Origin of the sequence: Streptomyces flavochromogenes, from assembly GCF_000717595.1 — a bacterium.
GTDB lineage: Bacteria > Actinomycetota > Actinomycetes > Streptomycetales > Streptomycetaceae > Streptomyces > Streptomyces flavochromogenes.
This window is the reverse complement of sequence record NZ_JNZO01000003.1, coordinates 113091-228165: the sequence shown is the minus strand read 5'-3', so window position 1 is coordinate 228165 and position 115075 is coordinate 113091. Positions and strand designations below refer to the sequence as shown.

The window sequence follows — 115075 nt, the reverse complement described above, 5'->3', positions numbered from 1 at the left end:
CGTCGTCGCCGCTCAGACCGGCGGGCGTGATCACCAGCCGGTCACCCACGGAGGCGTTCCTCCCGGCGACCCCCATCCCGAACTCGACCCTCGCGGTGGAGGCGGGGAGCCGCAGCACGTCCTTGATGGTGTCCACGCCGCCGGGACCGACCCGGAAGACCCGCCCGGGGGACCGGAGCGTGCCCGGCTGGTAGACCGTCCCGGTCCTGCCCGGTCCGACCCGCAAGGGGTAGTAGCCGTACGAGGTCTCCTCGGCCTTCACGCCCCAGACCGGCTTTCCGGTGCCGAGGTCGTAGGCGCCGACGCGGTCGGTGCCGCCGAGCATCACGAGCCCCCCGCCGACGACGGCCTCCCGGCACGCCTGGGCGTTGGCACTGGTGTCGATGGAGTCGCCGCAGTGCTTGAACCCCTTCGGCCGGGGATCGATGGTCCTGCGGACCTTGCCGTCGGGACCGAGGGCGACGACGCGCCAGTCCTCGGCGTGGGTCTCCCGGTGCGCGGTGGTGATCACGGCCGGTGAGACGGACAGCACCTGGCCGATCCTCCGGCCCGGCTCCGTCCGGTGGCGCCAGCGCACCCTGCCCGTGGCCGGATCGATCTCCCGGACCTGGTCGTACGCCTTCTCGAGCGCGGTGATCGCGCAGTCGGCGAGCACCAGGAGCCGGCTGCCGCCCGCCACCCTGCCGGGGTAGCACTTCCCCGGGTTCTCCATGGGGATGTCGTACAGCTTCTTCCCGTCGGCGACCCGGTAGGCAGCGGCCTTCATGCTCTGGACGATCGCGACGGTGCCGCCGCTGATCGCGCTGTCCACGATGATCGTGCCGTCCCCCGCGCCGGTCTCGGTCAGCTGCTTGTGCCAGCCGGCCCTTCCGGTGCGCAGGTCGATCATCCGGAGCTGGTTGCACCGGGTCCCGGTCCAGGCCTCGACGTTCTTGAGGACGATGACGACCTTGCCGTCGGGGGTCGCGTTGACCGGGGTCTCGCAGACGGGGGTCGGGAGGTCGACGGTCCACAACTGGGCGCCGTCACTGAGCCGGTGGGCGACGACCTTCTTGTAGACGGCCTGGACGGCGGTGCCGCCGACGATCCAGAGGTCCTCGGTCGGGATGTTCCGGTGGGGCAGGTCGGTGCGGTCGTCGACGATCCAGGCACCGGCCTCGCCGGCCCGGCGCTGCCGCGCGATCTCCGCGGTGGTGGGGATGCGGGAGGGTGACGGGGTGGGGCTCACCGCCTGCCCGGGCGGCACCGTGGTCCTGGGCGGTGCCGTTGTCTTCGGGGCTCCGCCCTTCGATCCGGCGCGGGCCGTTTCGGAGCGCTCGCCGAGAAGGTAGGCGCCCGTACCGAAGACCAGCAGCAGCGCGAGGACCGCGGCGAGCAGCGGCCGACGGCGACGGGGCGGGCGAGGGGGTGGCGGGCCGTACCCCTCGGGCGCGTACGGGTTGTCCGGTACGGGCCAGGACGGCGGACGGTGCCTGTACCAGGGCTCGTTCGACTGCGACATCCGGTTCCCCCCGTGTCGTGGCGAGCGGCCTCCCTCCGGACCTGCCTCACGGAAAGCCGTTCTGATGTCGCATCAGGCTAGCGACCCCCGGGGAGGCGTCACCGCCCCGGGGCCGGATGCGACCCGGCCGCGGGGCCGGATGCGGCCTGGGGGCGACGATCCGGCGAACTTTCCCGCAAGCCCCTCCCCACCCACCGTACCCGCCAGTAATCTGACTGCCCGTGACCAGTCGTTTCATATCCTCCGCCCCCACGCGGCGCACGGTCGTCAAGGCCGCCGCCGCCACCGCCGTCACCGCGCCCGCCCTCCTCGGCGCGGCCACCACGGCCCACGCGGCCCCCGGGGCACCCGCGTTCCTCCACGGCGTCGCCTCTGGCGACCCGCTGCCCGACGGCGTCCTGCTCTGGACGCGCGTCACCCCCACCCCCGAAGCCGTGCCCGGCTCCGGCCTCGGCCCCGACGTCCAGGTCGGCTGGGAACTCGCCGAGGACCGCGCTTTCGCGCGGATCGTGTCCTCCGGTACGAGCACGGCGAGCGCCGGCTCCGACCACACGGTGAAGGCGGACGTCCGGGGCCTGCGCCCGGCCACCTCCTACTGGTTCCGCTTCACCGCGGGCTCCACCGTCTCCCCCGCAGCCCGCACCCGCACCACGCCGGCCGTCGACGCCGCCGCGCCCGGCGTCCGGTTCGGTGTGGTCTCCTGCGCGAACTGGGAGGCCGGCCACTTCTCCGCGTACCGCCATCTCGCCGCCCGCGCCGACCTGGACGCGATCCTCCACCTCGGCGACTACGTGTACGAGTACGGCAGCGGCACGTACCCGGAGGCGAAGTACACCGTCCGGCAGCACGAACCGCGCCACGAGATCGTCTCGCTGGCCGACTACCGCACCCGGCACGGCCACTACAAGACGGACACCGACCTCCAGGCGCTGCACGCGGCCCACCCGGTCATCGCCATCTGGGACGACCACGAGTTCGCCAACGACGCCTGGGAGGGCGGGGCCGAGAACCACACCCCCGGCGCCGAGGGCGACTGGGCGGCCCGGGTCGCCGCGGCCAAACAGGCCTACTTCGAGTGGATGCCCGTCCGCACCTCCACCGAGGGCACGGTCTTCCGGCGGCTGCGCTTCGGCAAGCTGGCCGATCTGCACCTCCTCGACCTGCGCTCGTTCCGCTCCGCTCCGGCGAAGACCGGCAGCGGATCGGTCGACGACCCGGCACGCAGCATCACCGGCCGCGCGCAGCTGGACTGGCTGAAGTCGGGGCTCGCGGGCTCGGACGCGACCTGGCAACTGGTCGGCACCTCGGTGATGATCTCGCCGATCGCCTTCGGCGCCCTGCCCGCCCACCTCCTGGAGCCGCTCGCCGAGCTGATGGGCCTGCCGAAGGAGGGGCTCGCGGTCAACGTCGACCAGTGGGACGGCTACACGGACGACCGCAGGGAGCTGCTCGGGCACCTCACCTCGCGGGCGATCCGCAACACGGTGTTCCTGACCGGCGACATCCACATGGCCTGGGCCAACGACGTACCGGTGAAGGCGGCGACGTACCCGTTCTCGGCGTCCGCCGCGACCGAGTTCGTGGTCACCTCGGTGACCTCGGACAACCTGGACGACCTGCTGCACGTGGCCCCGGGGACGCTCTCGGTGGTGGCCTCGGGTGCCGTCAAGGCCGCCAACCGGCACGTGAAGTGGGTGGACATGGACCACCACGGCTACGGCGTGCTCGACGTGACCGCCGAGCGCTCGCAGATGGACTACTACACGGTCTCCGACAAGGCGGACCCGGACGCGACGACGGCCTGGGCGCGCTCGTACCGGACGCTGAACGGAACGCAGCGTGTCGAGCGGGTGTACCAGCCGGTGCGCTGATGTGCCCCTGACGGCTCATTAGCGATGCTTTTCAGCCATGATCTCTCCTGTTAACAGGAGATCACATCGCTACGGCGGGTGGCTGGTTTCGGAGATCGAATCCGGACACACCACCCGCCTCCGTCACCCCAGCTGTTACGTCGAGGTCTCAAACTCCGGAAACAGCACAAGAATTTCTTCCCGATGACCCGAATTGCCCCCTGAATGATTGGGCTTGATCACTCCTCAACGGTGGCTGACATGGACGCGTAATCTCCCCGGCGTGGCGGAGGAAGTTCCTCCCCCACCCCCCACGAGGAGTCACCATGCGTGCTCTTGTCCGCATATCCCCGCGTATGTCACGTCGGATGCTCGGTACGGCAGTCATGGCCGGAACCCTGGCCCTTGCCCCGCTCTCCGCTCCGGTCGCGAGCGGAACCACCACCACCCTGGCCGGCGCCTCCGCCGAGGAATGCGCCGACGACGCCGGCGCCCTCTCCGGCGCCCGCAAGGCGCGCGGCGCCGCCGGTCACGCCGCCGAGCCGAACGAGGTCACGGCCGCCAAGGCCGCGGCCATGGACGCCGATTTCAAGAAGAAGCTGTCCGCCGCCCGTTCCGAGGGCCGCCTCAGCGCCTCCGCCGACAGAGCCGCCGCGGTGGTGAACATCCCCGTCTACTTCCACGTCATCCACTCCGGTACGACGGGCAAGCTCTCCGCGACCGCCATCACCAACCAGATGAACGTCCTGAACGCGGCGTACGCGGGCCAGGGCACCGGCAACGTGAACTCCAACTTCCAGTTCACCCTGGCCGCTACCGACTACACGGACAACGCGTCCTGGTACAACCTGTCCTCCGGCTCCACCGCCGAGAAGCAGATGAAGCAGACCCTCCGCAAGGGCGGCGCGGGCGCGCTGAACTTCTACACCGCCAACCTGGGCGGCGGCCTCCTCGGCTGGGCGACCTTCCCGTCCTCGTACGCCTCGAACCCGTCCATGGACGGCGTCGTCGTCCTCGACGCCTCGCTCCCGGGCGGCTCCGCGGCCAACTACAACCAGGGCGACACCGCCACCCACGAGGTCGGCCACTGGATGGGCCTGTACCACACGTTCCAGGGCGGCTGCAGCGGCAGCGGCGACGGCGTGGCCGACACCCCGGCCGAGAAGAGCCCGGCCTACGAGTGCCCGACCGGCCGTGACTCCTGCACCAACAAGACCGGTGTGGACCCGATCCACAACTTCATGGACTACACCTACGACGCCTGCATGTACCAGTTCACCTCGGGCCAGGTGACCCGGATGAACGACTACTGGACGGCGTACCGCGCCTGATCCGGCCGAACACGGGTGTGGCCCCCGGGGGAACTCCCCCGGGGGCCACACCCGTTCACCGCGGTCCTACAAGCTGTCCAGGAAGGCCAGCGCCACCGACCACGTCCGGTCGGCCGACTCCTCGTCCCAGTCGGGCAGCTCGGGGTCCGTGTACACGTGCCCCGCGCCCGGGTAGCGGTAGATCTCCACGTCCGCACCGGCCTTGCGCATCTGCAGGTACCAGGAGGACAGCCAGTCGTGCGTCTCGAACGGGTCGGGATCGGCCACGTGCAGCTGCACGGGCAGCTCGTCCACCACGGCCGACTCCGCGAGGTCCGAGGTGCCGTGGAAGAGCAGCAGCCCGCGCGCCTTCTCGTCGCCGAGCGCCAGGGTCTGCGCGATCGAGGCCCCGAGGGAGAGGCCCATGTAGACCAGGCCGCGCTCGGAGTACGGGGCGGCGGCGAGGACAGCCCGCTTCAGCAACTCGTCCTTGCCGATCTCGTCCCGGAGCTCCACGCCCTCCTCCACGGTCCCGACCGTCCGGCCCCCGTAGAGGTCCGGGGTCCAGACCTGATGCCCGGCGGCGCGGAGCCGCTCGGCAGCGGCCTCGACGGAAGGGGTCAGCCCGTAGGCCGAGTGGAAGAGCATGATGTCCATGCGTCCCATCCTGCCACCCACCCCACGGGACTCCGGCCGCGCCGCCCGCCCTCCCCACCGGTCGCCGCACGCCCCTCAGCGCATGCTGCGCACGTCCAGGTGCCGCAGCACCCGGTCCACCACCTCGGGGTCGGCGCCCGGCTCGCTGCGGGCCGAGAGCACCTCGTGCCGGGCGGCCGACATCAGCTCCCGCTGGATCCGCTGCACCGCCTTGAAGCGCTTCGTCCGCTCGACGAACGCTGCCCGCCGCTCCTCGTCGACCATGTCCGGACTGATCCGCGCCCCGATGTCGTACGCCCCGCGCAGCAGCCGCTCCTGCACCTCCTCGGGCAGCTCCTCGACCTCCTCGATCTCCTTGAGCCTGCGCCTGGCCGCCTTCGCGGCCCGGATGGCGAGATCCCGCTCCAGGACCCGCTCGGCGTCCGCGTCGGCCCGTACCCCGAGCCGCTTCACCAGCCAGGGCAGGGTGAGCCCCTGGACGACGAGCGTGGCGATGATCACGCAGAAGGCGATGAAGATGATCTCGTCGCGGCCGGGGAAGGGCTCGCCGTCGTCGGTGCGGAGCGGGATGGCGAGCGCGAGCGCCACCGAGGCCACGCCACGCATCCCCGCCCACCACATGACGATCGTCTCCCGCCAGCTGGTCGGGATCTCCTCGTCGACGTCCCGGCGGGTGTGCAGCCGTTTCGCCAGCCAGGTCGCCGGCAGCAGCCACAGCAGCCGGACGCCGACGACCACCCCGACGACGACGGCGCCCCAGCCGAGCATCTGCCAGCCTCGTCCCTCGGCCACCCCGAAGACATGCACGAGTTCGAGGCCGATGAGACCGAAGGCGATGCCGGTGACGAGGGTGTCGACGATCTGCCAGAACGTCTGCCCGGCGAGCCGGCCCATCACGTCGTCGGCGTCGGCCGCGTGCTCGGCGAGGAAGAGCGCGGTGACCAGCACGGCGAGGACGCCGGAGCCGTGCAGCTCCTCGGCGAGGACGTAGCTCACGAACGGCACGAGGAGGGTGAGGCCGGTCTGGAGGGTGGCGTCGCCGAGCAGCCCGATGAGCTTGTTGGCGGACCAGCCGAGCGCGAGGCCGACTGCCACGGCGACCACCGCGGACAGGACGAACTCGCCGAGCGCGTCCGGCCAGGAGAAGGAGCCGCTGACCGCGGCGGCGATGGCCACGTGGTACAGCACGATCGCGGTGACGTCGTTGAAGAGCCCCTCGCCCTCCAGGATCGACACCAGCCGCCGCGGCAGCCCGAGCGAGCCGGCGACGGCGGTCGCCGCGACCGGGTCGGGCGGGGCGACGAGGGCACCGAGCGCGATCGCGGCGGCCAGCGGAATGCCGGGCACGAGGACGTGGGCCACGGCGCCGACGGCGGCCGTGGTGACGAACACGAGGGCGACCGCGAGCAGGAAGATCGGCCGTCTGTTGGCCGCGAACTGACGCCAGGAGGTCCGCTGCACGGAGGCGTAGAGCAGCGGCGGCAGCACCAGCGGAAGGATGAACTCCGGCGGCACCTCGACGTTCGGTACGAAGGGCAGGACGGCCAGCCCGATCCCGACCAGGGTCATCAGGACGGGCGCGGGCAGTCCGAGCCGCTCACCGAGGGGGACCGTCAGCAGCGCGCCGAGCAGCAGCAAGAACAACAGGGCCAATTGATCCACGGGCACACCCTGTCACGTATGTCCGTTTTAACGGCGACCGCCCCCTGCGCACGCCCGCTCGCGGCGGGTGTGACAGGGGGCGGTCGAGCACGCGCGGTGCCCCGCGGGCCTTACAGAACCCTTCGCATGGCCCGGTGCGGCATGTCCGCGTCCGGGAACTCGGGGCCGTACGCCTCGTACCCCAGCCGCTCGTAGAAACCGAGCGCGTGGGTCTGCGCGTGCAGGTCGACCGCGGTCAGACCGCGGTCGCGCGCCACGTCCTCGATGCCCCGCACGAGCGCCGCGCCGACGCCGAGGCCGCGCGCGGCCCGGGAGACCGCGAGCCGGCCGAGCGAGCCCACCGACGAGTCGGCGCCGGTCTTGCCGACCGCGTCCGCCCCGAGAAGGAGCCGTCCGGTGCCCAGCGGAAGCCCGTCCTCGCGCACGGCGAGCACGTGCAGCGCGGTGGCGTCGTACGTGTCGTACTCCAGCTCCTGCGGAACGCCCTGCTCCACCACGAAGACCTCACGGCGGACCGCGAAGCAGGCCTCACGGTCCTCGTCGACGAGCGCCTCACGGACGCTGTACGCGCTGCTCACTGGCTCTCCGACGCGATCCGGTCCAGGGCCTTCTGGAGGTCCTCGGGGTACGTGCTGGCGAACTCGACCCACGAGCCGTCGCCCGGGTGCTCGAAGCCCAGCCGGACGGCGTGCAGCCACTGCCGGGTCAGACCGAGGCGCTTGGCGATCGTCGGGTCGGCACCGTACGTGAGGTCGCCGACGCAGGGGTGGCGGTGCGCGGACATGTGCACCCGGATCTGGTGGGTGCGGCCCGTCTCCAGCTTGATGTCGAGCAGAGACGCCGAGCGGTACGCCTCGATGAGGTCGTAGTGCGTGACGGACGCCTTGCCGTCGGCGGTGACCGCCCACTTGTAGTCGTGGTTCGGGTGCCGGCCGATGGGGGCGTCGATGGTGCCGCTCATCGGGTCGGGGTGGCCCTGCACCAGCGCGTGGTAGCGCTTGTCGACCGTGCGCTCCTTGAACTGGCGCTTGAGCGAGGTGTACGCGTACTCCGACTTGGCGACCACCATCAGACCGGAGGTGCCGACGTCGAGCCGGTGCACGATGCCCTGGCGCTCGGCGGCGCCGGAGGTGGAGATGCGGTACCCGGCGGCGGCGAGGCCACCGATGACGGTGGTGCCGGTCCAGCCGGGGCTGGGGTGTGCGGCCACACCGATCGGCTTCATGATCACGACGATGTCGTCGTCGTCGTGGACGATCTCCATGCCCTCGACGGGCTCGGCGACGATCTGCACGGGCGCGGCCGCGCCCGGCATCTCGACCTCGAGCCACGCGCCGCCGCTCACCCGCTCGGACTTGCCGACGACGGAGCCGTCGACCTGGACCTTCCCTGCGGCGGCCAGCTCGGCCGCCTTCGTACGGGAGAACCCGAACATACGGGCGATGGCGGCGTCGACGCGCTCGCCCTCCAGGCCATCGGGAACGGGCAGCGTGCGGATCTCGGGACTCGTACTCACTCGTCGAGTATGCCTTGCCCCGGGGTACTCGGGTCTCGCGGCCGGATCGGCTCAGTCCTTGTGGACGGTGCCGTCGGGGTCCAGACCCCGGAACGACAGGATCACGATGAGGATGCCGCCGCAGACGATCGCCGAGTCGGCGAGGTTGAAGACGGCGAAGTGCGCGGGGGCGATGAAGTCGACGACCGCGCCCTCGAAGACGCCCGGGGAGCGGAAGATCCGGTCCGTGAGGTTGCCCAGCGCGCCGCCGAGCAGCAGACCGAGCGCGATCGCCCAGGGCAGGCTGTAGAGCTTCCGGGCCAGCCGGATGATCACGACGATCACGGCGGCGGCGATGCAGGTGAAGATGATCGTGAAGGCCTCGCCCATGCCGAACGCCGCACCCGGGTTCCGGATGGCGTCGAAGCGGAGCCAGTCGCCGATCACCCGGATCGGCTCACGGCCCTCCAGCTTGGCGACCACGAGCATCTTGCTGCCCAGGTCGAGCAGGTAGGCGAGAACGGCGACGACGAACAGGGCGAGGATCCTGCGCCTGCCCTTCGGCCGCTCCTCGGGAGCGGCCGACCCGTCCTCGGGCGTGGCCGTACCGTCGGCGGCCACCGTCTCGTCGGAGGCGGCCGGCTCCTCGGCCCCTGCTGAATCCGGCGTACCGATGATGCGCTCCGCCTCTGCCACGTGAGTGAGTCCCTCGACCTCGATGCCTGACCGTGCACCGAGGGTACGGCACAGGCGTACGAGACCGGCAGCCGAGATCACCGGCCGCGCCGCCCTCCACCATGAGGTTCCGCGCCGCCCTCCGCCGTCAGCCGCGCCGCTCCTGCCGCTGCTTGTCCTCGACGCAGAGCGTGGCCCGCGGGAAGGCCTGCATCCGCGCCTTGCCGATCGGCTTCCCGCACACCTCGCAGAGGCCGTAGGTGCCCGCGTCGAGCCGTTCCAGGGCGTGCTCGGTCTGTTCCAGCATCTCCCGTGCGTTGGCGGCCAGGGCGAGCTCGTGCTCGCGGGTGATGTTCTTGGTGCCGGTGTCGGCCTGGTCGTCCCCCGCGCCGTCGCCCGAGTCCCGCATGAGGCCGGTGAGCTCCTCCTGGGAGTGCGCGAGCTCGCTGCGGAGCCGCAGCACCTCGGACTGGAGCTCGTTACGGGCCTCGGTGACCTCGGCCGGGGTCCACGGGTCCTCCCCGGGACGCACCGCGAGCTCGCCGGTCCGGGCGGGAGGCACGGCGGCCCCGTCCCCGGCGGTCGTGACGCCACCCGCGGTCTTCTTCACTGCCACCGTCCTGGCTCCTGTCTGCTTCTTCGCGGCGGGCGCCTTCGCGGCCGCCTTCTTCGCCACGGCCTTCTTGGCGGGCGTCCTCCTGGCGGCGGCCTCCGGGGCGACCGGCTCCTCGGCGACCGCCTCCTCCCCCACGCTCTTCTTCACGGCGGTCTTCTTCACGGCGGCCTTCTTCGCGGTGGTCTTCTTCGTGGTGGTCCTCTTCGCGACCGTCGGCGGCTCCGCGACCGTCGTCTTCTTCCCGGCCACGTCCTTGGCGCCCTCCGCCGAACCGGTGGAACCGGCGGCCGAGGGCTTCTTCGCGGCGGTCTTCTTCGCCACCATGTCGCGGCCCCTTCACATTTTGTGATCTTGCTCGCGAATCGTGCTGGGACGATAAATCGGCCCAAGGCCCGCGGCAACGGGGCACGCCGCCGTTCCCACCCGCCCCCGCACCCCTCGGGGCAGGCCTGCCTCCGTTGTGCCCAGCTCCCCGCCGGGTAATCCGTCCCGCCCCTCCCCCACATGGCCGCACAGCAAGTCCGAACCGCCCGTATGGCCATTCGGGTCACGGGAAAACCGGTCCGCCACCCCACCCCGGGGCCCGTACACTGGTCCTGGCGACAGGCTTGGATGGGGACGAGTAGCGTCGTACGCAGCCATGAGCGACCCGGGGACGGTGAGAGCCCGGGGGCGAGCCCGATGTGAAGCATCACCCCGGAGCCGTCGGAAGAAAGCCGCGGGAAACCGCGGTGACTAGACCCGGCGTCGCGACCCCAATGAGGGGGCTCTGGGCGTGCGTGCCCCGGGCCAAGGAGGGTGGTACCGCGGGAGCAGCGCTCTCGTCCCTCCGACGGAACACGACAGTCCGCCGGAGGAACTCGATGACACCGCCGCAGTACCGCCAGGTGCCCGCCCAGGTCGACCTGCCCGCGATGGAGCACGCCGTGCTCGATTTCTGGCACGAGAACAAGGTCTTCGCCAAGACCCTCGAACAGTCCGGGGGACGCCCCGAGTGGGTGTTCTACGAGGGCCCGCCGACCGCCAACGGCATGCCGGGCGCGCACCACATCGAGGCCCGCGTCTTCAAGGACGTCTTCCCCCGCTTCCGGACCATGCGCGGCTACCACGTGGCCCGCAAGGCCGGCTGGGACTGCCACGGCCTCCCGGTGGAGCTCGCCGTCGAGAAGGAGCTCGGCTTCTCCGGCAAGAAGGACATCGAGGACTACGGCATCGCCGCGTTCAACGACAAGTGCCGCGAGTCCGTGACCCGGCACACCGACGCGTTCGCCGAGCTCACGACCCGCATGGGCTACTGGGTCGACCTGGACGACGCGTACCGGACGATGGACCCCTCGTACATCGAGTCGGTCTGGTGGTCGCTGAAGCAGATCTTCGACAAGGACCTGCTCGTCCAGGACCACCGGGTCGCCCCCTGGTGCCCGCGCTGCGGCACCGGCCTCTCCGACCACGAGCTGGCCCAGGGCTACGAGACGGTCGTCGACCCCTCGGTCTACGTCCGCTTCCCGCTGACCTCCGGCCCGCTGGCCGGCAAGGCGGCGCTCCTGGTCTGGACGACGACCCCGTGGACCCTGGTGTCCAACACGGCGGTCGCCGCCCACCCCGAGGTCACCTACGTCGTCGCCACCGACGGCGACGAGCGGGTCGTCGTCGCCCAGCCGCTGGTCGAGAAGGCGCTCGGCGAGGGCTGGGTCACCACCGGCGAGTCCTTCACGGGCGCCGAGATGGAGCGCTGGACCTACCAGCGCCCCTTCGAGCTCGTCGAGTTCCCGGCCGAGGCCCACTACGTCGTGAACGCCGAGTACGTGACGACCGAGGACGGTACGGGTCTCGTCCACCAGTCCCCCGCCTTCGGTGAGGACGACCTCAAGGTCTGCAAGGCGTACGGCCTGCCGGTCGTGAACCCGGTCCGCCCCGACGGCACCTTCGAGGAGGACGTGCCGCTGGTCGGCGGCGTCTTCTTCAAGAAGGCCGACGAGGCGCTCACCGCCGACCTGGACGCGCGCGGACTGCTCTTCAAGCACATCGCGTACGAGCACAGCTACCCGCACTGCTGGCGCTGCCACACGGCGCTGCTGTACTACGCGCAGCCGTCCTGGTACATCCGCACGACCGCGGTCAAGGACCGGATGCTCGCCGAGAACGAGCGGACGAACTGGTTCCCGGACTCGGTCAAGCACGGCCGCTTCGGCGACTGGCTGACCAACAACGTCGACTGGGCGCTCTCCCGGAACCGCTACTGGGGCACCCCGCTGCCGATCTGGCGCTGCGAGGACGACCACCTGACCTGTGTGGGCTCGCGCGCCGAGCTGACCGAGCTGACGGGCACCGACCAGTCGCAGCTCGACCCGCACCGCCCGTACATCGACGCCGTGACCTTCGGCTGCCCGACGGAGGGCTGCTCCCTGGAGGCCGTCCGCGTCCCGGAGGTCATCGACGCCTGGTACGACTCGGGCTCGATGCCGTTCGCGCAGTACGGCTACCCGTACGAGAACAAGGAACTCTTCGAGTCCCGCTACCCGGCGCAGTTCATCTCCGAGGCCATCGACCAGACGCGAGGCTGGTTCTACACGCTGATGGCCGTCGGCACGCTGGTCTTCGACAAGTCGTCCTACGAGAACGTGGTCTGCCTGGGCCACATCCTCGCCGAGGACGGCCGCAAGATGTCCAAGCACCTGGGGAACATCCTCCAGCCGATCCCGCTGATGGACCAGCACGGCGCCGACGCGGTCCGCTGGTTCATGGCGGCCGGCGGCTCGCCGTGGGCGGCGCGCCGGGTGGGCCACGGCACGATCCAGGAGGTCGTCCGCAAGACCCTCCTGACGTACTGGAACACGGTGGCCTTCCAGGCGCTGTACGCCCGCACGTCCGGCTGGGCCCCGTCGGCCGCGGACCCGGCTCCGGCCGACCGCACGGTCCTCGACAAGTGGCTGCTCTCCGAGCTGAACACGCTGGTCGCCGAGACGACCGAGGCGATGGAGTCGTACGACACCCAGCGCACCGGCAAGCTGATCTCGGCCTTCGTCGACGATCTCTCCAACTGGTACGTGCGCCGCTCGCGCCGCCGTTTCTGGCAGGGCGACAAGGCGGCCCTCCGCACCCTCCACGACGTGGTGGAGACGGTCACGCGCCTGATGGCCCCGCTGACCCCGTTCATCACCGAGCGGGTCTGGCAGGACCTGGTGGTGCCCGTGTCGCCGGACGCCCCCGAGTCGGTCCACCTGGCGACCTGGCCGGAGGCGGACACGACGGCGATCGACAAGACGCTCTCGGAGCAGATGCTCCTCGTCCGGCGTCTGGTGGAGCTGGGCCGGGCGACGCGCGCGGAGTCGGGCGTGAAGACCCGCCAGCCGCTCTCCCGGGCCCTGGTGGCGGCGACGGGCTTCGCGGCCCTCTCCGCCGACCTCCAGGCCCAGATCACGGAGGAGCTGAACGTCAGCTCCCTCGCCTCCCTCTCGGACGTGGGCGGCTCGCTGGTGGACACCACCGCCAAGGCGAACTTCCGCGCCCTGGGCAAGCGCTTCGGCAAGGGTGTCCAGGACGTGGCGAAGGCGGTGGCTGCGGCGGACGCGGCGGCGCTGTCCCTGGCCCTCCGGTCGGGCGAGGCCACCCTGGCGGTGAACGGCGAGGACATCACCGTCACCCCCGAGGAGGTCATCATCACGGAGACGCCCCGCGAAGGCTGGTCGGTGGCCTCGGACGCGGGCGCGACGGTCGCCCTGGACCTGGAGATCACTCCGGAGCTCCGCAAGGCGGGCCTGGCACGTGACGCGATCCGCCTGATCCAGGAGGCCCGCAAGAACAGCGGCCTGGACGTGGCCGACCGGATCGCCCTGCGCTGGCTGACGGACTCCCCGGAGACGGCGGAGGCCCTGACGGCCCACGCGGCCCTGATCGCGGACGAGGTCCTGGCCACGGACCACGCCCAGGGCGAGGCGGACGCCACGTACGGCGACCCGTTCACGGACGAGTCCCTGAACCTCACGTTCCGCCTCCGCAAGGCCTGAGCGGTACGGGGAAGGGCCCGGCACCTCCCGGTGCCGGGCCCTTCCCCGTCCCCACGCCCCGCTCGCGCCCCCGTCGCCCCGCCGTGCGGCGGGTGGGCATCGCGCAGCGGGGCGAATGCCCCTCCGAGGCCAGGCCCCGGGTACGGCAAAGGGCCGGGCCCCGGTTTCCCGGGGCCCGGCCCTTCAGCCTGCCGACGGCTACGCGCTCATCGCGCGACCGCGCGCCGTCAGTTGTCGTCCTCGTCGATCAGGAAGCCACGCATCGGCGCCGGCGCCTGCTGCATCGGCTGCGGAGCCTGCGGACGGACCGGAGCCATCGGCTGGGTCATCGCCGGGGACATCTGCTGCTGGCCGCCGTAGGACGGGGCGCCGCCCATGGACGGTCCACCACCCATTCCGCCGTTGCCGCCGTAGGACGGCGCACCGGCGCCGGCCGAGGCCATCGACGGGGCCGGCGGCAGCGAGGCCGTGGCCGGGGTGCGCGGCGGGGCGAGCGAGTCGTCGGCCTGGGTCTCCAGCTGACGCAGCTGCGACTCCAGGTACGACTTCAGACGCGTACGGTACTCGCGCTCGAAGCCGCGCAGGTCCTCGACCTTGCGCTCCAGCGTGGCGCGGGCGGACTCCAGGGAGCCCATCGCGACGCGGTGCTTCTCCTGCGCGTCCCGCTCAAGAGCGTCCGCCTTGGCGCGGGCGTCCCGCTCCAGGCCCTCGGCGCGCGAGCGCGCCTCGCCGACGATCTTGTTGGCCTCGGAGCGGGCCTCGGCGATCGCCTGGTCGGCGGTCTGCTGGGCCAGCGAGAGGACACGCGCGGCACTGTCGCCACCGGGGCCCTGCTGGGGCTGCTGCATCTGCGGCGGCATCTGCTGCTGCATCTGCTGCTGCGGGTGCCCCATGGGGCCGCCCTGCATCGGGCCGGGGCCCATCGGGCCGCCCTGCATCGGACCACCCTGCATGGGGCCGCCCTGCATGGGGCCACCCTGCATCGGGCCGGCGGGAAGCTGCGGGGCACCGGACGGAAGCTGCGGCGGGCCCATCTGCGGCGGCTGCTGCTGGACCGGCGGTCCGGATATGGCGGCGGGCACGGGCGCGCCGGGACCGACGGGACGATCCTGCTGCTCCGGGGGCTTGCGCATCCCCTGCTGCTGCTGGTTCTGCGCGGCGGCACGGGTCGCGGCGGCCAGCTTGGCGCGCAGGTCCTCGTTCTCGCGGAGCAGGCGGGTCAGCTCGGCCTCGACCTCGTCGAGGAAGGCATCGACCTCGTCCTCGTCATAGCCTTCTCGGAGGCGGACGGTCGTGAACTGCTTGTTCCGCACGTCCTCGGGGGTCAGCGGCATCTCTTCTTCACCTCTACGTAGTCGTCGGCAGTCGGCAAGACCGTATCGTCCACATTCACCTCGCGAAGCTGCTCACGATGGAGATCAGGATGTAGACGATGATCATCAGAACGAAGAAGGACAGGTCGAGTGCCACGCCCCCGAGACGCAGCGGCGGGATGAGTCGCCGCAGAAGCTTGAGCGGTGGATCGGTGACAGTGTAGGTGGCCTCAAGGACGACCACCATCGCCTTACCGGGTTGCCATGAACGGGCGAACTGGAAGACGTAGTCCATGACAAGTCGGACGATGAGGAGGACGAGGAAGCACATCAGCACGATGTAGACCACCTGTAGTGCGACGCCCATCCCGCGTTTCCCTCTCCCCTGACCTACGTGCTCTCACTTGTTCCGGCCGCTTCGCGACCGGTCCGTCCGGTTCTCGTGTTCTCAGCTCTGGTTGAAGAATCCGCCCTCTGCGATCCGGGCCTTGTCCTCCGCCGTGACATCGACGTTAGCAGGCGACAACAGGAACACCTTCTGCGTCACGCGCTCAATGCTGCCATGGAGCCCGAAGACGAGTCCGGCGGCAAAGTCGACAAGTCGCTTCGCATCCGTGTCGTCCATCTCCGTGAGGTTCATGATCACCGGAGTGCCCTCACGGAAGTGTTCCCCGATGGTACGGGCCTCGTTGTAGGTCCGGGGGTGCAGCGTGGTGATGCGGTAGGGCTCCCGCTCGGACACGACCTTGGGCATGATCACGGGTGCGTTCTTCTCCATGCTGGGACGTTCGGGTGTGATGGATGCCACGGGGGCAATTCGGGCCGGACGTCCACTTTCGGCGAGTACCGGAACAGAATGGGACATCGGCTCGCGGGGGGCCGGAGGCTGCACCACTCGTACCGGTTCCTCACGCTCCACCTGTCGCGGGGGGGCGATGTGGCGCCGGTCGCGCTCGGGCTCCGGCTCCAGCTCGGGTTCGAAGTCGTCGTCGGGGTCGAAGCCCCGGCCGTCGTACCCATCGTCCTCCACGAGGCCGAGGTAGACCGCCATCTTGCGCATCGCGCCGGCCATTCTCTGAGTCCTCCGCTCTGTGGTGGATCGCCATACCGGCCGATGTCGCAGCGTCACCAAGTGCCCGCGATCCACGGGTCGTCCCGCCGTTCTGCGGAATGACCATATTTTCTGCTGTGGTCCGACTTGCTTCGCGACGTTACCCGAGCTTCGGGCGGACTCCGAGTACCGCCGTACCGACGCGTACGTGTGTCGCCCCGGCAGCGACGGCCTCTTCGAGGTCCGCGCTCATCCCTGCTGACACCATGTTCGCAGCCGGACGGGTCGCGCGCAGGGCAGTCGACAAATCCATCAGCCTGTCGAAGGCGGCGCGTTGCCGTCCCGCGTACGGGCCGGAGAGCGGGGCCACGGTCATGAGTCCGTCGAGCCGCAGCCCCGGGGCGGCGTCCACCGCGGCCGCCAACTCCTCGATCCCGTCGGGTGCGATCCCGCCGCGGTCGCCCCGCTCGCCCGACTCGGCGTCGAGCGCGACCTGGAGGAGACAGCCGAGCTCTCGGCCCTCCTTCTCCGCGGCCGCGGAGAGCGAGGAAATGAGCTTCAAGCGGTCGACAGACTGCACCACATCGGCATAACCCACCACGGATCTGACCTTGTTGGTCTGCAACTGACCCACGAAGTGCCAGGTCAGATCAAGGTCGGCACAGGCGGCCGCCTTCGGGGCGGCGTCCTGGTCCCGGTTCTCGGCGACGTGCCGCACGCCGAGTCCGTGGAGGATCCTCACGTCGCTCGCGGGGTAGGTCTTGGTGACCACGACGAGCGTCACCTCTTCCCGCGGGCGCCCGGCGGCGGCACAGGCGGCGGCGATGCGCGCCTCCACCCGGGCCAGATTCTCGGCGAGTTCCGACGAGCGGTCCGTCATGTCTCTTCTCAGTCCAACCAGACATATCCCGCGAGTCGCCCCGTGGTGCGATCGCGGCGGTACGAGTAGTGGTCACCGGATTCCCGGGTGCAGACCGTACTGGCCTGCCGATCCGTGACGCCCAGCCGTTCGAGCTGGGCGAGGACTCCGGCGGTGACGTCGACGGCCGGGGTGCCCCAGCTCGTCTCGGCCCAGGCGGCGGGCTCGGTCCCGGCGACCTCGGTCCGCATGGCCTCCGGCACCTCGTAGCAACGCCCGCAGACGGCGGGGCCGGTGCGGGCGACGATACGGGCGGGGTCGGCGCCGAGATCGATCATGGCCGCGACCGCGGCGGGAACGACGCCCGCCACCATCCCGGGCCGCCCGGCGTGGGCGGCGGCCGCGACCCCGGCGACCGGATCGGCGAGGAGGACGGGGACGCAGTCCGCGGTGAGGACGGCGAGGGCGAGTCCGGGCCGGGAGGTGACGAGGGCGTCCACCGACGGGATCCCGTCGGTGCCCCACGGCCCCTCGACCTCGGCGACGTCCGCGCCGTGGACCTGGTTCATCCAGACCACCGACGCGGGGTCGAGCCCGAGGGCGCCGGCCGCGAGCGCCCGGTTGGTCCGGACCGCCTCGGGGGTGTCCCCCACCGCGCCGCCGAGGTTGAGCTCCTCGTACGGAACGGCGCTCACCCCGCCCCACCTGTCGGTGAAGGCGAAGTGCGCGCCGTTCGCGTCGAAGCGCTGTCCTATCACTTCAGGAAGTCCGGGACGTCCAGCTCTTCGGCCTGGCTGTCCGCGTACGGACGGGCCGGCGGGACGACCGGAGGGGCGGCCGACAGCGGGGTCTCGTTGACCGCCGGCGCGGGCTCGGCCGGAACCGGGGCCGGCTCCTCGCGCGGGGCGACCGTGCCCAGGCCGCCCAGCGGGCGGGAGGTCTCGACGTGGCGGGGGGCCGGGGCCGGCTCCTCGCGCTTGGCGGAGACCGAGCCGATGATGTTGTCCCGGCGGGCCGGCGGCTGGCCGCCGTCGAAGCCGGCCGCGATGACGGTGACCCGGACCTCGTCGCCCAGGGCGTCGTCGATGACGGCACCGAAGATGATGTTGGCCTCGGGGTGGGCGGCCTCGCTGACCAGCTGCGCGGCCTCGTTGATCTCGAAGAGACCGAGGTCGCTGCCGCCGGAGATGGAGAGCAGCACGCCACGGGCGCCGTCGATGGAGGCCTCCAGGAGCGGCGAGGAGATCGCCATCTCCGCCGCCGCCACGGCGCGGTCGTCGCCGCGGGCGGAGCCGATGCCCATCAGGGCCGAACCGGCCTCGGACATGACCGACTTGACGTCGGCGAAGTCGAGGTTGATCAGACCCGGGGTGGTGATGAGGTCGGTGATGCCCTGCACACCGCTCAGCAGCACCTGGTCGGCCGACTTGAAGGCGTCGAGCACGGAGACCTGACGGTCCGAGATCGACAGGAGCCGGTCGTTGGGGATGACGATGAGGGTGTCGACCTCTTCGCGGAGTTCGGCGATGCCGTCCTCCGCCTGGTTGGCGCGACGGCGGCCCTCGAAGGTGAACGGCCGGGTGACCACACCGATCGTGAGGGCGCCGAGCGAGCGCGCGATGTTGGCGACGACGGGTGCGCCGCCGGTGCCGGTGCCGCCGCCCTCTCCGGCGGTGACGAAGACCATGTCGGCCCCCTTGAGGACCTCCTCGATCTCCTCACGGTGGTCCTCTGCCGCCTTGCGACCGACGGCCGGGTTCGCCCCGGCGCCGAGGCCACGGGTGAGTTCACGGCCGACGTCGAGCTTGACGTCGGCGTCGCTCATCAACAGCGCTTGCGCGTCGGTGTTGATGGCGATGAACTCGACGCCCTTGAGACCGACCTCGATCATTCGGTTGATGGCATTGACACCACCGCCGCCGACACCGATGACCTTGATGACTGCGAGGTAGTTCTGCGGTGCTGCCACGTCGAAGGCCTCTCGCCTCGAGTTACGTGTCGTCGCTGCGCGGTTGTTCGCGCGGCTCCGACGGATGCCGATTGGGACGGTCCGAAACGCCGACCCAAACCCTAACGTTGAAGTTTAGGGTTACCAGTGTCTCTGTTCGCTGGACTCTTCCGAACAGGACACTAAGTCGACAAGTGGCGCACGTTCAACGAACACGCCGAACCTCCCGTTTTTCTTTTCACCCTATGTGATCACCCGTAGCGCTGGCCAACCAGGGGGCTGGCCAGGGGTGATTCCCGTCAACTCCCGGACGAGGCGGGCGCCGTGGGGGCACTTACATCGAAGTGTCCCGCTTTGGGAGTTGCTTTCAGGAGCGCGGTGAGAACGCGGGCCTTGACGGGACCGTGTTCTCCGCTGCCCCAGAAGACGGTGCGCCCCCTGGTCAGCTCCAGAGTGACGGAGTCGTACGAGGTGACGCGTACGACACGAGTGTTCCGGGCGATTTCGGCCGGGAGTTCACCCCGGACGCGCACCGCCTCCCGGAGCAGCCGGTCGGCGCCGAAGCGGCGCAGGCTCGGCGAGGAGGCGATGTCGAGGACGAGTCGGGGGACGCCCCGGGGAGCGGTGTCGACGGTGGCGAACCGCATTCCGGTTGCGTCCACTTCGATGAACTTTCCGCCCTTTTCCATCAGAAGAACAGGCTTCCGTTCCGTCACTTTCAGCCTGATTCCGTGCGGCCAGGACCGCTCGACGTCCACCGACTCGATCCGCGGGAATCCCTCCCGCAGCCGTGCCTCGATGGCCTCGGTGTCGACGGTGACGAGCGGGGCGCCCACCGGGACGGCGGCGACGGACTCGACCTCGCGCGGGGTCAGGACCGAGGTGCCGGAAGTCTTCACACGTTCTACACGGAACCAGTTCGAGCCGTAGAGCGCCCAGATCCCGCCGGCCACGAGCAGGAGACCGGCGAGGGCGATGAGGAGCGCCCGGGTGCCGGGCACCCGGAACTTGCGATTCCGGGTGCCCGTGCGGGACGGACCGTCCGACGAGCCCTTCGACGACCTCTTCGACTCGCTCGCGCCGCTCTTCTCCGCGGTCGTCGGTCCGGCTGCCACGTGGCGTCTCCTGCCCTCAGCCGCCGCGCTACGCCTGCCGGCGCGCGGCGATCGCCTCGTACACCATGCCGACGAGGAGATCGTCGGCATCCCGGCGGCCGAACTCGGCGGCGGCGCGGGACATCTCGTACAACCGGTGCGGATCGGCCAGTACGGGCAGGACGTTGCCCTGCACCCACTGCGGCGACAGCTCCGCGTCGTCGACGAGGAGTCCACCGCCGGCCTTGACCACCGGCTGGGCGTTGAGCCGCTGTTCGCCGTTGCCGATCGGCAGCGGTACGTACGCGGCGGGAAGCCCGACGGCGGAGAGCTCGGCGACGGTCATGGCGCCCGCGCGGCAGAGCATCATGTCGGCCGCGGCGTACGCGAGATCCATCCGGTCCACGTACGGTACCGGCACGTAGGGCGGCATTCCGGGCATGTTGTCGACGCGCGGCATTTCGTTCTTCGGGCCGACCGCGTGCAGGATCTGGATGCCGGAGCGCTGGAGCACCGGGGCGATCTGCTGGATCACCTCGTTGAGCCGCCGGGCGCCCTGCGAGCCGCCGGAGACGAGGAGCGTCGGCAGGTTGGGGTCGAGCCCGAACGCGGCGCGCGCCTCGGGGCGCACACGCGCCCGGTCCAGGGTCGCGATGGTGTGCCGCAGCGGAATGCCGATGTAACGGGCGTTGCGGAGCTTGCTGTCCGGGGTCGCGACGGCGACCCCGGCCGCGTACCGCGAACCGATCTTGTTGGCCAGGCCGGGCCTGGCGTTCGCCTCGTGGACCACGATCGGCACCCCGAGGCGCTTGGCCGCCAGATAGCCGGGCAGCGCCACATAGCCGCCGAAGCCCACCACGCAGTCCGCCTTGGTGCGCTCCAGGATCTGCTCGGCCGCCTTGATGGTGCCGCGCAGCCGCCCGGGAACGGTGATCAGCTCGGGGGTGGGCTTGCGGGGCAGCGGTACGGCGGGGATGAGGGCCAACTCGTAGCCCCGCTCGGGCACGAGCCGGGTCTCCAGACCCTTCTCCGTGCCGAGCGCCGTGATCCCCACGCTGGGGTCCTGCCTGCGCAGGGCGTCCGCGAGGGCCAGCGCGGGCTCGATGTGGCCGGCGGTCCCCCCGCCGGCGAGTACGACATGCACCGAAATTCACCGCTCTCCGGACGGGCGCTTCTTGACGCGCCGTCGCATCGACTTCCATCTCACCCCGGCCCGCTTGCCCCAGCCGGGGCGGCGCATGGCCAGGGCCGCTTTCGCGGCGGGTTCCTGTCGCGCGAAGGCGATGAGGAGCCCGACGGCGAACATGGTCGGCAGCAGGGCCGACCCACCGTAGGAGAACAACGGGAGCGGGACACCGGCGATCGGCAGCAGACCGAGCACCGCACCGATGTTGATCACGGCCTGAGCCGTGATCCAGGTGGTCACACCTCCCGCGGCGAACCTCACGAAGGGGTCCTCCGTGCCTCCGGCCACGCGGATACCCGCATAGCCTAGAGCCGCGAACAGGGCGAGTACCGACAGCGTCCCCGCGAGACCCAGTTCCTCACCGGTGACCGCGAAGATGAAGTCGGTGTGCGCCTCGGGCAGTTGGCCCCATTTCTCGATGCTCGCACCGAGTCCGGAACCGAACCATCCGCCCGACGCCAGAGCATAGATTCCGTGCGCGGCCTGCAGACAGGGGGCTCCCTCGCCGCCGGGGTCGGAGGCTCCGATGCACTGGAACCGGTCCATCCGGTGCGGGCTCGTCTTGATGAGCAGCGCCCCGAGGGCGGCGGCCACCGCGAGCACCCCGACGAAGAGCCGGGTGGGCGCTCCGGCGGTCCACAGCAGGCCGAAGAGGATCGCGGTGAGGATGATCGCGGTGCCCATGTCGCCGCCGAGCATGATCAGCCCGAGCAGCATGAAGGCACCCGGGACCAGCGGCACCAGCATGTGCTTCCACTGCGTGAGCAGCCGCATGTCGTTCTTGCGGGCGAGCAGGTCCGCGCCCCAGAGGATCAGCGCCAGTTTGCCGAACTCGCTGGGCTGGAGCATGAACGGGCCGCCCAGCGAGATCCAGTTCTGGTTGCCGCCGACGGAGTGCCCTATCCCCGGGATCTGCACGAGCACCATCAGGAAGACCGCGCCGACCAGGATGGGGTAGGCGAGGGCCCGGTGGAGCTTCACGGGCATGCGTGAGGCGATCAGGAGCAGTCCGGTGCCCAGGAGCGCGGCGAAGAACTGCTTCCGGAAGAAGTAGGAGGGCACCAGCTCGTAGCGGAGTGCCGTGATCATCGAGGCGGAGTAGACCATCACGAGGCCGAGCGCGGTGATGAGCATGCCCGCGCCGATGATCACGTAATACGCCGTGAGCGGCCGGTCCCAGGCCTTCCGCGCCCGCTCGTGGAGCCGTCGCAGGCCCCCGCCGCGGGGTCGCCGCGGGGTCGCGGGGGCCCGCCCTCCGCCGCGTACGGCGGAGGGCCCGCGTGTCCCTGCGATCTTGCTCGGCATGGTCGCTGCCCCCTCCGGTCGTGCCCGGTCCTGCCGGACCCTCCCACGGGTCGGGTCAGGCGTCCCCGGTGGCGGCGAGGGCGCGGACCGCGTCCGCGAAGGCCTCGCCGCGCTTGTTGTAGTTGGTGAACATGTCCATCGAGGCACAGGCCGGGGCGAGGAGCACCGTGTCCCCCGCGTGGGCGAGCCGGGTCGCCTCCCGGACCGCCTCGGACATCGCCCCAGTGTCGGTCCGGTCGAGGTCCACCACCGGTACTTCCGGGGCGTGTCGCGCCAGGGCTTCGCGGATCAGGGCCCGGTCGGCGCCGATCAGGACGGCCCCGCGCAAGCGCTTCGCCGACTTCTGGACGAGCTCGTCGAAGGTCGCTCCCTTGGCGAGGCCGCCGGCGATCCAGACGATCGGGTCGTAGGCGGCCAACGAGGCTTCCGCGGCGTGGGTGTTGGTGGCCTTGGAGTCGTCGACGTACGCGACTCCCTGGACCTCCTCGACCAGTTCGATGCGGTGCGGGTCGGGCCGGAAGGCCTTCAGGCCGTCGCGTACGGCCTTGGCGTCGACGCCGTAGGCGCGGGCCAGAGCGGCCGCGGCCAGGGCGTTGGCGATGTTGTGCGGGGCCGGCGGCTGGACGTCGGAGACCTCGGCGAGCTCCTGGGCGTTCTTCTGCCGGTTCTCGACGAAGGCCCGGTCGACGAGGATGCCCTCGACGACACCGAGTTCGGACGGGCCGGGGGTGCCGAGGGTGAAGCCGATGGCACGGCAGCCCTCCTCGACGTCGGCTTCGCGGACCAGGTCCTCGGTGGCCTTGTCGGCGACGTTGTAGACGCAGGCGACCTGGTTGCCCTCGTAGATCCGGCCCTTGTCGGCGGCGTACGCCTCCATGGAGCCGTGCCAGTCGAGGTGGTCGGGCGCCAGGTTGAGCACGGCGCCCGAGTGGACGCGGACGGACGGCGCCCAGTGCAGCTGGTAGCTGGAGAGCTCGACGGCGAGCACGTCGTACGGCTCGTCGCCGAGGACGGCGTCGAGGAGCGAGACCCCGATGTTGCCGACGGCGGCGGTCCGCAGTCCGGCCGCCTCCAGGATCGAGGCGAGCATCCGCACGGTCGTGGTCTTGCCGTTGGTGCCGGTGACCGCGAGCCAGGGGGCCGCTCCGGGCCCCCTGAGCCGCCAGGCCAGTTCGACGTCGCCCCAGATCTCCACGCCCGCCTCGGCGGCGGCCGTGAAGAGCGGCTTGTCGGGCCGCCAGCCGGGGGTGGTGACGATCAGCTCGGTGCCGGCCGGCAGGGTGGCCCCGTCGCCGAGGCGGACGGTGATGCCCTCCGCCTCGAGTTCCGCGGCCTGGGCCCGGGAGCGCTCGTCGTCGCCGTCGTTGACGACGGTGACGAGCGCGCCGAGACCGTGCAGGACCCGGGCGGCCGGGATGCCGGACACCCCGAGTCCCGCGACGGTGACCTTCTTGCCGTTCCAGTCGAGCTGTTCTGTCACTTCTCTGCTGCCCATCCCGCGTAGAAGAGGCCCAGGCCCACGATCACGCACATGCCCTGGATGATCCAGAACCGGACGACGACCAGGACCTCGGACCACCCCTTGAGTTCGAAGTGGTGCTGGAGGGGGGCCATCCGGAAGACGCGCTTGCCGGTCATCTTGAACGAGCCGACCTGGATGACCACGGACATCGTGATCAGGACGAACAGGCCGCCGAGCAGGGCCAGCAGGAGCTCCGTACGGGAGCAGATGGCGAGACCGGCGAGGGCGCCGCCGAGCGCCAGCGAGCCGGTGTCACCCATGAAGATCTTGGCCGGCGAGGTGTTCCACCACAGGAAGCCGAAGCAGGAGCCCATCAGGGCGGAGGCGACGACCGCGAGGTCGAGCGGGTCGCGCACCTCGAAGCAGGCGTTGGGGTTGGTCAGGGTCATGGCGTTCGCACAGGACTCCTGGAACTGCCAGAGCCCGATGAAGGTGTACGCGCCGAAGACCATCACCGAGGCGCCGGTGGCCAGGCCGTCCAGGCCGTCCGTCAGGTTCACGCCGTTGGACATGGCGAGAATCATGAAGAGCGCCCAGACCACGAACAGGACCGGGCCGATGGACCAGCCGAAGTCCGTGATGAAGGAGAGCTTCTCGGAGGCGGGCGTGAGCCCGCGCAGGTCGGCGAACTGCAGCGACAGCACGGCGAAGGCGATGCCGACGATCAGCTGGCCGGCCATCTTCGCCTTGGCCCGCAGGCCCAGCGAACGCTGCTTGACGATCTTGATGTAGTCGTCGAGGAAGCCGACGAGGCCCATGCCGGCCATCAGGAACAGCACCAGGACGCCCGAGTAGGTCGGGTCCTCACCGGTGATGACCTTCGCCAGGGCGTACGCGATGAGCGTGGCCAGGATGAAGGAGATGCCGCCCATGGTGGGCGTGCCCTTCTTCCCGGCGTGGCCGCGCGGGCCGTCGTCGCGGATGAACTGCCCGTACCCCTTGCGGGCGAGGAGCTTGATCAGCAGCGGGGTGCCGATCAGGGTCAGGAAGAGCCCGATGGCCCCCGCGAAGAGGATCTGCCTCATCGGACGGCGACCTCGCCCTCGGTGTCGAGGAGCGCCAGGGCGACCTGTTCGAGGCCGACCGACCTGGAAGCCTTCACAAGGACGACGTCCCCCGGGCGCAGCTCACTGCGCAACAGGTCGACAGCCGCCTGCGCGTCGGACACGTGCACCGACTCCTCACCCCACGAACCCTCGTTATATGCGCCCAGTTGCAGCCAGGACGCTTCCCTGTCCCCTACCGCCACGAGCTTGCTGACGTTGAGCCGGACGGCGAGCCGTCCGACCGCGTCGTGCTCGACGAGCGATGCGTCACCGAGCTCGGCCATCTTGCCGAGCACCGCCCACGTACGAGCCCCTCGGGCCTGTGCGGCCCTGCCCATGGCCGCGAGCGCGCGCAGGGCGGCTCGCATGGACTCGGGGTTCGCGTTGTAGGCGTCGTTGACGATCGTCACGCCGTCCGGACGCTCGGTGACCTCCATGCGCCAGCGCGACAGGGTGCCCGCCTCGGAGAGCGCGGTGGCGATCTCTTCGACAGGCATGCCCAGCTCGTGCGCGACGGCGGCCGCTGCGAGCGCGTTCGACACGTGGTGCTCACCGTACAGGCGCAAGGTCACGTCACTGCACCCGGTGGGTGTGTGAAGCCTGAAAGAAGGCTGTCCGGACTCTGTGAGGCGGACGTTCTCGGCCCGTACGGCCGCTTCGTCCGCTTCGCCGAAGAAGGTCACGCGGGCCTTGGTGCGGCTCGCCATCGCGCGGACCAGCGGATCGTCGGCGTTGAGGACCGCGACACCGCCCTCCTCGGCCGACGGAAGCGCTTCGACGAGCTCGCCCTTGGCCTGGGCGATCTGCTCCCGGCCGCCGAACTCGCCGATGTGGGCGGTGCCCACGTTGAGGACGAGGCCGATACGGGGCGGGGTGAGGCCGGTGAGGTAGCGGATGTGCCCGATGCCGCGGGCGCCCATCTCCAGGACCAGGTGCCGGGTCTCGTCGCTCGCGCGGAGCGCCGTGAGCGGCAGACCGATCTCGTTGTTGAGCGAACCGGGCGTCCAGACGGTGGGCGCGTGCCGGTCGAGGACCTGGGCGATCAGGTCCTTGGTGGACGTCTTGCCGGCGGAGCCGGTGAGGGCGACGACATCGGTGCCGAGCCGTTCGACGACGGCTCGGGCGAGGGCCCCGAGCGCCGCCTGGACGTCGTCGACGACGAGGGCGGGGACGCCGACGGGGCGGGCCGCGAGGACGGCCGTCGCACCCGCCGCGACGGCGCGTTCCGCGTAGTCGTGGCCGTCGACCTGCTCACCGGCGAAGGCCGCGAACAGGCTACCGGCCCGCACCTCGCGGGAGTCGATGACGACGGGCCCGGTGATCCGGGCGGCCGGATCCGGTATGTCGTGCGCCTGCCCGCCGACGATTTCGGCGATCTCGGCGAGGGAGAGGGCGATCACTGCTTCATCCCTGACTGTTCTGGTGGCTGGCTGTTCCGCCCGGCGCGGAAGCCCGGGTGTGCGAGCGGTCGGCGATGGCCTCGCGCAGGACCTGACGGTCGTCGAAGGGGCGTACGACCCCGGCGATCTCCTGGCCCTGCTCGTGGCCCTTGCCCGCGACGAGGACGGTGTCGCCCGGCTGCGCGCGGGCGACGGCGGCCGCGACGGCCGCGGCACGGTCGGCGAGGACGAGCACCTCGCCGCGTTCCTCCGCGGGCACCTCGGCGGCGCCCGCGAGCATGGCGGCGAGGATCTTGAGCGGGTCCTCGGAGCGGGGGTTGTCGGAGGTCAGGACGGCGGTGTCGGCGAGCCGGGCCGCGGCGGCGCCCATCGGGCCGCGCTTGGTGGTGTCCCGGTCTCCGCCGCAGCCGATGACCACGTGCAGCTTGCCCTCGGTGACCTCGCGCAGGGAGCGCAGGACCGATTCGACGGCGTCCGTCTTGTGCGCGTAGTCGACGACGGCGAGGTACGGCTGGCCCGCGTCGACCCGCTCCAGGCGGCCCGGTACGCCGGGGACGGCGGCGACGCCCTCGGCGGCGCTCTTCGGGTCGATGCCGGCGGCGGCGAGGGTGACGATCGCGGCGAGGGTGTTGGCGACGTTGAACGGGCCGGGCAGCGGGGCCTTGGCGGAAATCCGCTCCCCCGCGGGACCGACGGCGGTGAACGTCGAGTCGTGGGACCCGAGGACGAGGTCCTCGGCGCGCCAGTCGGCGTCGGCGCGGCCCTCGGCGGAGAAGGTGACGACCGGGACGGTCGCCTCGCCGGCCAGCCTGCGGCCGTAGGCGTCGTCGAGGTTGACCACACCGAGGCGGCTGCGCCGGGGCGTGAAGAGCCCGGCCTTCGCCCGGTAGTAGTCGTCCATGTCGGAGTGGAACTCCATGTGCTCGGGACTGAGGTTGTTGAAGACGGCGACGTCGAAGACGCAGCCGTCGACCCGGCCGAGCACCAGGGCGTGGCTGGAGACCTCCATGGCGACGGCGTCGACGCCCCGCTCGCGCATGACCGCGAAGAGCGCCTGGAGGTCGGTGGCCTCCGGGGTGGTGCGCTCCGACTTGATGCGCTCGTCGCCGATCCGCATCTCGACGGTGCCGACGAGCCCGGTGTGGTGTCCGGAGCCGCGCAGGCCGCCCTCGACGAGGTAGGCGGTGGTGGTCTTGCCGGAGGTGCCGGTGATGCCGATCTGGAGGAGGTCGGCGCCCGGTCGCCCGTAGATCTCGGCGGCGAGTTCGCCCATCCGGCCGCGCGGGTTCTCGACGACCAGGACCGGCAGGCCGGTGGCGGCGGCGCGTTCGGCGCCGGTCGGGTCGGTGAGGATCGCGGCGGCGCCGAGTCCGGCGGCCTGGGCGACGTAGTCGGCGCCGTGGGCGCGGGCGCCGGGCAGGGCCGCGTACACGTCGCCGGGTCGCACGGCCCGGGAGTCGTGGGTGATGCCCGAGATCTCGGCGGTTGCGGGGGCGTCGACCCCCAGCTGCGCGGCCAGGTCGCCCAGGGGTGTCGGGCGGGCCTGCTCCGGCCGGGGCGGGGCGGTTCGGTACTGATCAGCGTGTGGCACGGCGGTGAGCGTACCGGGCGCACCCTGTGGGGGGCCAAAAGAGCCCGGGGCCTCGCCGGAGTTCGATTTCCGGTTCCCGGAATGGGGGGTGATCGTTGTCACTGGTGCTCCCGGAGGGTCACGGGGTGGGGTCGAAGATGACCGGCAGTCGGGCGGGCTCGCTGCCCGTGGGGGCGACGTGGAGGGTCTTGAGGGCGAACTCCATGACCTTCTTGTAGATGGGGCCGCAGATCTGGCCGCCGAAGTAGCTGCCCTTGGTGGGGTTCTGGATGGCGCAGTAGACGGTGATCTGCGGGTCGTCGGCGGGGGCGAATCCGGCGAAGGAGGCGGTGTAGCCCTTGTAGCGGCCGAGCTCGGGGTCGACGCGGTTGGCGGTGCCCGTCTTGCCGGCGACGCGGTAGCCGGGGATGGCGGCCTTGTTGCCGGTGCCCTCCCGGTCGTCGACGACGGACTCCAGCATCTGGGCGAGGGTCTTGGCGGTCTTCTCGCTGACGACCCGGGACTCCTCGGGCTTGGGGGCCGGGGTGAAGCGCCCGTCGGGTCCCTTGGTGCCGCGGACCAGGGTCGGCTCGACGCGTACGCCCCCGTTGGCGATGGTCGAGTACACGGAGGCGGCCTGCATCGCGCTGACGGAGAGGCCCTGGCCGAAGGGGATCGTGTACTGCTGCGAGGTCGACCAGTCCTGCGGCTTGGCGAGGATGCCGGGGGTCTCGCCGGGGTAGTCCAGGCCGGTGGGGCTGCCCATGCCGAACTTGCGCAGGTAGGAGTGGAGGACCTTGTTCGACTCGGCCTGGGTGGCGCCCAGCTGGCCGGTGGCGAGGATGGTGCCGATGTTGCTGGACTTGGCGAGGACGCCGTTGAGCGTCAGGTACCAGGTCGGGTGGTCGATGTCGTCCTTGAAGAGCCGGTCGCCGCGGTGGAGCCGGTTGGGGACGGTGACATGGGTGTCGGGGGCCGCCTTGCCCTCCTCCAGGACGGCGGCCATGGACATGACCTTGCTGGTGGAGCCGGGCTCGTAGGCGTCCTGGAGGGCCGCGTTGCCCATGGAGGCGGCGTTGGCGGCGGAGAGGTCGTTGGGGTCGAAGCCGGGGGCGTTGGCCATGGCGAGGACCTCTCCGGTCCTCGTGTTCTGCACGATGACGTAGCCCCGGTCGGCCTTGGACTTCGTCACCTGTTCGGTGATGGCCTGCTGGGCGGCCCACTGGATGTCACGGTCGATGGTCAGCTCGATGTCGGAGCCGGGGACGGCGGGGGTGCCCTGAGAGCCCGCGGTGGGCACCTGGCGGCCCCCGGACTGGGTGAAGCGGATCTTGCCGTCCTTGCCGGCGAGCTCCGGGTCGAGCATCGACTCCACGCCGCCGGCACCCTTGCCCTCGGCGTTGACGTAGCCCAGTATCCCGGCGGCGAGCTCGCCGTTCGGGTAGACGCGCTTGGTGCTGGGCTCGCTGAGGATGCCGCCGAGGAGGTTGACGCCGGTGCCGCCGGCGGAGTGCTGGGCCTTCTGTCCGTAGACGCGCCGCAGGTCCTTGATCTGGTTCCAGACCTGCGGGGTCTGCTTGCGGGCGAGCAGCGTGTAACGGGACTTGGGGGTACGGAGCTTCTTCGCGAGCTCCGCCGGCTCCTTGCCGAGGAGGGGGGCGAGGAGGGCGGCGGCCTGCTCGGGCGCGTCCGGGACCTTGGCCACCTCGGGCGTGAAGAGCTGCGGGTCGGCGGTGATGTCGTACGCGTCGACGCTGGCGGCGAGCGCGATGCCGTTGCGGTCGGTGATCTCGCCCCGTTCGGCGGAGAGCGTGTACTCCTGGAAGCGGTACCTGTCGGCCTTGGCCGCGTACGCGCTGGCGTCGACGGCCTGGACCTGGAGCAGCCGCACCACGAAGGCCGTCATGACCAGGGTCAGACCGAGGGAGACCAGCCGCAGCCGGGGCCGGGGGCTGCCGAGCCGGATGGTGCGCGGCCGGCGGGCCGGCGGCCGGGGCGCGGTCCGCTTCGCGGCCGGGCGCGGGGCGGGGCGGGACGTGCGGGCCCCGGCGGAGGCGGGCCGGGGGCGCGCGGGCCGGGCGGGTCCGGGGACGCGGCGGCGCGGGGGCTCCTTGAGGGGCACTTGCGGGTCACCTGCCGGAGTTCGTCGGGGTGGGTGGCGGTGCGGGTGCGCGTGCGGGCGCCGTCCGTGCGGGACCGGTGGCGTCGGCGCCGGTGGTCGTCCCCGGCTTCGGGGAACCGGTGGCGGCGGGCGGCGTGGGCTTCCCGCTCGGCGTCGGCCTCCGGCTCGGCGTGGGGGTGGGCTTCGGGGCGGCAGCCTCCGAGGGCTCGCCGAGCACCTTGCCGTCCGGGCCCAGGAAGGCCGGGCTGCCACCGGGGACCATGCCGAGCTCGCGGGCCCGCCGCTCCAGGGCGTCGGGGGCCGCGTAGTCGTCGACGTCCCGCTGGAGCGCCTGCTCCTCGTCGGTGAGCTCGGTGGTCCTGTCCTTGAGCTCGTTGAGCTTGAAGGAGCCCTGGTTGAGGGCCGAGTTCAGCAGGAGCAGACTGATCAGGCCGCCGCCGAGCAGCACGACGACCAGCAGGACGAAGGGGGTGCGGGCGGCCGAGCTGGGCCCCGACGGCATGAGCCGTCCGAGCCGCGCGGCCCGCCCTTTGAGCGGCCCCTTCGCCGTGCTCACAGGACGTCTTCCCGGATCCGCTCGGCGCCCCGGAGCCGGGCCGGGGCGGCGCGCCGGTTCTCGGCGACCTCCTCCTCGGTGGGCAGCTCGGCGCCACGGGTGAGGAGCTTCAGACGCGGCTGGTACTTCTCGGGGACGACGGGCAGGCCGGGCGGGGCGGTGGTGGCCGCGCCGGCGGCGAAGACCTGCTTGACGATCCGGTCCTCCAGGGACTGGTACGAGAGGACGACGACCCGTCCGCCGACGCCGATGGCCTTCACGGCCGCCGGGATGGCCTTCTCGACGCTGTCGAGCTCGCGGTTGACCTCGATGCGCAGGGCCTGGAAGGTGCGCTTGGCCGGGTTGCCGCCGGTGCGCTTGGCGGCCTGCGGCAGGGAGTCGCGGATGAGCTCGACGAGCCGGGCGCTGTTGCTGAACGGCTCCTTGTCGCGCTCGCGGACGATCGCCGAGACGATCCGCTTGGCCTGCTTCTCCTCGCCGTACGCGCGGAGGATGCGGACCAGCTCGCCGGGTGCGTAGGTGTTGAGGACCTCGGCCGCGCTGATGCCGGTCGTCTGGTCCATGCGCATGTCGAGCGGGGCGTCCTGCGCGTAGGCGAAGCCGCGGTCGGCCTCGTCCAGCTGCATGGAGGAGACGCCCAGGTCGAAGAGGACACCGTCGACGGTGGGGAGGCCGAGCCGGTCGAGGACCTCGGGCAGCTCGTCGTACACGGCGTGGACGAGGGTGGCGCGGTCCCCGTACGGGGCGAGCCGCTCGCCGGAGAGCCGCAGGGCCTCCTTGTCCCGGTCGAGGGCGACGAGCCGCACCTCGGGGAACTGCTGCAGGAGTGCCTCGCTGTGGCCGCCGAGGCCCAGGGTGCAGTCGACGACGACCGCTCCGGGGCGCCGCAGGGCGGGGGCCAACATGTCCAGGCACCGCTGGAGCATGACCGGGACGTGTCGGTCGTTGCTCAATGCGCCCTCTCAGATCCGGCGCGGAGGTACGGGCGAGCGGGTAAGAAGGCCGAGCCGTAGGTACCGCCGCACACACGGGGGGAGAAACCGCGGAAGTCGCTCGTTGTCTCCGTGAACTTCGCGTCACTTTAGTCCACGGGACCCGCCGGTCAATCAACCGGCTGGCGCGTCGCACGGCGCCGGAGAGCCGGCGGGACATTCCGGACGGCTCACCCGTTCGGGGCGGGGCCGTCCAGGCCTGTGGGTTACCTCACAACAAGGCTCATTGAGGTTCTTTGTCCCCTCTCACAGCAGGCCCGTAAGGCCTGTGACCACTAACGTCGGAAGCATGTCGACCTCCGCGCACCCCACTGCCGACGCCATACGCACCGGCGGCACGGTCACCGACCGTCTCGTCGACGCGAACGCGCGCTACGCCGCCGACTTCTCCGACCCGGGCATGGACGCGCGTCCCGTGCTGCGCGTCGCCGTCGTCGCCTGTATGGACGCCCGTCTCGACCTGCACGCCGCCCTCGGCCTCGAACTCGGCGACTGCCACACCATCCGCAACGCGGGCGGCGTGGTCACGGACGACGTGATCCGGTCCCTCACCATCAGCCAGCGCGCCCTCGGCACCCGCAGCGTGATGCTGGTGCACCACACCGGCTGCGGCCTGGAGTCGCTGACCGAGGACTTCCGGCACGAGCTGGAGGACGAGGTCGGCCAGCGCCCGGCCTGGGCGGTCGAGGCATTCCGTGACGTCGACCAGGACGTCCGGCAGTCGATGCAGCGGGTGCGGACCTCCCCCTTCCTGCTGCACTCCGACGACGTCCGGGGCTTCGTCTTCGACGTGACCACCGGCCTCCTGCGGGAGATCGATCCCTCGACCGACGCCGAGACCGACCCGGCTTAAACACCCAAAGCCCGGCATTTCCCTTGCACTTGTCCCTCCGCAAGTGACACAACCCGGCCATGCGAACAAGAATGCTGGGGTGCGACACCCTCCGACGTTTCCACGGGGGCAGGTGTCCGTGTTCCGGAAGGCCGAGGAGGGCCGGGTGACCACCTATGACGATCGAGCGAGCCTCACTGATCTGACCACCACTGTGGAGCGGGTGCGCAGATCGGTGGAGAGTGTGATCGAGGGCAAGCCCGAGGTCGTACGGCTTTCGCTGACCGTGCTGCTCGCCGAGGGACACCTCCTCATCGAGGATGTCCCCGGCGTCGGCAAGACCATGCTGGCCAAGACTCTGGCGCGGTCCATCGACTGCTCGGTGCGCCGTATCCAGTTCACCCCCGACCTGCTGCCCTCGGACGTCACGGGCGTGTCGATCTTCGACCAGCAGCGCCGGGACTTCGAGTTCAAGCCGGGCGCGATCTTCGCGCAGATCGTGATCGGCGACGAGATCAACCGCGCCTCGCCGAAGACCCAGTCCGCGCTCCTGGAGTCCATGGAGGAGCGCCAGGTCACCGTCGACGGCCAGACCTACGAGCTGCCCAGCCCGTTCATGGTGGTCGCCACGCAGAACCCGGTCGAGATGGAGGGCACCTACCCGCTGCCCGAGGCCCAGCGCGACCGCTTCATGGCCCGGGTCTCCATCGGCTACCCGAGCGCCGAGGCCGAGCTCCAGATGCTCGACGTGCACGGCTCGGTCTCCCCGCTGGACGACCTCCAGCCGGTCGCCCACGCGCACGACATCCTCAAGCTGATCGAGGCGGTCCGCGCGGTCCACGTCGCCGACGCCGTACGCCGCTACGCGGTCGACATCGTCTCCGCCACCCGCACCCACACCGACCTGCGGCTCGGCGCCTCCCCGCGGGCCACCCTGCACCTGCTGCGGGCCGCCAAGGCGTCCGCCGCGCTCAGCGGCCGCGAGTACGTGCTGCCCGACGACCTCCAGGCACTCGCCGCGCCCGTCCTCGCCCACCGGCTGCTGCCGACGGCGCAGGCCCAGCTGAACCGCCGCACCGCCGAGCAGGTCGTCCAGGACATCCTGCAGCGCACCCCCGTCCCGGCCGCGGCCCCGCCCGCCGGACCGCTCTACGGCCAGCAGCCCGGCGCCCGGCGGCTGTGATGACCACCGCTGCCGTGCCGGACGGACAGCGGGGCGACGAGGACGACCGGGGCGGTCTGCGGGCCGCCCTCGGCGGTCTCACCACCCGTGGCCGTTCCTTCCTCGCCGCGGGAGTGGCCGCCGCCGCCTGCGCGTACGTCCTCGGCCAGGCCGATCTGCTGCGCGTCGGCCTGCTGCTCGCCACGCTGCCGCTGATCTGCGTCCTCGTGCTGCACCGCACCCGCTACCGGGTCGCGGCCTCCCGCCGGCTCACCCCGCAGCGGGTGGAGGCGGGCTCCGAGGCCCGGGTCCAGCTGCGGATGGAGAACGTCTCCAAGCTCCCCACCGGGCTGCTGATGCTCCAGGACCACGTGCCGTACATGCTGGGGCCCCGCCCCCGCTTCGTCCTCGACCGGGTCGAGGCGGGCGGCCGGCGCGAGGTGTCCTACCGGGTCCGCTCCGACCTGCGCGGCCGCTTCCCGCTGGGCCCGCTCCAGCTGCGGCTCAACGACCCCTTCGGGATGTGCGAGCTGACCCGCTCCTTCAGCGCGTACGACACCCTCACCGTCGTCCCGCGGACCGAGGCGCTGCCGCCGGTGAAGCTCGCCGGCGAGGCCTCGGGGTACGGCGACGGACAGCAGCGCTCGCTCGCCCTCGCCGGCGACGACGACATCATTCCGCGCGCCTACCGCCACGGCGACGACCTGCGCCGGGTGCACTGGCGCTCCACCGCCCGCTACGGCGAACTGATGGTCCGCCGCGAGGAACAGCCGCAGCGGGCCCGCTGCACCGTCCTCCTCGACACCCGCCGGATCGCCTACCAGGGCTCCGGCCCCGACTCGGCGTTCGAGTGGGCGGTCTCCGGCGCCGCGTCCGCCCTGATCCACATGCTGGAGCGCGGCTACGCGGTCCGGCTCGTCACCGACACCGGCAGCTCCGTGCCCGGCGAGGGCACCGAGGGCTTCGCCGGCTCGTCCCAGGACTCGGCCGAGTCGGCCGGTCTGATGATGGACACCCTCGCGGTCGTCGACCACTCCGAGGGCGGCGGTCTCTCCCGCGCCTCCGACGTGCTGCGCGGCGGCGACGAGGGACTGCTCGTCGCCTTCGTCGGCGATCTCGACGAGGAGCAGGCCGCCCTGACCGCCCGGATGCGGAACCGCACCGGCGCGGCCGTCGCCTTCGTCCTGGACTCCGGGACCTGGCTGACCGGCGGCGCGGTCGCCGGGGCCGTCGAGGACCGGGTACGGCAGCTGCGCGAGGCGGGCTGGACGGCGCTGGCCGTACCGCCCGCGGCCAAGCTCGCCGACCTGTGGCAGCAGGCGGCCGGAGTCCGTGCGGAGTCCGCCGCCGACACCTACGGAGGATGGTCATGAGCGGGCGCGCACGGCTGACCCTGGCCGCCTGGGGCGCCACCCTGATGGCGTCCGGAGCGCTGCTTCCCCTGGTGAAGCCGGCGACCTGGATCTTCACGGCCGCCTTCGTCCTCGCCCTGGTGAGCGGGGCGGGAACGCTGGCCCGGCGGGCACCGCTGGCCCGGCCCCTGACCCTGATCGCCCAGCTCGCCGTCGCGCTCCTCGCGCTGACCGCGATCTTCGCCCGCGAGCAGGCGATCCTCGGGTTCCTTCCCGGCCCGCAGGCCTTCACGTACGCCGCCGACCTGTTCGCGGCGGGCGCCGAGGACGTCAGCCGGTACGCGATCCCCGCGCCGGACACCGAGGGCATCCGGCTCATGCTGGTCGGCGGCGTGGTCGCGATCGGCCTCATGGTGGACACCCTCGCCGTCACCTTCCGCAAGGCGGCCCCGGCCGGTCTTCCGCTGCTGGCCCTGTACTCGGTGGCGGCCGGTCTCTCCGGCGGCGGCGCCGGCTGGCTCTGGTTCCTCCTCGCCGCCTCCGGCTATCTGCTGCTCCTGCTCGCCGAGGGCCGCGACCGGCTCTCGCAGTGGGGCCGGGTCTTCGGCGGCGCCCAGCGCTCCGCCCGGCCCGGCTCGTCCGTCGCGGGCGGCGGCGGCCCCGCCTTCGCCCCGGCCCGCACCGGCCGCCGCATCGGTGCCGTGGCCATGGGCGTCGCCATGGTCGTCCCGTTCGCCCTGCCCGGCTTCACCGGCGGCCTCATCGGCAACGGCGACGGCGAGGGCACCGGCGGCGAGGGTCGCGGCGGCACCATCTCGGCCGTGAACCCGCTGGTCTCCCTCCAGGACAACCTCCGCCAGCCGGAGGACCGGGAGGTGCTGCGCTACCGGACCAACGCGCGCGACACCTCCGGCCTGTACCTGCGGCTCGTCGCCCTCGACCAGTTCGACGGCACCTCGTGGAAGTCCTCCGTCCGCCCCATCGAGGCCGTGCCCAAGCAGCTGCCCTGGCCGGACGGACTCTCCCAGAGCGTCCGCATCACCGAGGTGACCAGCAACTTCGTCGCCTCCGAGGGGTACGAGCAGAAGTGGCTGCCGATGCCGTACCCGGCCGGCCGCGTCGACATCGACGGCCGCTGGCGGTACGAGCCGGCCGGCCGGATGCTCGTCGGCGACGACAAGCAGACCACCAAGGGTGCCCGCTACACGGTCTCCAGCCTGGCCGTGCAGCCGACGTCCGAACAGCTGGGCGCGGCCGGGGACGCCCCGGAGAAGCTCCGCCGCGAGTACACCAAGGTCCCGTCCTCGTTGCCGGCCGATGTGAAGGCGACCGCGCTCCAGGTCACCAAGGGCGCGCGCAACGACTACGAGCAGGCGGTGAAGCTCCAGGAGTGGTTCGCCCGGGACGGCGGCTTCCGCTACGACGTGGACGTCGAGTCCGGCACGGGTGTGCAGGCGATCTCCCGCTTCCTGAAGGACAAGGAGGGCTTCTGCGTCCACTTCTCCTTCTCGATGGCGGCGATGGCCCGCACCCTGGGCATCCCGGCCCGCGTGGCCGTGGGCTTCATGCCGGGCACGACGCAGACCGACGGCTCGGTCTCGGTCGGCATCAGGGACGCGCACGCCTGGCCCGAGCTGTACTTCGAGGGTGTGGGCTGGACACGGTTCGAGCCGACCCCCTCGCGGGGCTCCACCCCGTCGTACACCCTGGACAACGCGCCCTCGGGTACGGCCACCGGTCCCGCCCGGCCGGAGCAGAGCGCCTCGGCTCAGCCGTCCGCCGCGCCCAGTGCCTCGGAGAGCTGCACGCCGCAGGAGCGCCGGCTCGGCGACTGCGGCCCGGAGGAGGCCGTGGCGGGCGCGGACTCGTCCGGCGGGGGCCCTGACCCCCTGACGGTGGTCCTGATCGTCGTGGGAGCCCTCGCGGTCCTCGCGGTCCCCCTCCTCCCCCTGCTGTGGCGTACACGGGTACGGGCACGACGGCTGGGTCCGGCCGGCCCCACCGGGGCACGCGGCCCGGAGGAGACGGCGGCGCGGACGCTCGCGGTCTGGCAGGAGATCATCGACACGGCCTGGGACTACGGGGTCGAGCCCGACGAGTCGCAGACCCCTAGGCGTACGGCGGCCCGGATCGTCCGCCTGGGCGAGCTGGGCGGCGAGACGGCCGACACGGTGCACCGGGTGGCCCGGGCGGTGGAGGAGGCGCTGTACGCGCCGAACCCTCGGCCGGCTCCCGGCCTGGCGGAGGAGGCGGCCCGGATCCGGGCGGGCTTCCAGGCGTCGGCCGACCGCCGAATGCGCCTCCGCGCGCTCCTTGCCCCGCGCTCGGCCGCCCGACTGCGCTGGTCGACGGCGGCGCGGTGGTCGGAGACGTCGACGAGGTGGTCGGTGCGGCGGGACGCGGCTCTGGCCCGCTTCCGCCGCACCCCGCGCGAAACAGCCTGACGCCGGACGGGAGGCCCGGACCCGAACCCCCGGGCCTCCACCGTCGCAGGTCGAGTCCCCCATGCCCACGTGTGCGCTGCGCCCGCCGTGTGGGCAATCGTCCCGCTTGGGGGTTCCCCCCTGGACGAAGTCCTTGGGGGTTCCCCCCTGGACGAAGTCCTTGGGGGAGGGACGGGTGGGCACACCGGACGGCGCCCTTGGCGGCGCCTCCGCCCCTTGTGCCTGGACCCGCACCCACAGTGCGGCGCACACCCGGGGTGCGGGTCAGCGCGCGGGAGCCTGGGCCCGGCAAGGGGCGCCGTTCGTCGTGCCCACCCTCCCCCGGACTCCGTCCGGGGGGACCCCCACGCCCCAGCGGAACAGCTGCCCACAACGGGGGCCAACGGTCCCGTCGGCCCGGGCGCCCGACAGGGCAGGCGCCGGCCGCGACCCACGCCACGACGAAGCCCCGTGCGGTCGGCGCGGTCGCGCCGGCGTCACGGGGCTCGGTCGGATGCGTTGCGCGGGGCCTCCGCTCAGGGGGCCGTCAGTGGCCGCCACCCTGCTGCTCGTCGCGGCGGCGCTGCCACCGCTCTTCCATCCGGTTCATCATGGAGCGTCGCTGCCGGGTCTGACGGCCACCGGCCGTCGTCCCACCCCTGGTGGCCTGCTGCTGCTCGCCCGGCTTCGGCGCCTTGCGCCATCCGGTGACCGCCAGGACCGCGCAGCCCAGCATGACGAGGAATCCCACCACGCTGATCCAGATCTGCTGTGCGACCATTCCGGCCATGAGGAGCGCGATACCCACCAGGAAGCCGGCGACTGCCTGGTAGACCCGTCGCCGGGTGTACGTACGCAGTCCGCTTCCCTCGAGCGCTGTCGCGAACTTGGGATCTTCGGCGTACAGCGCTCGCTCCATCTGCTCGAGCATTCGCTGCTCGTGCTCCGAGAGCGGCACGGAGTCCTCCTAGTCGTCGGTCGCGGGGGCGACCGGTTTGCGGCCCTTTCAGGATAGGCAGGGAATCGCCCCCGTGAAACCCGCCCTCAATGCCGAATAGCCAATCCGGGCCGCCATGCGGATCGGTTGCTGAGGCGTTGATTCCCCAGGCCCTCCTCCGTCATGCCGGATGCTGTCCCCCGATCATACGGGGCAGAGCCCGTTATCGGGCGGGCTGTGGCGTACTCCATGGAGTGCCGCGGCCCGGACCGCCGAACGGGTGGCCGTCCAGCTCAGGCCCGCTTCTCGCCCAGGACGTGCAGCTGGGTGGCGATGGCGTGGAAGGAGGGCAGCTCGGCGGCGGCCGCCTCCAGCTTGAGCAGGGCCTCGGCCGCGCCGGGTTCGGTGTCGACGAGGACGCCCGGAACGAGGTCGGCGAAGACCCGGACACCGTGGACCGCGCCGACGTCCAGACCGGCCCCGTCGGCCAGTTCGGTGAGCTGCTCGGCGGTGAAGCGCCGGGGTACGGGGTCGCCCGCGCCCCAGCGGCCCGCCGGGTCGGAGAGCGCGTGCCGGGCCTCGGTGAAGTGCCCGGCGAGGGCACGGGCCAGGACCGCGCCGCCGAGTCCGGCGGCGAGCAGGCTGAGGCTGCCGGCGGGCCGGAGCGCGGCGACCGCGTTCCGTACGCCTTCGGCGGGGTCGTCGACGTACTCCAGGACGCCGTGGCAGAGCACCGCGTCGTAGCTCTCGCGCCCGACCACGTCGAAGAGGCCGCTGATGTCGCCCTGGACGCCGGTGACGAGATCGGCGACCCCGGCCTCGGCGGCCCGGCGTTCGAGCGCGAAGAGCGCGTTGGGGCTGGGGTCGACGACGGTGACCCGGTGGCCGAGGCGGGCGACCGGCACCGCGAAGTTCCCGGAGCCGCCGCCGGTGTCGAGGACGTCGAGGCTGTCCTTCCCGGTGGCCTCGACCCGGCGGTCGAGGGCGTCCTTGAGGACGTCCCAGACGACGGCGGTACGCAGGGAGGCGCGCGACGGGCGCGAGGTCGCCTCTCGACCGAAGACAGGGGAAGGGTCCGGCACGGCTGTTGACTCCTCGGTGACGGGTACGGACGCCCCCACCCTATGGCCTGGGGGGTGCCTTGCCGATCACGCCGCGAGCCCGGCCCGATCGCCGGCGCACCCCCGGGCCCGCGCCGAGGTCAGCCGCCCGCCTCGTCCGCGCCCGGCTGCCGGGGCAGCACCGGCTGGAGGGCGAGCAGCCGCTCGACCAGGCGCAGGAAGTACGCGGCGTCCCTGAGCAGGTCGTCGGCCTCGCGCCGGGTCGCCGCGCCGGCGATCCCGGCCTCGGCGCGGGCCCTGCGCTCGGCCCCGGAGGCGAAGAGGGCGCACCACTCGGTCAGCTCGGGCGCCAGCCCGGCCAGGAGTTCCCAGGCGCTCCGTATCCGCTGTCTGCGGCGGGGCCCGGTCTCGGGCCTGGCCCGGGCGGCCAGCACGGCGGCGGCGGCCCGCAGGGCGGCGAGGTGGGCCGCGGCGTACCGCTCGTGGGGGCGGTCGAGCGCGGCGGCCTCGGCGAGTCCGGCACGCGCCTTGGCGAGGAGGTCGAGGGCGGCCGGCGGGGCGGCGGCGCGCGGGACGGGGTGGATGTCGGAGGCGGGTCCCGCCTGCGCGGGGGTGGGGCGTCGGCGGGGCGCGGCTGCTGCGGAAGGGCTTGCCATGACGAGTCCTCCTGTCGTCGCGTGACGGCTTCGTGGCCGTATGTGTCCATCGTGCCCGCCCCCACTGACAATCCCCGTGACCTGGGGTTTTGCCTGAGAAGCCGACTCGGGGGTAACTTTTGCACTGACCAGTCAGTTCAAAAAGGGGAATCGGGGGGTGGACCCGTGGGAGCGGAAGCCGAGGAGCGGCCGCACGGCGCCGCCGTCGTCGCGGACGGATTCGGACTGAAGGGGCCGCGCGGCTGGGCCTTCAGAAAGGTCTCGTTCCGGGCCGGGCCTGGCACGCTGGTGGCGATCGAGGGGCCCTCGGGCTCGGGCCGCACCTGCCTGCTGCTCGCCCTCACCGGCCGGATGAAGGCCAAGGAGGGCACCGCCGAGATCGGCGGTCTGCCGCTGCCCAGGAAGATGGCCGCGGTGCGCCGGATCAGCGCCCTGGGGCACGTCCCCGGTGTCAGCGAGCTCGACCCCGCCTTCACGGTGGCCGAGCACCTGGGCGAGCGGGCCCTGCTCCAGAGCCGCTTCGACGGCTCCGTCCGGACGTTCCTGCGCCGCCCGTCCGAGCGGCGCGCGTCGGCCCGGGCCCGGATCGACGAGGCCGTGGCGGCCGCGGGGCTCGACCTGGCCTCCCTGCCGAAGGGCGAGCGGACCTCCGTACGGGATCTGGAGCGGCTCGAGGCACTGCGGCTCTCGATCGCCCTGGCCCTGATCGGCACGCCCCGGCTGCTCGCCGTGGACGACACGGACCTGAAGCTCTCGGACGCCGACCGCGCCGAGGCCTGGGCGCTGCTGCGCTCGGTGGCCGACTCGGGGACCACCGTCCTGGCGGTCTGCAGCGAGGCCCCCGAGGGCGCCCTGCGGATCACCACCCTCGACGCCCCCACCGACGAGGCGGCGGCCGGCACCGCGCGCGGCACCGAGACCCGCACCGACGACGCGGAGGCCGAGGCCCACGCCGACGCCAAGGCCGAGGCCGAGGCCGAGGCCGAGGCCGACACCGCCGCAGGCACCGCCGCCGAGACGGACGCCGACGCCGACGCCGACACCAAGGCGAACGAGGCCCAGGTGCCCGGCAAGGCCGAGGAGGCCGACGAGGCCGACGAGGCCGACGGCGATCTCACCGAAGACACGACCGAGGAGGGGGCGGCCGATGCGCTCGCCGAAACTGGCCGCGCTTGAGCTGAAGCGCTTCGGCAGGGGAAAGCTGCCGCGCGCCGCGCTCGTCGCGATCCTGCTGCTGCCCCTGCTGTACGGCGCCCTGTACCTGTACTCGTTCTGGGATCCGTACAGCAGGCTCGACAAGATCCCCGTCGCCCTCGTGAACGAGGACCGGGGCGCCACCACCGACGGCAAGAAGATCAACGCCGGTGACGACATCACCAAGGGGCTGCTCGACAGCAAGACCTTCGCCTGGCACCAGGTGAGCGACGCCGAGGCGCGCGAGGGCGTCGAGGACGGCACGTACTACCTGTCCCTGACCATGCCCGGCGACTTCAGCTCGCGCATCGCCTCCAGCTCGGGCGACGCCCCCGAGACCGGCGCCCTGCGGGTGCGGACGAACGACGCCAACAACTACATCGTCGGCCAGATCTCGCGGACGGTGTTCTCCGAGGTCCGCACCGCGGCGTCCACCAAGTCCTCCCGCACCTTCCTCGACAAGATCTTCATCTCCTTCTCCGACATCCACGACGCCACCGCGAAGGCGGCGAAGGGCGCGGGCGACCTCAAGCAGGGCGTGGACAAGGCGAAGAAGGGCTCGAAGGACCTGGCGAACGGCCTCAAGGACGCCAAGGCCGGCAGCGGCGACCTGGCCGCCGGCCTGAAGAAGCTCGACAAGGGCGCCAAGGACCTGGAGAGCGGATCCCGCAAGGTCGCGACCGGAACGCAGTCGCTCGCCGACAAGGTGAACGGCAACGCCGACAAGGTCCGCCCCTATCTGGCGAACAACGGCAGGTCGATCCGCGACACCGCCCGGCTCGTCTCGGACTCCGCCACCGCCGCCCGCAACAACCTCGACGACCTGGTGAGGCGGGCCCCGCTGGTCCGCAGCGCGGCCCATGTGGCCGACGACGAGCTGGCCAGGATCCACCAGGAGGAGTGCGTCGCGAAGCCGGGGGCCGCCACCCAGTTCCCCACCATCTGCGCCAACCTCAAGAAGGCCTCGGTCTCGGCCGACGAGGTCGCCACGATCGCGGACGACGTGCACGAACTGACCAAGAACAGCACGAGCGACCTCAAGACCCTCGACGCGCGGCTCGAGAAGCTCACGAAGCAGGCCGACGAGCTGGCCCGCCGCGCCCCGCACCTCGACGAGGACGTCGAGGACGCCATCCGGAAGATCAACGAGCTCAACGCGGGCGCGAAGAAGGTGGCCGCCGGCGCGGAGAAGCTGCACACCGGCATCAGCGGCGCCAAGACCGGCTCCGTGAGCCTCGACACCGGCGTCGGCAAGCTCAAGAAGGGCGCGGGCGACCTCGACGGCGGTCTGTTCAAGCTGGCCGACGGCTCGGGCACCCTCGCCTCCGGCCTGAAGGACGGGGTCGACCGGATCCCCGACTACGACGAGCAGGACCGCGACCGGCGTACGGAGGTCATGGCCGATCCCGTGCAGCTGGCCTCCCAGTCGCTGCACAAGGCGCCCAACTACGGCACCGGTTTCGCCCCGTACTTCATCCCGCTCTCCCTCTGGGTCGGCGCCATGGTCGCCTACATGATCATCCAGCCGCTGAACCGGCGCGCGCTGGCCGCCGGCGGCTCCGCCTGGCGGATCGCCCTCGCGGGCTGGCTCCCGGTGGCGGCGATCGGCGTCCTCCAGGTCGCGGCCCTCATGTCGGTCCTGCACTGGGGCCTCGGCCTCCAGATGGACCGCGCCGCCGGAACCGTCGGCTTCCTCGCCCTGGTCACCTGCTGCTTCTCCGCGATCATCCAGTGGCTCAACGCCCGCTTCGGCGCGGCCGGCCGGATCCTGGTCCTCGCGGTCCTGATGCTCCAGCTGACCTCCGCGGGCGGCACGTACCCCGTCCAGACCAGTCCGGGGTTCTTCAACGCCGTCCACCCGTTCCTGCCGATGAGCTACGTGGTCGAGGCCCTGCGCCGGCTGATCTCGGGCGGCGGGATCGGGCCCGTCTGGCAGGCCTGCGCGGTGCTCGCCGCGTTCACCCTGGGCGCCCTGGCACTGACCGCCGTGTCCGCCCGCAGGAAGCAGGTCTGGACGCTCGACCGGCTCCACCCCGAACTGACCCTGTGAGACGGGGCCGGTGACACCCGCGACACCTGTGAGAATCGACCCCATGGACAGCAGCAGCACCCGACGCCAGGCCACGCGCGCGAAGCTCTACGAGGCGGCCGTCACCCTCATCGCGGAGCAGGGCTTCTCCGCGACGACGGTGGACGAGATCGCCGAGCGGGCCGGCGTGGCCAAGGGCACGGTCTACTACAACTTCAAGAGCAAGACCGAGCTCTTCGAGGAGCTGCTGCGCCACGGGGTGTCGCTGCTCACGGCCTCGCTGCGGACGGCGGCCGAGGAGACCGCCGGGCGCGGCGGGAGCCGGGTCGACGCGCTGGACGCGATGATCCGGGCGGGTCTCGTCTTCATCGACCGCTACCCGGCCTTCACCCAGCTGTACGTGGCCGAGCTCTGGCGCACCAACCGGGCCTGGAACTCCACGCTCCTGGTGGTCCGCCAGGAGGCGGTCGCGGTGGTCGAGGGAGTACTGCGGGAGGCGGTCGCGGGCGGTGAGCTGAGCGACGAGATCGACGTCCAGCTGACGGCGGCGGCGCTGGTCGGGATGGTGCTCGTGGCGGCGCTCGACTGGCAGGCGTTCCAGAGCGAGCGTTCGCTCGACGACGTGCACGCGGCGCTCTCTCGGCTGCTGCACGGCCGCGTGGGCGGCCGTTAGGCCCTGTCCCGGGGAGCGGCGAAGGCCGGTCCGTCGAGGCTCGATCCCCCCGAGCCTCGCCGAACCGGCCTTCGCCGTACATCCCCCGTGACACCCCCGTGCCCCGTTGCGGCAGGCACGCGGCCCGGTTCCGCCGCCCCGTGTCGGCGGTTCCCGGAGCCACGCCCCTTCCGTGGACTCCACTCTTCCGTCTCGGCGGCCTGGACTCATCCGCGCACCTACTCATCTCGCCCCCTAGGTACGGATACTCAGACTGGTTACGATCGCGGGCGTGTCCGTACTCCCCCTGGTGTTCACCAGCGGCTGGGCGAGCGGGATCAACGCGTACGCGGTGGTCCTGCTGTTCGGCGTCTTCGGCGCGACCGGGCTCACCGACGAGGTGCCCGAGTCCTTGCAGCGCACCGATGTCCTCGTCGCGGCCGGCGTGCTCTTCCTGTGCGAGGCGGTGGCGGACAAGATCCCGTACGTCGACTCGATATGGGATTCCGTCCACACGGTGATCCGGCCGATCGCGGGGGCCGTGGTCGGCGCCCTGCTCGCCGGGCAGAACGGTTCGCTGCCTGAGCTGGCGGCGGGCGCGGTCGGCGGTTCGACGGCCCTGCTGAGCCACTTCGTCAAGGCCGGGACGAGGATGGCGGTCAACACCACGCCCGAGCCGTTCTCCAACGTCGCGCTGAGCCTGGCGGAGGACCTCGGGGTGGCGGCCATCGTCACCTTCGCGCTCTTCCATCCGGTGGCGGCGGCGAGCATCGCGGGCGTGCTGCTCATCGGCGGCCTGGTGATACTGATCTTCCTCGCCCGACGGATCCGCCGCTTCCTGCGCCGCAGGTCGCAGCGGCGCGAGGAGAGACGGCTCGCCGACGTGGAGGCCCGCGCCCGCGCCCGGCCGTCGTCCGGCGACGGTTCGGAACACTTCTGAGCCCGTTCGGGACCGTCCGAGGTGCCGGATAAAGTCGGCGGCATGGCACGGATTGTGGTGATCGGCGCGGGACTCGGCGCCATGGCGGCGGCGGCCCGGCTGGCCGTGGCGGGCCACCGGGTGACGGTGTACGAGCGGGGCACGACGTACGGCGGGGCCGTGGGCCGCTTCGCGCGCGACGGGTTCGCGTTCGACACCGGCCCGGGGCTGCTGCACCTGCCCGCCGTGTACCGGGACCTGTTCGTGAAGACCGGCAGGGAACCGCTGGAGGAGTGCGTCACGCTGACGCAGGTCGACCCGGCGAGCCGTCATGTCTTCGCCGACGACACCCGCGTGGACCTGCCGAACGCCTCCCGGGCCGGCACGGTCGCCGCCCTGGACACCGCACTCGGCGCCGGCGCGGGCGAGCGCTGGGGCGACTTCCTGGTCCGGGCCCGCGAGGCCTGGGACCGCACCCGCCGCCCGCTCCTGGAGGAGCCGCAGCCGTCGGACCGGGCGCCGCTGGCCCGTGAGCCGTACCCGGCCCTGAAGGCGGGCCTGTTGCGTCGCCCGACGACGACGCTCGCGCAGGTCGGGGCGCGGGAGCTGCGCGACCCCCGGCTCGCCGCCCTGCTCGACGCGTACGCGTGGTCGTACGGCTTCGACCCGGCGACGGCCCCGGCGTCGGCCGCCGTCCTGCCGTACATGGAGCAGACCTTCGGCAGCTGGTACGTGGGCGGGGGCCTGCGGGCGCTCGCCGACGCGGTGTACGAGCGCTGCCGGAAGCGGCGGGTCGAGTTCGTCTTCGACACGCCTGTGGAGGACGTCCTGGAGAAGGACGGCCGGGCGGTCGGGGTGCGCCTGGCGGGCGGCGCGACCGTCGAGGCCGACCATGTCGTCTCGGGTGCCCCGGTGCCCGCGCTCTACCGCGATCACGTCGTCGAGTGGGGCGACGGCGACGACTGGCCGCACCACCAGGTCACCGGAACCAGCCGGGTGACGGTCTGTCTGGCGCTGCGCGGCCCCCGGGAGGCGGAGGCGGTCCACCGCACCGTCGTCCACGCGGCGGGCGGGCGGCCGACAGTGACGGTGCTGCGCCCGGACGACCCGGCGCTGCGCCCGGACGCGGACCACGAGTCGGTGACGGTCACGGCGACCGTCCGTACGTCTCCGGAGCGGGACGCGGCCGCGTGGGAGGACTTCGCCGAGCGGATGGTCGAGGCGGCCGGACACGCGGCCCCGGGGCTGCCGGAGCGGCTGTTGTGGCGGCACGTCCGCACCCCGGAGGACGTACGGCGGGAGACGGGCGTCGCCGAGGTGCCGGGGCCCGCGCTCGGCGGGGCCGGTGGACGGCTGCTCCCGGCCGGCAACCGCTCGCCGCTGCCGGGCCTCTGGTTCGCGGGCGGCTGGTCCCACCCGGGCGGCGGGCTCGCCCACGCGGGCATGTCGGGCGCGCTGGTGGCGGGGTTCATCGTGGAGGGCGCGGAGTTCCGCGGCTCCCGGTAGACGGACGTGGGGCCCGGCGGACGCGCCGGGCCCCACGGTCGGTCAGTACCGGTACTGCTGCTGGTCGTCCGGGTGCGGCTCGTAGCCGTACTGGCCCGGTCCCTGCTGCTGCGGCTGGGGCGGCTGGTCGGTGTCTCGCTGCTGCGGGACCCAGACCCCGCCGGGCGGGGTGTCGTAGCTGTAGGAGGCGGCGTACGGGTCGCCGTAGTAGGAGCCGTACTGCTGGCCGTCCGTGCCGGGGCCGATGTACGGGTCGGAGTAGGCGGCGTACTGCTGCTGCCCGGCGCCCTGGCCGTAGTCGTAGGCGGGCTGCTGCTCGTACGAGGGCGCGTAGGGGTCGTATCCGGTCTGGTAGCCCGTCTCGTAGCCGGTGCCGGGGGTCTGGGAGGCACCGTGGGCCGGGTCCTGGCCCATGCTGTACACCCCGTACTGGCCGGTGTCCTCGGGCATCGGCAGGGGCTCGTAGACCGCGGTGCTCTCGGCGGCGGACGGATCCCCGGCCCCCTCCGGTCCGGCGTACGGGGTGTCCTCGGCCTCGTAGGAGAGCTCGGTGACCTCAAGGGTGGGCCCGGCCTGCGCCGGAGGGGCGGACCTGCGGCGACGGCTCGCGCCGGGGCTGCCGCCGAGCGCCCAGCCGGTGGAGAAGCCGCGGCGGAAGGAGAGCGTCACATAGGTCTGGCCGACGGCGAAGGCGACGGCCCCGGCGATGATGACCGCCACCAGGGACGTCAGGACGCCGAGGACCACGCCGAGGAAGCCGCAGAAGGCGAGCACCCGCCAGCGCAGTCGCGCCTTGTACTGGAGGAGCACCTCCCCCAGCAGCCACAGCGCGACCACGCCGAATGCGATGTAGAGGACCGTCCACCCCATGCCCCGCCGCCCCTCTCCACGGTCACCGCCGCGGGTCGGGGCGGGTACGACCGGTCACGACTGCTGGTGCAGTCCGAGATTCTCGTAGATCTCGATCGCGGTGGAGCTGTTCAGCGTGATGAAGTGCAGTCCGGGGACACCCTCGGAGAGCAGCCGCGCGCAGAACTCCGTCGCGAACTCGATACCGATGGAGCGTACAGCGGCGGGATCGTCCTTGACGGCGAGGATGCGCTCTTTCACATCCGCGGGGAAGTGAGCGTTGCTCAGCTGGGGCAGTCGGCCGAGGGTCTTCACGTTCACAACGGGCATGACTTCGGGGATGATCGGGGTCTCGCAGCCCGTCTTGGCGACACTGTCCCGCAGCCGCAGATAGTTCTCGGGGTCGAAGAACATCTGGGTGATCGCGTAGTCGGCACCGGCGCGGCACTTGTCCACGAAGTGCCGGATGTCCGTGTCCCAGTCGAGGGAGCGGGGGTGCATCTCCGGGAAGGCGGCGACGCCGACGCAGAAGTCGCCCGATTCCTTGATCAGCCGGACGAGGTCGGCGGCGTACGTGACGCCCTCGGGGTGTTCGACCCACTCCCCCAGCGGGTCGCCCGGCGGGTCGCCGCGGACGGCGAGCATGTTGCGGATGCCGGCGTCGGCGTACTGACCCAGGATGTTGCGCAGCTCGGCGACCGAGTGGTCGACGGCCGTGAGGTGGGCGACGGGGGTCAGCGTGCTGTCGGAGGCGATCTTCTGGGTGGCCTTCACGGTGCCGCCGCGGGTGGAGCCGCCGGCGCCGTAGGTCACGGAGACGAAGCTGGGGCCGACCGCCTCGACGCGGCGCATCGCGTTCCAGAGGACCTGCTCGCCCTTCTCGGTCCGGGGCGCGAAGAACTCGAAGGAGTACGACGTGCCGCCGGAGGCGAGGATCTCGCGGACCGTGCGGGCGCGGTCCGAACGGACGGAAGCGGTACCAAGGGCCATACGGGCAGGTTAGACGGGCTGCGCGGAGGTGCGTGAACGCCGTCCGAGTGGTGGACACAGTTTTGGACAGTCGGCGGGGCGGATCGCTGGACGAATCTCCGACGGTCCAGGGCCGCCCCACGGGTCCCGAGCCGCCGGGCGGAGGGCCTACTCCCCCGCGCGCTCCCGGACCCGCTTGGCGAGGGCGGCCGTCGCGGCGGCCGGGTCGTCGGCCTCGGTGATCGCCCGGACGACGACGATCCGGCGCGCACCCGCGTCCAGGACTTCGTCCAGATTCGTCTCGTCGATGCCGCCGATGGCGAACCAGGGGCGGTCCTGGGCCAGCCCCGCCGTGTACCGCACGAGGCCGAGGCCCGGCGCGTACCGGCCGGGCTTGGTGGGGGTGGGCCAGCAGGGTCCGGTGCAGAAGTAGTCGACGCCGGGCTCGACGGCGGCCGCGGCCGCCTCGGTCTCGGCGTGGCAGGACCGGCCGATCAGTACGTCGTCGGGGCCGCCGAGGATCGCCCGGGCGGCGGGCACGGGCAGGTCGCCCTGGCCCAGGTGCAGCACGTCGGAGCCGATGGCGTGGGCGACGTCGGCCCGGTCGTTCACGGCGAGGAGCTTCCCGTGCCGGCGGGCGGCCTCGGCGAAGACGGCGAGGTGCTCCAGCTCCTCACCGGCCTCCATGCCCTTGTCGCGGAGCTGCACGATGTCCACGCCGGAGGAGAGCACGGCGTCGAGGAAGGCGGGCAGGTCGCCCTGGCGCTTCCGGGCGTCGGTGCACAGGTAGAGCCGGGCGTCGGCGAGCAGCTCACGAGGCGTGGGCATGGGTGGTTCCCCCCGTCGGTGTCACGGGGTCGCTCCCCGTGGGTGTCGCGGGGCGGTACCCCGGCGGTGCGGCGCGGGGTTCCCCGCGTCGGTGGCGCGGGGCCGCGGCGGCCCGGCCGTGGGGCCGGTCGCCGCGGCGCCCGCTCATGGTGTCCTGCGGTGGCGCGTCAGATGGCGAGCGCCTGGGCGCGGCGCTTCACCTCCGTGCCACGGTTCTCGTTGAGCGCCTGCGCGGGCGTGCCCGGCAGGCTCTCGTCCGGAGTGAAGAGCCACTCCAGCATCTCCTCGTCGGTGAAGCCGTCGTCCCGCAGCACGGTCAGGAGCCCGACGAGACCCTTGACGATCTTGTCGCCCTGGATGAAGGCGGCGGGGACCTGCAGGGCGTTGTTCTCTCCACGGCGCACGGCGATGAGCTGACCGTCCTTGATCAGCTGCCGCACGCGCGTCACCTCGACATCGAGCATCTCCGCGATGTCGGGCACATAGAGCCAGGCGGGGACGAGCGCATCGATCTTTACGTCAATCTCGGTCACAGGACAAGCCTGCCATCCCGGACTGACACTCGGTAGTCGGGCCCTATGCGACTGCCGCCCTCAGGGGGACGGAGGGGTCCGCCGCACGCGTGGGGTCGACGGGGGCGGCCGTCTCGATGAGCTTGCGGCCCTGGGCCAGGTCGCGGGGGCGGCCGACCGCGAGGAGGGCCACCGGGACCCCGGCGCGCAGCCACAGCACGGACCAGGTCTTCTCCGCCGGATCGCCGCGCCAGAGCAGCTCGTCCGCGTCCGCGTGGTGCCCGGCGTACTGGACGAAGCGGCCGAACTGCTCGGACCAGAAGTAGGGGACGGGGTCGTACGGCCCGGAGTCCTCCCCCGTACCGGTCCCGGTGATCGTCGCGGCGACCGTGCGGGGGCCCTGGAGCGCGTTGTCCCAGTGGTGGACGAGGAGGCGTCGCCCGTAGCGGGCGGAGGGGAAGGAGGCGCAGTCCCCGACGGCGTACACGTCGGGCAGGGTGGTGCGCAGCCGCTCGTCGGCGGTGACGGCGCCGCTCGGGTCGAGGGCGATCCCGGAGCCGGTGAGCCATCCGGTGGCGGGGAGGGCGCCGATGCCGACGACGACGGCGTCGGCGGGCAGTTCGCGGCCGTCGGCGAGGACGACCCTGCCCGGCTCGACGATGTCCACGCGCGCGTGGGTGAGGAGCTCGGCGCCGTTCTCGCCGTACCACTCGGCCATGGGGGTGGTGACCTCGGCGGGCAGGGCTCCGGCGAGGGGGCGGTCGGCGGCCTCGACGACGGTGACGGCGCAGCCGGCCTCGCGGGCGGCGGTGGCGAACTCCGCGCCGATCCATCCGGCGCCGACGACCACGACGTTGTGCCGGCGCTCCAGGACGGGTCCGAGGCGGACGGCGTCGTCGAGGGTCCGCAGCAGATGGACCCCGGGGACGCCTTCGGTGCCGGGCAGGGTGATCGGCTGGGCGCCGGTGGCGACGACCAGGGTGTCGTACGCGACGGGCCCGGCCTCGGTGTCGATCTCGTGGTCGTCGGCGCGCAGCCCGGTGACGTCGAGGCCGAGGCGGAGCTCCACGCCGAGCTCCTCGAAGTCGACGTCGAAGGCGGAGCCCTCGGCCTTGCCGAGGAGGACGGCCTTGGAGAGCGGGGGCCGGTCGTAGGGCTGGTGGGGCTCGGCCCCGATGAGGGTCACGGAGCCGGTGAAACCCCGTTCGCGCAGGGCGACGGCGGTCTGGACGCCCGCCATCCCGGCGCCGACGATCACGACGTGCTGCTGTGCCTGCTTCTGCTCGCTCACCCGACCACCTTACGCATCTGACGGACCGTCAGGAAGGGTGGGGTCTGCGGCCCACCGGAGACGGAAGCTAGTGTGTCGGGCGTAAAGCACTCGCGGGAGCCCGGACGCACCGGGCTGAGAGGGAGGCTGGGACGGCCTCCGACCGTACGAACCTGATCCGGGTCATGCCGGCGAAGGGAGGGGCTGGACGCCCATGCGTTCTTCCGAAGTCCATGTGTCCGAAGTCCATGCGCCCGAGGACCGCGCGTCCGGGGCGGACGTGCCGGACGCCGACGCATCCGCCGCGAACGTGCCGGACGACGCCGTGCCCGACGCGGGTCCGACCGACGTCCGCCGGGCCGGTGCCCACGACACCGGCACCGACGTCCTCGTCGTCGGAGGCGGCATCATCGGCCTGGTCACGGCCTGGCGAGCCGCGCGACGCGGCCTGCGCACCGCCGTGATCGACCCGGGCCCGGGCGGCGGCGCCGCACACGTCGCGGCCGGGATGCTCGCCGCCGTCACCGAACTCCACTACGGCGAGGAGACCCTCCTCGGGCTCAACCTCGCCTCCGCCGCGCGCTATCCCGCGTTCGTCACCGAGCTGGAGGAGGCCACCGGCCACGACGTCGGCTACCGCGCCTGCGGCACCCTCGCCGTCGCCCTCGACGCCGACGACCGGGCCCACCTGCGCGAACTGCACGCCCTGCAGACCCGCTGCGGGCTCACCTCGGAGTGGCTCAGCGGCCGCGAGTGCCGCCGCCTCGAACCGATGCTGGCCCCGGGGGTACGCGGCGGGCTCCGCGTGGACGGCGACCACCAGGTCGATCCGCGCCGGCTCGCCGCCGCGCTCCTCGTCGCCTGCGAACGGGCCGGGGTGGTCTTCCACCACGACCGCGCACGGAGCCTGACGGTGGTACGGGACCGGGCGCGCGGTGTCGTGCTCGCCGGGGGCGGGGAACTGACGGCCGACCAGGTCGTCCTCGCCGCGGGCAGCCTGAGCGGCCGTCTCTCGGGCGTGCCGGACGAGGTGCTTCCGCCGGTGCGCCCGGTGAAGGGCCAGGTGCTGCGGCTGCGCGTACCGGCCCCGTACGCCCCCTTCCTCTCCCGGACGGTCCGGGCAGTCGTCCGCGGCAGCCACGTCTACCTGGTGCCCCGCGAGAACGGCGAGCTCGTCATCGGCGCCACCAGCGAGGAGCTCGGCTGGGACACCACGGTGACCGCGGGCGGGGTGTACGAGCTGCTGCGCGACGCCCACGAACTCGTCCCCGGTCTCACCGAGCTGCCGCTGACCGAGACCCTGGCGGGCCTGCGCCCCGCGTCGCCCGACAACGCGCCGCTGCTCGGCCCCACCGCCCTGCCCGGACTGCATCTGGCCACCGGCCACTACCGCAACGGGGTCCTGCTCACCCCCGTCACCGGCGACGTCATGGCAGAGGTGCTCACCACGGGGGTCCTCCCCGACGAGGCCCGCCCCTTCACCCCCCGCCGTTTCTCCCCCGCGCCCGCCCCCGTACGTCAGGAGCAGCCCGCATGAACGTGTCCGTCAACGGAGAGGCCCGCGTGCTCTCCGGCCCCGTCTCCCTCGACGCCCTCGTGGCGACCCTGACCAAGGCCCGCTCCGGGGTCGCCGCCGCCCTCAACGAGACGGTCGTACCGCGCGGCGAATGGGAGACGACGTTGCTCGGCGAAGGCGACCGGGTGGAAGTCCTCACCGCGGTCCAGGGAGGCTGAGCGCGATGTCCGACGACGTGTTCACCCTCGGCGGTACGGAGTTCTCCTCGCGGCTCATCATGGGCACCGGCGGGGCTCCCAGCCTCGACGTCCTGGAGCGCTCGCTGGTCGCCAGCGGCACAGAGCTGACGACGGTCGCGATGCGGCGCCTGGACCCGACCGTCCAGGGCTCGGTCCTCTCCGTCCTGGAGCGGCTCGGCATCCGGGTCCTGCCGAACACGGCGGGCTGCTTCACGGCGGGCGAGGCCGTGCTGACCGCCCGCCTGGCCCGCGAGGCGCTCGGCACCGACTGGATCAAGCTGGAGGTCGTCGCCGACGAGCGCACGCTGCTGCCGGACGGCGAGGAGCTCCTCGTCGCGGCCGAGACGCTGGTCGACGACGGCTTCACCGTCCTCCCCTACACCAACGACGACCCGGTCCTCGCGCGGAAGCTGGAAGACGTGGGGTGCGCGGCGATCATGCCGCTCGGCTCCCCGATCGGCTCGGGCCTCGGGATCCGCAACCCGCACAACTTCCAGCTGATCACGGAACGGGCGGGGGTGCCGGTGATCCTCGACGCGGGCGCCGGCACGGCGTCGGACGCGGCGCTCGCGATGGAGCTGGGGTGCGCGGCGGTGATGCTGGCGTCGGCGGTGACCCGCGCGCAGGAGCCGGTCCTGATGGCTTCGGCGATGCGGCACGCGGTGGAGGCGGGGCGGCTGGCGTACCGGGCGGGGCGGATTCCCCGCCGGCACTTCGCGGAGGCGTCGTCCCCCAGGGAAGGCCGCCCGGCCCTGGACCCGGAGCGCCCGGCCTTCTGACGGCCCGGGCCGGGTCTCCACCCCACCCCCTCCGGGGGCGCGGCCTCCGACGAGGGTGGCGGGGTGGTGCGGGGCTCGTCACAGGTGGGTCGCAGTCGGGGGCGTACGGCCGAGCCCCCACCCACCCCCTCGTAGACTCGACGCCGTGGACACGACCCTTCAGGACCCCCTCGTCGGGCGGCTGCTCGACGGCCGCTACCGCGTCGACGCGCGCATCGCCGTCGGCGGGATGGCCACGGTCTACCGGGCCGTGGACACCCGCCTCGACCGCGTCCTCGCGCTCAAGGTGATGCACCCCGCCCTCGCCACCGACGCCGCGTTCGTCGAGCGCTTCATCCGCGAGGCGAAGTCCGTCGCCCGCCTCTCGCACCCCAACGTCGTCGGCGTGTTCGACCAGGGCGCCGAGGGCGCGTACGTCTATCTGGCGATGGAGTACGTCGCCGGCTGCACCCTCCGGGACGTCCTGCGCGAGCGCGGGGCCCTCGCGCCCCGGGCCGCCCTGGACATCCTGGAGCCGGTGCTCGCCGCACTGGGCGCCGCGCACCGGGCCGGGTTCGTGCACCGGGACATGAAGCCGGAGAACGTCCTGATAGGGGACGACGGCCGGGTCAAGGTCGCGGACTTCGGGCTCGTACGGGCCGTGGGCTCGGCGACCGCCACCACCGGCTCGGTCCTCGGGACCGTCTCGTACCTGGCGCCGGAGCAGATCGAGCACGGCACCGCCGACACCCGCGCCGATGTGTACGCCTGCGGGGTCGTCCTCTACGAGATGCTGACCGGCGGCAAGCCGCACTCCGGCGACACTCCCGCCCAGGTGCTCTACCAGCACCTCAACACGGACGTGCCCGCCCCTTCGGTGACCGTCCCCGGCCTCGCCGTGGAGCTGGACGAGCTGGTCGCGGCGGCCACCGCCCGTAACCCCGAGGTCCGCCCGTACGACGCCGTCGCCCTGCTCGCCCTGCTGCGGGACGCCCGCGCCGCGCTCCGCGAGGAGCAGCTGGACGCCGTGCCCCCGCAGGCCCGGTCGGAGGCCCGGGACACCGCGGACGACCGGACCAGCGTGATCGCCCGGGCCGTGCCGGCCGAGGCCGAGCCCGACGCGCACCAGGTGCTGCACACGAACCGTCTGCCGGCCCTCGAACCGCCCCCGCCCGGCCGCCGTCGCCGGCCCCCGCGCGGCCCTCTGCTCCTCGTCCTGGGCGTACTGCTCGCCCTCGGCCTGGGCACTGGTGTCTGGTACATCAATTCCGGCCAGTTCACCCGGGTCCCCGCCGTGCTCGGCCAGACGGAGACCGAGGCGAGCAAGCGGATCACCGACGCCGGGCTCGAGGTCGGCACGACGAAGCGCGCGTTCAGCGACGTGTACGAGCGCGGCACCGTCATGGCCGTCGACCCGGCCCCCGGTGAGCGCCTCCGGGGCAACGGCACGGTCACCCTGACCCTCTCCCGCGGTCCCGAGATCGTGAAGGTGCCCAACCTCAAGAACAAGCCGCTCGCCGAGGCCAAGCGGATCCTCGCGAAGGAGGGCCTGGCCCCCGGGGTGATCACCCGGCAGTTCAGCGAGACCGTCGCCCAGGGGTCCGTGATCGGCTCCGACCCCGAGCCCGGCACCGAGCGGGCCCCCGACTCTGCCGTCGCCCTGGTGGTCAGCAAGGGCTCCCCGATCGACGTCCCCGATGTCACCGGCAGGACCGTCGCCGACGCCACGGCCCTGCTCCAGGACGAGGGGCTCAAGGTGGTCCTGGCCCCGGAGCGGATCAACTCCCCCGAGGCCGCCGGATCCGTCGCCGCCCAGTCGCTCGCCGAGGGCAGCCGGGCCGCCGAGGGCGACACCGTCACCCTCACCGTCTCCAAGGGCCCCCGGCTCGTAGCGGTACCGGACGTCGTCGGCGAGACGGTCGACGACGCGCGTACGGCCCTGGAGGACGAGGGCTTCGAGGTGGAGGTCAAGAAGTCCTTCCCCTATCTGGGCAGCGAGGTCACGGGCCAGTCCGTGAAGGGCGGCTCCACCGCGCCCGAGGGCTCCACCGTCACGATCACGATCAAGGGACTGTAGAAACTGATGCGCAACCCCGTCGGCGGCCATGTCCCGGTGGCCGGTGGCCTCGCCAAGGTCGGCCTCGGCTACGCCCGTGAGCTCGGCGCCGAGACCGTGCAGGTCTTCGTCGCGAACCCGCGCGGCTGGGCCACCCCGCCAGGGAACCCCGCCGAGGACGAACGGTTCCGCACCGAGTGCGCCGCCGAGTCGGTCTCGGCCTGGGTCCACGCCCCGTATCTGATCAACTTCGGCTCCCACACCGAGGCCACCGCGGAGAAGTCGGTGGAGTCGATGCGGCACTCGCTGCGCCGGGGCCGGGAGATCGGCGCGAAGGGCGTGGTGGTCCACACCGGCTCGGCGACCGGCGGCCGCCCGCGCGCGGTGGCGCTCGCGCAGGTCCGGGAGCGGCTGCTGCCGCTGCTCGACGAGCTGACGCACGACGACGATCCGGACCTGCTCCTGGAGTCGACGGCCGGCCAGGGCTTCTCGCTCTGCTCGCGCGCGGAGGACTTCGGGCCGTACTTCGACGCCCTCGATCGGCACCCGAAGCTGGGGATCTGCCTCGACACCTGTCACATCTTCGCCGCCGGCCACGATCTGACCGGTCCGCACGGCGCGGCGCAGACGCTCGACGAGCTGGTGGCGACCGTGGGCGGGGGACGGCTGAAGCTGATCCACGCCAATGACTCCCAGGACGTCGTCGGCGCCCGCAAGGACCGGCACGCGAACATCGGCGTGGGCCACATCGGCGAGGACGCGTTCCGCAACCTCCTCCGTCACCCGGCGACCGAGGGCGTGCCCCTGATCATCGAGACGCCCGGCGGCACCGCGGGGCACGTCGCGGACGTGGAGCTGCTCAAGAAGCTGAGGGACTGACGCGGCTCCCCGTTGAGGAATACCCCAGGGGGGTATACGGTTCTTGTGACGGCAGGAACCGCTACCCGACCCTGGGGGCACCCATGCAGCACGACGCGCACGCCCATCACGACCACGGCAACCACTCCGGACACGAGGGGCACGAGGAGCACCAGGAGCAGCGCGGCGGGCACCACGAGGGCCACGGCGCTCACCATGCCCCCGGCAAGGCCTCCTGGTCCATGGCGGCCAAGGCGACGCTGCACTGCCTCACCGGCTGCGCCATCGGCGAGGTCCTCGGCATGATCATCGGCACCGCGCTCGGCTGGGGCAACGTGGAGACGATGATCCTCGCGATCATCCTTGCCTTCTTCTTCGGCTACGCGCTGACCCTGCGCGGAATCCTGGCCGCCGGCGTCGATTTCAAGACAGCCTTCAGGGTCGCGCTCGCCGCCGACACCCTGTCCATCGCGGTCATGGAGATCATCGACAACGGGGTCATCGCCCTCTGGCCCGGCGCCATGGACGCCCACCTGTCCGACCCGGCCTTCTGGATCGTGCTCGCCATCGCGCTCGCCGCCGCCTTCGTGATCACCGTTCCGGTCAACAAGTGGATGATCGGACGCGGCAAGGGGCACGCGGTGGTCCACCAGTACCACCACTGACCCGCGGCACCCGGCGGAGAACGGTCCGGAGCGCTACAGCTCCGGGCCGTCTCCCGGTTCCTCCTGGTACGAGTACCGCTGCTCCGTCCAGGGGTCGCCGAGGTTGTGGTACCCGCGCTCCTCCCAGAAGCCCCGCCGGTCGGCCGCCATGTACTCCACTCCGCGGACCCACTTGGGGCCTTTCCAGGCGTACAGGTGCGGGACGACCAGGCGCAGCGGGAAACCGTGCTCGGCGGTGAGCAGCTCGCCGTCCATATGGGTGGCGAAGATCGAACGGTCGTCGGCGAAGTCGGCGAGCCGCATGTTGGCGCTGTAGCCGTACTCGGCCCAGACCATCACATGGGTGACCTGCGGGGCCGGCGGGGCGAGCTCGAGGACCGTACGGGCGGGAACACCGCCCCATTCGGCCCCGAGCATGCTGAATTTCGTGACGCAGTGCAGATCGGCCACGACCGAGGAGAACGGAAGGGCCGAGAACTCCTCGTGGTTCCAGCACCGCTTGTCGCCGTCGGCCGTCGCACCGAAGACGCGGAACTCCCAGCGGTCCGGCTTGAACTTGGGGACGGGCCCGTAATGGGTGACCGGCCAGCCGCGCTGGAGCCGCTGCCCCGGCGGAAGGTCCGGCGAACGATCCGGCTGCCCCGCTTCCCGGTGTACTCCGCTCTCCGTCCGACCCATGCCATCCATGGTGACAGACGGCGAGGGGTGGTCATGACCAGGAGACCTCCGGCCAGGCCCGATTCGGGCAACTCCCACTAAGCCTGCACTTACTGGACGCCCCCCATTCGGGGTGCGAGGATGCGGCCATCCTGCCCAGTGACGGCGTAGACACGCAACGTGGAAGGAGCCTCTGCGATGCAGGGCGACCCCGAGGTCCTCGAGTTCCTCAACGAGCAGCTGACCGGCGAGCTGACGGCCATCAACCAGTACTGGCTGCACTACCGCATCCAGGACAACAAGGGGTGGACGAAGCTCGCCAAATACACGCGCGAAGAGTCCATCGATGAGATGAAGCACGCGGACAAGCTGACCGAGCGCATCCTGATGCTCGACGGCCTGCCCAATTACCAGCGCCTCTTCCACGTACGGGTCGGCCAGACCCTCACCGAGATGTTCCAGGCGGACCGCCAGGTCGAGGTCGAGGCCATCGACCGCCTCAAGCGCGGGATCGAGGTCATGCGGGCCAAGGGGGACATCACGTCCGCCAACCTCTTCGAGGAGATCCTGGCCGACGAGGAGCACCACATCGACTACCTGGACACACAGCTGGAGCTGATCGAGTCCCTGGGTGAGGCCCTCTACATCTCGACGCTCATCGAGCAGCCGAGCTGAGGTTCCCCCCTAAGCGGCTTCCCCGAGTTCGGTGACGGTCTCCGCCGTCAGCGCGGGCATGCCCTGGTCCAGCAGGTCGCGTCGCGGGCAGTTGCCCCGGCCGAGGATGGCCTGAATACGACGGACACAGGAACCGCAGTCCGTGCCGGCCTTGCAGGCCGAGGCGATCTGGCGGGGCGTGCAGGCGCCCGCGTCGGCATGCGCTTTGACCTGCTTCTCCGTCACTCCGAAGCATGAGCAGACGTACATCGCGGTTCACCTCCCGCCGTGATCGATAAGGCTAACCTAACCTTACCCGGCACCGAGGAACCGTAAAAGCCCTGGATACGACGATGGGGCGCGGATCACATGGATCCGCGCCCCATCGTCGTAGGTTTCTCCCTACTGATCGCGGTACATCTCCGCCACCAGGAAGGCCAGGTCCAGGGACTGGCTGCGGTTGAGACGCGGGTCGCAGGCCGTCTCGTAGCGCTGGTGCAGGTCGTCGACGAAGATCTCGTCGCCGCCGCCCACGCACTCGGTGACATCGTCACCGGTGAGCTCGACGTGGATGCCGCCCGGGTGGGTGCCCAGCGCCTTGTGGACCTCGAAGAAGCCCTTGACCTCGTCGAGCACGTCGTCGAAACGGCGCGTCTTGTGGCCGGAGGCCGCCTCGAAGGTGTTGCCGTGCATCGGGTCGGTGACCCAGGCGACGACCGCACCGGAGGCGGTGACCTTCTCGACCAGCTCGGGGAGCTTGTCGCGGACCTTGTCGGCGCCCATGCGGACGATGAAGGTCAGCCGGCCCGCCTCGCGGTTCGGGTCGAGACGGTCGATGTAGGTCAGCGCGTCGTCCACCGAGGTGGTCGGGCCCAGCTTGATGCCGATCGGGTTCGCGATCTGCGAGGCGAACTCGATGTGGGCGTGGTCGAGCTGGCGGGTGCGCTCACCGATCCAGACCATGTGGCCGGAGGTGTCGTACAGCTTGCCGGTGCGCGAGTCCGTACGGGTCAGAGCACCCTCGTAGTCGAGCAGCAGCGCCTCGTGGGAGGCGTAGAACTCGACGGCCTTGAACTCGGCCGGGTCGGTGCCACAGGCCTTCATGAAGTTCAGCGCGTTGTCGATCTCCCGTGCCAGCTGCTCGTAGCGCTGGCCCGAGGGGGACGACTTCACGAAGTCCTGGTTCCAGGCGTGCACCTGGCGCAGGTCGGCGTATCCACCGGTGGTGAAGGCGCGCACCAGGTTGAGCGTGGAGGCGGAGGCGTTGTACATCCGCTTCAGGCGCTCGGGGTCCGGGATGCGGGCCTTCTCGTTGAAGTCGAAGCCGTTGACCGAGTCGCCCCGGTAGGTCGGCAGAGTCACGCCGTCCCGGGTCTCGGTCCCCTTGGAGCGGGGCTTCGAGTACTGGCCGGCGATGCGGCCGACCTTCACCACGGGCACGGAGGCCGCATAGGTGAGGACGGCGCTCATCTGGAGCAGCGTCTTGAGCTTGGCCCTGATGTGGTCTGCGGACACGGCGTCGAACGCCTCGGCGCAGTCGCCGCCCTGGAGCAGGAACGCCTCGCCACGGGCGACGGCTCCCATCCGGGCGCGCAGCTGGTCGCACTCGCCGGCGAAGACGAGCGGAGGATACGACTCGAGGTCCGCGATCACATCGCGCAGAGCCTCGGCATCGGGGTACTCGGGCTGCTGCGCCGCGGGCAGGTCTCGCCAGGTCGCCTTGGCGACGGCGTGGGAATCAGCGTTCACGGTCACACGCACCACATTACGGGGTTCTTCGTCCTGTCCTGTCCCCCTGACCAGTGACTGAGACGCGCGCCCGATATGTCCCCCGCCGATATGCACACCATCGAGTGGTGTTACCCTCTGGCCCGTTTCACTTTGAACAGCCGAATCACAGGGGTGGGCGTGACCCAGAGGCACCGCAGGGACCGTAAGAAGAAACGACTCTTGTACGGCGCGGCAGCCGCCGTCGTGGCCACCGCCACGATCGGCAGTATCGCGATCGCCTCTCCCGGCCTCCTCGGCGCGGCGGGCGACGACAAGGCTGCTGGGGACCCTTCCCTGCAGTCGCAGTTCGCAAACGCGGCGCGCGAGTTCGACGTGCCGCAGAACGTGCTGATGGCGGTGTCGTACAACCAGACCCGCTGGGAGTCGCACGACGGCGAGCCGAGCACGACCGGCGCGTACAACGTCATGGGTCTGACGAAGGTCGAGCCGGAGGACGTGGCGCAGAAGGTCACCGACGAGCAGATCGACCACTTCAACGGCTCCGGCCGGCCGGAGATCGAGAAGACCTTCGACCGCGCGAAGGTCCGGCAGATCCTGGAGAAGGCGCTCGTCGACACCGACGACCCCCGGCTCCACACCCTGGACAAGGCCGCCGAGCTGATCGACAGCTCCACCGAGGCCGTCCAGAACGACACCTCCGCCTCCATCCGGGCCGGCGCCGCGCTGCTCGCCGACTACCAGAAGCAGGCCGGCGCCGAGCTGTCCGACGACGCGGGCGACTGGTACCCGGCCGTGGCGCGCTACAGCCAGTCCACCGAGAGGAAGGGCGCCGACCTCTTCGCGAAGCGCGTCTTCGAGTCGATCAAGGAGGGCGAGCGGGCGGTCACCCTCGACGGCGAGCAGGTCGCGCTGCCGGCCGACCCGTCGGTCGAGCCGGTCAAGCCGTCGAACGTGCCGCTGGCGGCGAGCTTCGCGGCCACGACGGCGGCCGCGCTCCCCGAGTGCCCCACGGCCCTGAACTGCAGCGTCAAGCTGAGCGTCCCCAACTCCGCGGGGAAGAAGAACTACACCGCGGCCGACCGCCCCAACCAGGGCGTCGGCATCCGCCAGATCGTCATCCACGACACCGAGGGCGGTTTCCAGGGGTCGCTCGACTCCCTCACCAACCCGAACGTGCCGGGCAGCGCCCACTACCTGATCAAGGCCTCGGACGGTCAGGTCACCCAGATCCTGGAGAACAGGAATCTGGCGTGGCACGCGGGCAACTGGACCCACAACATGCACGCCATCGGCGTGGAGCACGAGGGCTACGCCATCAAGGAGGGCAGCTGGTACACCGAGCCCCAGTACCGCTCCTCCGCGGCCCTGGTGAAGTACCTCGCGACGACCTACGGCGTGCCGCTCGACCGCGAGCACATCATCGGTCACGACGAGGTCGCGCTCCAGACGGACACCGGCCTCGCCAACCTCCACTGGGACGCCGGCCCGTACTGGGACTGGAACTACTACATGTCCCTCCTGGGCGCCCCGCAGGGCGACAAGGGCGCGGGCGGCCTGCTCAAGGCCGGCCAGGTGGTCCGTGTGGTGCCTCCGTTCACCACGGCCAACCAGCCGAAGCTGACCGTCGGCGGCACGGCCGTCCCGGCACGGCCGTCCAACTTCGGCTACCTGTACACGACGCCGTCGGCGAGCGGGACGACGCTGAAGGACCCGTACTTCACCTCGGGAGCGAACGAGGGCTCGAACTACGGCAACAAGGTCCGCGCCGGCGGCACGTACGTCGTGGCGGAGGCCCAGACCGACTGGACGGCGATCTGGTTCGCGGGCCAGAAGGCCTGGTTCTACAACCCCGGCGGCCAGTACACCGCGCCGGTGAGCGGCACCACGGTGAAGGTGAAGTCCGGCCTGGCCTCGGTCAAGGTCTACGGCCGCTCCTTCCCGGAGACCGCCGCCTACACCGCGGCCGGGCTCTCCGCCCCGGGTGACGAGAACGCCTCCCTGACGAAGTTCTCCCTCCCCGTGGGCCAGGCCTATGTGAAGGCCGGCCCGGCGGTTCAGGGTGACGACTGGTTCGGCACCGCCCAGAAGAACGTCGTCGGCACCACGATGTTCGTGCCGATCCGCTACCACCACAAGATCGTCTGGGTGAAGCAGAGCGACATCGCGGAGGCGCCCGGCGCCACCCCCGTCGCCACGAACAACCGCTACAACCTGCTCGCCCGTGACGCCTCCGGTGTCCTCTGGCAGTACCAGGGCAAGGGCGGCGGCGCGTTCCTCACCCGGTACCGGGCGGGCAGCGGCTGGAACGCGTACAACACCGTCAGCCCGATGACGGCCCTCCGCGCCGACGGCACCGGTGACGCCGTCGCCCGTGACGCCTCGGGTGTGCTCTGGTACTACCAGGGCAGCGCCAACCCGTCGTCGCCGTTCAAGGACCGCCTGCGGGTCGGCACCGGCTGGCAGGCCTACGACCGGATCATGGGTGTCCGGGACGTGACCAACGACGGCAAGCCCGACCTGATCGCCCGCGAGAAGTCGGGTGTCATGTGGCTGTACAAGGGCACCGGCGTCCCGTCCGCCCCGTTCGCCACGCGGTCCCGCGTCGGTGCCGGCTGGCAGGCCTACAACGCCATCGTCAGCACCGGCGACCTGTCCGGCGACGGCAAGGCCGACCTCGTCGCCCGCGACGCCTCCGGTGTCCTCTGGTCGTACCAGGGCACCGGCAGCGTCACGCAGCCGTTCGCCACGCGCGCCAGGGTCGGCGCCGGCTGGCAGGCCTACAACACCATCGTGGGTCCGAGCGATCTGGACGGTGACGGCAAGGTCGACCTGATCGGCCGCGACGGAACCGGGACCCTCTGGTCGTACAAGGGAACCGGCAGCCTCACGACGCCGTTCGCCACGCGCGCCAAGGTCGGCTCGGGCTGGCAGATATACAACCTGATCTTCTGATCGGGTAGAGGGTCGTCCCACGGCTCCTGGGGTCCGGCTCGCACCGTTCACGGTGCGGACCGGACCCCGTTCCCGTGTCCGACTGCGTTACAGTGCTCGCATGTACGCCTCGCAGATCCAGAACTGGTGGTGGACCGCTCATCCGGCGGCCCACTGATTGCGCGTACACCGACAGACACGCGAAGGCCGCCCGAGGGGCGGCCTTTCTCGTACCCGGGGCCGTTCCTCTCCGTACTCCCCTCGGAAGGAACGACACACCTCATGGACCTCTCCCGTCTCCTCGCCCCCTCCTGCCCGGCCTTCGCCCTGCTGCGCCGCCGTACCCCCGGCCGTGACCACGACACCGTCGAGGTCCTGATCGGCCGGATCCACGAGGCCGAGCGCCTCGCGGAGCTGCCCGTGGGCCCGCGGCCGACGCTCGCCCTGGTGCCCTTCCGGCAGATCCGGGAGCGCGGCTTCGACGTCCGAGACGACGGCACCCCGCTCTCCGTGCTCGTCGCCGAGGAGTCCTACGAGCTGCCGCTCGCCGAGGCCCTCCGGCAGCTCCCGGTGCACGACGTACGCGTCGAGAACGGCGGTTTCGACGTCTCCGACGAGGAGTACGCCGGGATCGTGCGGCGCGTCGTCGACGAGGAGATCGGCTCCGGTGAGGGCGCGAACTTCGTCATCCGGCGGACGTACACCGGCGAGATCCCGGGCTTCGGGCGGGCCGACGCGCTCGCCCTGTTCCGGCGGCTGCTCGCCGGTGAGCGGGGCGCGTACTGGACCTTCGTCGTGCACACCGGCGACCGGACCCTGGTCGGGGCGAGCCCCGAGGTGCACGTGCGGATGTCGGGAGGCACGGTCGTCATGAACCCGATCAGCGGCACCTACCGCTACCCGGCCGGGGCCGCCCCGACCGCCGAGGGCCTGCTCGGCTTCCTCGCCGACCGCAAGGAGACCGAAGAGCTGTCGATGGTGGTCGACGAGGAGCTCAAGATGATGTGCACGGTCGGCGACATGGGCGGGGTGGTGATCGGTCCGCGGCTGAAGGAGATGGCCCATCTCGCCCACACCGAGTACGAGTTGCGGGGCCGTTCCAGCCTGGACGTGCGGGAGGTGCTGCGGGAGACGATGTTCGCGGCGACCGTGACCGGTTCGCCCGTGCAGAACGCCTGCCGTGTGATCGAGCGTCACGAGGTGGGCGGCCGCGGCTACTACGCCGGCGCCCTCGCCCTCCTCGGCACGGACGACAGCGGCGCCCAGACCCTGGACTCCCCCATTCTGATCCGTACGGCCGACATCGCGGCGGACGGACGGCTCGAAGTGCCGGTCGGGGCCACGCTCGTACGGCACTCTGACCCGGCGGGCGAGGTCGCCGAGACCCACGCCAAGGCGGCCGGGGTGCTCACCGCGCTCGGGGTACGGGAGGGCAGGCCGGCCGGCGGCTCGGCACCGGCCTCCGCGCCGCTCGCCGACGATCCCCGGGTACGGGCCGCCCTGGACGCGCGCCGGGCCGATCTCGCGCCGTTCTGGCTCCGGATGCAGGTCCGCTCGGCCGAGCTGTCGGGCCACGCCCTGGTGATCGACGCCGAGGACACCTTCACGGCGATGCTCGCGCACGTCCTGCGCTCCTCGGGCCTCGACGTGTCGGTGTTCCGCTACGACGAGCCGGGGCTGCGCGAGCTCGCGCTCGCCCACGAGGGCCCGGTGGTCCTCGGCCCCGGTCCCGGGAACCCCTCCGACGCAGCCGATCCCAAGATGCGCTTCCTGCGCGCGCTGACGGCCGACCTGCTCCGGGAGCACCGGAACGGCCCCGCCCGTCGCCCGGGCACGGCCCCTCATCGAGACCCTGCGGCCCGCCCCTGCCTGCTGGGCGTCTGCCTCGGGCACGAGCTGATCGCCGCCGAGCTGGGCCTGGAGATCGTCCGCAAGCGGACCCCGTTCCAGGGGGCCCAGATGCGGATCGACCTCTTCGGGCAGGAGCGGAGGGTGGGCTTCTACAACAGCTTCACCGCGCGCTGCGACGACCGGACGGCGACGGAGCTGGCCCTGCACCGGATCGAGGTGAGCCGGGACGCGGAGACCGGCGAGGTGCACGCGCTGCGCGGGCCGGGCTTCGCGGGGGTGCAGTTCCACCCCGAGTCGGTGCTGACGACGGACGGCGCGGCCCTGACGGCCTCGCTCCTCGCCGGCGTGCTGGTCTAGGAGACCCTCGGGACGAGGACGTTCTCGCTGCGCCGCCCGGCGGTGTAGTCGAGGACGTTCCGGACCGTGGTGTCGATGATCTGACCGACGGCGTCCTCGGTGTAGTACGCCTGGTGCGAGGTGACCACGACGTTCGGGAAGGTCACCAGACGGGCCAGGGTGTCGTCCTCGACGACCTCGAGCGACTTGTCGAGGAAGAAGAGCCCGGCCTCCGCCTCGTACACGTCGAGGCCCACGCCCGCGAAGCGGCCGGCCCGGAGTTCGGCGACGAGTGCCTCGGTGTCGATGAGTCCGCCGCGGCTGGAGTTCACCAGGATGGCGTCGTCCTTCATCGAGCGGAGGGCGGCGGCGTCGATGAGGTGCCGGGTGGACGGGAGCAGCGGCACGTGGAGGCTGACGAGGTCGGCCTCGGCGAGGAGCCGCTCCTTCTCGACGTACTTCATGCCGAGGTCCACGCAGGCGGGGTTCTCGGCGACGTCCCAGCCGAGGAGGTTCATGCCGAAGCCGTGCGCGATCCGGGTGAAGGCCTCGCCGATCTTGCCGGTGCCGAGGACGCCGACGGTACGGCCCCTCAGGTCACGGCCCATCAGCCCGTCGAGCCGGAAGTCGAAGTCGCGGGTCCGGTTGGAGGCGCGGACGATCCGGCGGTTGACGGCCAGGGCGAGGGTCCAGGCGAACTCGGCGACGGAGTACGGCGAGTAGTACGAGACGCGGGCGACCGTGAGGCCGAGACGCTCGGCGACCTCCAGGTCGATGTTGTTGAAGCCCGTGGAGCGCTGGGCGATCATCTGCGTCCCGCCGGCGGCGAGGGTCTGCAGGACGCGGTGGTCCAGGCTGGCGTTGACGCTGGTGGAGACGATCTCGTAGCCGGCGGCGATGGGCGCGGTGTCCTCGGTGAGGAAGACGCTCAGACAGCGGACGTCGTGGTGCCCCGCGAAGGCCTTCTCCATGAGGGGCTTCTCGTCCGCCTGCACGCCGAATGCCAGGATTTCCACGAGATTCCCCTTTGGATGACGAATGGGCCGTATATCCGCGACACGTGCGAATATACGGCCCCTCAGGTCGCCGTGCCCGGACGCGGGCGGACCCTGCCGGCCGCGTCAGGCGTCGTCGAGGCCGCGCTCGATGGCGTACCGGACGAGCTCCACCCGGTTGTGCAGCTGGAGCTTGCCCAGGGTGTTCTGGACGTGGTTCTGCACCGTGCGGTGCGAGATCACCAGACGCTCGGCGATCTGCTTGTAGCTGAGGCCCTTGGCGACGAGCCGCAGGACCTCCGTCTCGCGCTCGGTCAGCTGCGGGGCCTTCGGCTCGTCGGCGCCGGCCGCCGGGGCGGGCTCGGTCGCGAGCCTGCGGTACTCGCCGAGGACCAGTCCGGCGAGGCCGGGGGTGAAGACGGGGTCGCCGACCGCCGTCCGACGTACGGCGTCGATCAGCTCCTCCGTGCTCGCCGACTTGAGGAGGTAGCCGGTGGCGCCGGACTTGACCGCCTCCAGGACGTCCGCGTGCTCGCCGCTCGCCGAGAGGACCAGGACCCGCAGCCCCGGCCGGCCGCCGACGAGCTCCTTGCACACCTGGACGCCCGGCTTCACCGGCAGGTTCAGGTCCAGGACGAGGACGTCGGGCAGGACCGCGAGGGCGCGGCGCACCGCCTGCTCGCCGTCGCCCGCCGTGGCGACCACGTCCAGGCCCGCCTCGGCGAGATCGCGGGCGACCGCGTCCCGCCACATCGGGTGGTCGTCCACGACCATCACTCTGATCTGCTGCTGCTCGCTCATCTTCCCTGTCCTGCCTTCCCCCGCGGAACCTTCAACTCGACTTCCGTGCCCTGCCCGGGGACCGAGATCAGCTCGGCCGAGCCCCCCAGGTCCCGCAGTCTCCCCCGGATGGAGAGGGCGACGCCCATCCGGCCCTCGCCCCACGCCTCCGCGAGGCGGCCCTCCGGGATCCCGGGGCCGTCGTCCCGGACGGTGACGATCACCTCGTCGGGCCAGTCCTCGACCAGGATCCACGCGTTCGCGTCCTCCCCGGCGTGCACCCGCACATTGTCCAGTGCGGCGCCGACGGCGGCGGCCACCTCACGGGCGGCGGGCGGCGCGAGGAGCACGGGCGCGCCCGGCTCGGAGAGCGTGACCTTCGCCCCGGCGCGCGGGGCGAGCAGGAGGCGCAGGTCGACGGGGGTGTCGTCGTCCGGCTCTTCGTCCTCGTCGACGACCCGGACCACGGCTCCCTCGGACTCGTCCTCGGACACCAGGCTGGGTCGGGTGAGACCGCCGGCGACGAGCGTACGGAGCGCCACCTCCTGCTCCCCCGCCATCCTGGCGATCTCGGCGGCCTCGCCGCCCATCGCCGTGCCGCGCCGCTGCACCATCGCGAGGACCTGGAGGACGCTGTCGTGGATGTCGCGGGCGAGCCGCTCCCGCTCGCGGGTCGCGGCCTCGATCTCCAGGGCGCGGGCGAGGGTGCGCTCCGAGGCGCGGGCGACCTCGACGACGTATCCGATGGCGATGGAGGCCACCCAGACGAGGAGGACGTTGTGGAGGGTGTCCCGGCTGGGGTGGCCGCGTTCGATGATGTTGGCGACGGCGACGAGGGAGGAGGCGACGCCGGCCCAGCGCCAGCCGCCCTTGATCGCGTACGCGAGGACGGATCCGGCGGTCCATATCGACGGCAGCGTGGGGCCCTCGATGGTCTGGGCGTGGGCGTCGGCGAGCGGGGTGAGGAGGATGCCGACGAGGGCGAGGGTGATGTCGGCGCCGAGGAAGCGCTTGGTGCAGCTGGCCGCGTTCGCCACCTTGGGGAGGGTCGCGAGGGTCCAGACGCACATCACCGCCAGGAAGGCGACGGCGACCCAGGGCCGCTCGTACCGGTCACGGCCGAACGCGAACAGCAGGACCGCGTAGACCATGGTCAGGACGCGGTAGCCGGTCAGTGCCCGCCACAACGGCTGCTCGACCGACATGCGCACGACACGCTCGCGCTTGGCCATCTCCCCCACCCCCGGCCGTCCCCCACGGGACGGCTGACCGCCGGACGCCTACGCGCCGGACTCTTCCCGAGCGGCGATCTCGGCCTTCACGGCCTCCTTGGCCGCCTTCTCCGCATCCGCGATCTGCCGCTTGGCGGCGGTCGCGTAGATGTCGACGTACTCCTGGCCGGACAGCTTCATGATCTCGTACATGACCTCGTCGGTCACCGAGCGGAGGATGAAGCGGTCCCCCTCCATGCCCTGGTAGCGGGTGAAGTCCAGCGGCTTGCCGATCCGGATCCCCGGGCGCATCAGCTTGGGGACGACCTTGCCGGGCGGCTGGATCTTCTCGGTGTCGATCATGGCGACCGGGATCACCGGCGCGCCGGTGGCCAGGGCCACGCGCGCGAGGCCGCCGGGCTTGCCGCGGTAGAGGCGGCCGTCGGGCGAGCGGGTGCCCTCGGGGTAGATCCCGAAGAGGCCGCCCTTCTCGATGACCTCGATGCCGGCCTTGATCGCCGCCTCGCCCGCGCCGCGGGCACCCGAACGGTCCACCGGAAGCTGGCCGACCCCCTTGAAGAAGGCGGCCGTGAGCTTGCCCTTCACACCCGGCGAGGTGAAGTACTCCGCCTTGGCGATGAAGGTGACCTTGCGGTCGAGCACCGCGGGCAGGAAGAAGGAGTCGGAGAACGACAGGTGGTTGCTCGCCAGGATCGCGGGCCCCTCGGCGGGAATGTTCTCCAGACCCTCCACCCAGGGCCGGAAGGCAAGCTTCAGGGACCCTCCGAGGGAGAACTTCATTGCGCCGTAGATCAACTCGCCATGCCTTCCGTGTGCCGTGGCGACGACTTTATCCCGTACCGGCGTACGGCCCCGGCTACGGCCCTGGTCGGTGTCGGTCCGGTCGCGTACCGTGAAGGTCCTTCCCCATTTTCCGTCGCTTCGGCGCACCCAAGGCGCACCCGAAGGCGAACGCGAAGTCGAGCGAACAGGAGACCCCGGTGCCGGTCCTTCCCGGAGCCGAGCCGTACCGCCATGAAGGCGGAGAGGTCGGCGTCCTTCTCTGTCACGGATTCACCGGTTCCCCGCAGTCGCTGCGCCCGTGGGCCGAGTATCTGGCCGCGCGCGGTCTGACGGTGTCGCTGCCGCTGCTGCCCGGGCACGGCACCCGCTGGCAGGACATGCAGCTCACCACCTGGCAGGACTGGTACGCCGAGGTCGACCGGGCGCTGAGCGAGCTCCTGGAGCGGTGCGCGACCGTCTTCGTCTTCGGCCTCTCCATGGGCGGGGCGCTGACCCTGCGGCTCGCCGCGCGGCACGGGGACGCCGTGAAGGGCATCGTCCTGGTCAACCCGGGCAACAAGGTGCACGGCCTCGCGGCGTACGCGCTGCCGGTCGCCCGCCATCTGGTCCCCTCGACCAAGGGCATCGCGAGCGACATCGCCAAGGAGGGCGTCACCGAGGTCGGCTACGACCGGGTACCGCTGCACGCGGCGCACTCCCTGCGCCGTTTCTTCCAGACCGTGGACGCGGAGCTTCCGCAGGTCACGCAGCCGGTGGTACTGCTCCACAGCCCGCAGGACCATGTCGTGCCGCCCGTCGACTCGGCCCGGATCCTCTCCCGCATCTCCTCGACGGACGTGAAGGAGATCCTGCTGGAACAGAGCTACCACGTGGCGACGTTGGACCATGACGCGGAGCGGATCTTCGACGAGAGCCTGGCCTTCGTCGAGCGTCTCGCGCCGGGTCTGGTCGACGAACAGGGGAGCAGGAGCGGTGGCTGAGGAGCAGGACGGCGGCGGGCGGGATCCGCAGCCCATCGACGAGGAGGCGGCCTGGGCCGCGATCGTCGCGGGGTACGGCGAGGAGCCGGCGGACCCGCCGGGTGCGAAGCCGTACCGGACCGTCGAGAACCTGTCGCTCCCGGAGCCGGAGACCGAGGGCGACGAGGACGAGGACGCCGGGGAGGTCCGGCCGGTGAGGCCGGCGCCGGCCGCCGGGAAGGGCACGCCCTGGAAGCCGAGGCCGACGACCGGCGGGACACCGCCGGAAGCCGACGAGGAGCCCGGGCCCGACGAGGAGCCCGAGGCGGGACCCGAGCGGCCCGCACTCGGCAGCTCCGTCGTCTTCGCGCCCGGCGTTCGCCCCGCCGGCCCCCGCGACTACTCGCCCGCGGAACCGGAGGACGCGCCCGGCGGTTCCGACGAGGGCCACTTCGTACCGCCGGAGCCGCCGCCGCTGCCCGAGGCGGACGTGACGACCAAGTTCGCCTGGCTGGCCGTGGTCGGCGGCCCGGTGCTGATGCTGGTCGCCGTGCTGCTCAGCTGGGACATGACCTGGTGGCTGACCACGCTCTGCATCGGCGGCTTCCTCGGCGGCTTCGCGACCCTGGTGGGCCGCATGAAGCACGACGACGATGACGACGGCTTCGACGACCCGGGCCGCGGCGCCGTCGTCTGACCGTCCTGAGCCCGGACTCCGTCCGTCGGCCGGTGGACTTCTTCCCGGCCGGCGGCGGTGCCGACCTCAGGGCGCCGCGGGCACCCGCACCGCCGCCAGCACCGGAAGGTGATCGGTGGCGGCCCGCAGATCCGCCGGGTCGAGGTCCGTCGGCACCCCGCAGCCGAGGAACTCGACCCCCTGGGTGGCGAGGATCGCGTCGATCCGCTGGTGCGGATCGGCGGGGGTCGAGGTGTTCGCGCCTCCCCAGGGGCTGACCTCCCAGCCGTCCTGGAGTTCCTTCGCCAGCCGCCGGAAGGCGGGCCCGTCGGGCCGTTCGTTGAGGTCGCCGGCGACCAGGGTGTACGGGGTCCCCAGGGCGGCGACCCGGTCGAGGACCATCCCGGCCTGAGCGTAGCGCTCCTCCTTCCGCAGGCTCAGATGGCAGCTGATGAGGCCGACCCGGGCCCCGGCGAAGCGGACGACGGCGGTCGCGAGACCGCGCCGGTGCAGGCCCGGGGTCAGCGGCAGCAGCACGTCCTCGGTGCGTTCCACGGTGGCCCGCAGGGAGCAGAGCAGCATCGGTCCGGCCGCGGTCGCGCCGCCGCTCAGCATGACGAGCTCGCTCTTGGCGGCGAGCCGGGCCGCGTGTTTGCGCCAGCGGAAGAAGCGCGGCGCCTCCTGGATGAAGACGAGGTCCGGGTCGCAGGCCCGGATGACCCGGGCGAGGGCGTCCTCGTCGTCGCGCATCGAGCGGACGTTGTAGCTGAGAACCCGGAGGACGGCCGAACCGTCCTCCTCGGTGCGGGAGTTGGGCAGCTCACTGATCGCCATGACACGTAACGTACGACAACCGCCCGCCGCGTCCACGGGGACGCGACGGGCGGTTGTCGTACGAGAGACCGCTCAGCCCTGGCGGGCGAGGTCCGCCGCGCCGACCAGACCGGCCTTGTTGCCGAGCTGGGCCGCGAGGACCTGGGCGTGCGGGCGCCACTGGCCGCCGATCAGCCAGCGCCGGAAGGACTTCCGGATCGGGTCGAGGACGAGGTCGCCCTCGTCCGAGACGCCGCCGCCGACGATGAACGCCGAGGGGTCGAACAGCGAGGCCAGGTCCGCGAGGCCGGCGCCGGCCCAGCGGGCCAGTTCACGGAAGGAGTCGACGGCGACCGGGTCGCCGGCGCGGGCGGCCTGGCTGACGTGTCGGCCCTCGATGCCCTCGGGGGTGCCGTCACCGAGCCCGAGAAGGACCTGGGCCCGCTCGGGGGTGGCGTTGGCACGCTGCTTGGCGTAGCGGACGAGCGCGCGCCCGGAGGCGTACTGCTCCCAGCAGCCCTGGCTGCCGCAGCCGCACAGCAGACCGTCCGGGACGACCCGGATGTGGCCGAACTCGGCCGCCACACCGAAGCGGCCGCGGCGCAGCTTGTTGCCGATGATGATGCCGCCGCCGAGGCCGGTGCCGAGGGTGATGCAGATGACGTCCTCGTGGCCCTGGCCGGCGCCGAACCTGTACTCGCCCCAGGCTGCCGCGTTGGCGTCGTTCTCGACGACGACGGGCAGGCCGACGCGCTGCTCGACCTTGTCCTTGAGCGGCTCGTGCCGCCAGTCGATGTTCGGCGCGAAGAGGACGGTGGCGCGCTTGTCGTCGACGTAGCCCGCGGCACCGATGCCGACGGCCTCGATCGTGTGGCCCTTGCCGGCCTCGGACACGGCCGCGCAGATCGCGTCGACGATGCCTTCGGGGGTCGGCGGGGTGGGCACCTTGTGCGTGTCGAGGATGTTGCCCTCCTCGTCGACCACGCCGGCCGCGATCTTCGTGCCGCCGATGTCGACGCCGATGGTGAGTCCCATGTGTCCCTCAGTTTTCGGTCGAGCCCCGCTAGGGCCCACCGTACCCGAGGGGGACGGGCGTACCGATCAGTCGAGGTCGATGTGCTGGCCGGTTCCGGGCCCCTCGTCGTCCTTGCGGTCGTCCGCACCGGCGTCCCCGTCGGTGCCCTTGTCCGCCTTGTCGCCCTGCCCGTCCGCGTCCCGGCGCGGGTCGCGCGGGTCGCCGGGGGTCACCTTCTCGTCGCGCGTCCACCGGGTCTCGTGGGACTCGACGGCGGAGCGGTAGGCGGCGAGCAGTTCGTTCCCGGCGGCGGCGAGGTGGTCGAAGACCTGCGGGTTGCGCTCGATGACGGGCTCGACGACCGCCTTCGCCTGGTTGACGAGCTGCTGCACGGTCTGCGCGGCCTGGCCTGCGAGCAGCGGGTTCCCGAGGCCCCCGGAGACCTTGTCGGCGACGGCCTCGAAGAGCTTGCGGAACTCGTCGGCGGCGGACCCGGTCTCCGCCCCGCGCCGTGCGCGGCGGCGGGCCTTCTCCGCCTCCAGGTCCTCGGCGCACGCCTTGGCCCAGGCGTCCGAATCGCTCATGGCGCACTCCTCACTGGCTGGTACTTCGACGGTACACGCCCCCTCAGGGGGTGCGGGGCCAGAGTCCGGGGTCGGGGGTGAAGCGCACCCGGAGGTCCCCCTCGACGAGTCCCGCGCCGGTGACGGTACAGCGGCGCAGGGCGGCCGGCAGGGGCACGTTGCGGCGGAAGGCACCGACGGTCAGGAGCAGTTCGTCACCCCTGCGGACGAGGGACAGATCCTCCTTGACGGCTCCGGGGAGGCCGATGTGCCACACCAGGACGCCGTCCTCCTCCCGGCGGTCCTCGACGGACCACGCCGGTACGGGGTCGGGGACGGCGGCCGGGCGCCGGGCGGGCGCGAGCGGCACGAGGTCCTCGGGTCCGCGGGGGTCCCGGCCGAGGTGCGGGAGCTCGTCGACGACGTCGGAGACGGTTCGGAGCTCCGCGAGGTGCCGGTGCTGCTGGGTGGTGAGTCCGGCGAGCCAGGGGTCCTCGGAGCCGGCGGGCAGCAGCCGGTTGGCGACGACGGAGTCGAGGGGGAGGCGCTGGAGGGCGAGGCCGAGCCGGGCGGTGCGCAGGGCGCGGACGGCGGCGGGGCCGGGTTCGAGGACCAGTCGGACGCTGGTGGTGGGGGCGTCGACGACGGCCTGGACGGCGGCCAGCTCCTCCTCCCAGTGCCCGGTGGTCTCGTACAGCCACTGCGCGGGCATCGGGACGCCGGCGAGCTGGGCGAGCATCGGGCGCAGGGCGCGGGCGGCCTGCCGTTCCCGCGGCAGGAGGCGGCGCAGATAGCGGCGGAGCTGCTCGGGCAGGGCGAGGAGGGCGAGGGCCTCGGCGAGCGGCGGCAGATCGACGACGGCGAGCTCGTGGTCACCCTCGGCGGCGTCGCGCAGGGCGCGCAGCAGGGCGAACTGGCGGCTGCCGGGGAGTTCGGTGAGCTCGGCGTCCTCGAAGGGCGCGGCGCCCAGCAGGTCGAGGGCGGTGGAGGAGCGGGCCTGGAGGGCGAGGAACTCGCGGCGGAAGTCACCGGCCGGCTCGGGGCGCAGGACACGGAGGCCCTCGCCGCCGTCGCCGCCCAGGAGCGGATCGGCGTCCTCGGAGACGAGCAGGACCCTGCGGCCCGCCCGCGCCTCGGCGAGGGCGGTCGCGGTGGCGACGGTGGTGCGACCGGCGCCGCCGGACCCGGTGACAAGGATGATCCGCATGCGGAGGACGTTACCCGCGCCCTCCCGACGCTCGTACGGGAGGACGTGACCGGCCCCCTCCGGGGCTCACACGCCGGATTCGACGCGCTTCTTCAGGCCCGCGAGCGCCCGGTCGATGATGACCTTCTCCGCCTTGCGCTTGATCATGCCGAGCATCGGGATCTTCACGTCGACCGTCAGCTGGTACGTGACCTCCGTCCGGTCACCGCCGCCCACCGCCGCCAGCCGGTAGGAACCGTCGAGCGACCGCAGCATCTGGGACTTGACCAGCGTCCAGCTGACCTCGTTGCCGCCGGTCCACGTGTACGCGAGGGTGTGGTCGTCCTTGATCGCGCCGGCGTCGAGCAGCAGCCGCACCTTCTCGGCACGGCCGGCCTCGTCGGTCTCCAGGACCTCGGCCTCCTTCACCTCGCCCGTCCACTCGGGGTAGCGGGCGAAGTCGGCGATCACGCCCATGACGTCGGCCGGTGCCGCCTCGATGGTGATGCTCGAGCTGGTGTGTTCGGCCATCGTGGTGGCTCCTCCACTGTGCGGTCCGGCGGAAGTCAAAGGGGCACAGACGTGCCGACGGAAGGCTATCGCGCTGCGAAGCGGGGCCCGTCACCACTCCAGGGCGAAGGGCCTGCCCGTCGAGGCGAAGTGGCCGACGTTCACGCACTCGGTCGACGCGATCCGCATCCGCCGGGCCAGCGGCTGGTGGACGTGGCCGAAGAGCGCGTAGCGGGGCCGGGTGCGCCGGATGGCGTCGAGAAGGGCCCGGCTGCCGCGCTCGAAGCGGCGGGCGACGGTGTCGTACGTCAGGTCCGGCACGTCGGGCGGGATGTGGGAGCAGAGGACGTCGACGTCGCCGAGGGCCTCGACCTTCGCCGCGTACTCCTCGTCCGAGATCTCGTACGGCGTGCGCATCGGGGTGCGCAGACCGCCGCCGACGAAGCCGAAGACGAGGCCGCCGACCTCGACCCGCTCACCGTCGAGGACGGTCGTCCCGGGCCGGGCGAACTCGGGCCAGAAGCGGGGGATGTCGACGTTGCCGTAGGTGGCGTACGTGGGGGTGGGGAAGGCGGCGAAGAGTTCGGCGTACTGGCGGCGGACCGCGCCCTCGATCGCGGTCTCGCGGTCGACGTCGAGCTCGGCCCAGAGGCGACGCCCCAGGTCACGGGCCTCGTCGAAGCGTCGGGCGGTGCGCAGCTCGACCAGCCGGTCGGCGTTCTCGACGCCGAACAGCTCGGGGAAGATCCCGCGGCTGTGGTCGGCGTAGTCGAGGAAGAGGACCAGGTCCCCCAGGCATATCAGGGCGTCGGCCCCGTCCCCCGCCCTGGCGAGGTCTCCGGCGTTGCCGTGCACGTCACTGACCACATGGACTCGCATGGGCCCACCTTAGGGGGTGTCACCTGCGGTTACTTCCGAGTCTGGAAAGCTGTGGATTACTGTGCGGAGAGCACCGCCACACATGTGTGACGCACGGAACATCTGGCCGGAACCCCCTATCCGGAACCGTGTACTGATGGGTAACGTCCGGGCAGTCCAGTCGTGCTCTCCCCCACGGAGCACCCGCCAGTTCTTGGACTTCACCGGTGCATCACACAGAGCCGTGGCGCCGGCGCCCGATGAGGAGCAGCAGTCTTGCGCGAGTTCAGCCTTCCGGCCCTGTACGAGGTCCCCGCGGACGGCAACCTGACGGATCTCATCCGCCGCAACGCCTCCCAGCACCCAGACGTCGCCGTCATGGGCCGCAAGGTCGACGGCGTGTGGACGGATGTGACCGCGACGCAGTTCCTCGCGGAGGTCCGCGGGGCCGCCAAGGGCCTGATCGCGGCCGGTGTCGAGCCGGGCGACCGGGTCGCGCTGCTCTCCCGCACCCGGTACGAGTGGGTGCTCCTCGACTTCGCGATCTGGAGCGCGGGCGGCGTGACCGTTCCCGTGTACGAGACCAGCTCGCCGGAGCAGATCCAGTGGATCCTCGGCGACTCGGGCGCGACGCTGGTGCTCGTCGAGAGCGGTGCGCACCAGGAGTCGGTGGAGTCCGTACGGGCGGACCTGCCGGAGCTGAAGGGCGTCTGGCAGATCGAGGACGACGCGGTCGCGCGGCTCACCGCCTCCGGCGCGGACGTCTCCGACGAGCTGCTCGACGAGCGCATGTCGGCGGCGAACGCGGACGACCCGGCGACGATCGTCTACACCTCGGGCACGACGGGCCGCCCCAAGGGCTGCGTCCTGACCCACCGGGCCTTCTTCGCCGAGTGCGGCAACGTGGTGGAGCGGCTGAAGCCGCTCTTCCGTACCGGCGAGTGTTCGGTGCTGCTGTTCCTGCCGGCCGCGCACGTCTTCGGGCGGCTCGTCGAGATCGCGTCCGTGATGGCGCCGATCCGTCTCGGCTGCGTCCCCGACATCAAGAACCTCACGGACGAGCTGGCCTCGTTCCGGCCGACCCTGATCCTGGGCGTGCCCCGGGTCTTCGAGAAGGTCTACAACTCGGCGCGGGCCAAGGCCCAGGCCGACGGCAAGGGCAAGATCTTCGACAAGGCCGCGCACACGGCCATCGCGTACAGCAGGGCGCTGAGCACCCCGCAGGGCCCGTCCTTCGGCCTCAAGCTGAAGCACAAGATCTTCGACAAGCTGGTCTTCAGCAAGCTGCGGGCGGTGCTCGGCGGCCGGGGCGAGTACGCGATCTCGGGCGGTGCGCCGCTGGGTGAGCGGCTGGGTCACTTCTTCCGGGGCATCGGCTTCACGGTCCTGGAGGGCTACGGCCTGACGGAGTCGTGCGCGGCGACGGCGTTCAACCCCTGGGACCGGCAGAAGATCGGCACGGTCGGTCAGCCGCTGCCGGGTTCGGTGGTGCGGATCGCCGACGACGGGGAGGTGCTGCTGCACGGCGAGCACATCTTCTCGCGGTACTGGAACAACGAGGCGGCGACGGCCGAGGCGCTGGCGGACGGCTGGTTCCACACGGGCGACATCGGCACCCTCGACGAGGACGGCTACCTCGCGATCACCGGCCGGAAGAAGGAGATCCTGGTGACGGCGGGCGGCAAGAACGTCGCTCCGGCGGTCATCGAGGACCGGATCCGGGCGCACGCGCTGGTCGCGGAGTGCATGGTGGTCGGCGACGGCCGCCCGTTCGTGGGCGCGCTGGTCACGATCGACGAGGAGTTCCTGGGCCGCTGGGCCTCGGAGCACGGCAAGCCGGCGGGCTCGACGGCGGCCACCCTCCGGGACGACTCGGACCTGGTGGCGGAGGTCCAGCGCGCGATCGACGACGGCAACGCGGCGGTCTCCAAGGCGGAGTCGGTCCGCAAGTTCCGCATCCTCCCGGCGCCGTTCACGGAGGAGGCGGGCCACATCACCCCGTCCCTGAAGCTGAAGCGGAACGTGGTGGCGAAGGACTTCGCGGACGAGATCGAGGCGATCTACCGGGCCTGATCCGGTCCGGCATACGTACGGCCGGAGGCCCGGGGCGGTGTCGCCCCGGGCCTCCGGCCGTTTCCGTGTCCGTCACACCCCGGACGTTCGCTACAGAAGCTCCTTGAGACGCTCCGCGAGGAGGTCCCAGCGCCATTTCTCCTCGACCCAGGCGCGGCCCCGCTCGCCCATGCGGGCGCGGAGCTCGGGGTCGAGGAGGAGGGTGCCGACGCGGTCGGCGGTGTCCTCGGCGGACTCGCCGCGCACGACCCAGCCGGTCTCGCCGTCGAGGACCGCGTCGGGGGCGCCGCCCGAGTCGCCCGCGACGACGGGAAGGCCGGTCGCGCTGGCCTCCAGGTAGACGATGCCGAGGCCCTCGACGTCGAGGCCGCCGCGCCGGGTGCGGCAGGGCATGGCGAAGACATCGCCGGCGCCGTAGTGGGCGGGCAGCTCGGACCAGGGGACGGCGCCGGTGAAGCGTACGGATCCGGCCACCCCGGTCTCGGCGGCGAGGCGGTGCAGATCCTGCTCGTACGGGCCGCCGCCGACGATCAGGAGGACCGCGTCCGGCACCCGGCGCAGGATCTGCGGCATGGCCCTGATCAGGGTGTCCTGGCCCTTGCGCGGGACGAGCCGGGAGACGCAGACGACCACGGGACGGTCGCTGAGCCCGAGGCGGGCACGGACCTCGGCGCCGCCCGAGTCGGGGTGGAAGGTCTTCTCGTCGACGCCCGGCGGCAGCTGCCTCATGCGGCCCGCCGCGGCGGGCGTGAGGGCGGCCGCGATCCGGGAGCGGGTGTACTCGCCGAGGTAGGTGATGGTGTCCGTGCCCTCGCCGATCCGCCGGAGCAGCTGCCGGGAGCCGGGCAGCTGGGCCCAGCCGGCCTCGTGTCCGTGCGTGGTGGCGACGAGTCGCCGTGCGCCGGCCCTGCGGAGCGCGGGGGCCATGAGGCCGAGGGGCGCCGCCGCGCCGAACCACACGGACTCGCAGCCGTGCTCGCGCAGGAGCGCGGTGGCCCGGGCCGTGACCCGAGGTGTGGGCAACAGCACTGTGGTGCGATCCCGGACGACCGTGAAAGGCTGTTCGGCGTCGAACGCGGCCGTCGCCTCGATCCCTTCGCGGCTGCGCTTCCAGGTGGAGGCGTACACCACGATCTGGTCGGGATCCAGGCGGAGGGCCATGTTGTGCAGGAAGGCCTGGATTCCGCCCGGACGCGGCGGGAAGTCGTTGGTTACGATCAGGGTCTTGTGCATCGTGGCCGACAGTACCGCGCGCGCACCCACCGCCCAGCACCACCATCCCCCCGCGACAGCGGGCCGACAGGACAAGGAACAGGACAGGTATGACGGGGGCAGTGGGCATCGGATCACGCGCGCGTCTCCGCCTCCCGCTCGGCCTCTGGGGCCTGACCCGGATCATCCTCCTGTTGTGTGCGTTCAAGGTCGTGGTGGTCCCCGGCCCGGACTCGATGGCCGAGGTCGAGCAGATCTACCAGGGCTGGTTCGACGTCCTGCGGACCGGTGAGTACCCCCGGTCCGACGTGACGTGGCAGTACCCGCCGGCAGCCGCCCTCGCGATCCTCTCTCCCGCGCTGCTGCCCTTCCTCGGCTACACGGCGGCCTTCTTCGTCCTGGCGCTCCTCTGCGACGCCTTCGTCATGGGCCTCCTCCTGCACACCGGCCGCCGGGCCGGCCGGTCGATGCGGGGCGCGTGGCTCTGGCTTGCCGCGGTGCCCCTGCTCGGCCCGACCGCGTACGCCCGCTACGACGTCATGGTGACGGCCGTCGCCGTGGCCGCTCTGCTGACCGTCGGCCGCGACCCGCGCGTTCTCGGTGTTCTCGCCGGTTTCGGCGCGGTCCTCAAGGTGTGGCCGGCGCTGCTGCTCGTGGGCACCCCGAAGGGCGGGCCGACCTGGCGTTCCTGGCCGGTGGCGGCCGGCGCGGCGGGTGCGGTGCTGCTGCTCTGCGCGGCCTGGATGCCGGGGTCGCTGACCTTCCTGTCGTACCAGAGCGAGCGGGGTACGGAGGTCGAGTCGCTGGGGGCGATGGTGTTCCACGTGGCCCGGCACTTCGGCTGGGAGGGCGAGGCCCGGATGAACTACGGCTCGATGGAGTTCCTCGGCCCCTACGTCTCGTGGGTCTCGTCCGGTGCGATGGCGCTGACGATCGCCGCGTTCGGCTGGCTGGCGCTGTGGCGGTTCAAGGCACGCCGGTTCTCCTCGTCGACGACGGCGGACGCGGCCTTCGTCGCCGTACTGCTCTTCACCCTGACGAGCCGGGTGATATCACCGCAGTACATGATCTGGCTGTTCGGCCTCGCCGCGGTCTGTCTCGCCTACCGCTCGACCAGCATGCGGCGCCCCGCCCATCTGGTGCTGTGGGCGACGGCCGTGACGCAGTTCGAGTACCCCGTGTGGTTCTCCCATGTGACGCAGAGCGATCCCCTGGGGATCGCCGTGCTGTTCCTGCGCAACGGTCTCCTGGTGGTGGCCGCCTTCTACGCCTGCCGCGCCCTGTGGCGGCACACGGTGACCGAGGCCGGCGTCGTGCGCATCCCGGGGCAGACGCGTCGGCCCGAGCGGGAAAAGGTCCTGGCCGGTTCGGCCTGAGCGGTAGTGGCCCGAACACCGATACGCACTGGTGCTACCCTGGGGCACCTTTGCCTTCCCGTTAGGTTCTTCTGCTGACATGAACAACTCGATTCTCTCGGTCGACACGCTTCAGCGGCACGGGAAGAGCGGCGAGGGCACCGTCGCGGAGAATGCACCCGAAACCTCGGCCGGCATATCGGGGAAATCCCTCCTCCTGGTTTCCGGCACTTTCTTCCTCATCTATCTCCTCCTGTCGGCACGGCGCCACGCGGCGAACCTCACCACGGGGTACGACCTGGGCATCTTCACCCAGATCGTGAGGTCCTACTCCGAGTTCTCCGCCCCCTACTCCGACCTCAAGGGGCCCACATACAACACGCTCGGGGACCATTTCCATCCGATCCTCGCGCTGCTCGCCCCCCTATACAAGGCATTCCCGTCCAGTTACACGCTGCTCGTCTGTCAGGCAGCCCTCGTGGCGTTTTCCATAGTTCCCCTGATGAAATGGGCACACAAAGCCGGAGGACAGAACTTCGCCTATTGGGTCGGAGTTTCCTACGGCGCATCCTGGGGAATTGCCGCACTCATCTTCTTCGACTTCCACGAAGTCTCCTTCGCGGTGCCGCTCCTGTCCCTCTCGCTCTGTGCCGCCGGTCGGAAGAACTGGCGCGCGGCCGCCCTCTGGTCCCTGCCGCTGGTGCTGGTCAAGGAGGATCTGGGGCTCACGGTCGCCGCGATCGGCGCCTACGTGGCGTGGAAGGGACCGCGGGTGACGGGGCTCGCCGTCGCCGCCTTCGGAGCCGGCGCGACGGCGCTGGAGATGCTGGTGATCCTTCCGCACTTCAATCCCCTCGGGCAGTTCGCCTATCTGCCGCCCGAGACCGCCGAAGAGGTCGGCATGCTGGCGCAGGCCGCCGGAGCCCTCTGGCCCCCGGTCAAGTGGCTGACGCTCCTCATGATCGTCGCCCCGACGGGCTTCCTGGCCCTCCGGTCGCCGATCCTGCTGGTCGCCCTGCCGACGCTGGCCTGGCGCTTCACGGGATCGAACCCCTTCTACTGGGGGATGGACTTCCACTACAGCGCGGTCCTCATGCCCATCGCCTTCGCAGCCGCCGTTCACACGGTGGCGAACGGCGTGACCGCGCGGAGGCTCCTGCCCGCCTGCGTCGTCGGCGCGGTGGCCACGAGCGTCACGCTCGTCACCCATCCCCTGCACGAGGTCGTACTGCCACGGACGTGGAGCGACTCCGCCTACGTCAGGACGTCGGACGAGCTGCTCGGGAAGATCCCCGACGGCGCGACCGTGGCAGCGTCGAATCGCCTGGCCGCCCAGCTCGCCGACCGGGCCTCCGTGAGCGAGGTGTGCCTGTTCCCCCGCTCCTTCCCCCCGAAGGAGCGGCCCGAGTGGCTGATATACGACGTCGCCGACACGTCCGACCCGGAGTGTCCGACGGGCAAGGCCCTGGAATCGGCCGACCCGGGCGTCCCCGGCTACCGGGTCGTCGAGACACGGGACGGCATCACCCTGCTCAGGCTGGCCGGCGACGGGAAGGGCTCGCGGTAGCCCGCCCCTGAGGTGCGGCGTGAACGCCGCCGCCCCTCCACCGACCAGGGCGTCGAGAAGCCGCCAAAGGAGCGGATTTCGGCCAACCAGCACACCACGCCACCCCTTCGGGGCCGCCAGATTCAAGATCATCGACGGCCCCGCACCCCTCCCCATCGGCATGGTTCGTCAAGTCGGTGGACGCGGACACGGACCCGACTCCGCCGGAAGCACCGAGAGATCAAGCCCCTTCCGCCACCCGATACCACAGGGGACGGCGACGCAGGAATGGCGTGAATGCGCCCACTCGGGACGAGAGTCGAGCAGACGCTCGAAAGACGGACATACGATCTTGTGCTGTCGCCCCCGAGGGACGACAGCACACAGGGGAGAGAACATGTCTTTCATTCGTCACGCGGTGACCGTCGGACTTTCCACCGCTGCCGTGGTCGGCGCCATGGCGGCTTTCGGCTCCACCGCTCAGGCCGCCCCGACCACGGTCTGCTCCACGACTCCTGACGGCGGCAGCGTCTGCCTGAACGTGGACCCGAAGGGTTACCGCATCCAGTACTACAAGAAGTCCGGCAACCCGGCGAAGGTCGACTTCAACCTGTACTGCGACAACGGCCGGTGGTTCGGCGACGAGACTCCGTTCGTCATCGCCTCGGGCCAGACCAGGTCGTACGTCTTCTCCGTCGGCAGCCAGGGCCGTTGCTACGGAAAGCTGCTGAACGGGAACAACGGCGCCCTGATCAAGGCCACGCCCAAGCTCTCCCGCTAGCCGCGCCCGCGGGCCGCCGCTCCGTTCCCGCGGGACCGGCCCCGGATCATCCGAATCGGCCGTCGGCCTCTGCCGGCGGCCGATTCGCGTGCGAGGCGTCCCCGTGGCCGCGCCGCTCCCGAGCGCTGCCGAGGGTACGGCGGTACAGGAGACCGAGGGCCGCGCACTGGGCCGCTGTCGCGAGGCCCATGGCCAGGCAGATCCCGGGCAGTCCGAGCCCCGAGAGGCCGTGGGCGAGCGGCAGCTGGACGAGGACGCCCGCGATCGTGATCCGGGCGAGGTACGGGCTCCCGCCGGTGCCCTCGAAGACTCCCGCGAGCGCGATGAACCCGCCCATGAGCAGCAGATGGGGGCCGAGGCAGCGCAAGAAGAGCGTGCCCGCCTCCGCCACCTCCGGTTCGGCGCCGAAGATCCGCATGACGGGTCCCGCGCCGAGGAACAGCAGCACGGCTGCCCCGGCGCCGAGGACGCCCCCGAGCAGCAGGGCCTGGCGTCCGACGGCGCGGCGCTCGTCGAGGCGGGGCTCGGGCCGTCGCCCGCGCCCGAGCTCCTCGGCGGGCCCTCGCCCCGCCGCCTGCGCGCTCCCGAGGAGATGCGCACTGTGGATGGCGGCGGCCTGCCGGACGGCGTAGAACGCCATGGTCGCGACGTACATGGCCTTGGTGGCGATGCCGTAGGCGGCGATCTCGGTGACGCCGAGCCGGGCCACGACGGAGACGAGCGCCAGCGCACCCGCCATCCGGACAGCGAAGTCGACACCCATGGGCAGACCGGTGGCGACGGTACGGCGCAGGGCGGCGGCGGTCCGCTCGGCCGGACCGACCGCGCGGGCGGCCCTGACCAGCGGGTTGCGGCGGAGGACGAGCAGCCCTGCGGCGAGCGCGACGGCCCGGCCGGTCACGGTGGCGAGGGCGGCGCCCCGCACCCCGTACGCCTGGATGAGCAGGGGATCGAGGACCAGGATCAGTCCGTTGGCGAGGAAGGCGAGCCGCATGGGGGTGCGGGTGTCGCCCGCGCCCTTGAGGATCCCGTCGAGGACGTTGACGGCGAAGAAGACGGCGGTGCCGGGGAGCGAGACGGCGAAGTAGGCGGTGGCCAGGGCGTGGGCGGGGTGGTCCTGGCCGCCGAGCAGCAGGGCGGCGAGCGGTTCGCGCAGCAGGTACCCGCCGACGGCCACGGGTGGCACGAGCAGAACACCGAGGGCGGCCCCGCCGCGGACGGCGGCGCGGACGGCGGCCGGGTCGTCGGCGCCGCGGGCGCGGGCGACGAGCACGGTGGTGCCGGAACCCGCCACGAGGACGACGCCGAGCAGCAGGTTCTCGACGTTGGTGGCGACCGCGACGGCGGCGACGGCGTCTCCGCCGAGCCGGGCGACCCAGATGACGTTGATGACGCCGGCGGCGACGCCGGCGAGGAGTTCGAGATAGACCGGGCGGGCGAGCCGGACGAGCGTACGGCGGTGCGCGGACATGAACGAGAGCCCCCTCTTTTCGATGTACCTCGATTCGAGGCACATCGAAAAGAGGTAGCATGGCGACCGGTCCGACGACAAGCACGAACAACGCGCACGAAGGAGGCCGCCCGGTGCTGGAGCTGTCGATCCTGGGCTTCCTGTACGAGAAGCCCCTGCACGGCTACGAGCTGAAGGAACGCATCCACGGCCTCAGCGGTCATGTGCGCCCCGTCAGCGACGGCGCCCTCTACCCGGCGATCACCCGCCTGGTGAAGAACGGCCTGGTGGACAGCCGTACGGAACCCGGCGCGAGCGCCGCCCCGCGCCGGACCCTCTCGCTCACCGCCGACGGACGCCGGGAGCTGCTCGCCCGGCTGCGCGCCCCCAAGGACGCCGAGATCACCGACGGCCAGCGCTTCTTCACGCTGCTCTCCTTCCTCGGCCACCTGCCCGACCCGGCGGATCAGGCGGCCGTGCTGCGGCGCCGCCAGGAGTTCCTGAACACCCCCGCCAGCTTCTTCTACGAGGACGGGACCCCGGTCGTCGCCGAGCGGGAGCCCGACCTCTTCCGCCGGGGCATGCTGTGGATCGCCCGCGCGACGGGCACGGCCGAGAAGGCGTGGCTGACGGAGGCACTGGCCGAACTCGAGGGCCGGGAGCCGCCCGTCCCTGAACCGCCGGAGACTCCCTGACCACCCGAACCCGCCGGCCGGCCGGCCCTACCCCAGCCGCTTCCCCAGGTACTCCCGCCAGTCGGCGGTGAACTCCTCCGGAGTGGTGTCGAGGACCACCTGGAGGGCCTTCTCCACGGCGCCTTCCCGGCCCGGATGCGCGCCCACCGCACGATAGAAGTCGGTCAGCTTCGTCTCGCCCCAGCGGTCCGCGATCAGCTCGCAGGCCAGCCAGCCGCCCTCGTACGCCCGGGCCAGCGCCTCGGCGTCCCCGCCGAAGGCGAAGTCGGGATCGTCCGGGAGCCGGGCGGGCGGCTCACCCGCGCGGACCGCGCGGCGCAGTTCGGGGGCGGCCTGGGCGGCGGTGCGGTCGGCGTCCCGGTAGCCGACCCAGTCGGCGAAGCCCTCGGAGAGCCAGACCGGGGTCGACGGGGTGGTGGCGGCACGGGTGGCGACATGGACGGTCTCGTGGGTGAGGACGAGCTGCCGGCCGAACTCGCCGAGGACCCCGTACGCCTCCGGGTTCACGATCACCCGGTCCGCGGGGGCGTCCGCGCCGCCCCGGGTCTCCCCCGTGGTGACGGCGGCGATGCCCCGGTAGGAGTCCCCCGGCGCCCCGAGCAGCTCCCCCATCCCCGCCAGCGACCCGGGGACGAGGACCACCACGTCACGGGCCCACTCGACGGGCCAGGCCGCGGACACGGCGGGAACGGCCCGGTCCGCCGCCGCGGCGATCTCACGGAGCCGCTCGGGCCTCTGGCCGACGCCGAGGACGAGCGAGCGGGCACCCCGGACGGTCGCCACGTCGCCCTGCTCCCAGAGATGCCGGGGCGCGCCCTGTGCCGGACGGTCGCCGGTCACGTACCAGCGTCCGTCCCTCTCGGTCAGGTCGAGGACCCGGGCGCCGGTGACGGGCCGCTTGTCGTGGCCGTCGAGCCGGTAGCCGAGGTCGGCGCGGACGGTGACGCGGTCGGTGGCCGTGCGGTCGACCCCGGTGAGCCGGTAGGTCCAGCCGCCGACGGGAACCGTCGCGAGGCGCCGGAAGACGGTGAGGGCGGTCGGGGCGTACGAGGGGTCGACGGCGGCGAGGTAGCCGGGCTGGTCACGGTCGAGGAGTGCCCTGGCGTGCCGGTCGAGGAGCCCCTGTATCTCCCGGGCGGCCGTGTCGGCGGGCTGGTCGGCGCGCGCGCCGCAGCCGACGAGCCCCACGAGCACGAGCAGCAGGGCCGTCAGGCAGGCCGTCGTCGGCCTCCGCGCGCCACACCCCTGACCTGCCACGCCTCCGATCGTACGGTCGGATCGACGGGAACCGCCTCCGGCCCGGTCCCGAACCCTGGCCGGCCCCGGCCGGAAGCGGACTCAGACGCGGCCCGGCCCCGGCCGGGACTCTCCTCGGACCCTGGCCGGAATCCGCCTCAGACCCGGGTCACCGTCACGTGCGACATCATGTTCACGGGGTCGTAGCGGACCCGCGCGCCCGGGTAGGGGGCGTGGATGACCTGGCCGTTCCCGGCGTAGATCCCCACATGGCTGGCGTCGCCGCGGTACGTGACGAGGTCACCGGGCTGTGCCTGTGAGAGCGGCACCCGCCGGCCCGCGTACCGCTGCGCGGAGGAGGTCCGCGGCAGGCTGATCCCGGCCTTCCCGTACGACCAGACCATCAGGCCCGAGCAGTCGAACGCGGAGGGGCCGGTCGCCCCCCACACGTACGGCTTGCCGACCGCGCTGCGGGCGGCGATCACCGCGGCGGCGGCCCGTGAGGAGCCCGGCGCGGCCTCGGGCACCGGCGGCAGCTCCTCCGCGCGGCCGCCGGAGCGCGAGGCCCGGTCGAAGTCGGCGCGCTCCTCGGCGGTGAGGCCGGCGAGGACCCGGCGGGCCTCGGCGAGCTTGCCCTCGACGACGCGCTTGTGGCGGGCGACCTCGGCCCGGCTGCGCTCCAGCTCGACCAGCGCCGTCCGGGCCTCGGACCGCTTCTGGCTCAGCCGGCGCTGCTCCCGCCGGAGCTCACCGAGCGCGGCTCCCTGACGGGCGGTGATCCGGTCGAGCGCGGAGGCCCGGTCGAGGTAGGTGTCCGGGTCGGAGGAGAGCAGCAGGGCGAGGGCGGGGTCGATGCCGCCGGACCGGTACTGGGCTCCGGCGACCGAACCGAGCGCGCCCCGCATGTGGTTGATGCGCTCCTGGCCCCGGGCGAGGCCGTCCTGGGCCTGGGAGACCGTCCGGCGCAGCGCGTCCGCCTTCTCGTCCGCCCGGTTGTAGCCCTCGGTGGCCTTCTCGGCCTCCTCGAAGAGGCGGTCCACCCGGGCACGGGTGGCCGCGGATCCGGCCCCGGGGTCGGCGCTCGCGGGGACGGCCCCGAGGGTCGCCGCGGCGGTGGCCGCGGCGGCGGTGAGGACGGTGACCCTGGCGGATCGGCGGTGGGACGCCACGAATCGCACTCCGTTCGGCTCGACGCAGACTGGCGCGGCAGACAGTAGCCGCTGATCACTCCGCGTCCAACGAAGGCGCCGGGCACACAAAGTGACGCCCCGCCGGAGATCACAAGGTCACCGGCGGGGCGTCAGGTCAGCTCGCGTCGCGGGGAACCACCCGATTGGGCGGTTCGGCGCGGGTCGCGTCGCGGCGGGTCAGCCGCCGATGCGGACTCCGAACTGGAACGTGCCCATGTAGTTCATGGACTCGTAGCGGACGTAGGCGCCCGGCTTGGGGGCGTGGAGGATCGTGTTGTTGCCCGCGTACAGACCCACGTGCGACAGGCTGTTGAAGAAGACCAGGTCGCCGGGCCTGAGCTGGCTGCGGCCGATCTTCACGCCGTCGTTCTGCTGGGTGTAGGTGGTGCGCGTGAGGTCGACGCCGGCCTTGCCGTAGGCCCACTGGGTCAGACCCGAGCAGTCGAACGAGCCGGGACCCTCCGCTCCGGGGTCGTACGGCATGCCGATCCGGGTGGCGGCGGCGCTGAGCGCGGCGGCGCCGAAGCCGGAGGCGGCGGCCTCGTTGCCGAGGTCGATGCGCTCGCCGGCGTCACGGCTGGCACGCTGCTCCTTCGCGCGCTCCTCCTGCTCCACCTTGGCCCTCTCGGCCGCGGTGAGGGTGTTGAGGAGCTTCTTCGCATCGGCCAGCTTGCTCTGGTAGCTCTTCTTCTTGGCGCCGAGGGCCTTGCGGACGTCCTCGAGGTCGGCGAGCTTCGTCGTGGCCTCGGCGCGCTGCTGCGCGAGGCTGCGCTGCTTGGACTGGATCGAGGTGAGGACGTCGGCCTGCTGGGCACTCAGCTGGTCGATCGCGGACGCCTTGTCGAGGTACGTGTCCGGGTCGGCCGAGAGGAAGAGCTGGAGCGCCGGGTCGATGCCGCCGGAGCGGTACTGGGCGCTGGCCACCGAACCGATCTGGTCGCGCAGGGTGTTGAGCTCCTGCTGACCGCGGGCCACCTTGTCCTGGAGGTTGCCGACCTCCTGCTGCAGCTTCCCGCGGCGTTCCTCGGCCTGGTTGTACTGCTCGATGGCCTCTTCGGCCTCGTGGTGCAGCTTGTCGACCTTCGACTTGACCTCGTCGATCTTGGGCTTGGCGGGGGCCGCCTGGGCGCCCGTCTGGGCGGTGAGCGCTACGGCGGCGGCCGCGGTCGCGGTGAGTACGGTCACGCGCATGCGGCTCGGCTGCTTGGGTCGACGGTGGGACGCCACGAAGGCGAGCTCCTTCTTCCTCAGAGCCGCCCAACCGGTATCGGGCAGGCGGTTCCTCCGCCGCCACCCCGGATGGGTGATCAACCGCGCGAAGGTTCGAGCCCCGACCCTAGTGACCAAGTTGTGATCAGTTCAAATCCCACTGGCAAAAATATCGCCCACGGACCACTTAATTTACACGCACCACACGGGCAGTGATGGGCACTTGACCGTCCGCCCTCCATAATTCGGGCATACGACACAAGAGTTGCGATGTGGTGCGATGCTTCAGGAGAGCCGCGAAAGCCGCTTCAGCAGCAAGGCGGACGCCACCGGGCGTGCCCCGGCCTTCGCCACCCCGTCGGCCACCTCGCGGTCGGTGGAGACCACCACGACCGGCCGGCCCGGCGGCTCGGCGCGGACCAGCTGACGGATCAACTCGTCGGCGGTCACACCGGGCTTGGAGAACAGCACCCGCACCCCGCGCGGCGGTGCGAGGAGCACCGGGGCCGCCAGCTCCGCCCCGTCGAAGACGCAGGTGACCTCGGCGCCCGAGCGGGCCGCGAGGGCCGACAGGCTGCCGAGCAGCCGCAGCCGCTGCTTCTCCAACGGCATCGTGGGATAGCCGGTCTTGGTGACGTTGTAGCCGTCGACGACCAGATGGGCCTGCGGCAGCGCGAGGAGCTGGTCGAGCAGCGCCGGGTCGGTCTCGGAGAGCGCCCGCGCCGCGATGTCCTTCGGGGACATCCGCCCCGGCTCCACCGCGTCCACGGTGTCCGCCGGGTGCACCGACACGGGGGGCAGCGCGAGTTCACGACGCAGCCCCTGGGCGGCGTCGAGCACGGTGTCCAGCAGCAGCCGCAGCCGCATGTCCTCCACCGAACGCCCCTCACGGGCGGTCCTGCGGCTCGCCTCCAGAGCGGCCTCGACCTCGCCGAGCCGGGCCTTGAGCCGCCGGCTCTCGCTCTCGGCGGACGACACCTGGGCGGCCGCCTCCGCCCTCGCGGCGTCGATCTCGCCCTGGACGCGGCGCAGCGCGGCCTCGCCGCGCTTCACGTCGCTCTGGGCGCTGCGCAGCTTGCGGTGAAGCGATTCCGCTTCCTTCCGGGCCGCCTCCAGATCGTGGCGCAACTGCTCGGTCTCACCGCGCGAGCGGTCCCGGGCGGCGGCGAGTTCCTCGCGCAGCCGCTCCAGTTCACGTCGGCCCGCCTCGTCGGCCCGCTCCGCGTCGACGCGCTGAGCCTCCTCGCCTGCGGCGGCCACCAGCTTGACCCAGCCCGGCGGGCGCAGCACATAGGCCGCGGCCGCCACGTCGACGGGGTCGGCCGCGGCGGGCGGGGTGCCGGTCTCGACGGCTCCGGCCAGCTCGGGCTGGCCCTGCTTGAAGCGCTCGCCGATCCGCTGCCGGAACAGCAGGTCGCTCTCCAGGGCCGCCGCCATGGCGTTCCCGGCGAACTTGGCGCGCCGGCTCGCGGTGAACCGGGCGTACTGCCTCAGGGGTGCGGGCAGCTCCGCGACGGTCAGCCCGCCGAAGGCGTCGGCGACCAGCGCGACGACCCGCCGCCGTACGCCTTCCGGCAGTGGGTGGTCGAGCGTCTCGGCAGCGTCACCTGCCGCGCCGGCCGGCTCTCCACCGTGCGCGGGCTGCTCCACGATCCGTCACCCCTATGTCATCCGCGCCGTCCCTCAGGAGGCGGCGCCCGGCCTGTCCACCAGTTCGATCTGATCCACCGCGTTGCACCAGCGGCAGCGGACCGACTCGATGGTCTCACTGACCACCTGCCGCTCCTCGACCGTCGGGTCTCCCGCGAGGTCCAGATGGACGTACTCCACGACCTTGGAGGAGCGCGTCACGTCGAAGCGGGTCAGGTTGCCGCAGAGCGTGCAGCGCCACCGGGTGTCGGCGGTCGGCAGGGGAACCGTCGTCATCGTGCCGTCCTTCTTCCTGTTGCGTGGTACCAGGTGCGGAGCCGCGGTGCGCCGTCGAACTGCGGTCGTACTGCCCGTTACCCTACGGCCTCGTCGGTACGCGGGGGCACGGCGAGGCACTCTGTCCAGTTCGGCCCCGGTACGCCATGATCTGTCCATGATCGACTGGCGAGGTGCGGTCCGTGCTGTCCTGGGGTCCTGGCGGGGCACCCGCGGCGGCCCCGCGGTGACGTACGGACTGATCGCCGCCTGCTGTCTGCTCTTCGTGATCGGCCCGGTCTCCGGGCTCAACCCGGCGTACGGCACGGGGGACGAGCTCCTCGCGGCGCAGGGCGTGTACTTCCGGCGCTGGGGTGTGGTCCCCGCGGAGCTGATGAGCGGGGAGCCGCGCGCCCTGCTCACCCCGCTCACCGCGCTCTTCGTCCACGGCAGCTGGCTCCACCTGCTGGGAAACATGCTGTTCCTGTACGTCTTCGGGGCGATGGCCGAGGAGCGCATGGGCCCCGGCGGGTTCGCCCTCTTCTACCTGGGCACGGGGTACCTCGCGCTGCTCGGGTACGCGGTGGCGCACGCGAACAGCGAGCAGACCCTGGTCGGGGCCTCCGGGGCGATCTCCGGGGTGCTCGGGGCCTTTCTCTTCCTCTTCCCGCGCTCCCGGGTCACCAGTCTCTTCCCGTTCCTCTTCTTCCTGCCGCTGCGCTTCCCGGCCTGGATCGTGCTGATCTTCTGGTTCGTGCTCCAGTGGCTGGCCGCGCGGGCGGCGGGCGCGGGCCCCGGCGTCGCCTATCTGGCCCACGTGGTGGGCTTCTCCGTCGGCTTCCTGTACGCCTGGGGGCGCTACCGGGGTGGGGATAGAGTGAAAGCCCAAGCCGCGGCGACCGAGGGAGAAAGCCAGCCGTGATCACCGCGATCGTGCTCATCAAGACCAGCGTGGACCGCATCCCCGAGATCGCCGAGTCGATCGCCGGGCTCGACAGCGTCAGCGAGGTCTTCTCGGTGACCGGCACCTACGACCTCATCGCCATGGTCCGCGTGCCCCGTCACGACGACCTGGCGGACGTCATCCCCGGCAGCATCAGCAAGATCCCGGGCGTCGAGGCCACGGACACGCATGTCGCCTTCCGTACGTACTCCCAGCACGATCTGGAGGCGGCCTTCGCCATCGGTCTGGAGTCCTGAGACCTCGTCTTCGGCACGGGTGAAGGGGGCCTCCCGCTCGGGAGGCCCCCTTCACCCGTACGAGTGAGTGCTCAGCCGCGGTCCGGGACGCAGCGGCCGTCCTCGGTACGGTACTTCCACTGCGCGCCGTCGCGGACGAGCTCCTTCACGGCGCCGACGAACCGCTCCACGTGCTCGTCCGGCGTACCGGCGCCGAAGCTCACCCGGATGGCGTTGAGCGACCTCTCCCCCGGGGCCGCCTCGGGAGCACCGCATGCGCCCGGGTCCTGCGGGTCGCTGCCGAGCAGCGTGCGGACCAGCGGGTGGGCGCAGAAGAGACCGTCGCGGACGCCGATGCCGTACTCGGCGGAGAGCGCGGCGGCGAAGTGGGAGCTGTTCCAGCCCTCCACGACGAACGAGATGACGCCGACGCGCGGCGCGTCGTCGCCGAACAGCGAGAGCACCTTGACCTCGGGGACGTCGGCGAGTCCTTCCCTGACCTTGGCGATCAGGTGCCGCTCACGCGCGACGAGGGTGTCGAAGCCGGCCTCGGTGAGCGCCTTGCAGGCGGAGGCGATGGAGTAGACCCCGATGACGTTCGGGGAACCGGCCTCGTGCCGGGCCGCGGTGGTGTGCCACTCCACGTCCACACCACCGTCGGCCCGACGGGCCACCTTGCGGGAGGCGCCGCCGCCCGCGAGGTAGGGCTCGGAGTCCTGCAGCCAGTCGGCGCGGCCCGCGAGGACGCCGGAGCCGAAGGGCGCGTACAGCTTGTGCCCGGAGAAGGCGATCCAGTCCACGTCGAGTTCCTGGACGGAGACCGGGTGGTGGGGCGCGAGCTGGGCGGCGTCGAGCACGATCCGGGCGCCGTGCGCGTGCGCGGCGGCGGCGAGCTCCTTCACCGGCCACAGCTCACCGGTGACGTTGGAGGCACCGGTGACGCAGACCAGGGCGGGACCGTGAGGATCGCGGTCGGCGAGAGCCCGCTCCAGGGTGGCGACGGCCTGCTCCGGGGTGCGCGGCGCGTTGAGGTAGGTGACGCGGGCGTCCCGCCAGGGCAGCAGCGAGGCGTGGTGCTCGGTCTCGAAGACGAAGACCTGGCAGTCGGCCGGGAGCGTGGCGGCGAGCAGGTTGAGCGAATCGGTGGTGGAGCGGGTGAAGACGACCTGGTCGCCGGGTCGGCAGTCGAGGAACTCGGCGACGGTGGCGCGGCTGTTCTCGAAGAGGTCGGTGGAGAGCTGGGAGAGGTACCCGGCCCCGCGGTGGACGCTGCCGTAGTAGGGGGCGTACGCGGCGACGTCGTCCCACACCCGCTGGAGGGCCGGCGCGCTGGCAGCGTAGTCGAGCGCCGCGTAGGTCACCTCGCCGCCGGTCACGAGCGGGACGGTGACGTCGCGGCCGAGCACGGGCAGCGGCGCGGCGCAGCAGGGGTCGGCGGTGTCGACGGAAGCGGTCTCGACGAGCGTGGCGGCGGTCTCGACGGTGGCGACGGCGAAGTCAGGGCGTGCGGACATGGCGGTATCTCCCGGCGGGCGGTGCGGAATGGCTTCGGTGATCCCGTACGCGGCCGGAGACGGCGGGGTACGGGTGAGGCCTCGGAAGACACGGGTGCGCGGGGGCACGGGGAGACTCAGGGGTACACGGGGTACGCGGAAGTGACCCTGATCCGATGATCCGAGGGTGAAGAAGGGGCGTACTCGCCCTATCGCATTCGCTTGCTCACGGAAAAAGCTCCTCGAGAGACCAGGACCCCTGGTGTTCGAGGGGTCCGCGCTTGCCGTAGACCTCGCTGCCTACGGCCTGGTCATCACCCGGGGCACCCCGCCACGGACGGAGGGTTGCCGGACAGCAAGCCGGGGCCAAAACGCTGTCACTCGTGACCTGTAGAGCATCCTGCCACATGATCGCCGAAGCGCAAGACCCCGGTCCGCATACTGGACCGGGGCCGTGGGCGTACGACGCGCGAGGGTCAGGCGTTGCTGGCGGCGACCCAGCGCTCCAGGGCCCGGCGGGCCTCGCCGGAGTCGATCGACTCCGCGGCCTTCTCGATGCCGGCGCGGATCTGCTCCGCCAGGCTGCCCCCGCCCGGGGCGAGCGCGGTCAGCGCCGCCGCCGAGTTGAGCAGCACCGCGTCCCGGACCGGACCGGTCTCCCCCGCGAGCAGGCGGCGGGCCACGTCGGCGTTGTACGAGGCGTCCGCGCCGCGCAGCGCCTCCACGGGGACGAGGCCGATGCCGACGTCCCGGGGGTCGAAGGCCTCCTCCCGCACCGAACCGTCGCGGACCACCCAGACCCGCGAGGTGGCGGTGGTGGTCAGCTCGTCGAGGCCGTCGTCGCCGCGGAAGACGAGCGCGGAGGAGCCGCGCTCGGCGAGCACCCCGGCGACGATGGGCGCCACCCGGGCGTCGGCGACACCGGTCGCCTGGGACCTGACGCGGGCCGGATTGGTGAGCGGACCGAGGAAGTTGAAGACGGTCCGGATGCCGAGCTCCTTGCGGGCCATCGCCACATGGCGCAGCGCCGGGTGGAACTTCACGGCGAAGCAGAAGGTGATCCCGGCCTCCTCCGCGACCTCGACGACCCGCTTCGGGGTCAGGTCCAGATTGACGCCGAGCTTCTCCAGGACGTCGGAGGCCCCGGAGGCGGAGGACGCGGCCCGGTTGCCGTGCTTGACGACCTTGGCGCCGGTGCCGGCGACGACGATCGCCGACATGGTGGAGATGTTGACGGTCTTGGCGCCGTCGCCGCCCGTGCCGACGATGTCGACGGTGTCGCCGGGCACCTCGATCGTGTTGGCGTGCTCGTACATGGTGCGGACGAGGCCGGTGATCTCCTCCACGGTCTCGCCCTTGGCGCGCAGGGCCACGACGAAGCCGGCGATCTGGGCGTCGGTGGCCTCGCCGCGCAGGATCCGGTCCATCGCCCAGGCGGTGTCCTCCGCACTCTGGTCACGGCCGGACAGCAGACCGTCCAGGACGACGGGCCAGGAGCGGCCCGCCGACGTAGGTCCTCCAGCGGGGGTCGCAGCGCTCATGGCAGCTCCTGGTCAGTCCGTAACGGCTAGGGCTCCACCCTATCGACCCCCGGGGACGGCAAAGAGCCCCGTCCATCGAATGGACGGGGCTCTCACCGTGGCGACTTGTCGAAAGTCAGGAGTTCAGGTGATCAGTGGTGGCCGTGGCCGCTCTGGATCTCCTTGTACTCCTCGACCGTGGGCTTGGCGATCTGGCTGTCACCGCCGTAGTAGCCCTTGTTGAGCTTGACCCGGAGCTTCTCCATGCGCCCGATCTTCCGCTCCACGCCGTTCTCGTCGACGGCCGGCGGAAGCGCCGCCGCGTCGTACTGCTCGTGCGCGGTGAGACGGTGCAGCTCGCCCTGGCTGAGCGGCTCGTGGATCTCGACGAACTCACCGTGCGGCAGGCGCTTGATGATGCCGGACTCGCGACCGTGCAGCACCTTGTCCTTGTCGCGGCGCTGGAGGCCGAGGCAGATCCGCTTGGTGACGATGAACGCGATGACCGGGCCGACGAAGAAGAAGATCCGCACGAACCAGGTGATCGAGTTGAGCGACAGGTGGAAGTGCGTCGCCCAGAGGTCGTTTCCACCACCGATGAGCATGATCATGTACGCGGTGATCCAGGCGACACCGAAGCCGGTGCGCGTCGGAGCGTTGCGCGGGCGCTGCGCGATGTGGTGCTCGCGCTTGTCGCCGGTGATCCACGACTCGATGAACGGGTAGACCGCGATCGCCGCGAGGACCGCCGGGAAGATCGCCAGCGGGATCATCACGCCCAGGACGAGCGTGTGGCCCCAGAGGTTGATCTCCCAGCCCGGCATGACACGGATGAGACCCTCGGCGAAGCCCATGTACCAGTCGGGCTGGGCGCCGGTGGACACCTGGTCCGGCCGGTACGGGCCGAGGGCCCAGATCGGGTTGATCGAGGCGATCGCGGCGATGACCGCGATGACACCGAAGACCAGGAAGAAGAAGCCTCCGGCCTTGGCCATGTAGACCGGCAGCAGCGGCATGCCCACGACGTTCTTGTTCGTGCGGCCGGGGCCCTCGAACTGCGTGTGCTTGTGGAAGAACACCAGGATGAGGTGGGCCACCACGAGGCCGAGCATGATGCCGGGCAGCAGCAGGACGTGGGCCGAGTAGAACCGGGCCACGAAGTCGCCGCCGGGGAACTCCCCGCCGAACAGGAACATCGACAGGTACGTGCCGATGACCGGCACGGACAGGATCGCGCCCTGCATGAAGCGGACACCGGTGCCGGAGAGCAGGTCGTCCGGGAGCGAGTAGCCGGTGAAACCGGTGAACATGCCCAGGAAGAACAGCAGGAAGCCGAACAGCCAGTTGATCTCACGGGGCTTGCGGAACGCACCCGTGAAGAACACGCGCATCATGTGCACGAACATGCCGGCGAGGAAGATCAGCGCCGCCCAGTGGTGGATCTGCCGGATCAGCAGACCACCGCGCACCTCGAACGAGATGTGCATGGTCGAGTTGAACGCCTCGGACATCAGCTGTCCCTGGAGCGGGACGTACGGTCCGACGTACTCCACCTCGTTCATCGACGGGTGGAAGAACATCGTCAGATAGACGCCCGTCAGGATGATGATGAGGAAGCTGTAGAGGCAGATCTCGCCCAGCATGAAGGACCAGTGGTCCGGGAAGATCTTCCGCATGTTGGCCTTGGCCAGCGTGTAGATCCCCAGGCGACCGTCGGCCCAGTCGGCGACCCGCTCACCGGCGGGCGCTTTCTTCGTATCGGTCACGGTGCTCATCCGCGCTCCCAGAAGGACGGACCGACGGGCTCGTCGAAGTCGCCGAGCGCCTCCAGGAAGCCCTTGTCGTTCACGCCGATCCGCAGCTGCGGGAGGGCGTGACCGGCCGGGCCGAAGATGACGCGGGCGCCGTCGGAGAGGTCGAAGGTGGACTGGTGGCACGGGCAGAGGACGTGGTGCGTCTGCTGCTCGTACAGGGAGATCGGGCAGCCCACGTGGGTGCAGATCTTCGAGAAGGCGACGATGCCCTCGTGCGACCACTCGAGCTCGCGCTTGTCCTTGATGTCCTCCGGCTGGATCCGGACGATCATCAGGGCGGCCTTGGCGATCTCGACCTGGAAGTCGTGGTCGTGCTCCGAGAGGCCCTCGGGCATCGCGAAGGTCAGCGAACCGACCGCGACGTCCTCGGGACGCAGCGGCTCGTGCGTGTTCATGTTGATGAGCTGAAGACCCTTGGCCCACATCGTGGTCCGGAGCTTCTTCTCGGGCAGCGGGCCCATGTCCCGCAGCAGCACGATGCCGGAGAGCGGAACGAGCGACAGCGCGCCGAACATCGTGTTGCGGATGAGCTTGCGACGCCCCATGCCCGACTCGGCGGCACCGGCCGCGAAGTCCGACATGACCTTCGCCTTGGTCTCCGGGTCGGCCGCGATCGGGTGACGCTCGTCCGCGATCTCGACGTCGGACATCAGGGTGCGGGCCCAGTGGACCGCGCCCGCGCCGATGAAGAAGAGCGCGAGACCCAGGGTCCAGCCCAGCGCGAAGTTGAGCGCGGACACCCGGCCGAAGGGCCAGATGTACACGATCTTGTCGACCGGGAAGATCACGTACGAGGCGATGAAGCCGATCGTGGCCAGCATCGACAGCGTGAACATGAACGCCACCGCGCGCTCGGACCGACGCGCGGCCCGCTCGTCGATGTCCTGGATGCGGGGCTTGTGGGGCGGGAGGCCCGGGTCGGCGAACGGGTCGTCGGCGACCTTCACCGCGCCGTGCGCGGTGTCCTGCCCTGCCGGCAGGTTCTCTTCTGGAATCTCTTGGCTACTCATGACTTCTTGGCCTTAGCGGTGTGGGCCGCGACCCAGACGGCAACAGCGATCAGCGCACCCAGACCGAAGACCCAGGCGAACAGGCCCTCGGAGACGGGGCCGAGGCCACCGAGCGAGAGACCGCCCGGGCTGTCGGCCTTCTCGCCGTTGACGGCCTGGACGTACGCGATGATGTCCTTCTTCTCCTTCTCCGGCATGGTCGTGTCCGGGAAGGAGGGCATGTTCTGCGGGCCGGTCTGCATGGCCTCGTAGAGGTGCTTCGGGCTCACGCCTTCGAGGTTCGGGGCGTACTTGCCGTAGGTCAGCGCGCCACCCTCACCGGTGAAGTTGTGGCACTGGGCACAGTTGGTGCGGAACAGCTCGCCACCCTTGGCGATGTCAGCACCGTCAGGGCTGTACTGGCTCTCGGTCGGCGTGATCGGGCCGGCACCGAGAGAAGCGACGTACGCCGCGAGCTGATCGATCTCAGCCTGCGAGTAGATGGTCTTCTTCTTCGGGACCTGGGCGCCCGGCTGCTGGGCCGGCATGCGGCCCGTGCCGACCTGGAAGTCGACGGCGGCCGAACCGACGCCGACGAGGGAGGGGCCGTCAGAGGTGCCCTGACCGCCGGTTCCGTGGCAGCTGGCGCAGCCGACGGAGTAGAGCTTCTTCCCCTCCTCGATGGCGAGGGACTGGGCGGTTTCATCGGCCTTCGCCGTGCCCGCGGGCGCGAACGCGGCGTACAGCCCCCCAGTGGCCGCCAGCGCGAGAAGTAGGACGACGACCGCCGCCAGCGGATGGCGTCGTCGTGCGGAGAGCTTTTTCACGGATTACCCCGGTGTCAGGATCTTCTGCGTCGATGCTTGCTGGATGTCTCGGTCCGCCGTGTCGGCGGCGCCGACTACTTGATCATGTAGATCGTGGCGAAGAGGCCGATCCAGACGACATCGACGAAGTGCCAGTAGTAGGACACGACGATGGCGGCGGTTGCCTGCTCGTGAGTGAACCTCTTGGCGGCGTACGTCCGGCCGAGGACCAGCAGGAAGGCGATGAGACCGCCCGTCACGTGCAGGCCGTGGAAGCCGGTGGTCAGGTAGAACACGGAGCCGTACGGGTCCGACGAGAGCGAGAGGCCCTCGTGCTTCACCAGCTCGGTGTACTCGAAGACCTGTCCGCCGATGAAGATCGAACCCATCACGAACGTGATGATGAACCACGACCGGAGCTTCTTCACGTCGCCCCGCTCTGCGGCGAAGACGCCGAGCTGGCAGGTGAGTGAGGAGAGCACCAGGATCGTGGTGTTCGTCGCCGAGAACGGGAAGTTCAAGGCGTCTGCCTTTTCCGTCCAGTACTCGGCGCCCATCACCGATCGAAGGGTGAAGTACATCGCGAAGAGGGCCGCGAAGAACATCAGCTCGGAGCTCAACCAGATGATGGTTCCGACGCTGGTGAGGTTCGGTCGATTGACCGACGGGTGCGCGTGCCCTGTTTCTACTGTCGTTACTGTCGCCACGACCGACATTATGTCGGTCGCTTATCCCGCCCTCACTCCGGGGGGTGCCGTTCGGAGTGTCAGAGGGGTGTGTCCAGCCCATACGGCCCAGCGCGAGGGCCCCCCGGCACCCTTCGAACAGGTGTTGAACGGGTGTTGACGGGGTGTGGACCGGAGTAGCATCCGCGCATCGGTCGACGACGACCCACCCGCCTTCCCAGCCGGAGGAACGATGCAGTCGAGTGCCACGGTCCTGGTCTACAGCGATGACGCGAACACCCGCGAGCAGGTGCGGCTGGCGGCCGGGCGCAGGCCCGCGTCGGACGTCCCCCCGGTGGAGTTCGTGGAGTGCGCGACGCTGCCGGCGGTGCTGAAGCGCCTGGACGAGGGCGGCATCGACGTCTGTGTCCTGGACGGCGAGGCGGTTCCCGCGGGCGGCATGGGCGTCTGCCGGCAGATCAAGGACGAGGTCTTCCACTGCCCGCCGGTGCTGCTGCTCATCGGCCGCCCGCAGGACGCCTGGCTGGCCACCTGGAGCCGCGCGGACGCCGCGGTCACCCTTCCGGTCGAACCGGTCGAGTTCGCGGCGTCCTTGGCCTCCCTGATCCGCTCGCGCCTGTCGATCGACGCGTGAGCTGATCAGATCGAGGGCCTGAGGCGGGCCTTCTCCGTGGTGGCCACCGGGTTTCCGGCGGCCTCCACCAGGGCGCTGCCCTCCCGCCACTTGGCCCAGGTCAGGTTCCAGTCGCCGAAGCCGTTGCCGAAGGTGTCCATCGTGTTGCCGAAGCTGTTGACGACGCGGACGATGTCGCCGGGGCGGACGGTCTCGTAGAACCAGGCCGCGTTCCCCGTCGACATGCCGACACAGCCGTGGCTGACGTTCGCCACGCCCTGCGAGCCGACCGACCAGGGCGCGGCGTGGACGTACTCACCGCTCCAGGTGACCCGGGTGGCGTAGTAGACCGGCAGGTCGTACGACTCCGAGCTGCCCTCCGCGATGCCGATGCTGGTGCCCCGCATCCGGACGTAGTACTCCTTGCCGAGCACCACTTTGATACCGTTTCGGGTGGAGAAGCCCGGCTTGCCGGTGGTCACCGGAATGGTATTGATCACTTCTCCGTTGCGCCGCACGGTCATGTAGTGCGACCCGGCGTCCGCGACGGCCTCGATCCGGTCCCCGATCGTGAGCTTCAGCGGCTTGGAAGCGCCGCCGTAGAGCTTGTCGCCGACCTTGAGGCCGTCCAGGTTGCCGGTGATCGTGACACTGGCGCCGGCCGGCCAGTACTCCTTCGGGCGGAAGTGCAGCTTCTTGTCGTCCACCCAGTACCAGGCGCCCTCGACTGACGGCGTGGAGCGGACCTTGAGGGCCCGTTCGACGACGGCACGGGCCTCGCGGTCCTTGACGGGGAGGCTCAGGTCGGCCGTGATGGGCTGTCCGACGCCGTATGTGCCCGCCTCCGGACCGAAGGTCGCGGTCAGCGCCCGTTTGGCCGGGGCCGTCTCGAAGGTGAACGTACGGGCGCCTGGAGCGCCGTCCTCGTCCTCGGTGGCGACGCGGACCGTGTAGCGGGTGCCGGCGGCCAGGGCGACCGTGGAGCGCCAGCGTCGCCCGTCCGCGGTGAGTTCGCCCGCGAGATGGCGGCCCGCCGTGTCTATGGCGGTGACGTCGGTGATCCTGCCGTCGTCGCCCTTGGCCGTGACCTCCAGGGGCTTCTCGGGGTCGGCCTTGGCGCCGTCCGCGGGGGCGCTGACCGCGAGCTGGTCCGCCGCGTCATACGCCCTCGCCGACAGGGGATGGCCGTCCGAGCCCGCGCACGCCGAGGCGGCTGCGGTGACGGTGACGGCCAGAAGAGTGCAGCTCAGAACAGTCCGAATGCGCGGCGTGTCGTTCATGACTTCACGCTAAGGACTGTCCTCGGCACCAGCGCGCCGAGTGCGCCAAAAGAGGGGCCCGGACACTTCGGTGACGAAGTGTCCGGGCCCCTCGGGTGCTCCGGTGCGGAGCGGGGTACCGCTACTGGTTCTGGTTCTCGCCGCGGTAGAACTCGAAGACCCAGCCGAACAGGCCGACGAGGATCAGCGGGGCGGAGAAGTACAGGATCCACCAGCCCATCGCGATGGCGAGGAAGGCGAGCGCGCCGCCGACGGCCAGCGACAGCGGCTGCCAGCTGTGCGGGGCGAAGAAGCCCACTTCACCGGCCTCGTCCGCGACGTCGGCCTCCTTGTCGTCCTGCGCCATCGCGTCGACACGCTTGGCCGTGAAGGCCAGGTAGTAGCCGATCATGATGGACAGGCCGAACGCCAGGAACAGCGCCGTCGTACCGACCGGCTCCTTCGACCACACGCCGTACAGGACGGCCATGGCGAGGATGAAGACGCTCAGCCAGATGAACATCTTGCCCTGGATCTTCACTTGCCGGCCTCCTTGCCGCCCGCGAGGGCCTCGGCCACGTGACCCTTGTTCTCGAGCTGGTCGAGAGCCGCGATCTCAGGGTGGTGCAGATCGAACGCCGGGGATTCCGAACGGATCCGCGGCAGGGTGAGGAAGTTGTGCCGCGGCGGCGGGCAGGACGTCGCCCATTCGAGCGAACGGCCGTAGCCCCACGGGTCGTCGACCTCGATCTTCTTGCCGTACTTGGCGGTCTTCCAGACGTTGTAGAGGAACGGCAGGATCGACAGACCGAGCAGGAAGGAGGAGATCGTCGAGATCGTGTTCAGAGCGGTGAAGCCGTCGGCGTCGAGGTAGTCCGCGTAACGACGCGGCATGCCCTCGGCACCGAGCCAGTGCTGCACGAGGAAGGTGCCGTGGAAGCCGATGAACAGCGTCCAGAACGTCATCTTGCCGAGCCGCTCGTCCAGCATCTTGCCCGTGAACTTCGGCCACCAGAAGTGGAAGCCGGCGAACATCGCGAAGACCACGGTGCCGAAGACGACGTAGTGGAAGTGCGCGACGACGAAGTACGAGTCGGAGACGTGGAAGTCCATCGGCGGCGAGGCCAGGATGACGCCGGTCAGACCACCGAAGGTGAAGGTGATCAGGAAGCCGATCGTCCAGAGCATCGGTGTCTCGAAGGACAGCGAGCCCTTCCACATCGTTCCGATCCAGTTGAAGAACTTCACGCCTGTCGGTACGGCGATGAGGAACGTCATGAAGGAGAAGAACGGGAGGAGCACGCCACCGGTGACGTACATGTGGTGCGCCCACACGGTCACGGAGAGACCGGCGATCGCGATGGTCGCGGCCACCAGACCGATGTAGCCGAACATCGGCTTGCGGCTGAAGACCGGGATGACCTCGGAGATGATGCCGAAGAACGGCAGCGCGATGATGTACACCTCTGGGTGGCCGAAGAACCAGAAGAGGTGTTGCCAGAGCAACGCTCCACCGTTGGCCGCGTCGAAGACGTGTGCACCGAACTTGCGGTCCGCCTCGAGGGCGAACAGCGCGGCCGCGAGGACCGGGAAGGCGAGCAGGACCAGGACACCGGTCAGCAGCACGTTCCAGGTGAAGATCGGCATGCGGAACATCGTCATGCCCGGAGCGCGCATGCAGATGATCGTGGTGATGAAGTTGACCGAGCCGAGGATCGTGCCGAAGCCGGAGAAGGCCAGACCCATGATCCACATGTCCGCGCCGATACCCGGCGAGCGGACGGCGTCCGACAGCGGGGAGTAGGCGAACCAGCCGAAGTCGGCCGCACCCTGCGGGGTGAGGAAGCCGGCCACCGCCATGATCGAGCCGAAGAGGTACAGCCAGTACGCGAACATGTTCAGCCGCGGGAACGCCACGTCGGGCGCGCCGATCTGCAGCGGCATGATCCAGTTGGCGAATCCGGCGAACAGCGGCGTCGCGAACATCAGCAGCATGATCGTGCCGTGCATCGTGAACGCCTGGTTGAACTGCTCGTTCGACATGATCTGCGTACCCGGACGGGCCAGCTCGGCGCGCATGAAGAGCGCCATGAGTCCGCCGATGCAGAAGAAGACGAACGACGTGACCAGGTAGAGCGTGCCGATCGTCTTGTGGTCGGTGGTGGTCAGCCACTTGATCACGACATTGCCGGGCTGCTTGCGCCGTACGGGCAGCTCGTTCTCGTACGAGTCCTCAGCTGCGGCGGCACCCTGGGTTTCGTTGTGGATGCTCACAGTTGGTTCTTCTCCGCATTCCTGGCCGGGTCCGTCTGCTCGATGCCAGACGGGATGTAGCCGGTCTGCCCCTTCTCGGCCAGCTCCTTCAGGTGCTGCTGGTAGCGCTCCGGGGAGACCACCTTGACGTTGAAGAGCATCCGGGAGTGGTCGACACCGCACAGCTCGGCGCACTTGCCGAGGAAGGTGCCTTCCTGCGTCGGGGTGACCTCGAAGGCGTTGGTGTGACCCGGGATGACGTCCTGCTTCATGAGGAAGGGGACCACCCAGAAGGAGTGGATCACGTCGCGGGAGGTCAGGACGAACCGGACCTTCTCACCCTTCGGCAGCCACAGGGTCGGGCCCGGGTTGCCGGTCTGCGGGTTGCGGTCACCGGGGATACCGGCGTCGTAGACGCCGCCGGCGTTCGCCGGGAAGTCGTCCTGGAACTTGTCCGGGATGGCGTCGAGGTTCGGGGCCGTCTGCGCGTCACCCTTCACACCCGGCACGTTCTCGATGTAGTTGAAGCCCCAGCTCCACTGGTAGCCGACCACGTTGATGGTGTGGGCCGGCTTGTCGGCGAGCGAAAGGAGCTTCGACTCGTCGCGCGCGGTGAAGTAGAAGAGGACGGACACGATGATGAGTGGCGTCACCGTGTACAGCGCCTCGATGGGCATGTTGTACCGCGTCTGCGGAGGTACCTCGACCTTGGTGCGGGTGCGCCTGTGGAACACCACGGACCACAGGATCAGCCCCCAGACCAGGACGCCCGTGGCGAGCGCAGCCGCCCACGAGCCCTGCCAGAGGGACAGGATCGTAGGAGCCTCTTCCGTGACCGGAGTGGGCATACCCAGGCGGGGGAAGTCTTCCCAGTTGTACGAGCAGCCGGTGGCTGTCGCCAGGATCAGGCCCGCAGTCAGCACCTGCGGCAGCTTCCGCCGCATCGGGCGCCGCGACGAGCGGTCGGAGCCGTTGGGACTCACGTAGCGCCTTCCCGAGAGTCTCGGCCCGCGTTGGTCGGCCACGGCCGTCCGTCTCGCTGGTCGGTCGCCGCCCCGGCCGCGGGCAGGGGTTTGGATGTTTATGCGGACCAAACCCTACTGGACGCTATTTGGGGTCGCGCGGGGAGGGTGCCCAACGCGCCGTCCGAGTCCCCGAAGGGGTGGACTCCGGGGTTCCGGAGGGGGGTCGGACGCGTCCGTTCGGCGGTCTGCCGGTGTACGGCGAGGCGGTTCTGACGAGGGCTCACGTGGGAGGGGCGGCGGGGTCGCCCACGGGGCGGCGGCAAGGGGTGCGGCCGGTACGCCGGGGCTCGCTGCGGACGGGCGGCGGATACGCCGGGGGCTTGCTGCGGGACAGGCGGCGAACGTGCCGGTGCTCACCGCGGGCGGGCGGCGAACGTGCCGGGGGCTCGCGTCGGGCTCGGCCGCCCGGGCCGGCCATGGGCTCCCCCGGACCGGCCGCGGACGGGTCACGGGCGGGCTGTCACCCGGCCCCTGACGGGCCGCGGCCTGGCCAGGGGCGTACGGCGGCCCGGCCACCGGCACGCCGAGGCGGGGGCCCCGGACCGCCCCCCCCCGGACGTGCCGCGGCCCGGTCGGGGGCGCGCGGCGTGGCCTCTCCCCGGGTGGGCGAAGGCCGTCCGCGCCCAGGCCCTACCGTGGGCGGATGCCGTACTTCGACGCCGCGTCCGCCGCCCCGTTGCACCCCGTCGCCCGCCAGGCGCTGCTCGCCTCCCTCGACGAGGGCTGGGCCGATCCGGCCCGGCTGTACCGGGAGGGGCGGCGCGCCAGGCTGCTGCTCGACGCCGCGCGGGAGGCCGCGGCGGACGCCGTGGGCTGTCGTCCCGACGAGCTCGTATTCACTCCTTCGGGGACGCGCGCGGTTCACGCGGGAATCTCGGGAGCTCTCGCGGGGCGTCGGCGTGTCGGAAACCGGCTCGTGGTCTCCGCGGTCGAACACTCCTCGGTACTGCACGCGGGCGAAAGCCACGCGGCGGCGGGCGGAGCGGTGACGGAGGTTCCGGTGGGGCGGACGGGGGCGGTGGACGCGGACGCCTTCACGGCCGCGCTCGGCTCCGGGGGCTCGGGCACGGCCGCCCTGGCGTGTCTCCAGTCGGCCAACCACGAGGTGGGCACCGAGCAGCCGGTGGCGGAGGTGGCCGAGGCCTGCCGGGCGGCGGGCGTGCCGCTGCTCGTGGACGCGGCCCAGTCGCTCGGCTGGGGGCCGGTGGAGGGCGGCTGGTCGCTGCTCGCGGCGAGCGCGCACAAGTGGGGCGGACCGGCGGGGGTGGGACTGCTCGCCGTGCGGAAGGGGGTGCGGTTCGCGCCTCAAGGCCCCTCGGACGAACGGGAGTCGGGACGGGCGCCCGGCTTCGAGAACCTGCCGGCGATCGTTGCGGCGGCGGCCTCGCTGCGGGCGGTACGGGCGGAGGCGGCGGCCGAGGGGGCCCGGCTGCGGGCCCTTGTGGACCGGATCCGGGCGCGGGTGCCGGAGCTCGTCCCGGACGTGGAGGTGGTGGGCGACCCGGTGCGGCGACTTCCCCACCTGGTGACCTTCTCCTGTCTGTACGTCGACGGGGAGACGTTGTTGCACGAGCTGGACCGGGAGGGATTCTCCGTTTCGTCCGGTTCGTCGTGCACGAGCTCGACGCTGACGCCCAGCCATGTGCTGCGCGCGATGGGGGTGCTGAGCGAGGGGAACGTCCGGGTGTCGCTGCCGGCCGGAACGGCGGAGGAGGACGTGGACCGCTTCCTCGACGTGCTGCCGGTGGTCGTGGCGGGGGTACGGGAGCGGCTCGGCGCGCCGGCGACGTCACCGGCGGCCACGCCGGGGCCGGACTCCCTGGTGGTGGACGCGCTCGGCCGGCGCTGCCCGATCCCGGTGATCGAACTGGCGAAGGTCATCGGGGACGTGCCGGTGGGCGGGACGGTGACGGTCCTGGCGGACGATGCGGCGGCACGGCTGGACATTCCGGCGTGGTGCGAGATGCGGGGGCAGGAGTACGTGGGCGAGTCGCCTGCGGCGGGGGGCGGGGTGGCGTATGTGGTGCGCCGGGTGAGCTGACACCGGCGGGCACGTACGGGCGACCGCCGGAGTGAGCCCCACGGCCCTGGCGGGCCGCGCCCCCACTGTCCGTGCCCTCGCCGCCCCGCCACCTGCCTGACCCGCACCCACGGTCGCGGTGCACACGGGGTGCGGGTTCAGGCGCGGAAGCCTGGGCCCGGCCCAGGGCGCCGTCCCGTTGTGCCCACCCTCCCCCGGCGCCCCGGCGGAACGAACGCCCACGACGGGGGAGGGCACCCGGGCGTCAGGCCAGGTGGGACTGGACTTCCGTGGCCGCCTCTTCGCCGTACGCCTTCTTGAAGCGGTCCATGAAGTTCGTGCGGCGCAGGGTGTACTCCTGCGTGCCCAGCGTCTCGATGACCAGCGTCGCCAGCATGCAGCCGACCTGCGCCGCCCGCTCGAGACCCACACCCCACGACAGGCCCGTCAGGAAGCCCGCGCGGAACGCGTCGCCGACGCCCGTCGGGTCGACCTTCGCCGTCTCCTCCGCGCACGCGACCTCGATCGGCGTGTCGCCGACGCGCTCGATGCGCACACCGCGCGAGCCGAGCGTGGTGACGCGGTGGCCGACGCGGGAGAGGATCTCGGCGTCGGTCCAGCCCGTCTTGGACTCGATCAGGCCCTTCTCGTACTCGTTGGAGAAGAGGTACGTGGCGCCGTCGAGGAGCGTGCGGATCTCGTCGCCGTCCATCCGCGCGATCTGCTGCGAGAAGTCCGCCGCGAAGGGGATGCCCCGCGTCTTGCACTCCTCCGTGTGGCGGAGCATCGCCTCGGGGTCGTCGGCGCCGATGAGGACGAGGTCGAGCCCGCCCACCCGGTCGGCGACGGCCTTGAGCTCGATCAGCCGGGCCTCGCTCATCGCGCCCGTGTAGAAGGAGCCGATCTGGTTGTGGTCCTTGTCCGTGGTGCAGACGAAGCGGGCCGTGTGCAGGACCTCGGAGATACGGACCGAGCCGGTGTCGACGCCGTGGCGGTCGAGCCAGCCGCGGTACTCGTCGAAGTCGTAGCCGGCGGCGCCCACCAGGATCGGGGTGCCACCCAGCTGGCCCATGCCGAAGCAGATGTTGGGGCCGACGCCGCCGCGCCGGACGTCGAGGTTGTCGACGAGGAAGGAGAGGGACACCGTGTGCAGCTGGTCGGCCACCAGCTGGTCGGCGAACCGGCCGGGGAAGGTCATGAGGTGGTCGGTGGCGATGGAGCCGGTGACTGCGATACGCACGGCGGGGTGCTCCTGCGGGAAGGCGGCAATGACGGACATTCACGCTACCGGCTGGTGGCCTCACTGCCGAACAGTGGAAACTACCCCAGAGTAGGTCTTTTCCCCGGGGGCGTGCGGTGCATACGGTGCGCCCATGACCATCTACCCCGCTTCACGTGAGCGACACGAGTCCGAGCTGAGCCTCGCCGACCTGCGGGGCGACGGCGCACGGATGGCTCCGCACTGGGTGACTCCGGTCGCCCCCGCGCCCGCTCCGGTCTCCCCCGCACTGATCCACGGCGTCGTCGTCCCGGCGGCCTCGGCACGGCTCATCGAGGCGACCGCCGAGTACGGCGGCTGACGGGGACGGAACCGTCCGCGCATCCGCTCCGTCCCATCGGCGTCCGGTCGAGACGAGGGAGCGTTGCGGTGAGCGGTAGGGAGAACGTACGGAGGCGGCGGAACATCATCGCCACCTCGGTGGCGGCGGGTGTGCTGCTCGCCGGGGGCGGTGGCGTCTACCTCGCCACCACGGCATCCGGTGACGGCACCGGCGCGGGCGCGGCCACCAGGGCCGCCGACGCGGCCGGTCCGCCGACCCCGCTGCGCCTGGAGGACGGCAGCGGCGGCGACACCGCCGGTGGCGACACACGGGGCGGTCCGGGCATCGCGCCCGGCGAGCCGGACCCCGGGGGCGGCCCGAACGGGACCGTCTACACAGCCAAGGGCCCACTCCCCCAAGGGCCCTCCTCGGCCGCGGTCCACCGGCCCGAGGGCCTGGTCACCTCGGCGGAGGTGACCAGGCTGGCCGAAGCACTGGGCATCTCCGGGAGTCCCTCGCTGGTGGGTGAGGTCTGGACGATCCGGCCCGAGAAGGACGGTTCGGGAGCCCGCCTCGACGTGGCGCGGAAGGCGCCGGGGAACTGGACGTACTCCTGGTACGACGGCGGTCCGGCCGGCGACGCCTGCCTCAAGGGCAGGGCCTGCCCGCCGCCGGGCGAGTCGAAGCCCGCGCCGGGCGGTACGCCGCTGAGCGAGGCGGCGGCGAAGGCGGCGGCCGCGCCGATCCTGAAGGCGCTCGGCCAGGACGACGCCAAGGTCACCGCGACCGGCGTGGTGAACGGCTCGGTGCGGGTGGTCAACGCCGATCCGGTGGTGGGCGGACTGCCGACGTACGGCTGGTCGACGGGACTGCACATCGCGCGGGACGGCCGGGCGGTCGCCGGGAGCGGGATGCTCAAGGAACCGGCGGAGGGCGCCACGTACCCGGTGATCGGGGCGGCGAAGGCGCTCGCCGGGCTGAACGAGGACGCGAAGGGCACCGGCCCGATCGGCGTGGGGCACTGCCCCACGGCCCCGCCCGGCGTGGACGGGAACGGGAAGGCCGAGGACACCCGGACCGGTGGAGAGCCGGCGCCGGGGCATGTCGAGCCCACTCCGCCCTGCCAGACGATCGTGGACATGGCCGCGCCCGACCAGGTGCCGGTGACCGCCGCGGTCTTCGGTCTGGCCGCGCGGGACGTGGACGGCGAGCGGCTGCTCGTACCCTCGTGGCTGTTCACCGCGGACCCGGCGGACGGCGCGCCGTACACGGTGGTGCGGACGGCGGTGACGCCCGAGTACCTGGCGCCGCCGGCCAAGCCCTCCCCGGAGCCGACGCCTCCTCCGGGGGACGGTGCGGCGGCCGCGCGGGTCGTCGAGTCCGTCCGGGTCCAGGGGGACGGCAGGGAGCTGGCCGTCACCTTCTGGGGCGGGGTGTGCAGCACGTACACCGTGAAGGCCGACGAGCAGCCGGACCGGGTGACGGTGCGGATCGTCGAGAAGACCGACCCCGACCGGGTCTGCATCATGATCGCCAAGGACTTCACGAAGACGGTGACGCTGAAGAGCCCGCTCGGCGACCGGCCGGTGGTCGACGCGGCGAGCGGGGAGGCCGTGCCGCGCCGCTGAGTCCGGCGGGCGGGTACGACCGAGGGCGGCGGCCCGGGATCTCTCCCGGGCCGCCGCCCTCAGGTGCGTACAGCCGGTGCGGCTTAGCTGAACGAGTCGCCGCAGGCGCAGGAACCCGTGGCGTTCGGGTTGTCGATGGTGAAGCCCTGCTTCTCGATGGTGTCGACGAAGTCGATCGAGGCACCGCCGAGGTACGGGGCGCTCATGCGGTCGGTGACGACCTTGACGCCGTCGAAGTCCTTCACGACATCGCCGTCGAGCGAACGCTCGTCGAAGAACAGCTGGTAACGCAGGCCGGAGCAGCCGCCGGGCTGAACGGCGACGCGCAGGGCCAGGTCCTCGCGGCCTTCCTGGTCGAGGAGGGCCTTGACCTTGGCCGCGGCGGCGTCGGACAGGAGGATGCCGTCGCTGACAGTGGTCTTCTCGTCCGATACGGACATCTGCTTCTCTCCCGGTGTGTACGGAGACTGCTTGCCGACGGTTGCAACCGACGGTGCCCCGGATTCATTCCGGGCCGTGTGGGGTCTTTCTCTCTTCATGCTCGCACACCCTGTCCAACTGCGGGGACGACGAAGTCCCGGCAGGGGCTACGGCGGGCGGCGGCGAAGTCCAGCGGCGGCGGCGGCGAATTCGTCACATCGACACTATGGACATCGTCAACGTGACGTGAAGGGGTTATGATAGATAGCGTCATTTAGACGAAAAGGTTCCCCGAAGAAAGGGTGCGTGACGTGACCACGGCCCAAGCCCGTCATGATCTCGACGTCCAGCCGTCGCCGCTCGCCCTGCTTCTGCTCGGTCGCGAGGCCGACCCGAAGAGCGAGCGCGGCGTGGAGTGTCCCGGCGATCTGCCGTCGCCCTCCGACCCGGACCTGGTGGAGCGCGCCCGCGCGGCCAAGGAGAAGCTCGGGGACAAGGTCTTCGTCCTCGGCCACCACTACCAGCGCGACGAGGTCATCCAGTTCGCCGACGTCACCGGCGACTCCTTCAAGCTCGCGCGGGACGCGGCGGCCAAGCCCGAGGCCGAGTACATCGTCTTCTGCGGTGTGCACTTCATGGCGGAGTCGGCCGACATCCTGACCGGCGACGAGCAGAAGGTCGTGCTGCCCGACCTCGCGGCCGGCTGCTCGATGGCCGACATGGCCACCGCCGAGCAGGTCGCCGAGTGCTGGGACGTGCTGACCGAGGCCGGCGTCGCCGAGCAGGTCGTGCCCGTCTCGTACATGAACTCCTCGGCCGACATCAAGGCCTTCACCGGCAAGCACGGGGGCACGATCTGCACCTCGTCCAACGCCGAGCGCGCCCTGAACTGGGCCTTCGAGCAGGGCGAGAAGGTGCTGTTCCTGCCGGACCAGCACCTGGGCCGCAACACGGCCGTCCGCGACATGGGCATGTCCCTCGACGACTGCGTTCTGTACAACCCGCACAAGCCGAACGGCGGGCTGACCGTCGAGGAGCTGCGCGCCGCCAAGATGATCCTGTGGCGGGGCCACTGCTCGGTGCACGGCCGCTTCTCGCTGGACTCGGTCAACGACGTCCGCGAGCGCGTCCCGGGCGTGAACGTGCTCGTCCACCCCGAGTGCCGGCACGAGGTCGTCGCCGCCGCGGACTACGTGGGCTCGACCGAGTACATCATCAACACCCTGGAGGCGGCCCCGGCCGGTTCCAAGTGGGCGATCGGCACGGAGCTGAACCTGGTCCGCCGCCTGGCGAACCGATTCGCCGACCAGGACAAGGAGATCGTCTTCCTCGACAAGACGGTCTGCTTCTGCTCGACGATGAACCGCATCGACCTGCCGCACCTCGTGTGGACCCTGGAGTCGCTGGCCGAGGGCAACCTCGTCAACCAGATCCAGGTCGACAAGGAGACGGAGAGCTTCGCGAAGCTCGCGCTGGAGCGGATGCTCGCTCTGCCGTAACGGTTCTCCGGTACGTACGCCGAAGGGGCGCCCCGCGTGATCGCGGGGCGCCCCTTCCCTGTGCCCTGTGGATCAGGCGCCCAGGACGTCCAGGACGTTGTCGACTCCGTCGACGACGTCCTGAGCGGCCTTCCCCGCCTTCTTCAGCCTCCTGCGCTCCTTGCGGAGCTCCACCATCGCGTAGAGCGTCGGGACGAGGAGCAGCGTCAGCAGCGTCGACGTGATCAGACCGCCGATCACCACCACGGCCAGCGGCTGGGCGATGAAGCCGCCCTCGCCGGTGATGCCGAGCGCCATCGGCAGCAGGGCGAAGATCGTCGCCAGGGCGGTCATCAGGATCGGGCGCAGCCGGTGCCGGCCACCCTCGATCACCGCTTCGACGACGCCCAGACCCTGCGCCCGGTACTGGTTGATCAGGTCGATCAGGACGATCGCGTTGGTGACGACGATGCCGATGAGCATCAGCATGCCGATCATCGCCGGGACGCCCATCGCGGTGTCGGTGACCACGAGGAGACCGATCGCACCGGTCGCCGCGAACGGGATCGAGACCAGCAGGATCAGCGGCTGGATCAGCGACCTGAAGGTCGCGACGAGCAGCATGAAGACGATCGCGACGGCCGCGAGCATCGCCAGGAACAGGTTGAGGAAGGCCTCGGACTGGTCCTCGGAGACACCGCCGATGCTGGCGGTGGCGCCCTCGGGCAGGTCGAGCGCGTCGATCTTCTGCTGCAGGGTGGCGCTCACGGCGCCGGTGTTGTCGCCGACCGGCTTGGCCGTGATCGTCGCGGCGCGGGCGCCGTCGATGCGGGTCATGGACACCGGGCCGGGAACCAGCTCGACGGTGGCGATGTCGCCCAGCGTCACCGGGCCGAGGGGCAGCGCCTTGAGACCGGCCAGGGTGGTGACCGGCTTCGCCGAGGTGATGAGGACGTCCCGCTCGCTGTCGTCGAGGATCGCCTTGGCGGTCGGGGTGCCCCGGACGGCCTGGCCGACGATCATGCCGAGCGAGGCGGAGTCGAAGCCGGCGTCCGCCGCGGCGGGCTTCGCCTTGACCGAGATGCGCGGGACGGACTGGGAGAGGTCGCTCTGGACGTCGGTGACGTCCTTGATGCCGGCGATCGCGGCCCGGACCTGCTCGGAGGCCTTCTCGAGGACCTCGGCGTCGGCGGCCTTGACGACCACGCTCAGGTCCTGGCTGCCGAAGCCGTCACCGGCGGCGAGCTTGGTGTCGCCGACGCCGTCGAGAGCGGCGAGGCCCTTCTCGATGGCGTCACGGGTCTTCTCGAAGGAGGCGGACTCCTCCAGGCTGACCTGGTAGGTGGCCTGGTTGGTGCCGGTGCCGCCGCCGAAGGCCGCCATGAAGCCGGACGAGCCGACGTTGACCTGGTAGTCCTTGACGCCGTCGGTGTCCGCGAGGAGCTTCTCGATCTTCTTCGCGGCCGCGTCGGAGGCGTCGAGGGCCGTGCCGGGCGCCAGCTCCTGCTGGATGCTGAGCACCTCCTGCTCGCCCTGGTCGAAGAAGTTCGTCTTCAGGAGCGGGGCCATGCCGAAGGTGACGACCAGGACGACGAACGCGATGGCGAGGCTGGTCAGCCGGCGCCGGGTCGCGAACTTCAGGACCGGCACGTACAGGCGCTGGAGACGGCTCTTCTCCTCCTTCTCCTCGGCCAGCCTGCGGGCCTCCGCCAGGTCCTCCGGGGTGCCCTTGGGGGCGCGCAGGAACCAGTACGAGAGGACCGGGACGACCGTCAGGGAGACGAGCAGCGAGGCCAGCAGGGCCGCCGTGACCGTCAGCGAGAACGAGCCGAACAGCTCGCCGATCATGCCGCCGGTCAGACCGATCGGCAGGAAGACGGCGACGGTGGTGAGCGTCGAGGAGGTGACGGCGCCCGCCACCTCGCGGACCGCGGTGAGGATCGCGGCCTGCCGCTCCTCGCCGTAGCCGAGGTGACGCTTGATGTTCTCCAGGACCACGATCGAGTCGTCGACGACCCGGCCGATGGCGATGGTGAGCGCGCCGAGCGTCAGCATGTTGAGCGAGAGGTCGCGGGTCCACAGCACGATGAGCGCGAGGACGACCGAGAGCGGGATGGAGACCGCGGTGACCAGGGTGGAGCGGATCGACGCGAGGAAGACCAGGATCACCAGGACGGCCATGACGAGGCCGAGGGCGCCCTCGGTGGTCAGGCCGGAGACGGCCTTGGCGACGGCCGGGCCCTGGTCGGAGACGACGGTCAGCTCGGCGCCCGCGCCGAGGTCGGCGCGCAGCTCGGGCAGCTTCTCCTCGACGGCGTCGGAGATCGCGACGGCGCTGCCGTCCTTGTCCATGGTGGCCATGACGGCGAGGCTGGGCTTGCCGTTGGTCCGGGTGAGGGAGACGCGCGGCGACTCCTCCTGGCGGACGGTGGCCACGTCACCGAGGCGGACCGCCTTGCCCTTGCCGGGGGTGGCCGCCGGGATGCGGAGGTCCTCGATCTGCTGCAGCGAGGTGTAGCCGCCGCCGACCTGGATGGTGCGGCTCCTGCCCGTCTCGGAGAAGGAGCCGGCCGGGAGGGTGCCGCCGCCGGAGCGGAGGGCCTCACCGAGCTTCATGGTCGTGAGACCGGCCGCGGCGAGCTTGCGGTCGTCCGGGGTGACGGAGACCTGGAGGTCCTGGACGCCGGTGACGGAGACCTGGCCGACGCCCTCGATGCCTTCGAGGGCGGGCACGACGGTGCGGTCCAGCAGATCGGCGAGCGCCTGCGGGTCCTGGTCCGAGGCGGCGGCGAGGACGACGGTCGGGATGTCGTCCGTGGAGCCGGCCACGACCTGCGGGTCGACCGTGTCGGGCAGTTCGGCGCGGGCCCGGTTGACGGCCTGCTGGACGTCGGCGACGAGCTGCTTCGTCGATTCGTCGCCGTAGTCGAAGGAGGCCATGACGAGCGCCATGCCCTCGGAGGCCGTGGAGGTGACCGACTTCAGGCCGTCGACGGCCTTGAGGTTGCTCTCCAGGGGCTCGACGACCTGCTTCTCGACCACATCGGGAGAGGCACCCTGGTAGGGGGCGAGGACCGAGACCATGGGCAGCTCGATCGAGGGGAACAGCTGCTGCTTCAGCTGCGGAATCGCGATCGCCCCGAACACCAGGGCGACGATGGAGATCAGCCCGATCAGGGCCCTTTGCGCGAGGCTGAATCTGGACAGCCAGGACATGGGGTCTCTCTTCTGTGGCGTACTCGTCGACGGGCGGGAGCAGCCAAGACCCCGGTCCGGATCCGCGGGATCCGCCGGAGGTGCCCCCCGTCTATACGATCTGCCATCGAGGACCGGAAGTCCTCGCCCCCCGGGTCCACATCCTTATCTCGCGCATACCGCGTCTGGAGTACGCCGGAGCCCCTTGTCACTCCACCCTTGGACGTACCAGTCCCGATTCGTAGGCGGTGACGACCAGCTGGGCCCGGTCGCGGGCGCCGAGTTTGGCCATGGCCCGGTTGACATGGGTCTTCACGGTGAGCGGGCTGACGTCGAGCCGCTCGGCGATCTCGTCGTTGGAGAGACCGCCGGCGACGAGGACGAGGACCTCGCGCTCCCGGGCGGTGAGCGCGGCGAGCCGCTCGGTACGACCCCGGCCCTCTTCGCCCATGACGTCCGCGCCGGGGCCCTGGGCCAGGAACGTGGCGATCAGGCCCTTGGTGGCGGCCGGGGAGAGCAGTGCCTCGCCGGCGTGGGCGATCCGGATCGCACCGAGCAGCTCCTCGGGTTCGGCGCCCTTGCCGAGGAAGCCGGAGGCCCCGGCACGCAGCGACTGCACGACGTACTCGTCGACCTCGAACGTGGTCAGCATGACGATCCGCACGTCGGAGAGCTCCGGATCCGCGGTGATCATGCGGGTGGCCGCGAGGCCGTCCGTGCCCGGCATCCGGATGTCCATCAGGACCACGTCGGCCCGCTCGGAGCGGGCCAGGGCCACGGCCTGGGCGCCGTCGGCGGCCTCGCCGACGACCTCCATGTCCGGCTCGGAGTTCACCAGGACCTTGAAGGCGCTGCGGAGCAGGGCCTGGTCGTCGGCCAGCAGTACCCGGATCGTCATGTGTCCTCCCCCGTACGGGACGTCACCGGCAGTATCGCCTGGACCCGGAAGCCGCCGCCGTACCGGGGGGCCGCGGTCAGGGTGCCGCCGAGCGCG

The 115075-nt window shown here is 71.4% G+C and carries 102 protein-coding genes and 2 riboswitches (2 of these 104 only partly in view); of the genes, 36 read left to right on the top strand and 66 right to left on the bottom strand.

The genetic code is table 11. From position 1 onward, the window contains the following. Positions 1–1501, bottom strand: the 5' portion of a protein-coding gene (locus IF00_RS0104785; RefSeq protein WP_030314554.1) for an outer membrane protein assembly factor BamB family protein. It extends 38 nt beyond the left edge of the window; only the first 1501 of its 1539 coding nucleotides appear in the window; its start codon is at positions 1499–1501; its stop codon lies off the left edge, out of view. 221 nt (positions 1502–1722) lie between these two features. On the opposite strand from IF00_RS0104785, the gene IF00_RS0104780 reads away from it, so the two are divergent. Both IF00_RS0104780 and IF00_RS0104775 read left to right on the top strand, forming a co-directional pair. Continuing rightward, positions 1723–3372 (top strand): alkaline phosphatase D family protein, encoded by a 1650-nt coding sequence (locus tag IF00_RS0104780; protein WP_030314552.1) that lies wholly within the window; start codon positions 1723–1725, stop codon positions 3370–3372. Between the two features lie 347 nt (positions 3373–3719). After that, a complete protein-coding gene (locus tag IF00_RS0104775; RefSeq protein WP_167346843.1) occupies positions 3720–4682 on the top strand; it encodes a zinc metalloprotease in 963 nt (320 codons plus the stop codon). A gap of 66 nt (positions 4683–4748) precedes the next feature. Here IF00_RS0104775 and IF00_RS0104770 read toward each other — a convergent pair whose 3' ends face one another. From IF00_RS0104770 to IF00_RS0104745, 6 genes are all read right to left on the bottom strand, one after another. Continuing rightward, positions 4749–5318, bottom strand: coding sequence for a dienelactone hydrolase family protein (locus IF00_RS0104770; protein ID WP_030314547.1), 570 nt, complete (start codon positions 5316–5318; stop codon positions 4749–4751). Positions 5319–5393: 75 nt separating this feature from the next. Then, a complete protein-coding gene (locus tag IF00_RS0104765; RefSeq protein ID WP_030314543.1) occupies positions 5394–6980 on the bottom strand; it encodes a Na+/H+ antiporter in 1587 nt (528 codons plus the stop codon). A 110-nt stretch (positions 6981–7090) separates the two neighbouring features. Beyond that, on the bottom strand, positions 7091–7558 hold the full coding sequence (locus IF00_RS0104760) for a GNAT family N-acetyltransferase (RefSeq protein WP_030314535.1): 468 nt from the start codon (positions 7556–7558) through the stop codon (positions 7091–7093). After that, positions 7555–8496 carry an RluA family pseudouridine synthase gene (locus IF00_RS0104755; protein ID WP_030314534.1) on the bottom strand — a complete coding sequence of 314 codons (942 nt, stop codon included), beginning with the start codon at positions 8494–8496 and terminating at the stop codon, positions 7555–7557. Before IF00_RS0104755 ends, IF00_RS0104760 begins: the two co-directional genes overlap by 4 nt. A 51-nt stretch (positions 8497–8547) precedes the next feature. After that, the gene (gene lspA, locus IF00_RS0104750) at positions 8548–9171 is read right to left on the bottom strand and encodes a signal peptidase II (protein ID WP_030314533.1); all 624 of its coding nucleotides are present in this window, start codon (positions 9169–9171) and stop codon (positions 8548–8550) included. A 127-nt stretch (positions 9172–9298) separates the two neighbouring features. Further along, positions 9299–10090 (bottom strand): TraR/DksA family transcriptional regulator, encoded by a 792-nt coding sequence (locus IF00_RS0104745; RefSeq protein ID WP_030314531.1) that lies wholly within the window; start codon positions 10088–10090, stop codon positions 9299–9301. Positions 10091–10629: 539 nt separating this feature from the next. Between IF00_RS0104745 and ileS the strand changes: the two genes are divergently transcribed. Next, positions 10630–13773, top strand: a complete 3144-nt coding sequence (ileS, locus tag IF00_RS0104740) for an isoleucine--tRNA ligase (RefSeq protein ID WP_030314530.1) — start codon at positions 10630–10632, stop codon at positions 13771–13773. Positions 13774–14000: 227 nt separating this feature from the next. On the opposite strand, the gene IF00_RS0104735 is transcribed toward ileS, so the two are convergent. The 16 genes from IF00_RS0104735 to rsmH form a co-directional block, all read right to left on the bottom strand. After that, a complete protein-coding gene (locus tag IF00_RS0104735; RefSeq protein ID WP_030314528.1) occupies positions 14001–15107 on the bottom strand; it encodes a DivIVA domain-containing protein in 1107 nt (368 codons plus the stop codon). A 55-nt stretch (positions 15108–15162) separates the two neighbouring features. After that, positions 15163–15453 (bottom strand): YggT family protein, encoded by a 291-nt coding sequence (locus IF00_RS0104730; RefSeq protein ID WP_017238790.1) that lies wholly within the window; start codon positions 15451–15453, stop codon positions 15163–15165. Between the two features lie 81 nt (positions 15454–15534). Next, complete coding sequence (locus IF00_RS0104725) at positions 15535–16158, bottom strand: cell division protein SepF (protein ID WP_030314526.1); 624 nt, start codon at positions 16156–16158, stop codon at positions 15535–15537. A gap of 139 nt (positions 16159–16297) precedes the next feature. Then, positions 16298–17017 (bottom strand): YggS family pyridoxal phosphate-dependent enzyme, encoded by a 720-nt coding sequence (locus tag IF00_RS0104720; protein ID WP_030314524.1) that lies wholly within the window; start codon positions 17015–17017, stop codon positions 16298–16300. An 8-nt stretch (positions 17018–17025) separates the two neighbouring features. Beyond that, a complete protein-coding gene (pgeF, locus tag IF00_RS0104715) occupies positions 17026–17754 on the bottom strand; it encodes a peptidoglycan editing factor PgeF (protein ID WP_030314521.1) in 729 nt (242 codons plus the stop codon). Beyond that, complete coding sequence (gene ftsZ, locus IF00_RS0104710) at positions 17751–18965, bottom strand: cell division protein FtsZ (RefSeq protein ID WP_030314519.1); 1215 nt, start codon at positions 18963–18965, stop codon at positions 17751–17753. Before ftsZ ends, pgeF begins: the two co-directional genes overlap by 4 nt. Positions 18966–19243: 278 nt before the next feature. Further along, a complete protein-coding gene (locus tag IF00_RS0104705) occupies positions 19244–20059 on the bottom strand; it encodes a cell division protein FtsQ/DivIB (protein WP_030314517.1) in 816 nt (271 codons plus the stop codon). A gap of 28 nt (positions 20060–20087) precedes the next feature. Then, on the bottom strand, positions 20088–21182 hold the full coding sequence (murG, locus tag IF00_RS0104700; RefSeq protein WP_030314515.1) for an undecaprenyldiphospho-muramoylpentapeptide beta-N-acetylglucosaminyltransferase: 1095 nt from the start codon (positions 21180–21182) through the stop codon (positions 20088–20090). A gap of 6 nt (positions 21183–21188) precedes the next feature. Continuing rightward, positions 21189–22529 carry a putative lipid II flippase FtsW gene (ftsW, locus tag IF00_RS0104695; protein ID WP_030314513.1) on the bottom strand — a complete coding sequence of 447 codons (1341 nt, stop codon included), beginning with the start codon at positions 22527–22529 and terminating at the stop codon, positions 21189–21191. 55 nt (positions 22530–22584) lie between these two features. Continuing rightward, positions 22585–24024 carry a UDP-N-acetylmuramoyl-L-alanine--D-glutamate ligase gene (gene murD, locus IF00_RS0104690; protein ID WP_030314511.1) on the bottom strand — a complete coding sequence of 480 codons (1440 nt, stop codon included), beginning with the start codon at positions 24022–24024 and terminating at the stop codon, positions 22585–22587. Continuing rightward, the gene (gene mraY / locus IF00_RS0104685; RefSeq protein WP_030314508.1) at positions 24006–25076 is read right to left on the bottom strand and encodes a phospho-N-acetylmuramoyl-pentapeptide-transferase; all 1071 of its coding nucleotides are present in this window, start codon (positions 25074–25076) and stop codon (positions 24006–24008) included. Before mraY ends, murD begins: the two co-directional genes overlap by 19 nt. Further along, positions 25073–26497, bottom strand: a complete 1425-nt coding sequence (locus IF00_RS0104680; RefSeq protein WP_030314506.1) for a UDP-N-acetylmuramoyl-tripeptide--D-alanyl-D-alanine ligase — start codon at positions 26495–26497, stop codon at positions 25073–25075. The genes mraY and IF00_RS0104680 overlap by 4 nt, the downstream gene beginning before the upstream one ends. Before the next feature lie 4 nt (positions 26498–26501). Continuing rightward, a complete protein-coding gene (locus IF00_RS0104675) occupies positions 26502–28190 on the bottom strand; it encodes a UDP-N-acetylmuramoyl-L-alanyl-D-glutamate--2,6-diaminopimelate ligase (RefSeq protein ID WP_030314504.1) in 1689 nt (562 codons plus the stop codon). A 16-nt stretch (positions 28191–28206) separates the two neighbouring features. Continuing rightward, complete coding sequence (locus IF00_RS0104670) at positions 28207–30189, bottom strand: peptidoglycan D,D-transpeptidase FtsI family protein (protein ID WP_030314502.1); 1983 nt, start codon at positions 30187–30189, stop codon at positions 28207–28209. A gap of 7 nt (positions 30190–30196) precedes the next feature. Next, a complete protein-coding gene (gene ftsL / locus IF00_RS0104665) occupies positions 30197–30745 on the bottom strand; it encodes a cell division protein FtsL (RefSeq protein ID WP_030314500.1) in 549 nt (182 codons plus the stop codon). Next, positions 30742–31698: a 16S rRNA (cytosine(1402)-N(4))-methyltransferase RsmH gene (rsmH, locus tag IF00_RS0104660; protein WP_078944541.1), complete on the bottom strand. Its 957-nt coding sequence runs from the start codon at positions 31696–31698 to the stop codon at positions 30742–30744. The genes ftsL and rsmH overlap by 4 nt, the downstream gene beginning before the upstream one ends. Positions 31699–32026: 328 nt before the next feature. Between rsmH and IF00_RS0104655 the strand changes: the two genes are divergently transcribed. From IF00_RS0104655 to IF00_RS0104640, 4 genes are all read left to right on the top strand, one after another. Then, positions 32027–32590 carry a beta-class carbonic anhydrase gene (locus tag IF00_RS0104655; RefSeq protein ID WP_030314497.1) on the top strand — a complete coding sequence of 188 codons (564 nt, stop codon included), beginning with the start codon at positions 32027–32029 and terminating at the stop codon, positions 32588–32590. 145 nt (positions 32591–32735) lie between these two features. Then, positions 32736–33752: an AAA family ATPase gene (locus tag IF00_RS0104650; protein ID WP_030314495.1), complete on the top strand. Its 1017-nt coding sequence runs from the start codon at positions 32736–32738 to the stop codon at positions 33750–33752. Then, positions 33752–35104 (top strand): DUF58 domain-containing protein, encoded by a 1353-nt coding sequence (locus IF00_RS0104645; protein WP_030314493.1) that lies wholly within the window; start codon positions 33752–33754, stop codon positions 35102–35104. The genes IF00_RS0104650 and IF00_RS0104645 overlap by 1 nt, the downstream gene beginning before the upstream one ends. Then, on the top strand, positions 35101–37527 hold the full coding sequence (locus IF00_RS0104640; protein ID WP_030314490.1) for a transglutaminase TgpA family protein: 2427 nt from the start codon (positions 35101–35103) through the stop codon (positions 37525–37527). Before IF00_RS0104645 ends, IF00_RS0104640 begins: the two co-directional genes overlap by 4 nt. Positions 37528–38053: 526 nt before the next feature. On the opposite strand, the gene IF00_RS0104635 is transcribed toward IF00_RS0104640, so the two are convergent. The 3 genes from IF00_RS0104635 to IF00_RS0104625 all read right to left on the bottom strand — a co-directional run bounded on the left by IF00_RS0104635 (position 38054) and on the right by IF00_RS0104625 (position 40160). Then, a complete protein-coding gene (locus tag IF00_RS0104635; protein ID WP_030314489.1) occupies positions 38054–38464 on the bottom strand; it encodes a DUF3040 domain-containing protein in 411 nt (136 codons plus the stop codon). Positions 38465–38736: 272 nt separating this feature from the next. Beyond that, positions 38737–39525, bottom strand: a complete 789-nt coding sequence (locus tag IF00_RS0104630) for a class I SAM-dependent methyltransferase (RefSeq protein WP_037637496.1) — start codon at positions 39523–39525, stop codon at positions 38737–38739. 119 nt (positions 39526–39644) lie between these two features. Further along, on the bottom strand, positions 39645–40160 hold the full coding sequence (locus tag IF00_RS0104625) for an SAV_6107 family HEPN domain-containing protein (protein WP_030314484.1): 516 nt from the start codon (positions 40158–40160) through the stop codon (positions 39645–39647). A gap of 165 nt (positions 40161–40325) precedes the next feature. On the opposite strand from IF00_RS0104625, the gene IF00_RS0104620 reads away from it, so the two are divergent. From IF00_RS0104620 to IF00_RS0104600, 5 genes are all read left to right on the top strand, one after another. After that, a complete protein-coding gene (locus tag IF00_RS0104620; RefSeq protein WP_030314482.1) occupies positions 40326–41336 on the top strand; it encodes an ATP-binding cassette domain-containing protein in 1011 nt (336 codons plus the stop codon). Next, positions 41308–43404: a YhgE/Pip family protein gene (locus tag IF00_RS0104615; protein WP_030314480.1), complete on the top strand. Its 2097-nt coding sequence runs from the start codon at positions 41308–41310 to the stop codon at positions 43402–43404. The genes IF00_RS0104620 and IF00_RS0104615 overlap by 29 nt, the downstream gene beginning before the upstream one ends. A gap of 43 nt (positions 43405–43447) precedes the next feature. Next, a complete protein-coding gene (locus tag IF00_RS0104610; RefSeq protein ID WP_030314478.1) occupies positions 43448–44056 on the top strand; it encodes a TetR/AcrR family transcriptional regulator in 609 nt (202 codons plus the stop codon). A 271-nt stretch (positions 44057–44327) separates the two neighbouring features. Further along, entirely contained in the window at positions 44328–44975 is a 648-nt protein-coding gene (locus IF00_RS0104605; RefSeq protein ID WP_209439731.1) for a DUF4126 domain-containing protein, read from the top strand. Positions 44976–45017: 42 nt separating this feature from the next. Continuing rightward, a complete protein-coding gene (locus tag IF00_RS0104600; protein WP_030314474.1) occupies positions 45018–46460 on the top strand; it encodes a phytoene desaturase family protein in 1443 nt (480 codons plus the stop codon). Between the two features lie 42 nt (positions 46461–46502). Here IF00_RS0104600 and IF00_RS0104595 read toward each other — a convergent pair whose 3' ends face one another. From IF00_RS0104595 to IF00_RS0104575, 5 genes are all read right to left on the bottom strand, one after another. Next, complete coding sequence (locus IF00_RS0104595; protein WP_030314472.1) at positions 46503–47330, bottom strand: hypothetical protein; 828 nt, start codon at positions 47328–47330, stop codon at positions 46503–46505. 54 nt (positions 47331–47384) lie between these two features. Beyond that, positions 47385–48299 (bottom strand): methylenetetrahydrofolate reductase [NAD(P)H], encoded by a 915-nt coding sequence (gene metF, locus IF00_RS0104590; RefSeq protein WP_030314469.1) that lies wholly within the window; start codon positions 48297–48299, stop codon positions 47385–47387. A 147-nt stretch (positions 48300–48446) separates the two neighbouring features. Beyond that, a complete protein-coding gene (thiE, locus tag IF00_RS0104585) occupies positions 48447–49106 on the bottom strand; it encodes a thiamine phosphate synthase (RefSeq protein WP_030314468.1) in 660 nt (219 codons plus the stop codon). Positions 49107–49273: 167 nt separating this feature from the next. Further along, the gene (locus IF00_RS0104580) at positions 49274–49639 is read right to left on the bottom strand and encodes an Rv2175c family DNA-binding protein (protein WP_030314466.1); all 366 of its coding nucleotides are present in this window, start codon (positions 49637–49639) and stop codon (positions 49274–49276) included. A 43-nt stretch (positions 49640–49682) separates the two neighbouring features. Next, the gene (locus tag IF00_RS0104575) at positions 49683–50909 is read right to left on the bottom strand and encodes an NAD(P)/FAD-dependent oxidoreductase (RefSeq protein ID WP_030314464.1); all 1227 of its coding nucleotides are present in this window, start codon (positions 50907–50909) and stop codon (positions 49683–49685) included. An 82-nt stretch (positions 50910–50991) separates the two neighbouring features. Continuing rightward, positions 50992–51105, top strand: a riboswitch (TPP riboswitch). On the opposite strand from IF00_RS0104575, the gene thiO reads away from it, so the two are divergent. From thiO to IF00_RS0104545, 6 genes are all read left to right on the top strand, one after another. After that, on the top strand, positions 51103–52425 hold the full coding sequence (gene thiO, locus IF00_RS0104570) for a glycine oxidase ThiO (RefSeq protein WP_245234430.1): 1323 nt from the start codon (positions 51103–51105) through the stop codon (positions 52423–52425). It overlaps the preceding riboswitch by 3 nt. Continuing rightward, positions 52422–52622: a sulfur carrier protein ThiS gene (gene thiS, locus IF00_RS0104565; protein ID WP_030314461.1), complete on the top strand. Its 201-nt coding sequence runs from the start codon at positions 52422–52424 to the stop codon at positions 52620–52622. The genes thiO and thiS overlap by 4 nt, the downstream gene beginning before the upstream one ends. Before the next feature lie 5 nt (positions 52623–52627). Beyond that, complete coding sequence (locus IF00_RS0104560) at positions 52628–53422, top strand: thiazole synthase (protein WP_030314460.1); 795 nt, start codon at positions 52628–52630, stop codon at positions 53420–53422. 145 nt (positions 53423–53567) lie between these two features. Next, positions 53568–55478 (top strand): Stk1 family PASTA domain-containing Ser/Thr kinase, encoded by a 1911-nt coding sequence (pknB, locus tag IF00_RS0104555; RefSeq protein ID WP_030314459.1) that lies wholly within the window; start codon positions 53568–53570, stop codon positions 55476–55478. 6 nt (positions 55479–55484) lie between these two features. After that, positions 55485–56336 (top strand): deoxyribonuclease IV, encoded by an 852-nt coding sequence (locus tag IF00_RS0104550; RefSeq protein ID WP_030314458.1) that lies wholly within the window; start codon positions 55485–55487, stop codon positions 56334–56336. An 83-nt stretch (positions 56337–56419) separates the two neighbouring features. Further along, positions 56420–56980 (top strand): DUF4396 domain-containing protein, encoded by a 561-nt coding sequence (locus IF00_RS0104545; RefSeq protein WP_030314457.1) that lies wholly within the window; start codon positions 56420–56422, stop codon positions 56978–56980. Between the two features lie 33 nt (positions 56981–57013). Here IF00_RS0104545 and IF00_RS0104540 read toward each other — a convergent pair whose 3' ends face one another. Beyond that, positions 57014–57658: a sulfite oxidase-like oxidoreductase gene (locus tag IF00_RS0104540; RefSeq protein WP_030314455.1), complete on the bottom strand. Its 645-nt coding sequence runs from the start codon at positions 57656–57658 to the stop codon at positions 57014–57016. 177 nt (positions 57659–57835) lie between these two features. Between IF00_RS0104540 and bfr the strand changes: the two genes are divergently transcribed. Beyond that, positions 57836–58312, top strand: a complete 477-nt coding sequence (gene bfr, locus IF00_RS0104535; protein ID WP_030314454.1) for a bacterioferritin — start codon at positions 57836–57838, stop codon at positions 58310–58312. A gap of 9 nt (positions 58313–58321) precedes the next feature. Here bfr and IF00_RS0104530 read toward each other — a convergent pair whose 3' ends face one another. Next, positions 58322–58561 carry a (2Fe-2S)-binding protein gene (locus tag IF00_RS0104530; RefSeq protein WP_030314452.1) on the bottom strand — a complete coding sequence of 80 codons (240 nt, stop codon included), beginning with the start codon at positions 58559–58561 and terminating at the stop codon, positions 58322–58324. Between the two features lie 132 nt (positions 58562–58693). After that, the gene (locus IF00_RS0104525) at positions 58694–60052 is read right to left on the bottom strand and encodes a class II 3-deoxy-7-phosphoheptulonate synthase (RefSeq protein WP_388305349.1); all 1359 of its coding nucleotides are present in this window, start codon (positions 60050–60052) and stop codon (positions 58694–58696) included. 147 nt (positions 60053–60199) lie between these two features. Here IF00_RS0104525 and IF00_RS0104520 point away from each other — a divergent pair, with 147 nt between their 5' ends. The 3 genes from IF00_RS0104520 (at position 60200) to IF00_RS0104515 (ending at position 65161) form a co-directional block, all read left to right on the top strand. After that, positions 60200–62974 carry an N-acetylmuramoyl-L-alanine amidase gene (locus IF00_RS0104520; protein WP_030314448.1) on the top strand — a complete coding sequence of 925 codons (2775 nt, stop codon included), beginning with the start codon at positions 60200–60202 and terminating at the stop codon, positions 62972–62974. Between the two features lie 100 nt (positions 62975–63074). After that, entirely contained in the window at positions 63075–63131 is a 57-nt protein-coding gene (locus IF00_RS47980) for a trp operon leader peptide (protein ID WP_073917353.1), read from the top strand. 104 nt (positions 63132–63235) lie between these two features. Then, positions 63236–65161, top strand: a complete 1926-nt coding sequence (locus tag IF00_RS0104515; RefSeq protein ID WP_030314446.1) for an anthranilate synthase family protein — start codon at positions 63236–63238, stop codon at positions 65159–65161. On the opposite strand, the gene IF00_RS0104510 is transcribed toward IF00_RS0104515, so the two are convergent. The 4 genes from IF00_RS0104510 to IF00_RS0104495 all read right to left on the bottom strand — a co-directional run bounded on the left by IF00_RS0104510 (position 65158) and on the right by IF00_RS0104495 (position 68927). Next, complete coding sequence (locus IF00_RS0104510) at positions 65158–66156, bottom strand: 2-hydroxyacid dehydrogenase (RefSeq protein ID WP_030314444.1); 999 nt, start codon at positions 66154–66156, stop codon at positions 65158–65160. The two genes, IF00_RS0104515 and IF00_RS0104510, sit on opposite strands and share 4 nt — an antisense overlap. Before the next feature lie 105 nt (positions 66157–66261). Then, positions 66262–66936, bottom strand: a complete 675-nt coding sequence (locus IF00_RS0104505; RefSeq protein WP_030314442.1) for a response regulator — start codon at positions 66934–66936, stop codon at positions 66262–66264. Next, positions 66933–68147: a MacS family sensor histidine kinase gene (gene macS, locus IF00_RS0104500; RefSeq protein WP_030314440.1), complete on the bottom strand. Its 1215-nt coding sequence runs from the start codon at positions 68145–68147 to the stop codon at positions 66933–66935. Before macS ends, IF00_RS0104505 begins: the two co-directional genes overlap by 4 nt. A 48-nt stretch (positions 68148–68195) precedes the next feature. After that, positions 68196–68927 carry a lysophospholipid acyltransferase family protein gene (locus tag IF00_RS0104495; RefSeq protein WP_030219636.1) on the bottom strand — a complete coding sequence of 244 codons (732 nt, stop codon included), beginning with the start codon at positions 68925–68927 and terminating at the stop codon, positions 68196–68198. 200 nt (positions 68928–69127) lie between these two features. On the opposite strand from IF00_RS0104495, the gene IF00_RS0104490 reads away from it, so the two are divergent. Both IF00_RS0104490 and IF00_RS0104485 read left to right on the top strand, forming a co-directional pair. Continuing rightward, the gene (locus IF00_RS0104490) at positions 69128–69910 is read left to right on the top strand and encodes an alpha/beta hydrolase (protein WP_030314428.1); all 783 of its coding nucleotides are present in this window, start codon (positions 69128–69130) and stop codon (positions 69908–69910) included. Beyond that, on the top strand, positions 69903–70586 hold the full coding sequence (locus IF00_RS0104485) for a hypothetical protein (protein WP_030314426.1): 684 nt from the start codon (positions 69903–69905) through the stop codon (positions 70584–70586). Before IF00_RS0104490 ends, IF00_RS0104485 begins: the two co-directional genes overlap by 8 nt. 66 nt (positions 70587–70652) lie before the next feature. Here the strand turns inward: IF00_RS0104485 and IF00_RS0104480 are convergent, their stop codons facing one another. The 6 genes from IF00_RS0104480 to IF00_RS0104455 form a co-directional block, all read right to left on the bottom strand. Continuing rightward, a complete protein-coding gene (locus tag IF00_RS0104480; protein ID WP_030314423.1) occupies positions 70653–71399 on the bottom strand; it encodes an endonuclease/exonuclease/phosphatase family protein in 747 nt (248 codons plus the stop codon). Positions 71400–71471: 72 nt separating this feature from the next. Next, positions 71472–72413 (bottom strand): ROK family glucokinase, encoded by a 942-nt coding sequence (locus tag IF00_RS0104475; RefSeq protein WP_030314421.1) that lies wholly within the window; start codon positions 72411–72413, stop codon positions 71472–71474. A gap of 66 nt (positions 72414–72479) precedes the next feature. Then, on the bottom strand, positions 72480–72977 hold the full coding sequence (locus IF00_RS0104470) for a DUF5304 domain-containing protein (protein WP_030314419.1): 498 nt from the start codon (positions 72975–72977) through the stop codon (positions 72480–72482). 43 nt (positions 72978–73020) lie between these two features. Continuing rightward, positions 73021–74163: an ArsA family ATPase gene (locus tag IF00_RS0104465; RefSeq protein WP_030314418.1), complete on the bottom strand. Its 1143-nt coding sequence runs from the start codon at positions 74161–74163 to the stop codon at positions 73021–73023. 66 nt (positions 74164–74229) lie between these two features. Next, positions 74230–74673 (bottom strand): SRPBCC family protein, encoded by a 444-nt coding sequence (locus IF00_RS0104460; protein WP_030314417.1) that lies wholly within the window; start codon positions 74671–74673, stop codon positions 74230–74232. Positions 74674–74763: 90 nt separating this feature from the next. Then, a complete protein-coding gene (locus IF00_RS0104455) occupies positions 74764–75531 on the bottom strand; it encodes a metallophosphoesterase family protein (protein ID WP_037637491.1) in 768 nt (255 codons plus the stop codon). 255 nt (positions 75532–75786) lie between these two features. Between IF00_RS0104455 and IF00_RS0104450 the strand changes: the two genes are divergently transcribed. Continuing rightward, positions 75787–77583 carry an AMP-dependent synthetase/ligase gene (locus tag IF00_RS0104450; protein WP_030314415.1) on the top strand — a complete coding sequence of 599 codons (1797 nt, stop codon included), beginning with the start codon at positions 75787–75789 and terminating at the stop codon, positions 77581–77583. Positions 77584–77673: 90 nt separating this feature from the next. Here the strand turns inward: IF00_RS0104450 and IF00_RS0104445 are convergent, their stop codons facing one another. After that, positions 77674–78816 (bottom strand): glycosyltransferase family 4 protein, encoded by a 1143-nt coding sequence (locus IF00_RS0104445; protein ID WP_030314414.1) that lies wholly within the window; start codon positions 78814–78816, stop codon positions 77674–77676. Between the two features lie 89 nt (positions 78817–78905). Here IF00_RS0104445 and IF00_RS0104440 point away from each other — a divergent pair, with 89 nt between their 5' ends. The 3 genes from IF00_RS0104440 (at position 78906) to IF00_RS0104430 (ending at position 82477) form a co-directional block, all read left to right on the top strand. Further along, positions 78906–80171, top strand: coding sequence for a glycosyltransferase family 87 protein (locus IF00_RS0104440; protein WP_030314412.1), 1266 nt, complete (start codon positions 78906–78908; stop codon positions 80169–80171). Positions 80172–80250: 79 nt separating this feature from the next. After that, a complete protein-coding gene (locus tag IF00_RS0104435) occupies positions 80251–81717 on the top strand; it encodes a DUF2079 domain-containing protein (protein WP_051819825.1) in 1467 nt (488 codons plus the stop codon). A gap of 376 nt (positions 81718–82093) precedes the next feature. Further along, positions 82094–82477 (top strand): hypothetical protein, encoded by a 384-nt coding sequence (locus tag IF00_RS0104430; RefSeq protein WP_158710428.1) that lies wholly within the window; start codon positions 82094–82096, stop codon positions 82475–82477. 46 nt (positions 82478–82523) lie between these two features. Here the strand turns inward: IF00_RS0104430 and IF00_RS0104425 are convergent, their stop codons facing one another. Then, on the bottom strand, positions 82524–83948 hold the full coding sequence (locus IF00_RS0104425) for an MATE family efflux transporter (protein WP_245234429.1): 1425 nt from the start codon (positions 83946–83948) through the stop codon (positions 82524–82526). Positions 83949–84061: 113 nt separating this feature from the next. Here IF00_RS0104425 and IF00_RS0104420 point away from each other — a divergent pair, with 113 nt between their 5' ends. After that, entirely contained in the window at positions 84062–84622 is a 561-nt protein-coding gene (locus IF00_RS0104420) for a PadR family transcriptional regulator (protein ID WP_037637489.1), read from the top strand. 27 nt (positions 84623–84649) lie between these two features. Here the strand turns inward: IF00_RS0104420 and IF00_RS0104415 are convergent, their stop codons facing one another. From IF00_RS0104415 to IF00_RS0104395, 5 genes are all read right to left on the bottom strand, one after another. Further along, complete coding sequence (locus IF00_RS0104415) at positions 84650–85879, bottom strand: hypothetical protein (RefSeq protein WP_030314403.1); 1230 nt, start codon at positions 85877–85879, stop codon at positions 84650–84652. Between the two features lie 137 nt (positions 85880–86016). Further along, positions 86017–87027, bottom strand: a complete 1011-nt coding sequence (locus IF00_RS0104410) for a C40 family peptidase (protein WP_030314401.1) — start codon at positions 87025–87027, stop codon at positions 86017–86019. Positions 87028–87225: 198 nt separating this feature from the next. Next, on the bottom strand, positions 87226–88275 hold the full coding sequence (locus IF00_RS0104405) for a C40 family peptidase (protein ID WP_030314399.1): 1050 nt from the start codon (positions 88273–88275) through the stop codon (positions 87226–87228). A gap of 267 nt (positions 88276–88542) precedes the next feature. Then, the gene (locus IF00_RS0104400) at positions 88543–89907 is read right to left on the bottom strand and encodes an NYN domain-containing protein (protein WP_030314397.1); all 1365 of its coding nucleotides are present in this window, start codon (positions 89905–89907) and stop codon (positions 88543–88545) included. A gap of 33 nt (positions 89908–89940) precedes the next feature. Beyond that, the gene (locus IF00_RS0104395; RefSeq protein WP_030314394.1) at positions 89941–90183 is read right to left on the bottom strand and encodes a hypothetical protein; all 243 of its coding nucleotides are present in this window, start codon (positions 90181–90183) and stop codon (positions 89941–89943) included. 157 nt (positions 90184–90340) lie between these two features. Between IF00_RS0104395 and IF00_RS0104390 the strand changes: the two genes are divergently transcribed. Both IF00_RS0104390 and IF00_RS0104385 read left to right on the top strand, forming a co-directional pair. Further along, positions 90341–91084 carry a rhomboid family intramembrane serine protease gene (locus IF00_RS0104390; protein ID WP_030314392.1) on the top strand — a complete coding sequence of 248 codons (744 nt, stop codon included), beginning with the start codon at positions 90341–90343 and terminating at the stop codon, positions 91082–91084. Continuing rightward, positions 91081–91362 carry an Lrp/AsnC family transcriptional regulator gene (locus IF00_RS0104385; RefSeq protein WP_015033007.1) on the top strand — a complete coding sequence of 94 codons (282 nt, stop codon included), beginning with the start codon at positions 91081–91083 and terminating at the stop codon, positions 91360–91362. Before IF00_RS0104390 ends, IF00_RS0104385 begins: the two co-directional genes overlap by 4 nt. A 71-nt stretch (positions 91363–91433) precedes the next feature. On the opposite strand, the gene IF00_RS0104380 is transcribed toward IF00_RS0104385, so the two are convergent. The 6 genes from IF00_RS0104380 to ctaE all read right to left on the bottom strand — a co-directional run bounded on the left by IF00_RS0104380 (position 91434) and on the right by ctaE (position 98679). Further along, a complete protein-coding gene (locus IF00_RS0104380) occupies positions 91434–92855 on the bottom strand; it encodes an aminotransferase class V-fold PLP-dependent enzyme (protein ID WP_030314389.1) in 1422 nt (473 codons plus the stop codon). Positions 92856–93106: 251 nt separating this feature from the next. Next, positions 93107–93223, bottom strand: a riboswitch (SAM riboswitch). An 87-nt stretch (positions 93224–93310) separates the two neighbouring features. Continuing rightward, positions 93311–94375 (bottom strand): anthranilate phosphoribosyltransferase, encoded by a 1065-nt coding sequence (gene trpD / locus IF00_RS0104375; protein WP_030314386.1) that lies wholly within the window; start codon positions 94373–94375, stop codon positions 93311–93313. A 131-nt stretch (positions 94376–94506) separates the two neighbouring features. Beyond that, on the bottom strand, positions 94507–96129 hold the full coding sequence (gene qcrB, locus IF00_RS0104370; RefSeq protein ID WP_030314384.1) for a cytochrome bc1 complex cytochrome b subunit: 1623 nt from the start codon (positions 96127–96129) through the stop codon (positions 94507–94509). Continuing rightward, a complete protein-coding gene (qcrA, locus tag IF00_RS0104365; protein ID WP_030314382.1) occupies positions 96126–97178 on the bottom strand; it encodes a cytochrome bc1 complex Rieske iron-sulfur subunit in 1053 nt (350 codons plus the stop codon). Before qcrA ends, qcrB begins: the two co-directional genes overlap by 4 nt. Further along, entirely contained in the window at positions 97175–97984 is an 810-nt protein-coding gene (qcrC, locus tag IF00_RS0104360) for a cytochrome bc1 complex diheme cytochrome c subunit (RefSeq protein WP_030314380.1), read from the bottom strand. Before qcrC ends, qcrA begins: the two co-directional genes overlap by 4 nt. Before the next feature lie 74 nt (positions 97985–98058). After that, entirely contained in the window at positions 98059–98679 is a 621-nt protein-coding gene (gene ctaE / locus IF00_RS0104355; protein WP_030314378.1) for an aa3-type cytochrome oxidase subunit III, read from the bottom strand. A gap of 202 nt (positions 98680–98881) precedes the next feature. On the opposite strand from ctaE, the gene IF00_RS0104350 reads away from it, so the two are divergent. After that, on the top strand, positions 98882–99283 hold the full coding sequence (locus tag IF00_RS0104350; protein WP_030314377.1) for a DNA-binding transcriptional response regulator: 402 nt from the start codon (positions 98882–98884) through the stop codon (positions 99281–99283). A gap of 5 nt (positions 99284–99288) precedes the next feature. Here the strand turns inward: IF00_RS0104350 and IF00_RS0104345 are convergent, their stop codons facing one another. From IF00_RS0104345 to ctaC, 4 genes are all read right to left on the bottom strand, one after another. Continuing rightward, entirely contained in the window at positions 99289–100542 is a 1254-nt protein-coding gene (locus IF00_RS0104345) for a L,D-transpeptidase (RefSeq protein WP_030314374.1), read from the bottom strand. A gap of 121 nt (positions 100543–100663) precedes the next feature. Then, positions 100664–101062, bottom strand: coding sequence for a cytochrome c oxidase subunit 4 (locus IF00_RS0104340; RefSeq protein WP_017238857.1), 399 nt, complete (start codon positions 101060–101062; stop codon positions 100664–100666). Further along, entirely contained in the window at positions 101059–102795 is a 1737-nt protein-coding gene (gene ctaD, locus IF00_RS0104335) for an aa3-type cytochrome oxidase subunit I (protein ID WP_030314372.1), read from the bottom strand. Before ctaD ends, IF00_RS0104340 begins: the two co-directional genes overlap by 4 nt. Beyond that, positions 102792–103757, bottom strand: coding sequence for an aa3-type cytochrome oxidase subunit II (gene ctaC / locus IF00_RS0104330; RefSeq protein WP_030314370.1), 966 nt, complete (start codon positions 103755–103757; stop codon positions 102792–102794). Before ctaC ends, ctaD begins: the two co-directional genes overlap by 4 nt. A 685-nt stretch (positions 103758–104442) precedes the next feature. Here ctaC and IF00_RS0104325 point away from each other — a divergent pair. Further along, positions 104443–105840 (top strand): cysteine desulfurase/sulfurtransferase TusA family protein, encoded by a 1398-nt coding sequence (locus tag IF00_RS0104325; RefSeq protein ID WP_030314368.1) that lies wholly within the window; start codon positions 104443–104445, stop codon positions 105838–105840. Between the two features lie 244 nt (positions 105841–106084). On the opposite strand, the gene IF00_RS0104320 is transcribed toward IF00_RS0104325, so the two are convergent. Next, complete coding sequence (locus tag IF00_RS0104320; protein WP_030314366.1) at positions 106085–107059, bottom strand: carbohydrate kinase family protein; 975 nt, start codon at positions 107057–107059, stop codon at positions 106085–106087. 133 nt (positions 107060–107192) lie between these two features. On the opposite strand from IF00_RS0104320, the gene IF00_RS0104315 reads away from it, so the two are divergent. Together IF00_RS0104315 and IF00_RS0104310 are read left to right on the top strand one after the other, a co-directional pair. After that, positions 107193–107399: a hypothetical protein gene (locus IF00_RS0104315; RefSeq protein ID WP_030314364.1), complete on the top strand. Its 207-nt coding sequence runs from the start codon at positions 107193–107195 to the stop codon at positions 107397–107399. Between the two features lie 68 nt (positions 107400–107467). Next, a complete protein-coding gene (locus IF00_RS0104310) occupies positions 107468–108988 on the top strand; it encodes a hypothetical protein (protein WP_030314363.1) in 1521 nt (506 codons plus the stop codon). A gap of 83 nt (positions 108989–109071) precedes the next feature. Here IF00_RS0104310 and IF00_RS0104305 read toward each other — a convergent pair whose 3' ends face one another. Next, complete coding sequence (locus tag IF00_RS0104305) at positions 109072–109428, bottom strand: HesB/IscA family protein (RefSeq protein ID WP_015033024.1); 357 nt, start codon at positions 109426–109428, stop codon at positions 109072–109074. Positions 109429–109710: 282 nt separating this feature from the next. Between IF00_RS0104305 and nadA the strand changes: the two genes are divergently transcribed. Continuing rightward, positions 109711–110907 (top strand): quinolinate synthase NadA, encoded by a 1197-nt coding sequence (gene nadA / locus IF00_RS0104300; RefSeq protein WP_030314362.1) that lies wholly within the window; start codon positions 109711–109713, stop codon positions 110905–110907. 72 nt (positions 110908–110979) lie between these two features. Here nadA and IF00_RS0104295 read toward each other — a convergent pair whose 3' ends face one another. From IF00_RS0104295 to IF00_RS0104285, 3 genes are all read right to left on the bottom strand, one after another. Beyond that, positions 110980–114102: an efflux RND transporter permease subunit gene (locus IF00_RS0104295; protein ID WP_051819824.1), complete on the bottom strand. Its 3123-nt coding sequence runs from the start codon at positions 114100–114102 to the stop codon at positions 110980–110982. Positions 114103–114289: 187 nt separating this feature from the next. Further along, the gene (locus IF00_RS0104290; RefSeq protein ID WP_030314358.1) at positions 114290–114979 is read right to left on the bottom strand and encodes a response regulator; all 690 of its coding nucleotides are present in this window, start codon (positions 114977–114979) and stop codon (positions 114290–114292) included. Then, positions 114976–115075 carry the 3' end of a sensor histidine kinase gene (locus IF00_RS0104285; protein WP_030314357.1) on the bottom strand. 1142 nt of this gene lie beyond the right edge of the window, so 100 of the gene's 1242 nt are visible here — the last part of the coding sequence; its start codon lies beyond the right edge, outside the window; the stop codon is at positions 114976–114978. Before IF00_RS0104285 ends, IF00_RS0104290 begins: the two co-directional genes overlap by 4 nt.

Bases quoted from the DNA above. Each gene is read 5' to 3' on its own strand.
- IF00_RS0104775 (WP_167346843.1), top strand. From the start codon at position 3,720: ATGCTCGGTACGGCAGTCATGGCCGGAACCCTGGCCCTTGCCCCGCTC.
- IF00_RS0104770 (WP_030314547.1), bottom strand. From the start codon at position 5,318: ATGGACATCATGCTCTTCCACTCGGCCTACGGGCTGACCCCTTCCGTC.
- IF00_RS0104745 (WP_030314531.1), bottom strand. From the start codon at position 10,090: ATGGTGGCGAAGAAGACCGCCGCGAAGAAGCCCTCGGCCGCCGGTTCC.
- ileS (WP_030314530.1), top strand. From the start codon at position 10,630: ATGACACCGCCGCAGTACCGCCAGGTGCCCGCCCAGGTCGACCTGCCC.
- IF00_RS0104735 (WP_030314528.1), bottom strand. From the start codon at position 15,107: ATGCCGCTGACCCCCGAGGACGTGCGGAACAAGCAGTTCACGACCGTC.
- IF00_RS0104730 (WP_017238790.1), bottom strand. From the start codon at position 15,453: ATGGGCGTCGCACTACAGGTGGTCTACATCGTGCTGATGTGCTTCCTC.
- IF00_RS0104725 (WP_030314526.1), bottom strand. From the start codon at position 16,158: ATGGCCGGCGCGATGCGCAAGATGGCGGTCTACCTCGGCCTCGTGGAG.
- IF00_RS0104720 (WP_030314524.1), bottom strand. From the start codon at position 17,017: ATGACGGACCGCTCGTCGGAACTCGCCGAGAATCTGGCCCGGGTGGAG.
- ftsW (WP_030314513.1), bottom strand. From the start codon at position 22,529: ATGCCGAGCAAGATCGCAGGGACACGCGGGCCCTCCGCCGTACGCGGC.
- murD (WP_030314511.1), bottom strand. From the start codon at position 24,024: ATGGGCAGCAGAGAAGTGACAGAACAGCTCGACTGGAACGGCAAGAAG.
- mraY (WP_030314508.1), bottom strand. From the start codon at position 25,076: ATGAGGCAGATCCTCTTCGCGGGGGCCATCGGGCTCTTCCTGACCCTG.
- IF00_RS0104655 (WP_030314497.1), top strand. From the start codon at position 32,027: ATGTCGACCTCCGCGCACCCCACTGCCGACGCCATACGCACCGGCGGC.
- IF00_RS0104645 (WP_030314493.1), top strand. From the start codon at position 33,752: ATGACCACCGCTGCCGTGCCGGACGGACAGCGGGGCGACGAGGACGAC.
- IF00_RS0104640 (WP_030314490.1), top strand. From the start codon at position 35,101: ATGAGCGGGCGCGCACGGCTGACCCTGGCCGCCTGGGGCGCCACCCTG.
- IF00_RS0104625 (WP_030314484.1), bottom strand. From the start codon at position 40,160: ATGGCAAGCCCTTCCGCAGCAGCCGCGCCCCGCCGACGCCCCACCCCC.
- IF00_RS0104615 (WP_030314480.1), top strand. From the start codon at position 41,308: ATGCGCTCGCCGAAACTGGCCGCGCTTGAGCTGAAGCGCTTCGGCAGG.
- IF00_RS0104610 (WP_030314478.1), top strand. From the start codon at position 43,448: ATGGACAGCAGCAGCACCCGACGCCAGGCCACGCGCGCGAAGCTCTAC.
- IF00_RS0104600 (WP_030314474.1), top strand. From the start codon at position 45,018: ATGGCACGGATTGTGGTGATCGGCGCGGGACTCGGCGCCATGGCGGCG.
- IF00_RS0104595 (WP_030314472.1), bottom strand. From the start codon at position 47,330: ATGGGGTGGACGGTCCTCTACATCGCATTCGGCGTGGTCGCGCTGTGG.
- metF (WP_030314469.1), bottom strand. From the start codon at position 48,299: ATGGCCCTTGGTACCGCTTCCGTCCGTTCGGACCGCGCCCGCACGGTC.
- thiE (WP_030314468.1), bottom strand. From the start codon at position 49,106: ATGCCCACGCCTCGTGAGCTGCTCGCCGACGCCCGGCTCTACCTGTGC.
- thiO (WP_245234430.1), top strand. From the start codon at position 51,103: ATGCGTTCTTCCGAAGTCCATGTGTCCGAAGTCCATGCGCCCGAGGAC.
- thiS (WP_030314461.1), top strand. From the start codon at position 52,422: ATGAACGTGTCCGTCAACGGAGAGGCCCGCGTGCTCTCCGGCCCCGTC.
- IF00_RS0104560 (WP_030314460.1), top strand. From the start codon at position 52,628: ATGTCCGACGACGTGTTCACCCTCGGCGGTACGGAGTTCTCCTCGCGG.
- IF00_RS0104550 (WP_030314458.1), top strand. From the start codon at position 55,485: ATGCGCAACCCCGTCGGCGGCCATGTCCCGGTGGCCGGTGGCCTCGCC.
- IF00_RS0104545 (WP_030314457.1), top strand. From the start codon at position 56,420: ATGCAGCACGACGCGCACGCCCATCACGACCACGGCAACCACTCCGGA.
- IF00_RS0104540 (WP_030314455.1), bottom strand. From the start codon at position 57,658: ATGGGTCGGACGGAGAGCGGAGTACACCGGGAAGCGGGGCAGCCGGAT.
- bfr (WP_030314454.1), top strand. From the start codon at position 57,836: ATGCAGGGCGACCCCGAGGTCCTCGAGTTCCTCAACGAGCAGCTGACC.
- IF00_RS0104530 (WP_030314452.1), bottom strand. From the start codon at position 58,561: ATGTACGTCTGCTCATGCTTCGGAGTGACGGAGAAGCAGGTCAAAGCG.
- IF00_RS0104515 (WP_030314446.1), top strand. From the start codon at position 63,236: ATGGACCTCTCCCGTCTCCTCGCCCCCTCCTGCCCGGCCTTCGCCCTG.
- IF00_RS0104505 (WP_030314442.1), bottom strand. From the start codon at position 66,936: ATGAGCGAGCAGCAGCAGATCAGAGTGATGGTCGTGGACGACCACCCG.
- macS (WP_030314440.1), bottom strand. From the start codon at position 68,147: ATGGCCAAGCGCGAGCGTGTCGTGCGCATGTCGGTCGAGCAGCCGTTG.
- IF00_RS0104495 (WP_030219636.1), bottom strand. From the start codon at position 68,927: ATGAAGTTCTCCCTCGGAGGGTCCCTGAAGCTTGCCTTCCGGCCCTGG.
- IF00_RS0104480 (WP_030314423.1), bottom strand. From the start codon at position 71,399: ATGGCGATCAGTGAGCTGCCCAACTCCCGCACCGAGGAGGACGGTTCG.
- IF00_RS0104475 (WP_030314421.1), bottom strand. From the start codon at position 72,413: ATGGGACTCACCATCGGCGTCGACATCGGCGGCACGAAGATCGCGGCC.
- IF00_RS0104470 (WP_030314419.1), bottom strand. From the start codon at position 72,977: ATGAGCGATTCGGACGCCTGGGCCAAGGCGTGCGCCGAGGACCTGGAG.
- IF00_RS0104465 (WP_030314418.1), bottom strand. From the start codon at position 74,163: ATGCGGATCATCCTTGTCACCGGGTCCGGCGGCGCCGGTCGCACCACC.
- IF00_RS0104460 (WP_030314417.1), bottom strand. From the start codon at position 74,673: ATGGCCGAACACACCAGCTCGAGCATCACCATCGAGGCGGCACCGGCC.
- IF00_RS0104455 (WP_037637491.1), bottom strand. From the start codon at position 75,531: ATGCGAGTCCATGTGGTCAGTGACGTGCACGGCAACGCCGGAGACCTC.
- IF00_RS0104445 (WP_030314414.1), bottom strand. From the start codon at position 78,816: ATGCACAAGACCCTGATCGTAACCAACGACTTCCCGCCGCGTCCGGGC.
- IF00_RS0104440 (WP_030314412.1), top strand. From the start codon at position 78,906: ATGACGGGGGCAGTGGGCATCGGATCACGCGCGCGTCTCCGCCTCCCG.
- IF00_RS0104435 (WP_051819825.1), top strand. From the start codon at position 80,251: ATGAACAACTCGATTCTCTCGGTCGACACGCTTCAGCGGCACGGGAAG.
- IF00_RS0104430 (WP_158710428.1), top strand. From the start codon at position 82,094: ATGTCTTTCATTCGTCACGCGGTGACCGTCGGACTTTCCACCGCTGCC.
- IF00_RS0104425 (WP_245234429.1), bottom strand. From the start codon at position 83,948: ATGTCCGCGCACCGCCGTACGCTCGTCCGGCTCGCCCGCCCGGTCTAT.
- IF00_RS0104395 (WP_030314394.1), bottom strand. From the start codon at position 90,183: ATGACGACGGTTCCCCTGCCGACCGCCGACACCCGGTGGCGCTGCACG.
- IF00_RS0104390 (WP_030314392.1), top strand. From the start codon at position 90,341: ATGATCGACTGGCGAGGTGCGGTCCGTGCTGTCCTGGGGTCCTGGCGG.
- IF00_RS0104380 (WP_030314389.1), bottom strand. From the start codon at position 92,855: ATGTCCGCACGCCCTGACTTCGCCGTCGCCACCGTCGAGACCGCCGCC.
- trpD (WP_030314386.1), bottom strand. From the start codon at position 94,375: ATGAGCGCTGCGACCCCCGCTGGAGGACCTACGTCGGCGGGCCGCTCC.
- qcrB (WP_030314384.1), bottom strand. From the start codon at position 96,129: ATGAGCACCGTGACCGATACGAAGAAAGCGCCCGCCGGTGAGCGGGTC.
- qcrA (WP_030314382.1), bottom strand. From the start codon at position 97,178: ATGAGTAGCCAAGAGATTCCAGAAGAGAACCTGCCGGCAGGGCAGGAC.
- ctaE (WP_030314378.1), bottom strand. From the start codon at position 98,679: ATGTCGGTCGTGGCGACAGTAACGACAGTAGAAACAGGGCACGCGCAC.
- IF00_RS0104350 (WP_030314377.1), top strand. From the start codon at position 98,882: ATGCAGTCGAGTGCCACGGTCCTGGTCTACAGCGATGACGCGAACACC.
- IF00_RS0104345 (WP_030314374.1), bottom strand. From the start codon at position 100,542: ATGAACGACACGCCGCGCATTCGGACTGTTCTGAGCTGCACTCTTCTG.
- IF00_RS0104325 (WP_030314368.1), top strand. From the start codon at position 104,443: ATGCCGTACTTCGACGCCGCGTCCGCCGCCCCGTTGCACCCCGTCGCC.
- IF00_RS0104315 (WP_030314364.1), top strand. From the start codon at position 107,193: ATGACCATCTACCCCGCTTCACGTGAGCGACACGAGTCCGAGCTGAGC.
- IF00_RS0104305 (WP_015033024.1), bottom strand. From the start codon at position 109,428: ATGTCCGTATCGGACGAGAAGACCACTGTCAGCGACGGCATCCTCCTG.
- IF00_RS0104295 (WP_051819824.1), bottom strand. From the start codon at position 114,102: ATGTCCTGGCTGTCCAGATTCAGCCTCGCGCAAAGGGCCCTGATCGGG.
- IF00_RS0104290 (WP_030314358.1), bottom strand. From the start codon at position 114,979: ATGACGATCCGGGTACTGCTGGCCGACGACCAGGCCCTGCTCCGCAGC.